The following is a 115343-nucleotide window of genomic DNA, read 5'->3' as shown; positions in this document are numbered from 1 at the left end:
ATTCTCCGGTGTAACTGACTGATAATTTACCTGCCAGCGCTGATTTGGTAGTGATAAGAATAACCCCTCCGGACGCCCTCGTACCATAAATGGCAGCACCGGAAGCATCACGCAAAACTTCTATGGAAGCTATGTCTTCTTTTACAACCGTGTTTATATCCCCACCTGGCACCCCGTCAATAACAATTAAGGGACCCTGAGAGGCGTTCACGGAATTGACCCCTCTTAGTTGGATGGAGACCCCGGAATTGGGATCGGCGCCATTGGTAGATTGTATACTTAATCCCGGAACCTTTCCTTGAATCGCCATCAATGGTGAAACGGTACCTGCAACAAAATCCTCCTCATTCAATGAACTCACCGCACTGGTAAGGTTTTCCCGGTTGACAGATCCATAACCAACTACGACTACCTCATCAAGGGATGCAACATCTTCCGACAATGATACATTAATTTCTGTTTGGTTATTTATCTCAATGCTCTGGGATTCGAATCCGATGAAAGAAAAAACCAGAGTTGACCCTTCCGGAACAGTGATGGAGTAATTCCCATCCAAATCTGTGGCCGTTCCGATCCCTGTACCGGGAATCGAAACCGTCACTCCCGGTATCGGTTGCCCTTCCTGGTCTGTCACTACGCCAGAAACGGTTACGTCCACCATGGTTTCTGAATCAAATACCAAATCAGAATCGATGACATCTGCCTTACTATATGGGCTTCGAAAAAACAGTGCAACAGGCGTAGACACTTTCTCAAACAGATTTTCCTTACTTTTTCTTTTTTCCGCATAAATGCGGTCAATTGCAACGCATTGGATAATAACAACAATTGAAAACAATTGTATTACCGGCCTTAATTGTTTTAGTCTGGGTTGTTTCATTAGTTTTTTGATTAGGTTATTTAGAATTAAATATAAACGAACAGGCTATTCGAATAAATAAATAAAATCGATAATAATAAAATATTTACATTTAGACTAATTTTTTGTGTTTTTTTATTTTTTTAATGATTGAATTAGTCGAATAGATAATAATAAATAAGCCTGATATACCGATTTTTACGCTGTTTATACATAATCAAAATCTAATTTTAGATTGCATAAAAACAAAAAATCTATATTTATTCAAAAAATATAAATTATTATTTAAATCAAATTTTTTCTATCTATAATATATTTTTATAGAGTTAGTGGGAATTTGCAAAATTGTACTAATCCGCAAAAAGTGAAATGAAGTTACGGGCCTATCAATAAATATACATCCTTTTGCACCAGAGACTATTGCTTTTTTGAAGCTGTTGTACTCGATCTATCCAATCTGAAATCAGACGGTTCGCGTAATTTTTTTCGCAATATTATGTTCTTTCTACTTAGGCAATTCTTTACACACTACGATGTTAAAGTTGTCAAATCAGGGTGTTGTCTTTGACCCTTTCAGCTAAAATATTGAACTAAGACAGGGTGCAATTGAATATTAATCAATTACCAATCTTCTCTCATTAGGTATTCGGTTTCCGCCCGTTTTCTGAAATTAGATTCCTCAAACCCTGACCTTAGCCAAACCTGGGGAGAGATTTGGGAAAATTCGGAATTTAATCCAACCCTGATAAAAAGGTTTGGCTAAAGCCAATCAGGTTAATAATCAAAATAATGACTCCGAGCTGAAGCAGGAGGCAATTGATCAGTACGGTCCTGTCTATTGTTTTTGATCAATAATCTTTGACCTGTCCCCTTCAATAGGATGGCAGCTTTAGCCCCATCTTTTTGATTGAGAACCCAAATCCCGGCTTCAGCCAAAATTGGGGAAGGAATTGGGAATTTCGGAAACTAATTCCTTGCCGATATAGGGTTTGGCTAAAGCCAATAGGTACCCTGCCCTTTGATAACCCACAGCTAAAGCAGTGGGCAATTGAGTAATAATTGATTGGCATTCTTTCCTCAATAGGATGGCGGCTTTAGCCCCATCCCTAAAATGAGATTTCATAAACCCCGGCTTTAGCCAAAATTAGTATGAGATCATGGGAAAACTTGGAATTAAACACATTCCTGGCGAAAGGTTTGGCTAAAGCCAATGATGTTGATATCCCAACCAATTGCCACCAGCTGAAGCAGGAGGCAATTGATCAGTACGGTCCTGTCTATTGTTTTTGATCAATAATCTTTGACCTGCCCCCTTCAATAGGATGGCGGCTTTAGCCCCATCTCTAGAATGAGATTTCATAAACCCCGGCTTTAGCCGAAATTGGGGAAGGTTTTGGGCCACAGATGCTTCCCGGGAAAAATTTTGGCTAAAGCCAATGATGCCGATTTCCCCACCAATTGCCACTAGCTGAAGCTGTGAGCAATTGATATAAGAATATACCTCTTCTCTGAACCAAAATATCCTACCCTTTCCACAGCATCAAAAAAATGATATAAATCATTTATAATCATGTATTTAAAGCTTCATTTCCTTGGTTTATTGTGTGTAAATTTAATGAAACCGCAGTAGCGAAATCTAAAATTTTAATGAAAACATCAATGTCTATGAAAACACATAAAATTGTTCCCATTTTGATAGTAGCCGTCCTGTTGGGCAGCCAAATCAATGTATTAGCACAGGAAAGCAAAAATGAATATCTTGAAAAAAGCCGGAGACAGAAGACGGCAGGCTATATCATGGCAGGAGGAGGGCTTGCCATGGTCGCCGCGGGAAGCATCATGTTTTCTGAAAACTTCATCCTTTTTGGTGCTTCCAATGCGGAGGAACGAGCGACAGGAATGGGTGTAGCCATGGCTGTTGTTGGCGGAATCGCAACTATAGGAAGTATTCCGATGCTTATTAGCGCCGCAAACAATAAAAGGAAAGCTACACAGATGAGCTTTAAGCCTTTACCTACCAGTGTCCCAGGGTATGCAGGGGGAATTCCCAGTCATATTCCCTCTCTTACCTTGACCATTCCGCTTTGATTTAAAATGCCAAACGAAAACTCTGTTCTTTCACATTAGCGAAAGCAGGCAAATCAACCGCCAATACCGGTTTTTTGTAAAAAACACTTTGGCTGAACAGGAAGTTTGTTTACTGTATGCGATATGAAAAAGCACTCGTCTGGCTGAGAAATGACCTGAGGTGGGAAGATAACCTGACCCTTAAAAAAGCAACCGAACTTGCCAACAGTATCTTAATCGTTTATTGTCTGGATCCCCGGCAGTTTGGACCGGGTGATTTTGGTTTGCAAAAAACCGGTCCCTTCCGCGCCAGGTTCCTTTCCGAAACCATTCAGGACCTGCAAAATCAAATCTCAGCAAAAGGAGGAAACCTGCTGCTCCTGCACGGCAAACCTGAAGAGGAGATACCCTCCCTGGCACATAAAGCCGGGGCAGGTGTGATCTGCTTTTCCCAGGAAGTCACGGCTGAGGAAATCAGGGTGGAACAGGCAATGGAAAAAGCCGCCTGGAGCAAGGGCATTGCCACGGAAAGCTACTGGCAAAGCACCCTGTTCCATATCGATGACCTGCCATTCCCGGTAGCACAAATGCCGGAAGTATTTACCAAATTCAGAAAAGAATGCGAAAAACTCTCCCGGATCCGGCCCCTGTATAAAATTCCGGAACCTGTCCGCTTTGCCGAAATCCCGGAGGGACATATTAATTCATGGCCGGAAATAGTCAAACCGGGTTTCCAGATTGAAGCACAGGCCGCCAATGGAGACATGCTTTTCCGGGGAGGATCAGGTCCTGCGTTAGAAAGAATGAACCTTTACTTCTGGCAATCAGACAGTCTTGCCAATTATAAGGAAACACGAAATGGCTTATCGGGCGCTGATTATTCCAGCAAACTCTCTCCCTGGTTGGCCCTCGGAGCCCTTTCTCCACGACAAATTTACGGGGAAGTTAAACGCTACGAAAAAGAAAGAACCAAAAATCAATCTACCTACTGGCTGATTTTCGAATTGATCTGGAGGGATTTCTTCCGCTTTATGGCCAAAAAGCATGGCAACCGCATCTTTAAGCTTGGGGGCATTCAGAACAGGCCAGGCTACTGGAAAGAAGACAAAACGTTGTTTTCTAAATGGGCAGCCGGCAAAACCGGAATTCCCTTTATCGATGCCAACATGCGGGAACTCAACCAAACCGGCTTCATGTCCAATCGGGGCCGGCAACTTGTCGCCAGCTTCCTGGTAAATGACCTGGAAATCGACTGGCGCTGGGGAGCTGCTTATTTCGAGCAGCAGCTCATCGACTACGATCCTTGCAGCAACTGGGGCAATTGGATGTATATCGCCGGAGTGGGGAATGATCCACGACAGGATCGATATTTCAATATCCTGCTGCAAGCCAAAAAATACGATCCCCAGGGTGATTATATTGGAAGATGGATACCGGAACTGAACAAGTTAAAAGGTTTTGACCGGCACCTTCCGTTCCATCTTTCCTCAGAAAAACTTGACAGTGGCCGCATAAAGCTGGGAAAAGACTATCCACTACCCCTGGTATGCGCGGAAAATTGGAGCTTTTAATCAGGCAAACTTTCCAATACAAGTCTAACCAATTCGGCTTTCGAGGCATTCTTAATCCAGCGGCTGACAATGATCAGCTCATTTTCCTCATCCACATACACCATATTGGTACCTGCTCCCAAATGAAAAAAAAGAAATAGGTTTGGACCGCTTTCATCAATCTAACTAACTAATACATGGCCATGCGCTTCACTTCCTGGTGTCGGTGGCACTGTACCAGGTGGTCGTTAACGATTCCTGTTGCCTGCATATGGGAATACACGATGGTACTTCCCAGAAATTTAAACCCCTTTTGCTTCAGGTCACGCGCTATCTGGTTGGAAAGCTCGGTAGCCGCGGGAACGGCAGACATGCTTTTCCACTCATTTTGCAGGGGTTTTCCATCTACAAAGCCCCAGATATAGTCGGTAAATGTTCCGTAATGTTCCTGTATGCCTATAAATTTTCGGGCATTGTTGACCGCAGCCTGGATTTTTAACCGGTTTCTCACAATGTCCGGATTCCCAATCAGTCTTTCTATCTCTTCCTCAGTGAAATCGGCTACTTTCTGGTAATCAAAATCCTCGAAGGCCCGCATGTATCCCTCCCTCTTTTTCAGGATGGTAGCCCAGCTCAATCCTGCCTGGGCACTTTCCAGCACCAGAAACTCAAAATGTTTGCGGTCACTGTACACCGGCACACCCCACTCTTCATCGTGGTACCGGATGTAATCTTCAAAACCCAGACACCAGGGGCAACGAAAGGTTTCGGTTTGGTTAGGAACAAGCTCGCTCATGGCCGGAAAGGTATTTTCTTAGAAAGATAAACAAATACCCCATAAAAAACAGCCTTGATCTGAAAACCATAACCCCTTTTTCAAAATTAATTCATTGAAAAAAACAGGGCATTGGCAAAAACCAACTTCCCTGCCTCCCAGAAACTCCGGAACATGGGATTGTCTACCATATAGACCAATTGGCCGCTCCCCCTCGGCTCCACGCCAAAAATCATAGAATTGGCCATTAATGGTTTTATTCTATAACCTATAAATCCTGTACGGTGGTTTTCCGAGCCGTAGATGTAGCCGGCATTGATCCCGTCCTGTATTAAAGCATACCGACGCGAATTATTTTTTAGCGTATAAAATTTACCACTACTGCCGTAGCCTAGGGGATGAGAGCTATCCATTTTTACCTCATAGATGGCTCCTGATGCATAATTGGAAATCTCCAGCCGCTCTTTTTCCAGAAAAGGTGCCGTTTTATCCCCTTCAGAACCTTTGGCTATCACACTTTCCAGCCTTTCCTTTTCCTCCTCACCGGCATAGGTCTGAAGCAGGCCTTCCTCCCTATCCGCAAACAAAGCCAAAGCATCTTCCATCGCAATGAGCTTACCGCCGGCCGCGACCCAGTCTGTCAAAATAGGGTGTAATTCCTCTTTGTAATCTCCGGAGGGAAGAATCAGTACATCATAATCCTGCAACACAGATCCATTCAATTGACCTTGCTCAAGAATGACGACCGGGTACTTTAGCTCGCTATCCAGAAAATGCCAGATTTCCCCAAAATTCAGTGATGACACCCCTTCGCCTCCTACAAGGGCAATGGAGGGTTTGCGAATAATCCTTACGTGAGAAGACCCGAAATCTTTCCCGCTGTCCATATACCCGGTTTGAGTTTTGCCCAAATTGATATTAAAAACATTGGCCAAATCGGTTACCTTCTGGTGAAAGTCCGAAACGTAGGCATTACCTCCCCGGGTGATGATCAGCGAACCGGTAGGGTAACTGCTTCCTCCCACCTCAAAGGGGTATTCGTTGTACCTCACCCTGATACCTTCCTGCAGCAGGGCGGCGAGATATTTTACATGAAGCGTCGCATTCCAGGGCGCGATATAAGCCAGTGTTTCTTCGTCCGGTTGATTGGGCACAAAACCATCCTCTTCATAAGGCATACCGGCATCCAGGCGGCTCTCCAATGCAAAAGCCTCCAGACCGTAGGCATAAGGCAGTGCCCAGGAGGTAATGTCATACGTAATGCTGTCATTCAGTACCGGTTCGGGTTCGAACAGCACCTGGGTCAGTACCGATTTTGGCTGAAAAGCGTTAATGACAATATCATCTTTTTCCAGCATCTGCCGGCCCGAGCTCCCGCTTTGATAGGAAAAACCGTTTAGGTTTTCATTCTTCCCACTTAGGCCGTAGCGGATACCGTTTTTGTCCAGCAGATCCAGCAGGGCCCTGACCTTGTCCGGCGGGTTGCTTCCCTTGATGACAAAGCTTTGGTACGTACCGGATGGGTTGCTACTGCTTTCGGTAAAATATTGCTCGTAGGCCTCCAAAACCCTGCCGGCAATGGAGGAAGTAGTCTCAATGGCAGAAATGCCGGTGGTGTGGTGGTGGATGATCCTGTCCTTAAGCGTGATTGTATCTCCCTGGGCATCATAACCAGCTATGCCGGCCCTGCCCGAGCCCCCCTGCTCTATGGTCATGCCTATGGCCCCATTGTACATGGGATAGGTGTCTCCGTAGCTGGGATATAGCAGGTCAAACCTTTCTTTGGTGAAATAAAACCAATCGTTCTGGTCGAAATAAGCCGCAGTATTCCTGCCGAAAATCTCCTGATATTCCTGCTGGAAGTCCGTCAGCTGTAGGTGAAGGGGTTCCGCTGCGGGTGCAAAGTAGTAGGGGGAGTTGATCCCCTGCTCATGAAAATCCAGATGAACCTGCGGCAGCCAGTCATTGTATAGGGCCAGCCTCTGCCGGGTTTCCACCTGGGTCTGCCAGGCCCAGTCTCTGTTCAAATCGAAAAGATAATGGTTCGGTCTGCCTCCCGGCCAGGGTTCTCTGTGCTCGATGGATTGCAGGTCGGGCTGAAGTACCTGATTCATTTTTTGCTGATACCAGTTGACATACCTTTCCTGCCCGTCAGGGTTTATACAGGGATCCAGTACTACGAGAGTATTGGTAAGCCAATCCTTTGTTTTGGTATTGTCAGGATCCACAAGGGCAAAAAGTGTCATCATGGTAGCTTCCGACGAAACTGCTTCATTGCCATGCACATTGTAGCTCATCCAATGCACGGGAATGGAAAGTTCCGGACTGCCCTCCATCAGGCCAGCTCGCTTCAGGTTATCCGTCCTTATGGTTTCCAGGCGATCGATATTTTCCCTAGAAGAGACAAAGGCCACCATCAGTGGTCGCAATTCATTGGTCTTCCCGTAGATTTGTAATACCACGTTGTCGTTATTGGAGGCGACATGTTGATAATAGGAGACTACCTTGTGATGGGGTGTAAATCGTTCTCCCAGCTCATAGCCTAAAAATTCTGCGGGGCTTTGTGTTTGTGCCAAAAGGGTGACATGCAGCAGCATAAAGCTGAAGATGGCGTATAATTTCTTCATACCTATTTGAATAAAGCGTAAAAGAAAGGAAAACACCTTCCCACGCTGACTAAATGTGAGTGCAAATATAAAAGTAAAAGCCAAAAAGCAGCTTCCGCAGGAAAGTAATCTGTGTCTACATGTTTTTCACCACTTCTTTTTTGGGCAAGGAAATGCTCCACATACCCCGCAACTCACCCGCCTTGTACCCAAGGGCCTTGTCTTCCGGGTATTGAGCCTTGATCTTCTCCAGGGTGGGCTCATTGACTTCCTTCCCTGGTTCCCCGTGGCAATTGAGGCATAGGGCTCCGGGGATAGTAATGGCCCGGGTGTATAACAATACCTCTCCGTCGTTGATTTTCTGGATATTGGGCCGGATTTCTATATCATTTTCGATATTGAAAGCATAGGCTTCCAGGAGGGTTTTTTCCATATCATTGGGGCTATTTACGGGATTTCTGTTTTTCAGAGATACCCTCCTAATGCTGACACCATGCTTTTCGGCCACCTCCCGGGTGATGGGAAGGGCCTGAGTCTGGCAGAAATCAATAGCCCCGGTAATCCCCTTGTCGCCGATCGCATTTTGCAAGGTACCGATGAGTGCTGTCTGAGCTTCCTGGCTGATCTCATCACCCCATTTGATGGCAAATGCAGTGATCTCCGCGTCTGAGACCTTCTTGACCTCATTGGCTTTATTCACCTCCTCCACCACACCACGGTCGATTTTTTTGTTGTCCCCGCAAGCAGCTAATAATTGTGTAAAGATGAGCAGGGGTATAATAGGTGTTAACTTTTTCATTTGCTTAACTGTTGGGTTGTCTATCTAAAGATACTGACCATACTTCAGAAAAGTTCAAAAGCTGACCAAAATCATTCCTGCGCCAGATCGCAGCCATTATCACCCTTTCCTCAGGAATTCATCAACAATATTGCTTAATTTTGCCTTGCAAATAGAGAGACAACATGCAGGATAAACTGGAAGCCATAAAAGAAAGATTTGAAGAAGTATCGCAGTTGATCATTCAGCCCGATGCCATGTCGGACATGGGAAAATATACCAAGCTTTCCAAGGAATACAAGGATCTGGAAAAAGTGGTCAAGGTCTACGATGAATATCGCTTGATTTTGGACAACCTGAGTAGTACCAAAGCCCTTCTGGAAAAGGAAAAAGATCCTGAGTTCAGGGAAATGGCCAAAATCGAATGGGAGGAATTGAAAATCAGAAAGGAGGATATAGAAGAGGAACTCAAAAAAATGCTCATTCCCAAAGACCCGAACGATTCGAAGGACTGCATACTGGAAATTCGTAGCGGTACCGGGGGAGACGAGGCGGCTATTTTTGCAGGAGATCTTTTCAGGATGTATGAAAAATTCTGTGAGAAGCAAAACTGGAACCTTACCGTCCTGGACCTCACCTTTGGCACCTCCGGAGGCTACAAGGAAATCATCAGTTCCGTATCCGGAGCAGATGTGTACGGCATGTTGAAATATGAATCCGGCGTACACAGGGTGCAGCGCGTCCCTGCCACCGAAACACAGGGAAGGGTACATACCTCTGCTGCCACGGTGGCGGTATTGCCGGAAATGGAAGAGGTCGATGTGCAGATCGATATGAACGATGTGCGGAAAGACACCTATTGTTCTTCAGGTCCGGGTGGGCAGTCGGTAAACACTACCTATTCTGCTGTAAGGCTTACTCATGAACCTACGGGCCTGGTGGTCACCTGCCAGGATCAGAAATCGCAGATCAAAAACTTTGAAAAAGCGCTTAAAGTATTGCGGTCCAGGATTTATGAAATTGAGCTGGCAAAACACAATGAAACCGTAGGTGCCCAGAGAAAATCCATGGTAGGAAGCGGAGACCGATCCGATAAGATCCGGACCTACAATTATCCCCAAAGTCGCGTGACCGATCACCGGATCAACAAAACCGTCTATAACCTGCCCGAAGTAATGGAAGGCAATATTGAAGAATTTATCAGTGCCCTTCGTTTTGCGGAAAATGCCGCTAAAATGAAAGAAGGGGGAGTAGACAGCTAGAATACAATAATTTTTCGTCGGTATTCCGCATTTCTTGTCCGGAAAATCAGTAGCTGAAGTCCTTTTGGCAGCCCTTTTACCGAATAGATAAACTGCCCCTCCCGGGTAGGAATATCCCTGATCCTTTGCCCCTTTGCATTGTAGATCTCCAATTGACGCAGGGAAGGCAGTCCGTCCAGACTGATATCTATGTCTCCGAATGAAGGGCTCGGAAAAATTCGGATATGCGCATCATCCGGTTCCTCTGGCAGAGCAGTGATCAGGTTGACATTCACCGATAGCGTCTGGCTAGGCCCCTGATTGCAGGCATTCATTGGAGTAACCACGAGATCATGATCACCTTCGTCGGTCCAGTTTACCCTGACCGCACCAGTGCCCTGTCCGCTGATGATCTCTCCTCCTTCCACAGTCCACTGGTAGTTGATATCACGGAGAACATCTACTTCGTAGTCAGCTTCCTGAAAACCCACCCTGTCGGGCCCCTGTATGGCCGAAGGCTGCCCGGGAATGGTGATCACCCGTATGGCTTTCCCGGTGGTTGGTCCTTGTCCGCAGGGGTTGGTGGTCGAAACCGATACGGACTGGTCACTCAGATTGGTCCATTCCAGGGTAATTTTTGCCGTTCCCTGACCGGACCTCACCACACCTCCCGTTGCTTCCCAGAAATACTCCGTTCCGGGAATGGAGTCAACAAAATATTCTTCGAGGGTATTGACACATACCACTCCCTCTCCCTGAATCTCAGTAGTGCTGCCGGGCTCTTCAGAAACAATTACTTCCATAGCTGTAGTATTCCCATTGCCACAGTTGTTTTGTCCCCTTACCAGTACGGCATTTCTTCCGGGCCTATCCCAGCGCACCACCAGCCGGGTGCTACCCTGTCCTTCAATGATGGTGCCTCCATCAACCCTCCATTCATAGCTTGTCCCCTCCTCGTCCAAATCCTGAATGGTATAGATCTGCTGACTGAGACAAATATTGTCCTCTCCAAAGATGGTTGCAATGTCCAGCGGTACCTGGCAGGTATATTGGTAGAATATGCCATTCTCTCCTGCAGCATAGCCTACATTCAAGTCGCCAAAACTCAGACCGGTGAAATTCTGAAAAGTACCGGTAGGCAGCAATTCCCAGGTCTCCCCTGCATCGAAAGTCCGCAATATCAGGCCCGCATCTCCGGTAATAAAGCCTACCGATTCGTCTAAAAAATCCACATCAGTGAAATTCTGGTTGTAGGCAGTCTGTATCCGTGTCCAGGATTGACCCCTGTCGCTGGTTTTAAAAACCGTACCCGATGCCCCTACAATTATGGCAGTCGATTCGTCCAGAGAGGCGATGGCTGATAATTTTGCCGTACTATTCACGCTTTGCTGTTGCCAGTCCTCTCCGCCATTGCCGGAAGAAAGCACCGTTCCCTGATCGCCAATCACCAGTCCATCGTTTTCGTTGAAAAAGAATATGTCGTGAAAGTCTGTTTGGTTCATGCCTGCAGGAATGGTCTCCCAGTTCACCCCCCTGTTGGTAGTTTTACTGATCAATCCTCCTTCACCTACCGCAAAGCCCCTGTTGAAATCAAAAAAATACAAGCTGTTAACATCCCTGATGGTCCCTGGATTCAATGTAGTCCAGTTGGCGCCCGAGTTGGTGGTACTGATGATATTTCCGTTGACACCTGAGACATATCCGGCTCCGTTCGAAACGAAAAACAGGGAATTAAAAGCGAGTGATATCGGCCTGGAACGATCGACGAAGGAATTACCACCATTGCCGGTTAGCAAAATCAGCCCCCGCTCGCCGGTCAGGTAACCCCGGAGATCGGTAGTGAATTGTACCGCGGTATAATCATTGGCTCGTCCTGCCAGGCGTATGGCCCAGCTCGCGCCGGAATTATTGGACGATATCAAATTCCCACTATTACCTACTGCAAGTACATTGTTGGTGCCCGGTCTGAAAGCTGCGGATTTTAGGTCCTGTCCCGTTCGTGCATTGGTGGCAACGAAAGTCAGACCACCATTATCTGTTCGCAACATGGTGCCATCTTTACCACTGATAAGGCCGGTCAATGGCAATGTGGGATGAAATACCACAGCAGTAAGGTCGGTATCGATACCACTATTGATAAATTGCCAACTCTGACCCGCGTCCTCTGTCTTGATGATGGAACCAAGATTTCCTACAGCATAGCCGGTAGAATCGCTGGTAAAGAAAATGCCGTTTAAGCTCATGTCAAAGCCGGTGCTGTGTACTTCCCAATCACGACCAGCATTGACCGACCTCAGCCACTCTGCATCTGATGAAACCGCAAATCCGAGGGTATCATTTATAAAATGTACATCGTTGATAGCTGCACTAGTCCTGCTGTTGGCTTGCTCCCAACTCAAGCCGCCATCATTAGATCTGATGATATTGCCACCCTCTCCCACCACCACAATTAGCTCCCTGCTCAGATGATGAATTTTTTTCCAAATGATATTGCCGGGATGGACATAGCTGGTCCAGCTTTCTCCTCCGTTTAGGGTACGGAATATTACGCCCTGATCGCCCAGCAACAGTCCTCTTTGTTCGTCAAAAAAAGACATATCGACAATTATTCCCCGGCTCGGTGATTTTTTTTCGACCCAGCTTAATCCGCCGTCAATTGACTTTAAAAAAATATTTTCACCCGAAATGAATCCTACATTTTCATTGACCCATTGGATGCTTGAAAAATCATTTCCCCAGTCTCCTACTCTTCTCCAGCTTTGCCCGAAACTCTCCTGGCACAGGATTAGCCCGAGAGAAACTAAAAATAATGCCCGCTTCATACAAATCCCTAAGTTTAAATAAATAACCCTACAAAAATAAGCTTAAAATCAGGATTTTATAATAAAATCGGGCATTATCCTCAGGCCGCTTTTCAAATGCATTTTTAATTTTGTGAATTGAAAAAAAGTGAGCATAAAAAAAAAGGGGTGATCGACCCCTTTCTTATTTTCAAAATTTTTATGTGTGATCAGCGATCTTTGCCGCCAACAGCAATCATGGCACACCGGAAGCCGATATGGTTAGAGGCTGAGTCCTGATGCATAAACCTTCTGGTACCTGGTGCCAGCCAATAGGCTACATCTCTCCATGAACCTCCCTTGTAGACCCGGTAATTGTCGTCGATCAGGGTGGTGTTGTACGTATCTTCTTCATCATACACACCATCCTTTCGCAACGGGTTCAGGTCATCAAAATCCTGAAAGGATAGGGGCCGGTAGACATCCTGCACCCATTCGTTCATGTTGCCGGCCATGTTGTAAAGCCCAAAATCGTTTGCCGGGAAATCATAGACGTTGGTTGGAATGATTTCTCCGTCATTAGAGACGCTACCGGGTATACCGGCATAGTCACCACGTCCTCTCTTGAAGTTTGCAAGAAAATCTCCCTGGCGGGATTTTCTTTTGATATTATAAGGATTTCTGGGGCCCCGACCGTCCCAGGGGTAGATACGGCCATTTTCCTGGTTTTCGTCCATGTATTGCGTTCCTATCATGGCTTTGGCAGCAAACTCCCACTCCGCCTCATTGGGCAGTCTGTAATCGGGAAATACGGATCCCCGCTCAATCAATTGGTCTTTTGTAAGTGCCGAATCGAGCTCATTCTTTTGCCTTTCCAATTCGTTTACATAAGCAGTCCGCCATTCACTGTAGGCATTGGCTTGTGTCCAGCTAACCCCTGCGACCGGATAGAAATTAAAACCCGGGTATCGGAAGTAGTAGGTGGCATACACATCATTGTAAGACATGGTTCCGTCCCAAACATCTTCTTTCGGTTCCAGCTTTTGAATGGAATCGGCACTTACTCCGTCCCTTTTGGCCATATTGAAAAGAAACTCTTTGTAATCCACATTGGTGACTTCAGTTTCATCCATGTAGAAGGAAGCAATGGTAACCGTTCGTTCTACATTGTCCCGGAAGCCCATGATGTCCTGTTCCTGAGAGCCCAGTACTGCTCTTCCTCCCTGAATAAAAACCAACCTTGGTCCGACCACTTCACTGGGCAGTCTGAAAACCTGAAAGGAAGTGGAATCCTCTTCGTCAAAACTATACCTTGCACCTGTGGAGGCACTAAATCCACCCGGATCACTGGCAGTTCGTCTTCCTGACTGATTTCCACAGGAAGATAGCAAGGTGCCGAGAACTGCAATCGCAGCAAAAAAACCGATTTGAAATTTCTTGTTCCCCAATTTCATAATTTTATCATTGTCTAAAGCTGGCAAATGAAAACTCCCTGATTAAGAAATACTTCGTTTTTATCGCATTCTCCCCTGCAGGAAATATCTGACAACTTTTTGGTTTTGCCCTATTCAAACGCTAATATATGATCAATAATACATTATATCAATTATCTTTTACTGACCCGGAATGGCATGAGAGCTAATTCGAACCAAATTCCGTGAGATAATACATTAATTTTCATGCCATAGTATTTATTCGTTCCATAAAAAATTTAAATACTTTTTAAAATTTTTTATGGATTTTTTTGCTTTACCCGTGATAAGTCTCTATCCCTAAATTAAATAGGCCCATATAATTTACCAATCATCCATTGGCACCCATATCACGCAGCCATTTTTTGGCAGCGGGAACACTATCCACCCCTTTGATTACCAATAGTAAACGGTCTTTGGCTTCTTTTATTTTACAGAAGCGTCCTTTGGACTGAATAAAGTTGATGATATTCATGAACAAGGAAGAGCTGAAATATTCGTCTTTTCTGGAAGAAACGAAATAGCATTTCATTTGTTCGTTTTTAAGCACCAGCTTTTCAAAGCCCAGCTTTTCCGCCATCCAGCGAAGCTCTACTGTTTCAAACAGCGCCTGTACCCGATCTGGTATAGGACCAAACCTGTCCCGGATTTCTTTTTTAAAGGCTTCCAATTCAGCCTCTCCCTTAATGTTGTCCAGTTTGGAATACAGATTAAGCCGCTCTGAAATATTATTCACGTAGCTCTCAGGGATAAGCAATTCCATATCGGTTTCGATCACACAATCCTGCACCAAAGGTGCGGTTTTTTCCTTCAGGTCTACTTCGAACAGGGCGGCAAATTCTGTTTGTTTCAGTTCCTGCACCGCTTCATCCAGGATTTTGTGATACATCTCAAATCCGAGATCCGATATAAAGCCACTTTGCTCGGCACCCAGTAGATTACCAGCCCCCCTGATATCCAGATCTCTCATGGCCACTTTAAATCCATCGCCCAGGTCGGAAAACTCTTCCAGGGCCTGAAGCCGCTTCCTGGATTCGGTACTCAGGGTGGCTGTGGGAGGCGTAAGCAGATAACAGTACGCTTTTTTGTTGCTGCGGCCGACCCTGCCTCTCATCTGGTGCAGGTCGCTCATCCCAAACATATGTGCCCTGTTGATGATGATCGTATTGGCATTAGGAATGTCTAGTCCGGACTCTATGATATTGGTAGACACCAGCACATCGTAGGATCCTTCGATAAAATCTACCATGATTTTCTCAAGTTTTTTGCCATCCATCTGCCCATGAGCGCCTATGACCTTCGCGTCCGGGACCAACCTAAGGATCAGGTTGGCAATAGTGTCAATTTCTCCTACCCTGTTGTGAACAAAAAATACCTGGCCCCCGCGACTCAATTCATTGGCCACTGCGTCCCTTATGATGTCCTCCCTGAAGGTATATATTTCGGTGGTTACCGGCTGCCGGTTTGGAGGTGGTGTGGCGATGACCGACAGGTCCCTGGCCCCCATCAATGAAAAGTGAAGGGTTCTGGGAATGGGAGTCGCGGTGAGGGTGAGTACATCTACATTTACCCGCAGCTCCTTGAGCTGGTCCTTCACTTTCACCCCAAACTTTTGCTCTTCGTCAATGACCAGTAGGCCCAGATCTCTGAACCGGATGTCTTTATTTACGATCCTGTGGGTCCCTATCAGTATATCGATTTCTCCTGAGGCCACTTTTTTGGTGATTTCTTTCGTGTCTTTGGCAGAACGAAATCTGTTGATATATTCAATTTCTACCGGAAAATCCTTCAGCCGCTCCCTGAAAGTCTGATAATGCTGCATGGCCAGAATGGTGGTGGGCACCAGCACAGCCACTTGCTTGCGGTCATTCACAGCTTTAAAAACTGCCCGGACAGCGACTTCGGTCTTCCCAAAGCCCACGTCTCCACATACCAGGCGGTCCATAGGGTAAGGTTTTTCCATATCTTCCTTCACGTCAGAAGTTGCCATGGCCTGGTCAGGGGTATCTTCATAGATAAAGGAGCTTTCCAATTCAATTTGTAAAACGCTATCGGAGGAAAACTGGTGACCAGGTGCTGTCTTTCGCTTGGAATAAAGATTGATCAGATCTTTTGCGATGTCCTTCACCTTCTTCTTGACCCTCTTTTTTTTATTTTCCCATTCAGGCGAGCCCAGCTTGGACATGCTGGGCAGGGTACCCTCCTGACTGCTGTATTTGGATATTTTATGCAGTGCATGGATATTCACATACAGCAGGTCATCGTCTCTGAACACGAGCCGGATAGCTTCCTGCCACTTCCCATTTACATCCACTTTTTCCAGGCCCGCAAAGCGCCCGATGCCATAGTCTACATGCACCACAAAATCTCCCGGATGCAGGCTCTTAATTTCCTTCAGGGTAAGTGCTTTGGATTTGGAAGGCACCTTGCTGGTCTTGTACCGGTGAAAGCGTTCAAAAATCTGATGGTCTGTGTAACAGGCCAGTTTCAAGGCCTGGTCGATGAAGCCCTCCCGAAGACTGATGGGCAGGGTCTGGACATTCAAAGTGGGGTCCAACTCTGAAAAAATATTCAGCAACCTGCCGACTTGCTTTTCACTATCCGAGCAGATAACGTTGCTTATGCCCACGGCTGCATTTTCATTCAGGTTCTGTACCAGCAAGTCAAAATGCTTGTTGAATGAGGGTTGCGGCTTGCCCTGAAACTGAACCTCAGGTACGTCCTTCCATTCGAACCTGTGCCCTATCGCGACCCGGGTGAAGTTGCCGATCCCATTTTCAAATTCCTCTGCATCCAAAAACAGCCTTTCGGGTGACATCAGCAGTGAATTGCCGCTTTCACTCCCGCTTTCGGAATCCGAAAAGTATCCTTCGGCTTTGGTGAAAAGACTCTTTAAAACCGCCAGGCAACTGTTATAATCCTTGATCCACAGGTAGGTGTCCGGGGGAAAAAAGTCCATTACAGGTTGTCTGACCTCTTGTTTCATTTTGGTCTGAATGTTTGGCAGTATACTGATCCTGTCAATTTCACCGGTCGACAATTGCGTCTCAGGATCAAATGTGCGGATACTTTCAACCTCCTTCCCAAAAAGTTCCAACCGGAACGGCAGCTCATTGGCATAGGAAAACACATCAATGATACCGCCCCTTACGGCAAACTGTCCTGCTTCGTACACAAAATCGACTTTCTCAAAACCGTAGGTATGCAGCAGCTCTTCCACAAATACCAGGTCTACTTTCTCTCCAGTTTCCACCGAAAAAGTATGTTCCTTCAGGCTCTTTTTATTGACTACTTTTTCATATATCGCCTCCGGGGAAGTGACCAGCAGCTTGCCTTCGGTGGGTGCCTCCGAAAGCTTATTCAAAATCTCCGCCCGCATCAACACATTGGCATTTTCTATGTCTTCATGGTGGTAGGGCTTTTTATAACTTGCAGGAAACAGATAGGGTGCCTCTCCGGTAAGGGCTTGCCAATCACTGCCCAGATAGTTGGCATCTTCTTTATCGTAACCTATGAGCACATGAAATCCTCCTACCAATTTGGTCATCGCCTGTATGAGCAGTACGTCCATGCTACCGGATAGCCCCTTTACCTGCAGCCTGGGATGTTTGCCTGATTTTATTTCCAATGCCAGGTTTCTGACAAAGGGATCTTCCTCGTATAAGGACAAAAATGACTGTCTATCCAACTGATTCTCGCTTTAGTGGTCTTCAAATAATTGGCGCAATTTATTAAATTCCCCATACATATGGGGCAAATCTTACCTGGTCTGGAACGCAACAACAGAAATACCAAAAGTAATTCCCGAATCGATCAACAAAATTTCAATTCCTAATGTTGATAATGTAGATCTATGCAAAAAGAAAAAAACATGCACTGGTTTGAAAAAATCGAGAACCTGCACCCTTACAGAACCATCATGTACCTGGGTATGTTTGGCAGCGGGCTGATTTTCTTATTTTTGATGGCAGCTTTTATTCTTTCGCAACCCGAGGCAGGCAGGTATAGTCAGTTTACGATACCCAAATCCTTTATCATCAGCAGCATGGTAATCATTTCCAGCAGTTTTACGGCCGGAAAGATCATCCCGTATTACAACAACAGCAACCTTACCAAAGCAAAGGGTTACCTGTTAGTTACCTTGTTCCTTGGCTTGTTGTTTTCTACCCTGCAATTTACAGGTTGGCGTGAACTTGCGGGGATGGGAATTGATTTCCGGGGGCTTCCCTCCGGCAGTTTTCTTTATTTGTTGAGTGGGATACATTTGTTTCACCTGGCGGGTGCCCTGATCTATGCATTTGTATTGTTAATCCAGTTGCAAAAATCTGAAAAAGATCCGGTGAGCAGCCTGATCCTCCTTGCAAATCCCTATGAGCAGATGAAGCTTGATCTTTTTTCGGTATACTGGAAATTTATGGATGCCGTATGGTTGATACTTTTCCTGTTGTTCCTCTGGATGTTTTGATCCCGGGCCAGGCATGGCGTTCAAATGATCAGCTGCCTGCCGCTGTATTGCGGTCAATTAATTGTAAATTGCCAAAAATTCTTCTCTCTTATGTCAGACAACCAATTTGAAATCAACATTAACCCGGATTGGATAAAAAAGTATTTATCGAGAATTCTTCTGGTTATCGTCGCTATCATTTTAGTTTTTTCCTCCGTAAAAACCGTCGGTCCTGAAGAAGAGGGGGTTGTTATCCAGCTCGGAGAGTACAACCGGACTGTGATGCCGGGACTAAATTTTATCATCCCTTTTGCTGAAACCATGTATAAGATTCCAGTGCAACGGCAGCTCAAACAAGAGTTTGGATTTAGAACCAGTAGTGCAGGGACAAGGTCAGATTATGTTAAGTCAGGCTATGGCGACGAGAGCATGATGCTTACCGGAGACCTGAACCTCACAGATGTGGAATGGGTGGTCCAGTACAGAATAGTCAATTCTTACAATTACCTGTTTAGGGTAAGGAATGCCGAAAAGACTTTGAATGACATGTCGGAGGCTGCCATGAGAAAAATCGTAGGTGACCGTACTGTAAATGAAGTATTGACCGTGGGCCGGCAGGAAATTGCCAGCAGCGTAGAAGTATTGCTCCAGGAGATGTGTGATGAATATGAAAACGGCATACGGATTGATCAGGTGGTATTGCAGGATGTCAACCCTCCCGAACCCGTAAAACCAAGTTTCAATGCCGTCAATGAGGCCCAGCAAGAGCGGGAAACGCTGATCAACCAGGCGGAGGCGGATTACAACCGGGTAATACCCCGGGCCAGAGGAGAAGCTGAAGAAACCATACAACTGGCCGAAGCCTATGCTTTAAACAGGGTAAATGGGGCAAGGGGAGAAGCCGAACGGTTCAATTCGATCTTTGAAGCTTACGTACTCGCACCCGAAGTCACCAAACAAAGACTCTATCTGGAAACGCTCGAAAAGGTACTTCCCAAAATCGGGAACAAGATTATTACAGACGAGCAGGGAAGCAACGTACTACCGCTGCTTAACCTCAACAAGGCAGGAACAAATCCAGCTCCTTAATCCCTTTTAGAAAGTTTACATAACAATACCCTATCTGATGCAAAAAAGTAAAGTAATTTATATCATACTGGTTGTACTTGGTCTTATTCTGCTCGGGCAAAGTGTTTTTATCCTGGATGAAACAGAGCAAGCCATCGTCACCCAATTTGGTAAGCCCGTTGGCGAGCCCCGGACGGATCCCGGAGTAAACTTTGTCATTCCAATCATTCAAAAGGTACAGTTTTTTGACAAACGTTACCTGGAATGGGACGGAGACAAAAACCAGGTTCCTACCAAAGACAAGAAATTTATTTTTGTCGATACCTACGCCCGCTGGGAAATCACAGATCCGCTGCAGTTTTTTATCCGGCTGAGAGACGAGAGGTCGGCTCAATCCAGACTGGACGATATACTGGATGGTGAAACCAGAAATGCAATTGCTAGTCATGATCTGCTGGACATCGTAAGGTCTACAAACCGGGACCCGGAAGTAACCGAAGATTTCATGGAGGAGCTGGAAGTCCTGGAGGACATCGAAGTAGGCAGAGAAGCCATTGAAGAGATCGTTCTGCAAAAAGCCAATGAGCGGACCTCGGATCTGGGAGTGAGAATTCTGGATTTTCGCTTTAAACGGATGAACTATGTAGATGAAGTCAGGGACCGTGTGTACGACAGGATGATCAGTGAAAGAAACCGTATCGCCGATCAGTTTCGATCTGAAGGCCAGGGAGAGGCGCGAAAAATACAGGGGGACAAAGAACGTGATCTGGCTCAAATCCAATCCGAAGCCAAAAGACAGGCTGAGGAAATTCGGGGCAGAGCAGATGCAGAGGCCACTGCCATTTATGCCTCGGCGTATAACAAAAATCAGCAATCGATTGCGCTATACAGGTTTTTGCGATCCATGGAGGCTCTGGAAAATTCACTGGATGAAAAAACCAACCTGGTCATTTCTTCAGATAGTGATCTCTTCCAATACCTGAAAGAAATGCAATAGCAGGTTTGATCCAACCGAGACTGATGAATATACATCTTTCCACCCGAGTAAATCAGCCCTACCTGAAAGTCAGGAAGGGCTTCGGCAAAGAACTTTTTGAAGCGCTGAATCCTCCCTTTCCTCCGGTAAAGCTGTTGCGGTTTGACGGATCGGAAAAAGGCGATCTGGTCAGTTTGGAATTGAATTTTCTTCTGTTTAAACAGAAGTGGACAAGTGAGATCACGGAAGCCCACACAGATGGCGAGGCCTTTTATTTTATTGATGAAGGAAGACAGCTTCCATTTTTCCTAAGATCCTGGAGACACAAACACATCATTAGGAAAACTGCAGCAAACCGATCTGAAATCAGGGATGAGATCAGTTATAGCAGCGGAAATGGGATCCTGGATATTTTTTTGTACCCAGTCCTCTATCTTCAATTCGCCATGCGCAGGCCTGTATACAAGCGGGTTTTTTCCGGAAAATAGCCAGCCTTATTTCACAAATGTTGTCACATCACCTGTAAATTCTCACAGTCTGGAATCTCACAGTCACCGTACAAAACCAAAGAATGGCTGGTGATATGGGAGGAAAATTCCTTACCCATGGCTTCTTTGATGAGATTGATCCGCTGATCAGAAAACTCCTTTATCTTTCGGCACTGATTGCACACATAGTGGTCGTGATGCTTGTAAGTGAGCGCCTGCTCGTACAAGGCTACCTTGTCCTTAAATTGATGTTTGACTGCCAGTCCGCATTCCACCAACAGGTCCAGGGTATTGTAGATTGTGGCCCGACTGATAGAATAGCCCCCGTTTCGCATTTTTAAAAAGAGCCCCTCCACATCAATGTGTTCATCCTGGGGCAGCGCATACAGTTCATCAATCACGGAAAATCGCTCCGGAGTCTTTCGGCTCCCTTGACGAATTAGGTAGTTTTCGAATATTTTCTTTGCTTTTTCAATAATTGACTTGTCGGCCATGGTGCTATCATTCTAAATATTAAAGATGCGGTATTTTTTAGATTATTCAAACCCAATGCTGCAGCAAGCGAGCGCGGCGCACTAATTTCCAACCTTTCTAAATAAGGATTTCAAAAAATTCAAACTTCAATAAAGAAAAGGTGTTAAAGTCTGTGTACTGGAATTTATTTTATATATTAATCCTGCCAATTCGAATCAAGCATATATGCACCCAAGCATCAAAAGCCTATTTCTATTTTTGCTTTCCATATTCTTTGCTTTTTCCCTTCAGGGCCAGGTGCCCGGATTCTACATGAAGGAAGAGAAAAGAAGGGTCAAACTGCCCTTTATCGACTCCAACAGCCTGATCATCATGCCGGTGTCCATAAACGGGGGAAAAGAAGTAAATTTTTTATTCGATACGGGGGTGAAATCAAACATTTTTTTTAGCAAAACGCTGGCCGACTCCATGCAAATGCAATACACCAGAAAGTTAAATCTGGTGGGTGCGGACGGCAAAACAGTATTGAGTGCATCCGTATCGCCCAACAACCATTTTGATCTGGGCCCTTTGGAAGGCATTTTTCAGGCCATATTGGTACTGGACGAAGATTTTCTGGAATTGGAAAAAGTGATTGGCGTACCCGTATATGGGGTAATCGGCTATGAGTTTTTTAAGAACAACCCTGTTAAGATTGACTATGACAATAGTACCGTGATTTTTTACAGGCGGTCCGCATTGAAATGGCGGCCATTTGGATTCCGGAAAATGGATATTGACATTCAGGGAAACAAGCCTTACATAGAAACTTCTATCCGCCAAATAAATGGACCGGATTTAGCTGCCAAATTGCTCATAGATACCGGGGCCAATCATGGCTTGCTGTTGAACATGGAAACCGACGAAGATATCGTACTTCCGGAAAACAATCTGGAAAGTGATCTGGGCCGATCACTGGGCGGTGATCTTTTTGGATATGTGGCCCGTATCAAACGATTAAATATCCAGGGCCTGAAATTTAGAAACGTAATCACTTCCTACCCGGAGGAAAACGAGTTCTCTGAGGTGATCATCGAAACCGGAAGACAGGGAAGTTTGGGCTCAGATGTACTTAACCGGATGAAAATCATCATGGACTACCCGCGGAACCGAATGCTTTATAAAAAAGGTGCAAAATTCAGCGACGAATTCAAATATGATATGAGCGGACTGATGGTAAGGGTCTACTCTGCGGAAAACAAGAGATTTTACATCAGCCAGGTAAGGGAGGATTCTCCTGCCCACCGGCAGGGTGTAGAGGTCTATGATGAGATCATCACGATCAACAAAATACCTGCCGCCTTTTGGGAGCTTTCCGAGATCACCGAATTGATGCGATCAGAAGAAGGAAAGGTAATATCCCTGGAGCTCTTGCGTACCAATCCATCTGATCCGGAACAAAGCACCTTACATAAAATTACCTTTTTGTTGGAAAAACAATTGTAAAGCTTTATTCATACATGTTATTTTATGAACTTCCTATATAAAATTTTGATAATCATATCTATTTTACGGTTTTTATATAATTTTTCTTATTTATTTAAGATATTTGTCTAAAAATAGTAGCTAACTATTCCATGCGCTAAATGCCTGAGAAGATTTTTAACAATTTACTACTCACTTTTAAAAAAACAGGTGAAAAGGATTTTGAGACCCTCTATGTATCAAAAGGATTCTTCAAAATTTTCGATGACCCTTTAAGATCCTATCAGGTAGACTTTTTCGACCAGGTTTTCCCAACAGTACAAAATCCAGTTTTTCAAACGATATACGACTATCTGGGCCGGGCCGAGGTGTTGGAAATACCATTCTTTATCAATGAGAATTCTTTTACCTGGGTAAAGATCGAAGGCTTTACCATGGCGCAAGAGGACGGTAGTTATCTGGTCAATGCAACGATTGATCCCATCCGGCCGGCTCAGGTACAATCATGTTGGATCGTTCAGGCAATACGCAAGCAAATTTATACTGATGTCTCTAACCCTTCCGGTTATTTCCCTTCAAACCTGGAGGCATTCTGCCGGTACCTGAACGATAAGTACCGGTTTACCGATCCGGGGAAGCTCAAACAACTCTGTGAAGGCAGAATCAATGGGCTGGTACTGGATCTGGATATATTACGGCTAGACAACCAGGCCCTCGACAATGGCTACCACCTGCTCAGCCTTAAAACAAATCCGGAAAGAGCCGGCTTTCCCAATCTGATTGAAGAGGATTCAAAGTACCTGACAAATAGCTTTCTGGACATCATATATTTTGAGTACCTGAAGGAAGATAGGGAAATGATATGGTCAGGTGCCATCAATGAGCTTCTTGGCTATCAGGAAAACAGATTCAGAAGATTTTCGATTTGGGATTGGCTCGAAATCATTCATCCTGATGATCGGAATAAAGTGCGGGATGTGTTTTTTGCAGAGCGATACGAAAAGGATGCCTACACCTACACCTACCGGGTAAGAAATAAACGGGGCGAATACCTGCACCTCAAGAATAGTTTGAAAGTATTCTACAATATTGCCGCAAAAAAAACCATTCTCGTAGGAATACTCAATGACGTCTCCGACATCAACAAGGCCCAGAAACACTTGAAGGAGAAGGAAGGCATACTGCAAAATCTTTCGGAAAAAGAATATATACAGCAGGCCCTTCAGGAAGTCTCTGAGATATCGTCACTTTTTAAGGGGCTTACACTATTTGATGAGATCACCCAGTTGATCTATAAAAAACTGGGCTTCACCTATTGTATGGTTGCCCATATAAATCCGGTAAATCATAACTATGAATTGATTTCGCTTCGAAAAAACGGCAAAAAATTACAAAATTCATCTGCAAAATGGACAAAATTTATCAATTCGCAGCTCTATGAACTGGATCCGCAATCCAGCTTTTTGATAAAAGACAGCTCCGATCCGGACTTCTACAGCTCCGGCACATTTTTCATAAAAAATGGGCTAGCGGCCCTCATCCGTCTGGACCTGTTTGACAAAAACCGGATAAAAATTGGCACATTATGCTTTTTGAACGAAAAACCACTTATTAATAAACCTCTTTACGGGGAATTATTTCGTATCCTCGGAGACTGGATCAGTAAGGAACTGCTCCGGTACCGGTTTGAATCGGCACTACAGGAAACCAATTTCATGCACGATGCCATACTTAATGGTACCGCCTATGCAATTTTCGCTGTCAATCACCAGTTCGAAATTATTCTGATCAATAATAAAACCCTCCCCGTTTTCAATCTGAAAAAAAAGGACCAGTTGATGGACACCGTATTGCTCAAAGATGGCAAAAAAGAAAGTCTGAGGAAAGTCATCACCCGGTTTGCCCAGTCAAAAAAAAGCACCGCTTATTACCTACTCCCTACCAAAACAGACCACAAAGAGCTAAAAATATCATTTACCCGCATACAATATGGGAGAAAGCACAAGGTCTCCTATGTGGTATTTGTAGACGATATCACGGACAGGACACATTCTGAGAAGAAGCTGATCGCCTCCGAACAGCTTTACAGGAGTATTGCGGAAAATTTTCCGAGAGGTACAATTGACGTTCTGGATAAATCTTTCAACTACATTTTTACTGATGGAGAGGAATACAGGATGTCCGGCATTGACCCAAAAAGCCTTATTGGCACCAACCATCTGCAGCTATATTCGGGGGACAACCTAATGCTCACAGAAAAAAATCTAAAGAGAATATTAAAGGGGAAAACTGTTTCCTACGAAATTGAGGCCAATCAGCAGAAGTTCCTTAAAATCGGGGTACCATTAACAAATGATGCAGGCACTACAGACCGCATACTTTTGGTAAAACAAAACATCACTGAGGCGAAAAAACTCGAGGCAGAAAGGGAGAAACTGATCAAGGATTTGAAATCCCACAATGAGGAGCTTTTACGTTTTGCCTACATCGTGTCCCATAACTTACGGGCTCCAATTGTCAATATTTCTCTCCTGATTGACCTTTTTAACGAGGAAGACCCGGCGGATCCTGAAAACAAGGAGGTGCTCGAAAACCTCAAGATCTCAACCAGCCTGCTCGATGCCACCCTTCAGGACCTGATCGAGGTGGTGTCGATCAAAAAACAAAAAATCCCGAAAGTAGAACTGATAGATTTCAAAATGCTTCTCAATAACGTGGAAAAAAGCCTCTTTAACCAACTTAAAGAATCAGGGATAAGCATTCACAAGGATTTTTCAGCAATGCAGGAGATGAACTATGTCTATGCTCACCTGGAAAATTTTTTTATGAATTTCATGACAAATGCGGTCAAATACAAACACCCGGACAGGACACCGGAGGTCTGGATTTCTACCTACAGAGAACAGCAATACTGTGTCATCCGTTTTGAGGACAATGGCATCGGCCTGGACTTAAGCAGATATGGCGACCGCATTTTTGGGCTCTACCAGAGGTTTCACAATCATGTGGAGGGCAAAGGCCTGGGACTATACCTGGTGCGGGAACAAATTCGGGCCAATGATGGCAGAATAACCGTAGAAAGCGAAGTAGGGAAGGGCACTGTTTTCAAGGTCTATCTCCGCAATCTCATCCTGAATCCCAACCATAACCCGGATTCGGCAACCAGTACCTTTACTTCCTGATCTGAATCCAATTGTTGGTCAACTAATCCCTTTGAAAGAGTGATACAATGAAAACCTGGAGTGCAAACACTTGAGGCGTGAACATGACTTTACTGTATTGTCATCATTGTTGGTGCACATGCCAACAACGATGACAAAACAGTACCAGGCAATTTTCTACTTTTGAATTCCTTCGATCAACTCATCTGAGTATCTTTTGAAGAGACTATTGCAGCAGCGAAGCAGCCTCCTCATCCAAAAATAAAGCTACATGCTCATGTTTTTGCAGGATACTGGCAGGTAAATCTTCCGAAACTTCTCCGTTTACCATATCCCTTACAGCTGCAGCTTTATGACTGCCGTATGCCAGTAAAATGATCTTTCTGGCCTCCATGATGGTTTTAATTCCCATGGTCACTGCCTTCGTGGGCACCTCTTCGCTGGTTTCAAAAAAACGGCTGTTGGCTTCGATAGTATCCTTCAGGAGTGGTGCCACATGGGTCCTGCTTTCGAATGAAGTGCCCGGCTCATTGAAACCTATATGGCCATTGGTACCAATCCCCAACAACTGAAGGTCTATACCCCCGGCTTCCTGTATCAGCGCTTCGTATTCCTGACAATTATTGTCCAGATCGCCTGTACCCAGTGGCACATGTGTCTGGTCCGCCGGGATATTCAGGTGATTAAACAAATGGAAATTCATGAAGTGACGATAGCTTTGATCGTGGTGCGCGTCCAGACCGACATATTCATCCAGATTAAAGGTGACGATACTGCTGTAATCTGTTTTATTTTTCTTGTAATCATCGACAAGCAATGCATAGGTATCTACCGGTGAACTACCTGTAGATAACCCCAACACGCTGTCGGGTTTGGTTTTTACCAGCTGAATGATCTCTTTGGACACAGCACGGTGGAGTTCATCGTTATCCGGAAAAATGTTAATGAGCATAAACGAATTAAATTTGAGTTTGAACTGTAATATATACGGTATTCTTATGAAAATTTACTCCTCTGCCAGCGCACTTTTGTCATTCTCCGGGTCAATTTAAGGTAGGTAAGCTCAGTTTAAACCTTACCGCGATGAGCCGTATGAGAATGATGAGGGCGATGGAAGATAGCAAATTGAAATTTCTTTGCAAGCCGAAGTAATCCAGGGTCAAGTACAACACAGCACCGGCCAGGCAGGCCGACGCATAAATTTCCTTCCGGAACAAAATGGGCATCACGTTGGTAAGTGTATCCCTGATGACACCTCCCATTACAGCACTGAACATCCCCATGATGGCAGCTATTTCAGGTCGAAATCCCAGCAGCAATGATTTTTCCACACCCAGGATGGTAAAAAAAGCGATACCAAGGGTGTCAAATAGAAAAAAAGTCTTTCTCAGCTTTGCCACAGCAGAAGAAAACAGAAAAGTCGTAATCAACCCGGCGAAAATCGCATACAAAAAGTTAACATTGCCAATCCAAACCAATGGATAGGCCCCCAGGAGAAGGTCCCTAAGGCTTCCCCCTCCTATAGCGGTAATAAAACCGGTAAACCCGGCACCAAACAAGTCGTGCTCCCTATCCTGCACTGCCAGTGCGCCTGAAATGGCAAAAAAATAAGTCCCGACCAGCTCCAGGGCATATTGCAGGTCCAGTTGCAATAGAAATGTCTCTTTCATACCTGATTGCCCTTTCCTTTTTGAAACAAGAATGCGCCCATGGCCCTTTGTCCGTGCACCAAAACTGATTTTAAAGGCTCCAGGGAAATCAATCCAAATTCCTGTATGAATTCATGCGTCAATTCCTCAGTGAGAACAAAACGTTCGGTACCATCAGGCAGCCTTTGTTTTCCCTCTGGAGAGGCATCCGCAACGGAGAAGCAGCCAGCCCCATCGGTACACATTCTCAACCAGAAAAGTCCTCCATGCATCAGCACCCTCATTTGTTCCCGCATCATGGTCATAAAATGTACGCTATCATCGGCAAAATGCATTACGGCGCTGCTGATAATGGCGTTAAAAGCCCCATCGTGAAAGGGCAATTCCTCCACGCCGGCAACCTGAAAACGCTGTGTGTCAAAGGTAGGGTCAAGTGTCTTTGCCGATATTCTGGCCATACTTATAGCCGCCGGATTCTTGTCTACGCCCAGAATTTTGTAGCCCTGCTGAATGAAATAGTGGGAGTTGCGCCCCTCCCCGCAGCCGGCATCCAATATGATCATCTCTTTATCAAACCTGCCCTTTAGCAACTGATCCAATAAATAGATGTCGATATTTCCAAAAAGTTTATTCAATGCATTTACTTCCATGGTATACCTGATAAAATCAAATCACTTCATTCAAACCAAAATAGAAAGCCGGCTGATCCCCAAATGCAAAATCAATCCTGAGGTTTAACCCTTCCTCATTCAACCTATAACGGAATCCGAGCCCACCTGCAAATCGCAGGTTTGAGTTGACACCAAATGCTGCCAATTCATCGCCTACCTGTCCGGCACTGCCAAACGCCACCATGCCGAGATTGCGGTAGACGGGGAAACGCCATTCCGCCTGATATACCATGGCATGTTTGTCCCGGTACCTGCCTTCGAAGTATCCACGCATCAGATCACTCCCCCCCCACATGGAGAGGTGCTGAAATGGAGCGTTACCCTGGGTAAAACTAAAACGTGCCTGACCCACAAAAATATGTCCCGATCCCAGGGACCAATACTTTCTGAGGTCCAAAACCCATTGATTGAAATCAAAATTACTGCCAAAGAAAGAATGAAATTTCATCCAGGTCAGCTGGTGGTATACTCCGCTGCCGGGCTGAAAAATATTATCCCGCCTGTCCACATTCAATGCAAGGCCCAAACCGGAGAGCCGAGGCCCCTCACTGCCGGGGATATTTCCCGCTTCCAGCAGGCCGCCGGGAGATTTTCCGTAGATATCATCTATTCTGAATTCATACCGCGGCCCCAGGTATATTCCCCGCCCGATCCTTTTTTCATAATAGAGATGAAAATACAAATATCTGGTGGCGTAATTCTCTGCAGGCATAATTTCGTTTCCGATTCCGGAAAATTGAAAAGGGTAATCTGAAACAATTACCCGGCTATGCAGAAAAGATCTGTTTTCCTTCATCCAGAGCTCCAGCTCTCCGGTCAAAATCAATTGGTGTTTGAGCGTATACAGAAAAGTGAGTGGAAGGGAAGAAGGCCTGGTATCGGCAGGCAGCCCTTCGCCTGTCCTAAAAATCCTGAGTGCCCTGCCGCCTATTCCCAGGCTGGTCTCTGGCGAATAGGTCACAGCAGGAATAAAGGTCCAGGTATCCGTACTGAGCACATCTACCACTTGGTCTGCCAGCACGAAAAGCCGGTCTATGGACCTGGTTTCGTTTTGGGGAATACTATCCGAATCCTGCAAAATCTGCGCAGCGGCAGGAAGGATTGATACCTGCATCAGGGCCAGAACAAAGAGGTGGATTGTCTTCATCAAGGCGCGAAGATACTACATTGTCCGCTAAAACTCTATAATCAAACCGATAGTTGGCAATACGGTACCGGCAGGATTTGGAACCTCCCGAAGCAGGTAGCGGCTCGGATCTTCCGGATCAACCACCAACTGGTCCTGATCATCACGCTGTGGTACCAGGTCAGGCTGCTGCTCGGCCTGAAAATTATAGGCATTTTGTATATCAAAATACCAATTTAAATTCCAATTGTCAAAAAAGTATTTCTTGTCTATCCGAAGGTCCAACTGATGAAAACTTTTCAGCCTTTCTGCATTGATCCGGTTAAAATCAAACCTGCCCCGGTTAAACAGGTCCCAGTTGCTTCGCAGGGATGAAGCCTGCAGATCATAGGGTGTAAAAGGTGTACCTCCCAAAAATCTCCAACGCCCTCCTATTTCCCAATCCTTGGGCAGCCTTTTTCCTGCTGTTAGACTTACTATAAACTGGTTATCCCAGGAAGAAGGCAGGTATCCCGTGTTCGGGTTGGTAAATTCACTACGTACCAGTGTGATGGCAGCAATACCGTAAAAATCATTGAACAGCCGCTGCTGCGCCAATAACTCAAGACCATATGCCCTACCCTCGGCATCGGAACGCACCGGTTCATTTCCAATCACACCAAAATCTGCACCCAGGTTGGAAAGTGCTATGCCATTTCTTACGGAGCTGGGGTAATTGTCGTATTTTTTGTAAAAAAGCTCTGCCGAGACCTTCCTGTTTTTAGCAGGAAACTGCCATTCAAGGCCGGAAATGTAATGGGTGGCGCGAATGAATCGCACATCGTTGTCCTGATTGACAAAGGCACCCTCGTTGTTCTGAAATCCAAGTACCGTATAGGGCGGCTTTTGGTAATAGATGCCGGCGTTGACATTCCAGAAGAGGTTTTCTCTGATCTGATAGCTGGTAGAGAACCTGGGGCTCAGTTGATTCAGGGGATTGGCAGCAGTTTCCCCAAAATCGCTTCCGTCAATTCGCAATCCCCCATTGACCAGCAGTCGGTCATCCAGGTATTTCTTGCTCGCCATTACAAATCCACCGTAACTATTGAATAGCGAAACCGAGGAGATGTTCAGTTCCTGTCCGTCATCTACCAGAACCTGCCGGTCAAAATTTTCGATCAAATACCTGCTAAACTCATAATTTACACCATATTGGAAGGTAAGGCCATCCTTAAAAACACTGTTTTCAGCCCTGAATTTATTCTCACTTTCCTGAGAGAGGTAGTCAAATAGCAGGTTATCTTCGGTGGATTCATCATTCTGCGCATATTTGTATGCCCTGTTGTTCAGCATGTTTCTGCTCAGCACAAATGTCCAGAAACCGTTGTCCCTGTATCGCTTCAATTTCAGCCCGGTAGCATAGTTCCATTGTGTGGAAATGGGTAGATTGTCCAGCAGATACAGCCTGTTTTCGCGTTCCTCCGAATTCTCTTCATCCGGAACATCAAAATTAAGGGAAAATTGATCTATGGCACCCACCCCCAGGACGGTGAGTTCGGTTTTGTCATTGATCCTTGTTTTTGTCTTGAAAGTAAAGTCGTTAAAAGTGGGCAGGAACGGAAGGCCTAAAAGGCGAAACAAACCTTGCAAATAAGATCTGCGGGCAGAAAAGATATAGGTAGTATTTTCGCCGATAGGCCCCTCATTTGACAAAGTCAGTTCACTGGCGCCGACCGTCACCTGGGTAAACATCCTGTCCCTGCGTCCGTCTTTTAGCTGGAATTCAAAAAATGAACTCAGCGAATTCATCCTGTTGGCAGGAAAACCACCACTGATCACTTCCACATTTTTTATCAGGTTGACGTTAAGAATTCCGACGGGGCCTCCTGAAGAGCCCTGTGTAGCAAAGTGATTGATTACCGGCACCTCTATCTCATCGACAAAAAATTTATTTTCACTCGGAGCTCCTCCCCTGATGATGATATCGTTTCTGAAACTGGCTGTGCTAGCTACGCCGGGCAGTGACTGAATGACCCTGCTGATATCCCGATTTCCGCCCGGGTATCGCTCTATTTCGTTGGCATTTAACTTCCTGGCAGACAAAGGTGTTTCTTCTGACCGGGAAAACTCCGAATCTACGACCACTTCCTCCAGATTAGAGGCATCTTCCTCCAATTCAAAATCCAGTTGAACCGGCCGGGCCCTGCCTACCTGTACCTCATAGAATGTCTTTGATTTGAAGCCCACAAAAGACGCCTTTATATTGTAAAGCCCTGGCTCAATACCTGAGATGGAATAGTTGCCTTCTTCGTCCGATACCGCGCCTAAATCGAGACCCTGGATGATCACATTTGCGAAAGGAATGGGCTCGTTATTTATCGGATTGATAATTTTTCCCTGTATGGTACCGTCCTGGGCCTGGACTCCATAAACTAAAAATAACAATACCAGAAACAGTAATGGTTTTTTCATAAAAGCAATTTTTTTATCTAGGATAATGCATATGAAACAAAAATGTTTGTCAATCAATGGTGTTTTTTTCGCTATATCTCCTTTTTTGTTTTCCATAATCGCCACCAGGGCGTATTTGGGGCTTCATGATGCTCCAGGTGATAACCGAAAAAATAACAGGAAAGAAATGCCCAAAAATGATTTGCTGCCATTGTTCCGGAATGATGCTTGTTGTCGTGGCTGCCTTTATGGGGCAGATAGGTGCCGAAATAAAATAATTGAAGGGTAGACAGCACGGCAGGTAACATCCAAAATACTATAAGGTTTGAGACAGGAAATACAAGCTTTAGCAGATTGTACGTGACAGCCATGAGGATTACCTGCCAGATATTTACATAATGAAAGATAAATTTCAGATACCATGGCAGAAAACGGTTTGAGACATGGTAGTCGGGATCCTCCGCAGTAGCTACATGTCGGTGATGTTTGTGGTGCTCCGGAAACAACCTCCAGTAAAAATTGTAAGAAAACAAAAGGGCCGCCAGCCATCCCAGAGCATGATTTAATTTTTTGTTGGAGGACACTACCCCGTGCATGGCATCATGTGCGGTGATAAACAGGCCGGTGTACAAATGGGTTTGTAACAGCACGCCCACATAAACCACCGGATTGCTAAAAACTACCGGGAAGTGGAGCCAAAATATCAATGATGAAAACCAGGACAATATTATGGTCATGGCAACCAACACCCCTTTTGGATCTATATTACTGCCAAGCTTCTGTTTCTGGAGGGCTGCAATCATAGGTAGGAAACAAATAGGAAATTTAAATCATTCAAAAATCTCTCAATCGGTCCTGAACTTTTTCCATCAGCCACATCGGAGTGGAAGTTGCTCCGCAGATGCCTACGCTTTCTCCCTCGGCAAACCATTCAGCATCTACTTCTTCGGGGCTGGAAACAAAATAGGTACGTGGGTTTTTTTCTCTGCAAACATTGAACAAGACCTTACCGTTTGAGCTTTTGGTACCACTCACAAAAATGATATGGTCAAATTTTGAAGCAAATTCCCTCAGTTCTTTGTCTCGGTTGGAGACCTGCCTGCAAATGGTATCATTGGAATTGACAGTGATACCATTTTCCTTGAGGATTTCGTTTATCTCATAAAATTTATCTGTGCTTTTTGTAGTCTGGCTGTATAGGGTAATATTTTTGGGCAGAGATGGGATATCGAGCTCGCTGATGTCCTGAAATACGATGGCCTTATTTCCTGTCTGCCCCATAAGGCCGATCACTTCGGCATGCCCATGCTTGCCATAGATGTATATGTGCTCGTCTTTATCATACGAGTTTTTAATCCGGTTCTGAAGCTTCAGGACCACCGGACAACTCGCATCCACCAGGGTTAGGTTATTCTCGATGGCCAATTCGTAGGTGGAGGGTGGCTCTCCATGTGCTCTGATGAGAACTTTCTCGTTTCTTAATGTTTTAAGGGAGTCATGGTCAATGATGATGAGGCCTTTTTCCGTCAATCGCTTGACTTCCTCATCGTTGTGTACAATATCTCCCAGACAATAGAGATGCCCCTCATCGTTTAGAATCTCTTCCGCCATCTCAATGGCGTAAACCACGCCAAAACAAAATCCGGAATGTTGGTCAATATGTACGTCTAAGTGTAACATGTACTATAAACCAGGCCTTTGATCAAATGTTTTCCGTTTTAGTAACTTTTCATAGATGCTGACATTCAATAACAGCAAGCCTAACAGGTAAACACTATCTTCGAGGGGTACAGTTCCTATTCTGATACCGAGATTCTCTTCATCGTTATAACCTACAATAGGCTCGTCCAGCCAGGAACCCGTAAGCACCCCGTTTACCAACATGAAGGGGATCAATGTGACCAGGAAGCCAAACAAAAACCGCCCCAACAGCTTGTCTTTAAAGATAATGAAGTGAACCATAATAATCAGGGCAGTAACGATAAAGTTAAATGAAGTATACATTTTATCCCGGAAAACCAGTCCCAGAATGAATAGTGAAGGTGCCATCAGAAACACGAAGGGTTTACCAACAGGTTTTAACCAATCTTTCGGAAAAAAATAGATCAGCACTTCGTATATAAAAATACAGGCAAAAGGAACGATAAAGAAGAATGAAATTTCCTCAACCGGTAATTCGAACAGGTAATATCCTAAAATGTACCTTTCATTGAACCACCATACTCCCTCCACGGTAAACCAATGGTCCCAAACAATGTAGGCTATCGCAGCGACGAATGTAGCCGGCCACAGGGCATACCATTTTTTGTGGTAACGAATCCTGTGCTCAAAGGATTGTGCCAGTGGATAGAGTATGGTAAATACCATTAATCCCAGATAGTAATATTCCTCTCTCATCTATCCAAGCCCTGTTTTATAACCCAGGTATGTCCCGGCAAGCAGCATCATCTTTCTCGCATTGGGTATCCTAATCCGCTTTTGGGTGATGACCTCAGGTGAAAGCCCCTTGATTTTCTGAAACAATTTTCTGTAATAGAGATAGGCAATCTTCACCCCAAACATTGCACCCTTGGGCAACTGTCGTATACCGATCAGTGCTTCATCGAAATCCCTCTCTATGTCCGCTTCAATCTCAGATTTGATATCCTGATCGAACTTTTTAAAATTTACGCCGGGGAAATAAACCCTGCCCCGGTCTTCATAGTCACTTTTCAGGTCCCTGAGGAAATTTACTTTTTGAAATGCTGACCCGAGTTTGCAGGCAGCCGGTTTCAATTTCTCGTATTCGTCTTCGTCCCCCTCACAAAATACCCTCAAGCACATCAGCCCCACCACTTCAGCGCTTCCATAGATGTACTCCTTATAGCGGGAATCATTGTAGGTAGTAAAGTCAAGGTCCATCTCCATACTTTTCAAAAAAGCAGCTATCAGCGGCCGTTCTATATGGTACTGATTTACAATTAATTGAAAGGCGTGAAGGACGGGGTTCAGACTGATACCATCTTCGATGGCCTTGTAGGTATCTGCGGTGAAAGCGTTTAGTAATCCCTGCTTGTCTTTGTCATGAAAAGTGTCTACGATTTCATCGGCATATCGCACAAATCCATAAATCGCATATATGGGCAGGTGAAATTTCTCATGCAGGGTTTTGATTCCAAGGGTAAATGATGTGCTGTACCTTTGGGTAATGATTCTGCTACATTCCAGGGCAGTGTTATCAAAAAGTTTTCGCTGGTCAATCATAACATGCTCAATTTATCGAAATTATTTAGAATCTTTTATCGACTTCATCACCTCTTTGGCCACCACTTCACCGGAAATCAAGGAAGGCGGCACCCCTGGCCCGGGTACGGTAAGCTGACCGGTATAGAACAGGTTTTTCAATCTTTTGTTTCTCAGCGAGGGCTTGAGAATGGCGGTTTGCATAAGGGTATTAGCCAGGCCATATGCATTCCCTTTGAATGCATGATAATCATTCTTGAAATCGCTGTGTGCATAGGATTTCTTGAAGACCACGTGTGGCCGTATGGCCTGTCCTGTCAATTTTTCCAACCTGTCCATTACCTTGACATAATATTTTTCCCGGATTTCTTCTTCATCCGGCAGATCCGGTGCCAATGGTATCAGTATGAATAAATTTTCCATCCCCTCGGGAGCAACAGAAGGATCCGTCTGTGAAGGTGCGGAAACGTAAAATAAAGGCTTTGCCGGCCATCCGGGATTTCTGTAGATGGCTTCTGCATGAGGGCCTAATGGCTCATCAAAGAACAGGTTGTGATGCCGGAGATGCTTCAGTTTTTTGTTTATCCCCAGATAAAACAAAAGCGATGAAGGAGCCAGCGTCCTTTTGTCCCAGTAGTTGGCTGAATAGTTGCTGTACTGAGGTTCAAGCAACTTCCTGTCTACATGATGGTAGTCCGCACCTGCTACCAACACATCAAAATCAATGGTTTCTCCATTGGATAGAACAAGGTAGCGGGCTTCCCCTTTGCTACACACAATCTGGCTCACTTCAGCATTGGTCCTTATCTGAACTCCGTTCTCCTCTGCCAGGGATACCATACCGGCTATTATCCGATGCATGCCGCCCATAGGATACCAGGTTCCCAGGGCAATATCCGCATAATTCATCAAGCTGTAAAGGGCCGGTATGTTCGATGCAGTCTCCCCCAAAAACAAAACCGGAAACTCCATGAGCCGGATGATCTTTTCGTGAGAAAAATATTTTCTGAGGTGGGTGGACATGGATTGAAAAATATCCATTTTAAACAGGTCCTTTAGCAGGGAGAGATCGGCAAACTCCAGTAGAGAAAGGCTGGGCCGATGGACGAGATCATGAATGCCTTTCTGGTATTTGTAGGCAGCCTGAGCCAAAAATTCATCCAGCTTCTTTCCGGACCCCGGCTCCAAATCCTCAAAAATCTTTTTCAGTGCTTCCAGATCGGCCGGGATATCCATAAATTCCTCCTCTCCAAAAATTACCGCATAAGAGGGATCCAACCTTACCAGTTCATAATAATCGCTGGTATTTTTACCAAACTTGCCAAAGTACCGGTCAAATACGTCGGGCATCCAGTACCAGCTCGGCCCCATGTCAAAAGAAAAACCCCCGGCTTCAAACATTCGTGCTCTACCTCCAGGGGAACTATTTTTCTCCAATAACAAAACTTCCTGACCTTGAGCTGCCAGATGCGTGGCTGTAGATAATCCGGCAAATCCCGACCCAATTACTACAACTTTTCGATTTGCCATTTTTTAATTTTTGGTAATATACACCTGAAGTTCGTCTTTTAATAGTTTGCGTGCAATATGAATCCTGTTTTTTACTGTACCTATGGGAATGTCCAGTTTATCAGCAATTTCATGATACTTGAAGCCCTTGTAGTGCATCATGAAAGGTGTCTTGTAGACATCATCCAGGTTATCAATCGCTTTGGTAATATCCTTCATGGCGAACTCTCCAAAAGCATCGTTTTCGATCACTACAGATCCTGAGTTGATGAAATGAAGGTTGTCTGAGGTATCGACGAAAGTGCCTCGCCTGACCATTCTCTGATAATTGGTGATAAAAGTGTTTTTCATGATGGTATACAACCATGCCTTGAGATTGGTCCCATCTGCGAATTTGTCTTTGTTGGTAAAGGCCTTCACCATGGTATCCTGTAAAAGGTCATTGGCGTCATCCATGTCCCTGGTGAGCTTCAGTGCAAATGGTTTTAATGTCTTGCTTAACTTGTTGAGGGAGTAGCTAAATTCAAGTGTTGTCATGGTTTTGCTTTTTTGTTTAATCAAAGCTAATATTTGTTAAACATTAAAGCAAATGTTTTGTCGAATATTTTTTATTTTTTATTAAACAAAACTACCCCTAAGCAACCTCTTCTCATTAAAAAACCCCTTTAAAGCTGATTTAAAGGGGTTTTAGCACGAGCGTTAGGATTCTAAAAAATATTTATTTTGTTTAATATTAATATTTTTTTGTTAAAATATCTACCTGGCCCATGACTGGCGTAGAAACCTTAGCCAGTTGCCGTGCATGACCAGCTCAATGTCTGCTGCCGAATAACCTCTTTGCTGGAGCATGCCGGGGATCCGTCCAATATCCGCAATGGTTTCCAGATCGTAAGGACTCTGTTCCCTGCCATAAGCACCGTCCAGGTCTGTCCCGATGCCGATATGCTGCGCATTTCCGGCAAGCTGGCAAATATGGTCCAGGTGATCTATTACTTTCTCCAGGTCACAAGCCATTTCTCTGGGCATGGACACGCCTTTTATCCAATTGGGCACCATCATCCATGCATCCAGCGCTCCTCCGATCACCGCTCCCCGGTCGATCAATGCTTTGATTTGCTCATCACTGAATTGCCGGTTGTGATTGACCAATGCCCGGCAATTGTTGTGGCTGGCCCAAACGGAACCATTAAAATGCTCCAGTGCCTCCCAGAAACTTTCATCGCACAAATGGGTGGCGTCAAGAATGATATTCAACCGATCCATTTCTTTGAGCAGCGCTCTTCCCTGCTTGCCCATCGGCCCGCTGGCATCCGTTCCCTGCGCATACCTGCCAGGGCCGTAATGCGCGGGCCCCAGCGCTCTCAACCCCTTTTCGTACGATTTTTCGAGGTAGCTCAGGTCAATTATAGAATCAGCTCCTTCAAGCGATAGGATATACCCCACGGGTTTTCGGCTATTATCGCTGCCATTTTGCCACAAATCAACATGGGCATTCAATGTTTCCCGGTCTCTGATCTGCACCATTTCGCCTTTATCTTCCATGGCCTCATACCAGGCGAGCTGCCCCTGAGTCTGCGCCCATGCCTGTTCCGGACTGTGCCAGCCCGGCAGTGGGTTTCCCGGTGCAACGTACCTGGCGATCTGGGTGGCCACCACCAATCCAATATCTGCTTCTCTCAACGCAGGTAATGATACGGTCGCATTTCCGCGATCAGGTTTGTCTGTCAGTCCCTGCTCTCTTTCGTTGATCTCCTGAACAGGAAGCGTCAGGTCCCTGTTCCACTCCAGTGCATTCATACTGAGGTCAAGGTGCGCATCTATCGTGAACATGTATATCTGATTAAAATGAATGGTAACGCTTAAATTGAAATCTTTCTATCCCTGGAAATGGTTTTCCATGCACCCAGCACCTCTCCGTCCCGGATCAAGACCACCTCCTGATGCAGGGCTACTGTGGGACAAATGTGATAGGGCACACCATACAATACATCACCCCACTGGTACCCATGATCCGTTGAAGTCTGTAACACCAGGTGCTCTTCGCTCTGGCTCACAGCAAGGAGATTTCTGGCATTGAGAAAACGTACCCGCTTGTCCAACGGATTCTCTGACGCAACGGCTTTATGCCCTAAATCTACGCATATCAGGTTTTCCGCAGGGAAGGATACGACCCTGCACATGAGCAAAGCCGCAAATAAAAAATCCTGCTCCGGAAGCGTGTCAGCATAGCCATCATCCCAATAGATAAAGGTGCCCGGTCCACAGATAACCCGTTCTCTTTTCGCGTGTATGGGGAAGGTTGTGGTACCTCCGGCGATGATCTCCAGACTCCTGCCCTGATCTCTTTCCAATTTTTCCCGCATGCTGGCAATCGGAGCAAATCCGCTGTCACATTCTTTCTTTCTGATATCGAACACAGGGTTTCTCAAGTGCCCGTCGTAGAGGTGAAAACCCCTGACGTGCAATCCTGGCATTTCCAGAATCGCCTTAAAAAGAGCTTCTGCTTGCTGCCCAGGGGCTATCCCCGTACGGTTTGTTCCGGCATTCAGGTCTATGTAAACAGACAGCACCTTTCCTTTTTCACCGGCTTTGGAAGACAGAGCCCTTGCTGCTACAGCATTGTCCACCAGACAATGAAATTGTATCTCAGGAAAGTCTTCAATCAATCTGAGAAAGCGGTCGATTTTTGGACCCAGCGGTTGATAGGCCAATAAGATATCCTCAGCCCCGGCCCGGGTCAACATCTCTATTTCAGCTATGGTGGCACCTTTAAAGGCTTTTATACCGGCATCCATCATCATACGGCAGGCCTCAATGGATTTGTTAGTTTTTACATGGGGCCGGAGACGATCCGGAGACCCAACCACCTCTATCGCCCGCCTGATGTTTTCCCGGGCCCTGTCCGGATATACCAAAAGTGCCGGGCTATCTACGCTATCCGGATCGTGCAGGGCATACCATTTTTCCTCCATATTCATTATTGATTCAATTCAAAGGTAGCTTCGATTTCAACAGCAATTTTTCCAGGCAGGGAACCGAAACCCACAGCGCTTCTGGATCCAATACCGTTTTCCTCTCCCCAAATGTCTCTGAACAACTCCGAACAGCCGTTGATCACATAGGGATGGTCTTCAAAGTCCAGGCTACTATTCACCATTCCCAAGACCTTGATCACCCGCTTGACCTTATTGATGCTTCCCAGTTGGGTCTGCAGTGTAGAAAGCATCGTAAGGCCAACCTGTCTGGCGGCATCTTTTCCCTGTTCCTTATCCAAATCTATCCCGACTTTTCCTTTGATAAGGCTGCCGTCTTCACGCACGGGTCCATGACCGGACAAGTACAATAAATTGCCCGTGATGACTATGGGGCGGTAGACTCCACCGGGAGGCGGGGCTGGCGGCAATACCAGACCCAATTCTTTTAATTTTCCTTCTGCTGACATGTTTTCCATTTGTTTTGGTTATTCTTTCATTATACAAACAAATCTAGTATCAAAACCCCCGCCAATCCAAGAAAGGCCACGACCGTTTCAAGCAGCGTCCAGGATAGAAAAGTTTGTTTGATACTCAGGTTAAAATATTCCTTTACCAGCCAGAATCCCCCATCATTGACATGGGAAAATATCAGGCTGCCACTTCCTATGGCCAGCACCATCAAATTGGGGTCGGACCCTCCGGCCATTACCAGCGGGGCAATGATGCCTGCAGCGGTAAGGGCAGCCACGGTGGCCGAACCCACGGAAATGCGGATTACCGCTGCAATCAACCAGCCCAATAACAGGGGATTTACCGGTAGCTTCTCCAGCGCCGTGCCAATCTGAGCACTGACCCCGCTGTCCACCAAAATTTCTTTGTAGGCTCCGGCACCTGCAATGATCAATAGTATCAGGGCAATATCCTTCACAGCCCCTGCATATCCCTCCATGATCTGCTGGATCTTAACTCCTCTGGTGAGTCCCAGGCTAAGTGTAGCCCATATCAGGGAAATCAACATGACCACATTAGGGTCCGAGATAAAGACCAGAAAACCAAATCCGGAACTATCTTCCCCCAACTGTAGCTTGACCAGAGACAGGGCAATGAGCAAAAATACGGGGAGCAAAGCCGTAAATAAACTGTTCGCTAAGCCGGGAAGCGCCTCCTCCGGCAGCGGTTTGGCACTGAAAACCTCCAGTGGCTTTATTTTCATGGTTTGAAAAAAAGGCCACTTCCCCAGTATGGGGCCTGCCAGCACAACCATAGGAATCGCCAAAATAAGGCCATATACCAGCGTGGCACCCATATCTGCATCAAACTGCGCCACCAAAGCTATCGGTCCCGGATGGGGTGGAAGCAAACCATGGGTGACAGAAAGTGCTGCCAACATTGGAATGCCGACGGCCATAGCCGGAATTTTGTATTGATAGGAAACCGAAAAAACGAGAGGCACAAGTAAAACAAAGCCCACATTAAAAAACAGGGGTATGCCCACAATAAAAGCGGTAATTGCAATGGCCCAGTGCACGCGATGCTCTCCAAACCGGCCCATGAGGAAAGTGGCTATCCGCTGCGCCGCACCGCTATCGGCTACGATTTTTCCCAACATGGCCCCCAGCGTAATGACGATTACCAGCGCTCCCATCAAACTACCTATGCCCTCCTGAACAGAGCTGGCGATGTTCTCCAGGGGAATCCCTAAAAACAATCCGGTCAGGATAGATGCAATCAAAAAGGCAATAAATGGTTCTACCTTTACCCAGATGATCATCAAAACCAGCAAAAGAATACTGAAGGCAACAACAACAAAAGTCATCATGAATTTCAAATGAAATCAAAAATTACAGCATAATCCGCTAAATGCCTACTCGACCAGTAAAAACCTGGCAGTTATTTTACGGGGATCCCTTCTGCCATTTGATGGTATGAATTTCCCCCAGGCTGCGGAGCTGAATCAGGTAGGTGCCCGGGGGAAGCTCCTTCAAGTACATTTCTACCATCGGGGAATCGAATTCCTCTTTGAAAAACAATGTTTGGTAATCGACTCCTTTCATGCTCCACACCTGTACCGTCCTAATGTCCTGCATATCCCCCAACTGAAGGTTGATGTCACCGGACTGGTAGGGATTTGGAAAAATGGAGGGATTTTGCCGGGCATAAAACGGGTTGGAAACCCTGATTACAGGACTATAGCTGATTTCCGACTGATCTTCCATGGCCGACACCTGATAGTACCAAAATGGTTTATCTATGGGGAAAAAACGATCCTCGAAGGTGATCGTAATGCCATTCCTTTCCTCCTGGAATGTACCGATGGGAAAAAATTCAGGTTTCTCACCGTCGCTTCGCGAAACGGTGTATTCAATCAGATTTTCGGATGTACTCTTCCAGGTAAGTCGAACCCGGTCTCCTATCAAAATAGCCTCGAAGTCCAACCATTCAACCGGTAATACGCTTAATTCGCTAATGCTTCCGATTGTAAGAAAACTAGTCTGAGCCTCATCAAATTCAAATAGCCTGCCTGCCCAAAGCATGCCATCCCTGAGTGATGCGGACACGTGATCACCTATAGCCTGCTCACCTGCCCCTACTATACGCAAATGGTCGATGTCCTGCACCGCCAAATCCTCCGCCAGTATCCAGGCACTTATCTCATTGGTAGCAGTACCAACCGTATTCAACTCAAAAAAGCTGTTCAGGTGATAAACGACCACCTCCCCATGATCCGAAAATTCCGGATCGTAAGTAAGGCCGGGAGCTTCAATATAGCTGATTTCAATTGCCTGCGCCGAACCAGACAAATTTCCTTCCAACACCAAATGTCTGGGCGCATCAAAAACCGTATCGTATATGGGAAAGGTGGCATTTGAATCATCCAGAATCAGGGGCAGATTTTCGTAATACAATTTCCCCAGATTGAGCCATTTTCCTCCTGAGTAGCTGTAAATACCCGTGGATCCGAATTCCAGGGTCAGGTCCTGATCATGGAAATTTATTGTACCCGCTACCTGATTGAAGGTTTCAAAAATCGTTAATCTATGTCTTAAATTCACGGTCCCGGATAATTTATCCAACAACAGTCCCGACAATTCCAGTCCGGGTATGTTCAACTCCTGGTCCACATTTCCGGTCAGTTGCAATTCGGTGTCAAATCCAGTGACCTGCCCACCTGAGACATATACCATATCACCCTGTACCGAGAGCTCGTCCGGAAGAACTTTGGTAGCCAGCCCCTGGAAATAGAGGTTTTGGTATAGGAAATCTGATTGGGACTCAGCCATAGAGGCTTTTAAAAATCCCTGTGTGGCCCCGTCTGCGGCATAGAAAACATTGCCATCCAGTACCACATTGACCGCATCGATGATGGGTTCCTCTCCCTGCAGCACCAGGTTCGCGCCTTCTTCCAGAATAAAGGAGCTTGCGGGTTTGGTGTCTGATCTTCTAAGTATTTGGTTAAATTCACGGGTCGTCTCTGAAATGAGTGTAGCTCCCGGCGCAATACGAAATTCTCCAAAATCTTCTGTACCGAAAACATCGTCTGTTGTAAATGAAAAAGTAGACGAGGCAGGTGAGCCATTATAATTTACCGTTTGCCGGACCGTCCCGCTCTGTATTAAAAAGTTACTTGCTTTAAAAACAGCATTTACAACCAGTTCCTGATCCGGATTTGGATAAAATACCACGGTATACCTGCTGGCAAGATTTTGTCCGCTCCAGGAGTTTCTATCAACTACAATTCTTGAGTTGCCTCTGAAAACGATCCTTCCTTCCTCTGGATAAATCCAGTCATCACCCAACCAGGCACTATCAAACAAGTTGTAATCAGCCCCAACCACATGAAAACTGTGAAGGCCTCCATAGACATCCAGATCAAAAGTTTGCAGATTCAACTTTTTCCCCGCATCGGCTGCACCAAATAAATAAAGATTATTTACTTCTTCATTACCCGTCAGTCTGATTTCATTGCCTTTAATGATGAAAACATCATTATCCCGATTTGGAGGCAGGCTAGCAGCTGTCCAGGCTGTACCGTCATATACCTGCCAGCTCGCCGGGTCGTCCCAGTCACCCTGGCCTCCCTCAGGCAAGGCAGACCGATAGCTGAAAGTGGACAACGGAATCTGCGCATATGCAGTAAATCCAATGACGAACAGCAGGCCAAACAGCACTGCAATCCTGACGATCAACAGTCCATGTACAGTTTTGAGGGTCCTTTCTTTATAAAAAATATCCATAATAAAAATGAATAGGTAATAAAAATAAACATTACCCAAATAAAATCAAAGGATGTAAATCGTATATTTTTATATAAACATCATTTTTAATTATTTCAAACAAAATTTTTGCTACCAACACTGGCCCCTACGAATTAACACATCCCCTACGGAAAACTGAATTAAACCAGTAAATTTGTCCTTGTCTAATTGATTTTACCTGATCAACTCCTATGCAACGCTTCGCTTTTTCCTTTCCTGAGTTCAAATCCTGTCTGTTGTGGGGAATCCTCTTCTTTTTGTTACATAGCCCATCGCCAGGCCAGGCACAGCAATATAAGATCAGCCTGCTTACCTGCGATCCGGGGGAGGAATTGTACGCTACCTTTGGTCACAGTGCAATACGTGTGCGCGAGCTGGAGACCGGTCGCGACCTGGTATTCAATTATGGTACTTTTGATTTCAACACACCCTTTTTCTATGTCAAGTTCATTCGCCGGACACTGGATTACCAATTGTCTCTCACCACAACTGAGAATTTTCTGTACGAATACAATTATTTCAGAAGAAGTGTAAGGGAGCAGGAGTTGAATCTCTCAGATGTACAGGCCAGGGCTGTGGTGGCTTTTTTGCAGAAAAATTACAGACCCGAAAACCGAAAATACCGCTACGATTTCTTCTTTGACAATTGTTCTACAAGAATAAGAGAAATGATGGAATCGGTACTGGGAAATTCACTGAAGTGGAACCTCCCTCAGCCGGAGGAAGAGAAAAGCTTTCGCAACCTGATCGATGAGTATGTGTACCCGCTTCCCTGGTCAGACCTGGGCATTGATCTTGCCCTGGGAGCTGTAATAGACCGGGCTGCCAATGAAAAAGAGAAAATGTTTTTGCCAGATTACCTGGAGGCAGCCTTCCAAAGTGCAAGTATTATAGGAGACGGACCGGAACGCCCATTGGTGAGTCAAAACAATGCTATTTACGATTTTCCGGATGGGGAGCGGGGTAGTTTTAGCCTGGTGAACCCTTATTTTGTTTTCTGGGCCCTGGCCATTCTGGCCGGACTACTCACTTTCTTAGGATATAGAAAGCAGCGGCTTTTCCTGGGACTGGACATCGGCCTTTTTACCGTGCTGGGCCTGCTGGGCCTATTGCTTTGCTTTTTGTGGTTTTTCACCGAACATTCCCAAACCAAAAATAACTGGAATCTTTTCTGGGCGTTTCCGCTACACCTCTACCTGGCTGCCAAACTGGCCATCCGTCCCCAAAGTAGAGGGATCAGAAAACTTTTACTTGCGTCAATGATCCTCGCCGACCTGGCACTGGTCATCTGGATATTGGGTTTCCAGTCCTTTCATCCCAGCATTCTCCCCTTGCTGCTGATCATAATCCTTCGTACGAATTTCCTGTATTATAATCTGCACAGGTTCAGTCGTTTTGGTAAAAGTACCTGATCCTGAAAACTATTCCCGGCCTTAAAGGCGTTGTAATTAAGTAAATTAAAATTATATGGATTTTAATATCATTTCGGATTATGAACCCACCGGGGACCAACCGGCAGCCATCAAAAGCCTGGTATCGGGGATCAAAGGCGGAGATCCGGCCCAGGTTCTGCTGGGTGTGACCGGATCGGGTAAAACCTTCACCGTGGCCAACGTGATACAGGAGGTGCAGCGGCCTACCCTTGTATTGAGTCACAACAAAACCCTTGCTGCCCAGCTTTATGGTGAATTCAAACAATTTTTCCCTGACAATGCCGTAGAATATTTTATCAGCTATTACGACTACTATCAGCCTGAGGCGTTTATTCCTACCAGTGGTACCTATATAGAAAAAGACTTGTCGATCAATGAGGAGATTGAAAAGCTGCGGCTCTCTGCCACTTCAGCACTGCTCTCAGGCAGAAGAGATGTCATTGTAGTGGCCTCCGTTTCCTGCATATATGGTATAGGAAATCCGGAGGAATTTGGGAAGAACGTTATCAAAATACAGGAGGGCGACCGGATTCCCCGAAATCAACTGCTCTTCAAACTGGTGGAAGTGCTTTACAGCAGGGCTACCGCAGATTTCAACCGGGGAACCTTCCGGGTTAAGGGAGACACGGTAGATATTTTTGTGGCCTACGGAGATTTTGCGTATCGCCTTTTCTTCTGGGGAGACGAAATAGAAGCCATACAGCGGGTGGACCCCCTGACTGGCAAGAAAATTTCTGACGAGAAAATCATCACCATCTTCCCTGCAAACTTATTTGTGACCGGCAGGGATGTTATCGATACGGCGATCCATGAGATACAGGATGATTTGGTGGCGCAGCTTGGATTTTTTGAAAAGGACATGAAGCTGATGGAAGCCAAGCGGCTGAAAGAGCGTACTGAATTTGATTTGGAAATGATCCGCGAGCTGGGATATTGCTCCGGAGTAGAAAATTATTCGCGGTATTTTGACCGCCGGCAGCCTGGTACCAGACCCTTCTGTCTCCTGGATTATTTTCCCGATGACTATCTGCTCGTCATCGATGAAAGTCACGTAACCGTGCCCCAGGTTCGGGCCATGTGGGGTGGAGACCGGTCCAGAAAAGTAAACCTGGTGGATTACGGGTTCAGACTACCCTCAGCGCTGGACAACCGGCCATTAAAATTTGATGAATTTGAATCCCTCACCAATCAGGTGATATACGTCAGTGCAACACCGGCAGACTACGAACTGACCAAATCCGAAGGGGTGGTGGTCGAGCAGATCATACGGCCCACTGGTTTGCTGGATCCTGTCATAGAGGTACGGCCCAGTGGCAATCAAATTGACGACCTGCTGGAAGAAATAGATCAGACGATAAAAAACGGATTTCGGGTACTGGTGACCACCCTTACGAAACGGATGGCGGAGGAATTGGACAAGTACCTGGCCAAGGTAGGTGTCAAATCCAGGTACATTCACTCGGAGGTGAAACCGCTGGACAGGGTAGAGATTCTGAGAGAGCTGCGATTGGGCATATTTGATGTGTTGGTCGGTGTCAATCTGTTACGGGAAGGCCTGGATCTCCCGGAAGTAGCTTTGGTGGCTATTCTGGATGCGGACAAGGAAGGTTTTCTGAGAAACGAAAGGAGTTTGGTACAGACCATCGGTCGGGCGGCCAGAAATGAATTTGGAAAGGTAGTGATGTATGCCGATACTACTACTGAAAGCATGCAACTGGCCATTGACGAAACGAACCGGAGAAGGGCAAGGCAGAAGGAGTACAATGAGGAGCACGGAATCACTCCCAAAACGGTCATCAAATCCCACGACAGGATCATGGGACAGACCAAGGTGGCGGACAGCAAAAGAAATGCGAAAATTTATGTGGAAAACAATCCGGAAGAGGCAGATGTGGCGGCAGACCCGATTGTTCAATACCTTAGCAAGGATAAGTTGGAAAAACTGATCAAACAAACCCAGAAAAGGATGGAAGCTGCGGCCAGGGAATTGAACTTCATGGAAGCAGCCCGGCTTCGGGACGAGTGGACGGGTCTCAAAAAACGATTGGAAACCTTGAATGCCGAGCCATCATGAGGAAAATTGTAACCCGGGCATTCCTACTCAGTGCCATGCTCTTGCTGCTGCTGGGCGGAATCTCCAGAAGCCATGCCCAGCAGGCCGCAGGAAGCTTTTTGATCAGTAGCGGTTTGGATCTGGTCAGAACAGATATACAGGGTATCTTTCAGAAAGCGCAACTTGGTGCGGAGGTCAACTATTTTCACCTTCACCAGCTCTCGTTTTCGGGCGGTTTTGAATACAACACCGCAGGTGCAAATCAAATCACCGGAGGCCTGAGGTTTTATCCGCTCGAAGCGGCTTTTATCCGGGCGCGCGCTCTGGTAGGCAATAACGCAGACCTGGGCCTGGGAGCTGGCTACACCTATAATATCACTTACAGGATGCGTTTGGAAGGAATAGCAGATTATTATGTTCAGAACCAGACGCTGGGAGCAAGAATTACGCTGGCGGTTTTAATAAAATGAAAGGCAATGACGATTCAGGAAATTGGGAAGATAGCCAGAAGGGGAGAAGGCCTGCACGTGGAATTCAAAAAAAAAGCAGCCCACCCGGAAAAAATAGTCAAGGAAATTGTGGCCATGGCCAACACCGACGGTGGGCATTTGTTGATTGGCGTGGACGATGATGGTACGGTCAGTGGGCAAAGGTATATAGAAGAGGAGGTCTACGCGATGGACAAGGCCATTCGGGAATTGATTCTGCCTCCTATCCACCTGAATAAACATGTGGTGCATCTTACCCCAAAAAAGGGCGTGGCTGTATATGAAATTCAGAAGAGCAAAGCCGGCCCGCACTTCATCTGGGATGAAAATAAGAAAAAAGCGTTTGTCAGGGTAGCGGACAAAAGTATTCAGGCAAGCAGGGAGATGTGGGAGATCATGAAGCGCAAACAGCGCCAGGAAGACATTATCTTCAAATATGGTAAAAAAGAAGAACTGCTCATGAAAGAGCTCGCTGTCCGCTCCCACATCACGCTGAAAGAATACATGGTTTCAGCAAAAATTCCGATCTATATCGCTTCCCGAACCCTGGTCAAATTGGTATTGGCCAATGTAATAGACGTCATCCCCCAGGAATCAGGGGACCGATTTGTCCCTAAACAGTAGCCAGCCCATCTACTACATCCTTTATCAGATCTGCTTCGAAACCCCTGAATAACAGAAAACGAGATACTTTGGCTTTCTTTTTATACGGGTCGGCTTCATTGGTCAATTTCCATTTTCTTTCGGCAAGAAACCTCAATGTCTCTTCATATTCACTTTCGTCAAGCGCAGCAAGAGAATCCCGGATCAGGTCTTCAGAAATTTGCCGCATTTTCAGTTCCTGGCGGATCCGTATTTTGCCCCATTTCTTTAAGCCGAACCTACCTCTCACAAAACTATCTACAAATCTTTTCTCATTGAGGAAATCCTGCTCTTCCAATCTGGCGATCAATTTGCCGATCTCCTCCGGCCCCAGTCCCCAATCTTCCAGTTTTCCCCTCACTTCAAAATGACTTCTTTCCTGGTAGGCACAAAAAGAGGCTATTCTCCTCAAAGCCGCGGCATAACCTGGCTTCTTTTTTGCACCGGTATCCGAATTTTCTTTTTCTGGAACTGACATTTTACGTAATTTTAACCTTTGGTACATGAACGGGATAATCCTGACCAAATATATAAATCTTAACTAATATATCATGCGAAAAAAAATTGTTGCCGGAAACTGGAAAATGAATGGTGTTCAGGAGGAGGGGCAAAAGCTTACTTCAGAGATTGTAAATATGCTCAGAGATGAACCACAGAAAGATGTAACGGTAGTATTAAACCCTCCATATGTTCACCTTCACGGAGTCAATAAATTGATAGCAGGAGTTAAAAACATACATTTGGGCGGCCAGAATTGTTCCGACAAGGCATCCGGTGCATTTACAGGCGAAATTTCGGCGGAAATGCTGGCCTCATTTGGGGCCGAATACGTAATTATCGGCCACAGTGAAAGAAGGGAGTATTTCCGGGAAACCAATGCGTTGCTTACAGAAAAAACCAAGCAGGCACTGGCTAATAAGCTGACACCGATATTCTGTTGCGGCGAACCGCTTGAAATCAGAGAATCCGGCACCCATGAGGATTACGTGAAAAACCAATTGACTGAGAGTTTATTTGGGTTTTCTGAAAACGAGATCAAAAACATCGTCATTGCTTATGAGCCTATATGGGCCATCGGAACAGGCAAAACCGCGTCTGCTGAGCAGGCTCAGGAAATGCATGCCGCCATCAGGCAGCACCTGGCCGGCAAATTTGGAAGCGCTGTGGCCGATGAAATCTCCATCCTCTATGGTGGTAGCTGCAAACCAGATAATGCCAGAGAGATCTTTTCCAAGCCAGACGTGGATGGAGGCTTGATTGGGGGTGCATCCCTGAAATCAAGAGATTTTGTAGACATCATCAAATCTTTCTAAGCCTGCCTTTGCTGCCAGCTTATTCTTGCCCGGGTCGCCTGCTGTCCCGGGCATTTTCATACACCATCCAAAAACTTTACAGAAATGGAATACCTGGAATTCAAGATCACCTGCAGCCCTTCCTACCGGGAAATCCTTATCGCTGAAATGGCCGGGATCGGTTTTGATTCATTTCTGGAAACTGAGGCTGGCATAGATGCCTATATACTGCCCGAAGAGCTCGACAGAAAGGACTGGGAGGCTCTGATTGCCCGGTATAAGGAAGCTGCTGCCGTTCAGGTCAGCGAGGGAGTATTGCCCAAAGTGAACTGGAATGAAGCCTGGGAAAAGCATTACGATCCGATAGCAGTGGCTGACCAGGTATATGTCAGAGCCACCTTCCACCCATCAAAAGCGGCATCCTTTGTCCACGAAATCATTATCAACCCCAAGATGTCTTTTGGCACAGGACACCATGCCACTACCTTCCTGATGCTCAGCTGGCAGTTGTCGCTGGACCACCGCCACAAAAAGGTAATGGATGCAGGGTCCGGAACGGGAATCCTTGCCATCATGGCCAAAAAATTGGGTGCAAAATTTGTGACAGCCTTTGATATAGACGACTGGAGTGTGGAAAACGGTAATGAGAATTTTGAAATTAACGGCCTAGTCGGAACCATCATGCAGAAAGGTACTGTGAGGTCGGTAAGCAAGGAAAAAAACTACGACCTGATCCTGGCCAATATCAACAAAAATGTATTGCTGGATGAGCTTCCCACATACGCCGGAGACCTTAGTGCCGGGGGCCTGCTGGTACTGAGCGGGTTTTACGAAAAAGACATCCCTGAAATCAGAAAAGCGGCAGAAGAACAGGGACTCGAATACCGGGATAAAAAATGCAGCAAACAGTGGGCCGCTGTCCTTTTCAGCAGAACCCACTGATTGCCGGAAATTACCGGATTTTGGTGTAATAAACCTTTAACTTGATATTGTCTTTATTGACGACAAACTCCCGGAGTGATCGCTTGAATGCGTCAGAATTTACCGGCGCTCTTTCTGTACTTGGGGTATTGGGATACAGGAACAAATCTGTCCTTACCAGCTCTGATCGATAAAGTGCATTGACATACGAGGTGATCTGATTGGCATAGATGCCGTCTTCAGTATTAAAGGCCAAACCTGTCTGGTTGTTTGTCGTAGGAACCACATTTCCATTCTGGTCAAATGCGGTTTGGTTGCCACTTTCACTCTGAACGGCCACCTCTCTGCCGTCAAACCGCTGATAAATTTCGTTATCTACCGTGGCAAAGTACATCACCAGGGAATTATAGGGTGTTTTGAATTCGGGATAGGGTTCAACGGGCCCTACTTCCAGCATGATCTGGTTAAAGGTAATGTTTTCCAGCGTATCCAGAAAATCATGAACCGGACTCATATCCAGCTTGAGCAACATTCCAAGCCCGGCTTTAGCCCCTACCAGATTTCCGGGCACATCGTATTCCTTTCCTCGTTCTGTCAGGCCTTCGATCGCTGAACCTTGCGCTTCATTGCTCAGCCCGGTAAAGTGTCGGGACTGAATGGTATTGATAGGATAGCCGGTAGAGACAGTGTCTCCATCATAATGATAGTACAACGTCATACCGGTACCGCTGCCCATAGCCAGTGACAGGGAGGTGTTTTGTGCCGGATCTCCGGTCATGACGATACCCGGGAAGTAATCCCGGAAAGTAAAGATATTGTCAAATACCGGGTCATCAGCCTTCAGCTTTTCAAAGAAATCAGATGATATTTCAGGCGACACGTTCATCCTCAGAAGATTTGCCGTGTCCGGCTGCAGGACGAAAGATCCCGAAGCAATAGTACTTTCCTCCTCGTAGGCAAGGCTACTGAAATTGTAGTAGGCAGTATCCAGAATCGGCTCCGTGAGGCGGTGTACGCTAAAGGTCTTTTCCTCGTCAAAATCTTCTCCGATAAGGTCCACCACATTCATGGTAAACACGGCCGAATCAAAAATCGCCTCCTCTCTGGGCGGAACACCGTTGGGATTGAACGACAATCTGCTGTAAGCTGTGGCACGGGTAGTTCCGAACAGCTCACTTTGATCCCCGCCCACTACTACTCTTCCCTGGCTGGTAGTATTAAAGGAATCTGCCAGGACCAAATAAGAAGAAAGGGGTATTTCTTCATAGAAAACCCCTATCTGATTGGAATCCGGGTCGAGTACCAAACCTATTTCTGATGGGTCAGAACAGGCCCCGGTAAATAGCATGATAGAAAATAAAATTCCGAAAATTTTAGCCTGCCAGATCGGTGTAGATATTGTAGTAACTCTCAAAAAGCTGAGCTTCTTCTTCACTATTAATTTCAAACTGCTTGTCTTTAGATGTTTCTTTTATCATGGTAGTGAGGTTCTCAGAGATATCCTCGCCTTTTACTACGACATCGGCATACTCCATTCCAAGTTTGAGGAAACCTTCGTAATCCTTGGTCTTTAATGGGTCTAGTAGCTCATCGTCGATATCTACCATTTTGATTTTTTCAAATAAATCGTCCCCAAATTTATGACTAAATCCGTTATTATAAATGGCAAAGACGGATTTTGTTTCCTTAAATAGGGGTTCGTTCTTATAAGTGGTTTTGAGATACAAGGGTATCAAACTGGTCATCCAGTCATTGCAATGTACCACATCTGGTGCCCAACCCAGTTTCTTTACAGTCTCCAATACGCCTTTGCAAAAGAAAATCGCTCTTTCGTCATTGTCTTCGTAAAACTTATCCTGCTTGTCAAAGAAAACGCTCTTTCGCTGGAAATAGTCTTCATTGTCTATGAAATAAACCTGAAGCTTTGCATTGGGAATGGAAGCCACCTTGATAATCAGCGGTTTTTCTTCCTCACCTACAGAAATATTGATACCGGAAAGGCGTACTACCTCGTGCAGTCTGTTCTTCCTCTCATTGATAAGGCCGAATCTGGGTACCAGAATCCGGATTTCCATTCCCTTTTCCTGCATGGCCTGCGGTAACGCCCTTACAAAATTGGCAACTTCCGAGGTTTGAAGAAATGGATTGATTTCGCTTGCTACGTAAAGGATACGAAGTTTAGACATATCTAATGTGTTTTGTTAAGGGATATAACGGGACTACAAATTTACAAAAAAAATAAGGATTTCCCATTGTTTTTAATCAGAATAATATACTTTTGCACCTATTTTCCTACACCATCCCAAAGAAGCCCTTGGAGAAAGTTGAAACCATACCCGCTGTAAGACAGCAGATTAAGCGCCTGAAAAGCCAGGGAAAATCGATTGGTTTGGTACCGACCATGGGTGCTTTGCACCGGGGTCATGTGGAGTTGATCCGTGCGGCCAAAAAGGTTTCAGACATTACCGTAGTATCGATTTTTGTAAACCCCATACAGTTTAACAACCCGGAAGATCTTTTTAAATACCCAAGAACTCTGGCCCGTGACCTGGAATTGCTGGCCGAAGAAGGCGTGGACCTGGTATTTGTTCCGGATGAAAAAGAGATCTATCCGGAATCTGTCATTACAGAATTTGATTTTGGGCCGATGGAACAGATCATGGAAGGCAAATTCCGGCCGGGACATTTCAACGGGGTAGCCATAGTGGTGGCCAAATTGTTCCATATACTGCTACCTGACCGTGCATTTTTCGGTCAAAAAGACCTGCAGCAGGTAGCTATCATCCGCCGCCTTACTGCGGACCTTTCTATGGATACCCGTATCCGGATGATCCCGACCGTGCGCGACGAAGACGGTTTGGCTCTATCGTCCAGAAACCTGAGGCTTTCTGAAAAAGGGCGCACCACCGCTCCCCGTCTTTATCAGGCACTCCGGCGATGTGAGACTGAACTATTGAATGGAGGAGATTGGTTTACGGTAAGAAATAAAGTCATTCAGGAAGAGCTTTCGCCGGCCGGCATACAGACAGAGTACCTCGAACTGGTAGAATTGAAACGATTTTCCTTGTTGCATAAGCAGTCAAATGGAGTACCCTTCGCGATATGTATCGCTGCCAACATTGAGAATATCCGGCTTATCGACAACCTGGTAATAGGCGAATAGCAGAACAAAAATTGTCATGCAGATCCAACTTCTAAAATCAAAGATTCATAGGGTAAAAATCACCCAGGCCGAACTGCACTACGTAGGCAGCATCACCATAGACGAAGACCTTATGGATGCAGCAAATATCATTGCCAACGAAAAAGTACAGGTGGTGAACATCAATAATGGAGAGCGACTCGAAACCTATGTGATCAAAGGAGAGAGAGGAAGCGGACAGGTCTGTCTTAACGGGCCAGCGGCAAGAAAAGCACAGGTGGGAGATGTGGTCATCATCATTTCATACGCCTCGATGGACTTTGAAGAAGCGAGGTCTTATCAACCTATCGTCATCTTTCCGGACGATCAAAATAAATTGCTTTGAGCAAAAAAGCCAAACAGGGTTTTCAGGTTGCCTTCTCCCTGCTTATTGCAGTATTCATTTTTTATTATTTATACAGGGACCTGGATGGGCTTGCCCTGGTAAACTCCATAAAGGATACCGATTTCCTGTTACTGGCTTCTTCCGTGACTATTGGTATCCTTGGTTACTGGCTTCGGGCGTGGAGATGGAAAATCCTTATCGAAACCGGCGAAAAATCTAAGGTTAGTACGGGCCGTGTATTCTGGGCCCTCATGTTTGGATACCTGGTCAACCTGCTGGTCCCCAGAGCGGGGGAGCTGGCCCGATGCGGGGCAGTAAATAAGACCGAGTCTGTCAGGGTCGGGAAATTGCTCGGCACTGTTGTATTGGAACGGACCATAGACATGGGGTTTATGCTGCTGATGATCGGGCTGGCATTTCTGCTCCAGGGCAGTATTTTTCTCGAAATTTTCGGTTTATTGGTTTCCCTACCCCAATTGACTGACTTCACGAACAGCTATTTTTCTATCGGCCTGGTGATCTTGGTAATTCTGCTGGGAATGCTTTTCTTTGCCTATCGCAGATACAGACATTCGGGCTGGATAGGGAAAGTCAGACAGTTTTTGCGACAATTTGTCAGTGGTCTGGAGACTATATTCCAGATGAAAAAACAGTTTGGATTCTGGTCCGTGTCGGTGTTGATCTGGATCATCTATTTTCTGATGATGTATTGGATCGCTCTGGCTATGCCAGCAACTAACTCACTATCAATACCTTCTGTGCTAATGGTGTTGGTGATGGGAAGTATAGGGATGATCGCGCCGGTACAGGGTGGCATTGGCACCTTCCATGCGATGGTAGCCTTTATCCTCTTGTTTTATGGCATATCAGAAGAGCAGGGCAAGATATTTGCAATGGTGGTTCATGCCTCTCAGATGCTAACTGTAATGGTTTTAGGAGGCATCAGCTTGCTGCTTTTGCCGGGCAAAAAAAAGTAAGCAACCTTACTGATTGAGGCATCGTTTATGTAGCAAAAAACAATTTTATAAAGAAAATGGGAATCATATTAATAGTAGTTGTATTTGGGATTATCGGTTATGTGGTGAGTAACAAGCTGAAAAGTAAATTCAGAAAATACTCCCAGACCTCTCTGAAGGCCAATCTTTCGGGAAAAGAAATCGCCGAATTGATGCTGGCGGATCACGGCATTCATAATGTAAGTGTAAATTGTGTCGAAGGGCAATTGTCTGACCATTATAACCCGATGAACAAGACTGTAAATCTGAGCCCTGATGTCTACTATGGTCGCAATGCTGCAGCCACTGCTGTTGCGGCGCACGAATGTGGTCACGCAGTACAACATGCACGCTCCTATACATGGCTTCAACTCAGATCCACGCTGGTACCCATACAGAATATCAGCGGTAAAATCCTGAATTTCGTATTGATTGCATCTTTGTTTGGCGGGATCGCCCTGTTCGGCCTCCCCTATGAAGTGGTAGGTATAGTGGTAGTCGGTGCGTATAGCATGCTGACCTTGTTTAGCCTGGTCACCTTACCGGTAGAATTTGATGCAAGTAAACGGGCACTGGCCTGGGTACAGGAGCGCAATATTGTGACTGCGCAGGAATACGGGATGTCCAAAGATGCTTTGAAATGGGCAGCCATGACCTATGTGGTGGCAGCTATCGCCTCCATGGCCACGCTGGCCTATTATTTCTTTATTTTCTTTGGAGGAAGAGAATAGAAGAACTTGATAAAACTGACGATTAAAGGGGCACTGATAGCCCCTTTTTTATTTTTTAGCGTATATTATCCAGATACACATGTGTCAGTGAGCGATCATAGTAATTGATCGTTGCCAGGAGCAATTTGCTGAAAGGGATGCGGCCGGGTATTTTGCCAGGTCGGGTGCCACGGCCAAATTGTATGTATCTAAGGTAGCCATGGAAGTGACTAAAGAGGTGGTACAGATCCACCGAGGATACGGATATGTACGGGAATACCCTGCAGAACGCATGATCAGGTAGGAGAAAATCACATAAATACACGACCGGAGGTCTGAAATTCAAAAAATAGTTATATCCCGGAGCCTTTTAAGATAATTGCATAAGCTGTGGATTTTTAAAAAAATATATTAATTTTCATATCGAAATTTAGTTTATTCTAATTTTTTATCTATTATTGTCCTAAGAAATCAGAAAAAGAATATACTTTTACTTAAATAAACCTAAAGGCACTGATCATGGAATATTACAATAAGGTGATTGAGTCGGTTGGAGTGAGGTACATTAAGGGGAATAATTACAAGATAGAAAGGCCCGTTACCATCACCGATTATTCAGACTCGGAAAACACAGCCATTCTCCTACATAGGGGATCTCTTAATTTTGGCGAGGACCAAGAGTCTGTAAATGAGGGAGAAATACTTTTTATTCCGGCAGGTCGGGCGACAAGGGTATCCTTTGGAACTGTCACCAAGAGAAATGAAACCAATAACGAAAATTTTCTTGAGAACAAGAAAAAATACCTTCAAACCATCAGTTTCAAAGACATAAAGAATGAGGAAGACGATTGCATCACCTCACTTTCTTTCGAGGCCAAGGTTTTTGATGTGGTGAACTTTTTCAATTCTCTGGGCATTCCTGCATTCGTGATCCGTTTCAATGACCGGATCGCATCTATCATCGAAGATGTGGTAAAGGAATCCGAACAGGCCACTCCTGGCAAAGAGCGGGTAATCAAGCTGTATACCGAGCTCCTGGTCGTAGAATTGGTCAGGCACATCCTGAAAAACAGGCTCTTTGTGGAGGAATTGTCTACTAATAGCACTTATTTCAAGGACCCCAGATTGATTGACATGTTCAATTATATTAAGAAAAATATCGGAGGAGACCTCTCAAACAAGGTGCTTGCGAAAGTAGCCAATGTATCTGAAGATTATGTAGGCCAGTATTTTAAAATGCTTACCGGCATCAATCCCCAGGATTACATTGAATACCAGAGAATGGAGGCCGCCGTAGAATTACTCAGAACGACAAAAAAGAGTATCCGTGACATCGGTAAGGAAGTTGGCTACAAAGACACGGCCTATTTCTGCCGCAGATTCAAAATGATGTATGGATTACCGGCGGGTAAAATGAGAAGAAGAGAATCTTTAATTAACGTTCAGTGAGGCATTGTACCACCTGGCGTACTGAAGGACCTCAGCAATCAGGCTGGGGTTTTTTTCTGCCCCATTGCCAATGACCAGCACATCCGCACCAGCCTCCCAGGCCCGTCGGGCACTACTCAGGGAACATATACCTCCACCTACGATCAAAGGTGCTTTTGTATGCGCATTCACTGCACGGATCATATCAGGAGATACGGGCACGCGGGCACCACTTCCCGCGTCCATATAAAATACGGACAAGCCCAGATACTTGCCGGCAAGTGCGGTAGCTGCGGCCAGATCCGGTTTGTCCTGGGGAAGCGGAATGGTTTGACTGATATATTCCACGCTGGTGGAACTCCCTCCGTTGACAAGCATGTATCCGGTCGGAATAATTTCCAGTTTGCTTTTCGACAAGTGCGGAGCGGCCAATACCTGCTGACCGATCAGCCATTCCGGATTTCTTCCGGAAATGAGGGAGAGAAACAAGATCGCGTCGGCCTCATCGGATACCTGCATCACGCTTCCCGGAAAGAGTACGAGGGGTACCCTACCCCCCACAATCTGATTCACGCTTGCCATACATTTGGCCAGTTGATCTGCACTTACCAGGCTGCCGCCGATGAAAATAAAATCTATTTCCAGTTCTGTGGCCCCTTGAACAAGCTCTGTAAATGAGGACTGCCGATCCATTTTTTCCGGGTCAATTAAAAGTGCCAGACTTTTTGAACCTTCCGATTTCCTTTCAAAAAGTAAGTCTCGCAGTCTAGTGCTCCGGTTCATCTTCCTTACTTGCTTTAGCGACCAATTGTTCCAGGAGTCTGGACTTTCCGTAATCTACTGCCATCCAAAAAAACCGGTTTCTGATATTGCGCAATATACTGTATTTCTGCTTTTTCTTGCCTTTCAGCCTTTTCCCAGGTTTTTTGCTTTTATTTCTACCTGAAATTATTCTGGTGGCACCCACGGCCAGAAGTCCACTTATTAATGCTATACCGCCAACTTTCAAATAAACCCCGGAGTCCTGCTTCAATAAGCCCAACTGTTGTCGCAGGGTTTGTTCCAATTCTTCAGATTGCCTTTTTAACGCCTCATCCATAATCAGTCCTTTTTACTCTTGAATAAAAATACATACCGGGAGAGTGAGTTTTTAAGCCCCGTTTGAATAAAATTAGCGTTTCTCACTAGGTAAAGGATAATAAATAACAAAAAATAAATTCCCGTTAACAACAAAAACCCTACAGAAGTACTTCCGTACAGTTCGCTAAAGTAAAAGGCCAGGGCGATGCTTCCAAAAAGCAGTATAAAAGAGGCGGACAATACCATCAGCAGAATAATGCCCACCCTTGCCGCAATACTGCTAATTTCATCAAGGATTTCGGATTTCAGAATTTTGAACCTTACTTCAATCAATTTTTTTATGGTGGTAAAAATCTCTGTCATGCTACATCAATATTATAATAGATAAAATCCTGTTCATTTGATCAAGTTACTATAATTTTTAGCAAAAACCTTGCTGAAGCTCAATTGCGGCACATATTCTTGGCGGACAACAGGCCTGAAGCCTGAAAAACCGGTTATTCCCAAAACTGTTTCAAGGCATCTCTTGTCAAATAATCCAGCGACCTGAACCGAGCCCTGGCTATCGGTTGTTTCTTTTAGTCGATTTAAGCACAAATGATTTGCCTAAAACATTACATTGCATCATGAAAATAAAAATCTGGAGCGACATTGATTGTCCCCTTTGTTACCTGGGCAAACGGAAATTTGAAAAAGCACTGCTGGGCTTGAAGGCCAGACAGGAGCTGGAAATCGACTAAGGGAGTTTTCGGCTAATGCCTGACATGCAAACTGATCCATCCTTGACCGTCGATGATTTTCTGGCAAGAACAAAGGGCATGCCTTTGGAGTAAGTCCGGAATATGAAGGTGCATCAGACGTTTAAACTCTTCGATTTTCTTTTAGTTTTACGAGTATGCAAAAAAAAGCCATAATCATCGGTTCGGGAATTGCAGGCCTGGCAGCAAGTATCCGGTTGGCTCACAAAGGATATCAGGTCGAAGTTTTTGAAGCCAATAGCTATCCCGGAGGGAAGCTTTCCGAAATCTCCATCAAGGGGTATCGTTTTGATTGCGGCCCTTCCTTATTCACCCTTCCGGAAGAGGTAGATGAGTTGTTTCATCTTTCGGACAAAACTCCCGAAGACTACTTCCGGTACCAGCAACTTGATGTCAATTGCCATTATTTCTGGGAGGACGGCACTACGGTCCAGGCCTATGCCGACAGGAATGATTTTTCTCAGGAAGTGCTGGAAAAACTGGGAGAAGAACCGTCACACATTAACGCTGCTCTGGACAGGTCTGCCTTTATCTACAAACATCTGGCCCCCTTGTTTATGCACCGGTCGCTCCATAAATGGAGCACCTGGATCAACAAAGATGCGATAAAGGCTTACCTGAAACTGGGCAAATTGGGTTTGTTTCATACCATGAACCAGGCCAATAAAAAACAGTTTAGTCAGGATAAGCTGGTGCAACTTTTCAACAGGTACGCTACCTATAATGGCTCTGACCCTTACCAGACACCGGCTACGCTGAACATTATTCCCCATCTGGAATTTAACAGAGGAGCATATTTCCCCAGTAAAGGCATGCATGCCATTACCCAAAGCCTGTATGCGCTGGCAACTGAGCTTGGGGTGAATTTTTCGTTCGGCACACCTGTAGAGAAAATTGTGGTTGAAAAACAGCATGCAAAAGGTGTGCTCGCCGCAGGCCGGTTTCATGCTTCCGATCTGGTCGTCAACAATATGGATATGGTCAATGCCTACAAGACCATACTTAAAGATCAGGCCCAACCGAAGAAATTATTGCAACAACCCAAATCGAGCTCGGCATTGATATTTTACTGGGGAATAAAAAAAGAGTTTCCGGAATTGGATCTGCACAACATCCTGTTTTCCGAAAATTACAAACAGGAATTCGACCACATTTTCAACAAGCAGATCATTTGCGAGGACCCCACGGTCTACATCAACATCACCTCCGTATATAAAAAAGACGATGCACCGGATGGATGTATGAATTGGTTTACCATGATCAATGTGCCCAATAATCAGGGGCAGGATTGGGACTTGTTGAAGGCCAAAGCAAGGATCTCCATTATCAACAAGATCAATCGCACACTGAAGACAGACATCGAGCCACTTATTGAAGCAGAGGAAATACTCGACCCCGTAAGTATAGAGACAAAAACGTCATCAGCTAATGGCGCGCTATACGGCAACAGTTCAAATAACCGGTATGCTGCGTTTTTACGTCATGCAAACTATTCCTCCAGTATAAAAGGACTTTATTTTTGCGGAGGCAGCGTCCACCCGGGAGGAGGTATACCTTTGTGTCTGCTCTCGGCGAAGATCATGAGCAACATGATCCCGAAAGCCTAAGGCTCTACCAGCACCTTATAAGATTCATACAATCCATACACCTCCCGCACGTAGCGCACGGTAACATGTCCTTTGGCATAGCCACTTTTCACCCAGGGATCCCGGTAGATCTCTGGCTGAGATTTTCGCTCCAGGTAAAAAGCGATATTTTTCCAACGGCGGGTATCTTTCCCGTATTTGTAGGCGAGCCTCCAGGCATCCTGCACATGGCCATGACCCACATTATAGGACGCCAGAATAAATTTAATACGCTCCGTATTGTCCGGTACCCTTTCCATCCAAAACCCGTCCAGATACCTTAGATAGCCCACCCCACCCCTCAAACTTTCATAGGGATTATTGGGATCATTTACGCCAAACCGCTGAAGGGTTACCGGCATCAACTGTAGCAAACCGACAGCGCCAGCGTAAGACACGGCAGCATTATTAAAACGGCTCTCCTTGTAGACCAGCGCTGCAAGCAGTCGCCAGTCCCAGCCGAGCTGATCCGCCCCTTCTTTGATGATCTCATCATACCTGGATATCCTACCGCCGGAAACTGAGGAAAAGGCAGAAGAAGTGCGGTAGTAACTGTTTTTCTTATTGAGAAAATATTTGTGATAGAGGATGGCTTTGTAGCCGGTCCGGTCTATCCGGGCGATCCATTCATTGATTAAGGCCAATAATTCCGGTGCATTTTTTCTTACTGCCCATGAAACGGGATTTTCCTCACTGACTGTCAAGTCTACATCCAGGATTTCATAATAGGTCGCGTTGACCAGGGCAACATCGTTATCTACTACGGTATAGTCGATTTCCTCCTGAACCACCTTATTGATTAAATTCTCGAGGCCAGTGTTTTCTTCCGCTACACTTAGCGACAGCTGCAATGAATCCTGAAGGGATCGCATGCGGTCTTTGTACACCGTCCCCTTCTTGATATACACCTGCTTACCGTTCAATTGGGCCAAACTATCTATATGACTGCCGTCATTCCTTTGGACCAGGACTGTTTTCATCAGGCCTACAGGTTGGGTAAATGCGGCATATTTTTTCCGCTCTTCATTCACTTCAAAATTAATGGCAACGATATCGGCTTTCCCTTTGTTCAACAACCGGAAGGCATCCTCCAGATCATGCCTCACGATCAGGCGCAGTCCCACTCCAAGATGGTTGGCGAGATTTCTCAAAAGCTCAAACTCGTAACCCATGGTCCTGCCCCTGTAGATATAATAGCTGGCAGAGGAATTGTCTACTATGGCCCTGAGAAATCCCCTGTTTTGTATGGCATTGTAATCCAGCTCCGCTGGAAATTCCCAAAAATCGGGTTTTGTTTCTTCTGATTCCGGTGACTTACAGGCACTCAAAAAAGTCAGTAATGATAGAATTGGAAGAAAAAAAAACCTTGTCTTTACCATACACGATTGCTCCATGAGGGGGCATTGGTTCAATCAATTATAGCCTATTATCCCCAATAAACCAAAAATGCCCGGTACTATCTACCGGGCATTGATCGAATTTCGATTACAGGAGAATAATATTTTAAATTTCTTCCGGAAAATAAATTTTACCGGCTATGCGCATCAGTTCTATTTCATTTTCCTTGATGGTATACAAGGACTCTATCAACCTGCTTTCCGCCTGCAATCGGTTTACCTGCGCATCCCGAAATTCGAGGTAGTTTGCAATCCCCAGGCGAAATCTGTCCAGTGCTATATCGGCATTCTCCACCGCCACTTCATAATTCTTGCGTTCTATTTCCAGCAAACGCTTGCTATTTTGATAGGTATTGAATGTTCGCTGCAAGTCAGCCTGCATCTGGTTTTCAAACTGCTCTATCAAATGCCGCTGATTATTGATCTGAATTTTTGCCCCCTGAATTTGCCGGTTGAGGGCCAGACCACTGAAAAGATTTAAGCTGATGGTTGCTCCCAGGTTAATCCCTTGCTGTTGGTTACTCAAAAGAAACCCTGCATCTGAATTCAGGGTATTGTCGTTGTAAGAACCATTCAGCGTGATCGTTGGCAAACGCTGAGCTCTCAATTCCCTGAGCTGCAGATAGGCCACATTTTCCATCCGCTGAGTGGCCAAAAACATCTTATTTTGACTGTAAGCACTTTCTGTGAGCTCCTCCATAGAAAGGTCTTCTTTGATGGTAATGGTATCTCTCACCGCAAAATTATCCTCCAGATCCATCGCCAATAATTCGTTTAGATTTACCCTGGAATTCTGTATCACCTGTTCCTGGGTGACGAGCGCAGTCAGGTCGGCATTGTAATCTACCTGCGCTGCCAGGAAATCCCTTTTGGAAGCCCTTCCAAATTCGTATTGGGCCTTTGCGATTTCCAGTCTTTCGTCGGAGAGCTCCAGAGTATTGTTCAGGACATCGTAGCGCTGTTGCTCCAGCACCAGCCTGTAGTATGCAGTGGCAATGGCCGCTACGGTATTTTCTATCACTACTTTGGCCTCCAGTTCACTTACTTCAGCCAGTTTACCCAACCTTTGCAGGGCAACCACCGCATCTGCGCTAAAACCATATATCGCCACCAGGCTATAATTATTTGTTCTGGTCTGGGCTCCCGGTATGATCCGTGGGTTTTCCGGATCACTGACAAAAGCCTGCTCCGTATCCTCTCTCCTGTAGCCCCTGGTATTGTTCAGGTCCACAGTAGGCATCAGTACACTGGTAGCAATCTTGCGGTCATTTTCTGTTAAAAGCACCTGGTTGGTGGCAATTTTTACATCAAAATTGTTTTCCAATCCGATCTCGACCGCCTTTTCAAAAGTCAGCAACTCCTCGTCCTGGGCCATCAGCCTCAGTGAAACAACGATCAATACGTTTAACAATAAAAATTTCTTCATATTCAGACTCGTGCTAATCTACCTTCTTTAGATGTCAGATAAGTATAAATGCCAGGGATTACAAAAAGGGTAAGCACTGTCGCCAAAAGCAGGCCTCCGATAACGGCTACACCCATGGGCACCCGGCCTTCTGATCCGGCTCCCAAAGCCAGGGCAATGGGGAGGATACCCAGAATAGTGGATAAACTGGTCATCAGTATTGGCCGGAAACGCGCCGCAGCAGCCCCTTCTATGGCTTCAGAAATACTCATACCGCTGGCCTTGCGTTGGTTTGCAAACTCTACGATCAAAATTCCATTTTTGGTAACCAGACCAATAAGCATGATGATACCAATCTGGCTGAATACATTCAGGGTAAAGTCAAACAACCAGAGGGAAAACAGGGCGCCAAATATGGCCAGCGGAACGGTAAACATGATCGTAAGCGGATCCATAAAACTTTCGAACTGAGCAGAAAGGACCAGATAGATCAATACCAAAGCAAAAATAAACGCAAATACCAAACTGCTGGAACTGTCGCGGTACTCTTTGGAGAGCCCCGCCACATCCGTAGAATAAGTTTCATCCAGGACCTCCGCGGCAATCTTATCCATTTCCTCCAGACCGGTTCCCACTGTTTCTCCCGGTGCCAACTGTGCCTGAACAGTGGCACTGACAAAACGATTGTACCGGTATAGCTGGGGTGGGGTGCTCCTTTCAGAGATGGTGACCAGGTTGTCCATTTGTACCAATTGTCCATCTTCGCCACGCACATACAGCATCCTGAGATTGATCGGTTCATTCCTGTCTTCCAGACGCATCTCACCTACCACCTGATACTGCTTTCCATTCATGATAAAATAATCAAACCGCTGACCCGAATAGCTGAGCTGTAGCGTTCTGGCTATTTCCTGAACCGAAACACCAATATTCCTGGCTTTTTCCCGGTCTATCTCCACTTCAATTTCAGGTTTGGTGAATTTCAGATTGACATCCGAAAAACTAAAAGCAGGGTTTTGGCCAACCTTTTCCATAAAAACGGGGATGATATCTTTCAGTTTGTCAAGAGTCTGGGCCTGAATCACATACTGAATAGGCAGGCCTGCCCGGCGATCACCAATGGAAGGTTCCTGAGCCCCAAATGCCCTGACAGCCGTTTTGGTTTTCAGGTACTCCGACACTTCATCGAAAATAACCTGCTGAGACCTTTCTCTTTCTGAGGCGTCCTTAAGAATAACCCTCACAAAACCGGAATTGGTACTGGCCGTACCAAAGCCGGGGGAAGTAACAGATATTAAACCCGCACGCTCTTCGTCAGGAACCAGTTCCATTAACTCCTCCGTCATTTCGTCAATGACCCTGTCCATATAGCCAAAGGTGGCTCCTTCCGGACCGGCAAGGTTGATCCTGATCTGACCCCGGTCTTCGATGGGAGCAAGCTCCGAGGGGATGTCGTTGAAAAGAAGATAAGTACCATAGGCCATAATAGCCAGCAATACGAATGAAAGCCATTTTACTTGCATGAACCGAGACAATGCCCCGGCGTAAAGCTCGTTCAGCCATACAAAGACTGGCTCGGATTTGGTGTACAGCCAGTTTTTCTTTTCCCTTTTTTTCAGCAATTTGGAGCTGAGCATGGGCGTCATGGTCAACGCTACAAAAGAAGAGATAATGACCGCACCAGCCACTACCACACCAAATTCCCTGAACAACCTGCCTGTAGTACCGGTAAGGAATATCACCGGCAGAAACACTGCAGCCAGGGCCACGGTGGTGGCGATTACCGCAAAGAAGATCTCTTCCGCGCCCTTCTCTGCCGCCTTATCAGGATCTTCACCTCCCTCTATTTTGGTGTAGATGTTTTCCAATACCACAATGGCGTCGTCAACCACCAAACCGATAGATAAAACGATTCCGAGCAGCGTCAGCACATTTATGGAAAATCCCGCAAAGTACATGATGAAGAAAACACCGATCAAACTGATCGGGATGGTCAGCACCGGAATAAAGGTGGTCCTCCAATCACGGAGAAATATAAATATGATCAGCACCACCAGAATAAAAGCCAGAAAAATCGTTTCCTGGACTTCGCTGATAGAACTCCTGATGTATTTGGTGGTATCAAAGCCAATGCCCAATTTGATATCCGGCGGCAGGTCCTTTTGAATAAAATCCAACCTGCGGTAAAACTCATCCATGATCTCGATACTGTTGGATCCGGGAAGGGGCACCAGTGCCACGCCGACCATGGGCACGCCGTCCCTTTTCAATACCGTTCTTTCATTCAAGGGAGCAAGTTCGGCCCTGCCAATATCCTGAAATCGGACTACATTATTGGACTCTTCTTTGATAATGAGTCGGTTAAACTCTTCCGGGGTACTCATCCTGCTTCTGGTTCTCACAGAAAGCTCTATAGACTGTCCTTCGATGCTTCCTGTAGGCAGCTCCACATTTTCACTTTGTACCTTGGTGAGCACATCCAGGGGGGTAATGCCATAGGAAGCCATTCTCAGCGGATCCATTCTCAGGCGAATCGCGTATTCCTTTTCTCCCCAGATCCTGATCTCACTTACCCCATCGATGGTCTGAAGCCGCTCCTTGAATACATTGGTGGCGATGTCGGAAAGCTCCAGCAAGCTGCGCTGTTCGCTTTGGACGTTGAGAAAAACTATCGGCTGGGTATCCGCATCCTGCTTGGTAACGATAGGTGGTTCGGCGTCTATCGGAAGATTACGTTGCGCCCGGGATACCCGGTCCCTGACATCATTGGCAGCTGCCTCCATGTCTGCACCGACTTCAAATTCTACCGTAATACTGCTTCCTCCATCGTTGGAAATCGAGGTCAGCGACTTGATCCCGGAGATACCATTAATACCTTCCTCCAGAGGTTCTGTAATCTGGGCCTCAATTACATCGGCATTGGCGCCCACATAGGTGGTTCGGACGTTTACTACCGGAGGATCTACACTGGGAAACTCCCTGATGCCCAGAAATGATATGCCAATGACCCCAAAGATCATGATGGTTAGCGACATAACGATGGACAATACGGGCCTTCGGATACTGATAGTGGATAAACTGGACATAAAAGATCAATTAATTTGATTGACATTTACAGGCATACCTTCCCGGGCTTGCAAAACACCGGTAGTTAACACAAGCTCTCCTGGAGCCAGACCATCTATGATTTGAACCCGGGTATCCGACCGTTGTCCTATGGTCACCTTTCTGGATTCGATTTTTCCCTCGTTGGCGATAAAAACCTTGTAACCCTCAAGTTCAGGGATCAGGGATTCGGAAGGAATCATAATCGCATTTTCGATTTCATTCAATACCAATCGCACCCTGACAAACATGCCCGGCAGAAATTTCTTTTGCTTGTTGGGACTCATTGCCCTTATCTTCAGGGTCCTGGTAGCCGCATCTACATTCGGCTCAATGGCGTAGACTTTCCCTTCGGCTTCTTCAATACTATTGGTCGCCCTGAAATATACGACCGAACCAGGTTTGATCTCATTGGCGTATCGCTCCGGTATGGAAAACTCTATCTTAATGGGATCGACGTTCACAATGTTTGCAATTACATCGGTGGTTCCTATCACACTGCCTTCGGAAACCTGTCTGAAACCCAGCTCGCCATCAAAAGGTGCACGAATCACCATTTTGTCCAGTTGTGCTTCTATCAACCTCAGGTCTGCCAGGTTTGTATTGTACTGGCTCAGTACGATATCATATTCCTCCTGACTGATCGCTTCCCTGGCCAATAGTTCCTTTTGCCGATTCTCCTGGCTCTCGTAAAGCTTCTTGGTATAGCTCAGTCTTTCCCTCTGCGCATCCAGTTCTTCATCATTGAGATAAAGCAAAGGCGTCCCTTTTGTTACAAACTGACCTTCTTCGAAATTGATCCTTTCCACCAGCCCTGCAACTTCCGGCCGTAAGGTTACAATTTCATTCGGGATCAATGAGCCTGTGATATTGAGGTTGTTTTGCAGCTTTTCCTGCCGGAGCTCTACTACATTGACAGGCAGACTGGTTTGGGCATTTCCATTTTGAGATGCAGCGGCCATCTCCTCATCCCCGCTCAGCAGATCTAATCTAGGGTAAAAAAATGCGATACCTACCACCAGAACGATGATAATAATCAAAATAATTTTGGTTTGCTTTTTCATTACAGGCGCTGGTCTAGCTTTAATATTAGCGGCTAAGATAATTTATTGTGAATAAGGCTATCTGGTTCTGTTGGAAAACCGAACTGTAAAATTTCTTACAAGTCTATTCCCGTATACAAAACAAACATAAAACTTTTGAAAACATTCCAATCAAATACCAAACTAATTGATATTTTTAATTTATGGAATTAATTAAACATAAGAGGCAATACAGGAATACCAATGGCTGTAAACCGGTGAAGTGCAAGGTAGAGACCCGCTGATTTGCCGGGAGCTTACCAGCAAGTCAGGCCACCCCGTTGGCAACGAGGTGGCCTGAATATCAGTTTACATGCGTATTAATTTTTTAAATGTAACTTATTCATCCCCCAAAACAGGTACCATCACCTTATCGATAACGTGCACAAAGCCCGTTTGGAAAATCTCATCGTTAACAGTAACCATGGTGGAAGCCGCATTGTTTTCAGCATAGGTCAGCATCACATTGTCTCCATCTGTGGAGACCCTTGGTCTGATTTCTCCCTGAAACTGAGGAGTCAGCGCCTGATTATTGGAAACATTCGCAGAATAAACCAAACCATTGACAATATGATATCGGACAATATCCCGCAAGGCCGGCTCACCCAGCATGTCGACCAGCTCACCCAGGGATCCTGCCCCCATTGCATCCAACAAATCCAAAAATGCCTGATTGTCAGGTACAAATAGGGTCCTGAAATCTGCGGACAATTCGGATTCCAGTCCCAGTAATGCGACTACTTCGCTGAATATGCTCAGTTCCGGATTTGAATTCAGGTAAGCAGCCATGGTATTTGACCTTGGAAGTAAAACCTCATCAATCAGGTGAACTGTTCCATTTCCCGTTTCAGACCGTAGAATATTTACGGTTTGATTGTTGAACCGGACCTGTCCTCCGGACCTGTTTACAAAGATGTCCTGATCGGCATTGGTCTGGATAAAATTGAAATTCGTTTGGCTCAGGTCGGCCTGTCTGATGTTAGGATCAGCGATATGGTAGGCCAGGACCCGATCCAACCCAGCAATGTCCTCCGCCGATTCAAAGCCGTTTGCCGACATAAAATCCTCGATGGCAGCATTGGTAGGCGCAAATACAGCCCTTTGATCCTGTGTCTGCCTGCTCACCAACAGGGGAAGTAATCCTTCGCTTTCGAGCAGTTCGTTAAAGACGCTCAATTCAGATTGGGCTGCAATCACATTGCTAAGCAGTTGGCTGTCTGTACGCCCGGCTACAGACTCCTGGTAATTCTCATCTACACATCCAGCCAGGGACGCAGCAGCCGAAATAAGTAATAATATATTTTTAAAATGGAGATTCATAATAGGTATGTTTTCTGTGGAGCACCGATTTATTTGAAGATATACCTTAAGCCTACCTGCGCATTCCAGGTTTGGCTTAAGTTAAACAGAGACTGAGAGATACGGGTAGGGTACACACCAGCTTGTCCCTGAATACTGTTCAGGGTAAATTGTGCATTTCCCTCGCTGTCCACTCCGTTAAAGTTCAGCAGATTGCTTTGGATTACCTGCCGGCCTACTCCCCATGAATCCTTCAAAAGATTACCTACGTTCAGGATATCCAGGGAAATCTGCAGCTTGTGTTCGTTGGTATCTTTGGTCAGGTGCAGATCCTGTATCAATCTGAAATCAAAGCGGTGAAGCCAGGGAAGTACTGCTCCATTCCTTTCGGTGACCTGCCCCCTGTTGGCACTTAAATAAGGATCCCTGGCAATGTACTGGTCCAAAATATCCCATTGCTCTTCTGCGGTCTGGGTGATCACGCCCCCCACGACCCTGTCAGCCAACTGAGCATCTTCAAAACCTTCCGGCACATACATCAGCCGCACACCACTGCCGTCTCCAAAGTTTCCGGAATAGGTATAACTATACCTGCCTTGCTCTCCTCCATCATAAAAGAGTGAGATTTGGGTATTATTGTATTCGTTAAGTCCTTTGGTATTGAAGGAGATCAATCCGACGATCCTGTTGGGCTGATCGAAGCGGTTGAATCCCTCCTCAGGATTGTTTCTGTCCCGCTGTACCTCTGTCGGCCACAGAGAGGCAGCCTGCGATCCGCCGATCAGTCCGAAATCCCTTTTTTGGCTTCTCGTATACGCCAGGCTGGTAAAGATTCCGGAACCCCAATCCTTTTGAAGGGATAGTGTCAAAGCGCTATAGGTGCCTACATCAATATTGGTAAGCAGAAATAATTCGTTGATGGGAGTGCCTTCAATGCCCTGAGCGTACCTGGGATAAGCATTACCTCCTATATTGACGGTCTCTCCCGTAGCTGTACTCGCAAGGTTGGCGGAAAAAGGCATGTTGTAATCCTTGGAATGCATGGCTTCCAGTGTAAAGATGAAACCATCTCCAAATTGATAGTCTGCAGCAACATTTGATCTCCAGGTTTGCGGCAATTTGAAATTTTCATCCGTAACGTTCACAGAACTGGAAATCTCCGGCTCCTGTTCTGCAGGGTTTGGCCGGTAGAAATTGATATCGGATTGGAATCCCTGCCATTCACCTTCCTCCCACTGATCGGGGGTCCTGCCAACAAAACCCCTGGTGATGCCATTGGCGTTGATTTGGTTGGACAGGTGAACGAATATAGGCCGGGCGGTAAACAAACCGGATCCGCCCCGTACCTGAAGTGATCCGTCACTCAGGGCATCCCAGTTAAAACCGAATCTAGGTGAGAAAACCGGATTTACCGGGGGAAACTGGCTTACATCAGGGCTGATCGTCTGACCCGGGTTTCTTGGATTTTCCACGGAAATATTTAAGGCATCTAACCGGGGGTTTGCCGGTGCATCTATGGGGTAGAACGGCATGTCTATCCGTAAACCTCCGGTAAGTTTCAGATCGTTGGTAGCCTGGTATTCATCCTGTACATACAATCCCACCTGGCCAAAGCTTACCTGATCGGTAGGAAGTGTAAACGGGTTGTCCTCATCGTAAGTGAATCCAATGGCAAATCCATCCGGAATGACATTTGGATTCTGATTGATCACACTTTCCACAAAACTATCGTAGGAGTTGTACCTGTACCAGGAATCCCAGGTGGGATTGAATGCATTGTCAAAAGTCATGTATTCAAAGTTGACACCGGCGGTAAAGGTATGCTTGCCCAGGAAATAATTGAAGTTATTGGTCAGGTTAAAGGTTTTGTTGTCCAGCAGGTTGCCTCGGGTAAACAATTCAGTACCCATGGAGAGATAGTACAGGGGCGTATTGCCGTCAAATTCCAGTACCTCGATCATGGGAAATGCCTGTCCTCCCGGAACACCCCTCTGGGTTACGGCACTGGTATAGCCTATATTCAGGGAATTGGCCATATTGTCTCCCAAAGTCGAATTCAATTCGGCCACTATAGATGACACATTGTCTTCGGAGGTGTAATGGGTATTTCTGAATGTCAGCGCTTCGATACCACCTCTGTCGGTATTTCTGTACCGCAAATTACCTGGAAGACCCCTTATGCTGTTGCCATTGACGGTTACATCCCTCAATTGCTGAAACCGGTTATACCTCAGGGTCAGCTTATTCCTGTCATTCACATTGTAATCCAGTCTCAGGTTCAGGCGGGTGGCGTCGTCAGCAAAAGGGATGTTTTCGTAGGCACCCGTCTGATAACCATACAAATCGTTCAGCTGCTGACTTACGAATTCTGCTCTGGAAGCAGGCACACGAGACACGGTTTGGTTGTCTGGAAGTAATCCCTGATCTGGCCTGGCAGCCAACCTGTTGTCACCCGGAAGATCATTTACTTCCATTTCAGCACTCACAAAGAAAAATAACTTGTCCTTGATGATGGGACCACCAAAGGCAATTCCGTGGATGTTCGTCTGCGAATCGGAAAAGGGAACCTCACTGCCTCCATTTACAGTGATGCCCTGCAGGCGGTCATTTCTGAAAAGCGTGTAGGCAGTACCCCTCCACACATTCGAGCCGGCTTTTGTGATGGCATTTACATTGGCGCCGGTGAAGCCGCTTTGCGTAACGTCATAAGGGGCTAAGTTTACCTGTACTTCTTCGATTGCATCCAGCGAGATGGGATTGCCTCCGGCAAACTGGCTGGATCCCAGACCGAAATTGTTGTTGTACAGGTTGCCATCGATTGTGTAGTTATTATACCGTTGATCTGCTCCTCCGAAGCTCGTGCCGTTGCTTTGAGGAGTCAGCCTGGTAAAGTCATTAATGCCCCTGCTGATCGTAGGCATGGAGTTGATCCGCTCATTGTTCAGAGAAGTGGCGGCTCCGGTTCTGTCGGAGTTCATGATTCCATCCCTTCTTCCGATTATCTCTACTGCTTCCAGCTCTACACCATCGGTAAAAGTGGCATCTATCGTGAATTTTTGACCCAATGACAGAACGATCCCGTCAAACACTTTGTCGTCAAAGCCTACGAAGGAGAAGGTAACCGTATATGGCCCTCCGACTCGCATGTTGGGCAGGTTATATCTGCCATCAATATTGGTGACCGCCCCGTATCGGGTACCGGATGGTTCGTGGATTGCAACCACGTTTGCGCCGGGTAGTGTTTCCCCGCTGTCGTCGGAAACAGTCCCCTGCATGCTTGCCGTTGTTACTCCCTGCGAATAGGCTAAACCCGAAATCAATAGAAAGTTTAACAACGCAAAAAGACTTTTTTGTAATAATTGCCTCATTTTTACTAGTTAATAGGTAGGAATATAGTTACGGTACAAGGTTATTTTGGCAGGTACAAAGATAAACTTATATCAAGACTATCTTTTTTGCAAATTGTTATGTTTTCGTTTTGCATTGTAAATGTAATTAACAATTCCGTAACTTCAGAAATAAGAAGTAAATTTTTAAAGCCGACAGAAAACAATCTCCGAGGGTCTATTTTTATTGAAATTATAAAAAATACACTACAAATATTTCAAATCGACCCGATTGTAAGGGGATGCATTGGTATCAAAAAAAACTTCTGATTTTACAAATATTTTTGATGGAAGTGTCTTACGCAAGGTAAGCTTGCCCGGATTGGATTTTTTACCTTTAAAGTCTTTATCTTTTGGGCTTCAAAATATCCCCGAACCGAAAACAAGAAAAATGTATAAAAAAGGAATTGTCTGGTTGTATGTTTTCTTAATTGCTGCATTGGCAGACATTGCGCTCCTCCTGCATGCAGCTCCATCCTACCGGCTGCTGAGCAAGCCATTGATTGTTGCAGCCTTGCTTGGTTATTTTCTGCAGTCGACGGTGCTGATCAAAGGAAGTATTCTTAGAATCAGTGTCTCAGCGGCTTTGATATTTGCCGTCGCGGGAGATATTTTGCTGATGTATCCAGGCTTATACCTGTATGGGATGGGCGCATTTTTTATGACGCACATCTGCTATATCGTTGCCTTCAAACTTACCCAAAACCACATATTCAATCCGCTGAGGGTAAACTTTATCAAAATGTTCTTTTACAATCTGCCCATCTATATTCTGGCGGCGTTTATTTACTTTTTGATTCACCGACAGCTTCTTGAGCTAAAAATACCCCTTATCGTTTATTTGCTGGCCACTGTGATGATGGTGACACTGGCCAGAGAACGGTTTGGAAGAACCCATGCGGCCAGTTTCTGGCAGGTATTTATCGGCGCTTTCTTCATGTTTACTTCTAATGCCATACAGGCTTTGGACAAATTCTTTTATCCGGTGCCAGATGGAAAGATATTGATCATGGGCACTTACGTGCTTGCGCAGTTATTGATCATCATGGGAATCAGGAGCCATCTGGTTCACATCAGATAGCTCCGGTCTGGCCGAATCATTTTTGCTCATTCCTTTCCTGAATAGCCAGGGACAGTTCCTCTAACTGCTCGGCGGAAATACCACTTGGAGAATTGATCATAACATCCCTTCCGGCATTATTTTTTGGAAAGGCTATGTAGTCTCTGATAGAATCACTGCCTCCGAATATGGCGCAGAGCCTGTCAAATCCAAAAGCAATGCCTCCATGTGGGGGAGCTCCGTATTCGAACGCCTCCATCAGGAAACCAAACTGAGATTGGGCCTCAGCCTCGGTGAAGCCCAGATGGCGGAACATCAATTGCTGGGTGGCGCGGTCGTGTATACGTATGGATCCTCCGCCTATTTCCACTCCATTGATCACCAGGTCATATGCATTTGCCCTGACTTTTCCGGGATCGGTGTCCAGCAGGGGAAGGTCTTCCTTTTTTGGAGAGGTAAACGGGTGGTGCATGGCATGAAATCTGGAGGTTTCTTCATCCCACTCCAGCAAAGGAAAGTCCAGTACCCACAAAGCCTTATACACAGACCGGTCTCTCAATCCCAGATCTTCGCCCATTTTCAAACGCAGTTCGGAAAGCTGCTTTCTGGTGGCATTTGTATCTCCGGAAAGTATCAACAACAAATCGCCGGCCTGGGCTCCTGCTTTATCAGCCCAGGACTTCAGGTCCTCATGGCTATAAAACTTATCCACTGAGGATTTGAACGAACCGTCTGCATTGCATTTTACGTAGACCAGTCCTTTGGCACCGATTTGAGGCCTTTTGACCCAATCGGTCAACGCATCCAACTGCTTTCTGCTGTATTCCGCTGCTCCCCCGGCACAAATGCCTGCGACCAGTTCAGCACTGTCGAAAACGTTGAAGCCTTTTCCCCTGGTCAGATCAGTTAGTTCGAAAATCCGCATATCAAACCTCAGATCGGGCTTGTCATTCCCATATAGCCGCATGGCATCGGCATAGGTCATACGTGCAACGCTCTCCAATTCCAGCCCCTTGACAGTGCGAAACAAATGTCCGATCAATCCCTCAAAAATTTCAAGAATATCCTCCTGCTCCACAAAGGACATTTCACAATCAATCTGAGTAAACTCCGGCTGACGGTCTGCCCTCAGGTCCTCATCCCGAAAGCATTTGACCAGTTGGAAATAGCGATCGAAGCCACTGACCATCAGGAGCTGTTTGAAAGTCTGCGGCGATTGTGGCAGAGCGTAAAATTCACCGGAGTGGATTCTGCTGGGCACTACAAAATCTCTCGCTCCTTCAGGAGTGGATTTGATCAAAACGGGCGTTTCGACTTCCATGAAATGATTGGCATCCATGTATTTCCGGGTTTCCTGCATCATCCTGTGCCTCAGATGCAATTTTTCACGGATCACATTCCTGCGCAGATCCAGATAACGGTATTTCATCCGCAAATCCTCTCCTCCATCCGTATCGTCTTCTATGATAAAAGGAGGGACTTTTGCCTTATTCAAAACCTTGAGATCATGTACTTTTATTTCAATGTCTCCTGTGGGTATTTTATCATTCTTTGCGGCCCGCTCAATCACTGTCCCTTCAGCCTGAACCACAAACTCCCTGCCCAGAGCACCGGCTTCCTTAAGAAGCGATTCCGCCACTTCCCCCTCTTCAAAGATCAATTGTGTGAGACCATACCTGTCTCTCAAATCTACCCAAATCAGCCCCCCTTTATTCCTGACCCTCTGGACCCAACCGGCCAGGATCACTTTCTTGTTCAAATCTTCTAAACGCAACTCCCCACAAGTATGTGTTCTATGCATAAAATCTAAAGTTTGTTTGCAAATGATCGCCAAAGATAAACATTCATCAGAGAGTTTGCTATTTTAGCTGCAAGATAAAGCAATAGGAAGCACTTTTTATCCGTTTGGACTTAGGAAAATGAGGTATATATCTGGTTAAAAACCTATATTTGTAAAAGAAAAAATGAACAAGAATTGTAATTTATCTGGAAAATTGACTTATTTTGCATAACATTTATTATTTAAACTTGAATTCATGAAAAAATTTTGGACATACGGTGGAATAGTCTTGATTATCGGGATGACTTTTTGGGTGCTTGAGAGACAACAGATTCCTACCGTTGAAACGGATGAGCCTGAGGAAATAATCGTAGAAGAACTGCTCCCGATCGAGGAAAACCTGCTTTACGGGATCAATGTTGACGATCTCGATATCACGGAAGGCATCGTTAAGAGAAACCAGACTTTGTCTGCCATACTGGCACCGTTTAACGTTCCTTATCAGATCATCGATGAAATTGCGAGGAAATCGGCGGAAATTTTTGATGTCAGAAAAATCGCCTTTAACAAAAAATACACGGTACTCACCCCCAAAGACTCACTTGCCGCCCAATTTTTTATTTATGAACCAAATCCAACGGAATTCGTCGTGTTTAAGCTGGATCAACCCGAGATTTACAAGGAATCCAAGCCGATGGAGATCAAAAACCGGGAAATAGGGGGCACCATCTCCTCTTCATTGTATGTGAATATGACCAACCTCGGGCTAGGTCCTGACTTGATCGACCAGTTTGCCGATTTGTATGGCTGGGTAGTTGATTTTCAGCGCCTTCAGAAGGGAGACAAGTTTAAGGTAGTTTTCAAAGAGCAATTGGTAGAAAATAAAACCGTCGGAATAGAAGATATTGAAGCGGCCTATTTCGAACACATGGGTCAGGGATACCATGCCATACCTTTTGAGCAGAATGGCATCATCTCCTACTTTGATGAGGAAGGCAATAGCTTGAAAAAGGCATTTCTGAGAGATCCCTTAAAATTTACGAGGATCAGTTCCCGCTACAGTCTGAGCCGCTTTCACCCGGTCCAGAAGAGATACAAAGCCCACCTCGGCACAGACTATGCCGCTCCCAGGGGAACTGAGATCCGCTCTGTGGGAGACGGAACAGTGTTAGAGGCAGGTTATAGCGGCGGCAATGGCAATTATGTTAAAATCAAGCACAACGGCACCTATTCTACGCAATACCTGCACATGTCCAGGATTGGCAAAGGGATCAAAAGAGGAACCCGGGTTAAACAGGGACAGGTAATCGGTTATGTAGGCAGCACCGGGCTGGCTACCGGCCCCCACCTTTGTTTCAGATTCTGGAAACATGGCAAGCAGGTTGACTGGCTGCGGGAAGACATTCCGCCGGCTGAGCCCATTGCAAAGGAAAATCAGCAAGCTTTCGAAAAGGTAAAAAGGGAAAAGCTGGCAAAGCTGGATAGTATAGCCTATACAGACAATGTAGAATTGCTTACTAGTGCAGAAAACCGGCCGTAGTCATTTTTTTTCAACTGAATTTTACAAAGTCGAAGTATGTATTAAAACATTTGGTTTGATAGGAAACTTAGCCTCAAATTATCTTTCTAATCAAAATAAGGTATACTTTTTAGCTTTTCCATTGCTTTTCACGATTCCTATTAGTGATTATTTAAAATAGAGTTGTTTTTTTAATTATTTTGCAAATTTTAGTTTCGACATAATTTTATTTTTTTGAAGTTAATTTCCTGATCCAGCTAGGATCTGGCTTGGAAATCGTGAGTAATAGAAACAAATAAAATCTATTAAAAATCCGATACATAAATTTATTATTTTAAATTTTAGCAACAAAAGTTTATTAAATTGTTATTTTTGTATTTTTAACCTTTTATTATTCTGTATTTATACTTCATACACTAGATTTTTTATTTATTCCACATCGTGTCCCATTCATGTTTATCAAAACACTGTTTGTCACCAATTTGTACTCAATAATCACTTGTTGGCTGAAATAATAGCATCCAGGCGGTTGATATTTTTTAAGATTGAGTAACTTTCAACTTCCACTAACAACTAAAACATGAGAAAGAAATTACCAATAATTTTATTATTGGGTCTTTTCGTGCAATTTTCTTTTGCACAGACCCGAGAAATTAGCGGAACAGTCATTTCCGCAGAAGACAATGCACCTATTCCCGGTGTAAGTATATTGGTCAAAGGCGCCAACATCGGTACCGTTTCGGATTTGGACGGCAAGTATATGTTGGACGTACCTCAGGGAAACGAAACCCTTATTTTTTCCTTTATCGGCATGGCTACCAGGGAGGTCAATACCGGTGATCGCTCTGTCATAGACCTCTCCATGTCCCCCAATGTAAATGCGCTGAATGAGGTGGTAGTAACTGCTATCGGTATAGAGCGGGAAAAAAAGGCATTGGGATATGCCGTATCAGAGGTTGATTCGGAGGAAATCACGCAAAGGTCTGAACCGGATGTCATTCGCGCGCTGAATGGAAAGGTAGCCGGGGTATTGATACAGGGTTCGGGTGGAGTCACTGGTGGAAATACCAATATCACCATCCGAGGGAGTTCTTCCCTCACCGGAAATAACCAGCCCCTTTTTGTGGTAGATGGTATTCCCTTTGACAATTCCACGCAGGGGTATACAGATCAGGGTGGCAACAGTGTTGCCAACCGGGCATTTGATATCGATCCCAATAATGTGGCTTCCATGACCGTACTCAAAGGAGCTGCTGCCGCAGCCCTGTACGGCTCCCGGGCGCAAAACGGCGTAGTGATCATCACCACAAAAAGTGGTAGCGGAGCTTCCAGAAAAGGCCTCGAGGTAAACTACAGTACTTCCTTCGGCATAGAAGAGGTGGCCAAGCTACCCGATTACCAAAATGAATACGGGCAGGGGGGCAATGGTAATGTCTACATCGAAAATTATTTTGGTTCTTTCGGGGCGCCCTATACGGCTTATGACTCCGTGCCCCATCCCTACACCAACCCGGCTCTCGGCCCCTACCTGAACTCTCCCTCTTACCAGAATGTAGCAAGCCGTGGAGACAATGTGCTGTATCAACCCTTCACAGAAAAGTACCGCAATTTCTTCAATACCGGAAAATTGCAGGAACACGCCATTTCGGTCCAGTCCGGTGGAGAAAAAACCAATCTCTCGGCAGGCTTGTCCTGGATGGACAATACCGGAATAATACCCAATTCCTCTGTAACCAGGATATCTGCCAACCTGGGTGGTAATGCCACCCTAGACAATGGCCTGAAATTGAGTGCGGGCCTGAATTATGTCAGTACAGTACAAAATAACCCCGCCCTGGGTAGTGGTAATTTTGGTGGGTTCAATCAATCCGCCTCCCAACTCGTCCTGTGGGCGCCAACGAGTTTTGATTTGGACGGTTACCCTTATCAAAGAGAAGAAGATGGAGGGGCCATGTATTACCGAACGGCAAACAATCCCTACTGGGTAGCTGACAATTCCATGAATGAAAGCAATGTAGACCGATACTTCGGAAATGTAAAACTGGGATACGATATTGCTGACTGGATCAACGTTGCGTATCAACTGGGCTTCAACGCCTATACAGACCGGAGATTTTTTATGATGGAACCCGGTGGGTTCGGTTCAGCCATCGAACAATCCGGCTTCATGCGCAGGTCTACCTACTACAATGCTGAACTGGACGGAAACCTGCTGATCAATATCAATAAGGCTCTGAACGATGATTTTTATTTGCGCACCATCACCGGTTGGAACATCAACCAAAGAACCAACACCGCCAGTCAGTTCGGCGGAAATGGCGTCATTGAAAGAGGTATCCAATCCTTCACCAATACCTCATCCCAGTTTATCATCGATGACCGCTTTGTGCGGAGACGTTTTGCGGGCTTGTTTACAGATATCTCCCTGGCCTATCAGGAATGGGCCTTCGTCAATCTGACGGCAAGAAATGATTGGTCTTCTACATTACCGGAGGACAACCGAAGCTACTTTTATCCGGGTGTCAGTACATCCCTCATCCTGAGTGACGCCCTTTCACTGAACAGCAGCTTTCTGGATTATGCCAAGATCCGCGCTGGAATTGGCCAGGTGGGAAATGATGCTGATCCTTACCTGACCAGCAATAATTTTCTACTCAACCAACCAGTAAATGGCTCCGGAGGAGCTACGCAGTTTCCGTTCAACAATCAGTTTGGAACCGTAAATGGGTCAGCCATTAACAGCAACCGGGGTATTCCTCTCTTAAAGCCTGAACTTACCACCGAAACTGAAGTAGGAGCCGAATTGCTTTTTTTCAAACAACGCATAGGACTGGACTTCACCTATTACAACCGCAGCACGGAAAACGGTATTACTGCCATCGATGTGCCCCCTTCGAGTGGTTCTGCTACGCAGGTAGTAAACATAGGAAAGGTCAGAAACCGGGGCATAGAAGTAGGGTTAAATCTTAAGGTTATCGAAAGGCCCAATGGATTCAACTGGAATATTTTTACGGCTTTTACCAGAAACCGCAACGAGGTCCTGGAATTACAGGAAGGCGTAGACCAAATCGTGCTGACCAGCAGCGCAGGCAGCAGTGAGATTGTCCAGGTTGCCCATCGGAATGGGCAACCCTTCGGCGTTTTGATCGGAAGGAAGGCAATCCGGGATGCAGCGGGCAATTTGCTGATCGACGGACTACCGGGAACTACATACGGAAAATATATCGACAATCCGGAACCCCAGATCATAGGCGATCCAAACCCGGATTTTGTAGTAGGCATCACAAATGATTTTTCATACAAGGGCCTGACACTGGACCTGGTCCTGGATTGGGTGCAGGGCGGTGACTTGTATTCCAAATCTAACCGGGAGATCGTCGGCAGAGGACTTACCCATGATTCGGGAGACAGAATGGTGTCACGGATCATGCCCGGATATATTGCGGCAAGAAATGAAGATGGCAGTCTGGCCAGGGACGAAAATGGAAACTACCTCGCTGCTGTTGATGCCAGTGGAAACCCAATTCGCAACAATATCAATATCACTAACTTCAACTGGTGGTACGATCGCGGAGGGTTCGGTTGGAACGCTGCAGAGGAATTTCACACCTTTGATGCCACTGTACTTAGACTCCGGGAGTTGGCATTGAATTACAATTTCCCATCCAGATGGCTGGACAAAACCCCCTTTGGCTCTGCCAGGATTGGTATGTCAGGACGGAATCTTTGGTTTATCACCCCAAACATGCATGAAGGCCTTAACCTCGACCCCGAGACAAGCTCCTTCCCTGGACTGAGGGGCATAGATTTTATCGGTGTCCCTTCTGCCAGAAGGTACAGCATGAACCTATCCTTTACCTTTTAAATGACTCCACCCATGTTGAAATATATATTTAAATTCAATCCCGCTCTTTGTCTGCTGTTTTGTAGCGGCCTGTTGATTCTTTCCTGTAGCGAAGATCTGCTGGATATCAATCAGGATCCCAATACCTCTACGCAACTGGCTCTGCCCAATACGCTGGCTTTTGCACAGGTATCCCTTGTATCCAACCTTTTGGACGAACCGAATACCAATGCCGGATCCTTCAGCAGAATGTGGTACACCACGGCGATCCGAAACTACGAGCAAAATCAGGGTACCTATAGCAACTCCTGGGTAAACCTGTATTCCAGGCCTTTAGCAAATCTGCAGGCAATTCTGGATGGTACAGAGGAAAATGAATCCGGGTACAGAGGAATCGCCAGACTGCTAAAGGCTTATACCTTCAGCATTTTGGTCGATCTCTACGGTGATGTCCCCTATTTTGAAGCCCTGAATCCAGAAATCACCTTTCCGGGTATTGACCAGGGGCAGGATGTCTATGCCGATTTGTTGCTCCAAATAGACCTCGCTATCGAGGAAATCAATGCTTCTTCGGAGCCAATTCAGGGTGACATGATCTACGGTGGAGACCGGAGTAAATGGATCAAAATGGGCAATTCGTTGAAACTGAAAATGTACGCCCAAACCAGAAAAGAAAACAGTATCAACTCGGCACAAGGCTTTACACAGATGCTAGACAGTGAATTGATCACCGAATTGGCAGACGATTTTCAACTCAAGTATGGCTCAGAGCAAACACCGAATCAAAACCGCCACCCCCTCCACGTCAACCATTACAATCAGGCCACTGCATACTGGATGGATAACTGGACCATGGCAAACCTGCTAAACGACGGCACCGTAAGCGCTGTCACCGGAGAAAGGGTTTCCTACCGGACGGTGCCGGATCCCAGGCTGCGGTACTACATTTTCCGGCAGGTGCCCGGAGACGGTGGCGGATCGGTGGTCACCTGTGCCGGTGGTGGCTGCCCGATTGGATTAATCGGAAATGGCTACCTGGGCCGGGATGCAGGCGACCCCTCTGCTTTTTCCAATGAGGGCGCACTGATCGCTACCTTCGGTGTCTATCCGGTAGCCGGCCTTGTAGATACCGACGATCCCAAAACCGTAACAGCAGCAGATGGCACGGGCAGAGGTATATTTCCAATGCTCACCACTTTTATGATCAAATTTTTGCATGCAGAAATGGCACTAACCAGCACTGTCGAAGGGGACCCACTCGCACTTTTACAGGAAGGTATCACCTTATCTATGGATAAGGTACGGGAGTTTGGCGCCAGCGAAATGCCATCCATCTCAGGAAGCGCCTATGAAATTTCGGATGAGGCCATTGCCGCATACATCGCAGACGTAAGCAGAGCGTATGAAGAAGCGGAAAATGAATCCGAAAGACTTAATATCATCATGACTGAGTATCAGTTGGCACTTTGGGGCAACGGCATTGAAGCATACAATAATTTCAGAAGAACAGGTTTTCCCGATTTCGCAAACACTTCACCAGTAATGGGCAACCCTCCATACCCTCAGCGTTTCATTATTCCTGTTTCTGAACTGGAAACCAACCCTTCCTTGTCTGATTATTCGCCGGATCCTTTTGAACCGGTTTTCTGGAGTCAGCCTTGATTTTCGTACCACCAAATGACAAAAAAAATGAAAATAAAATCACATGTTCTGATACTAATGGCAGGCCTCTCCACGCTTTTCACGGCTTGCATAGAAGAAGACTCCATCAAGGAGCCGGATTACGAAATCGGCATTATAGCCCGAGCCACCATTGCACCCGGTAAGTACTGGTTTAACATCAATGAGCTGAGCAGTTCGGAGGTATCATTCGATCTGAGCTACGAAGGCTTTGAGGTTCATACTGCCTCCTCCATTGAATTGTTTCTCAGCAGGGGATCTGATCAGGTTTCCCTGGGAACCTATACTGAGTTTCCCTCCACAATCAACTTGACCGGAGAAGAGGCATATGCCTATTTTGGAGAGACCCCTGCCAGTATCCTGGCCTCGGGAATTTCCAGGGATGAATTCCGGATTACCTATGAGATCACTACTACGGAAGGAGAGACATTCTCCCGGTACGGCCAATACTACAACTATAATCCTTCCCTGGATGGTCGGTTTACAGGCAGGTACGCACAATTCTATACCAACCTGCCGGGATTTGGAACACTGGTACTTGACGTGAGACCTCCCAATCCACAGAATCCCAATGAAGAGTAAACGAAAAATCTTTTCTGATCGGGCCAGGACTTTGCCTGGAAACCAATGAAATCGGATACTGCACTAAAGGAATATTACCAAAAAGGAGCTGGCTTCAGCTCCTTTTTGGTTTTCTTAAACTTTTCATCTATTGGTTTTCCCTTTTGATTCCATTTTTCTTTGGATTGGGAATGCTCGGAAGGATCATTTCCGTTCTCCGGTTAAGCTGGTGCATCTCCGGCGTGCAAGGCTTTTCCTCGCAATCGTTTACCGGCCGTGATTTTCCAAAAAATTCATATACCAACCGCTCTGAAGCAATTCCCTTTCCTTCCAGATAGTTTTTGACCACCAATGCCCTTTTTTCAGACAACTCCTCATTGTACTCATCTGAACCTCTGGAGTCGGTATGCCCGCTAATGGCCAGGTGACGGTTGAGCATATTCCTCAACATCAACGCAACTTTCTCCAGCGCCATCATATCTTCAAGATCCAATTCCGACTGATCAAATCCAAAGTATATGGTAGGCAATTCTTCAGGCATCTGTATGTTGCTGATATCACACAAGTCTTCATTTTTCAATTCTTCCGGCATGTCATACGCTTTTCCTACTTCAGGAAATGCCAGCAGCAACAGCTCTGTTCTTCTATTCAGTTGATGGAACTCTTCGGAACAGGGTTTTCCATCTCCGCAGTCGTTGGCCAGCTCTGCTTCACCCAGCCACTCTGAGGAAATTCTGGATCTGTCTACACCAAATTTAGCCAGATAATCCCTTACAGCATCGGCTCTTTTTTGACTCAGCGCTTCATTATAGGCATCGCTGGCTCTGGCATCAGTATGGGACCTTACCACTACGTTTAAAAAGGAATACGTTTTCAGTAACTCGGCTACCTTGTTTAACGGGACTTCGGCATCCTGTCTGATCAATGACTCGTCCAGATCGTAATACACCAAATCTACATAAGCTGCCGTATTGTACGGGATTCTCACCAACTGATAGGTTTTTTCAAGGGTATCGGCGTCCAGTCCTTTGGTACTGATGTCCATATCCCGAACAGCAAAAAATCCCTGCTTCCTGATCAACATTTCGTAGTCCTCGTCCGGTGCCAATTCTCCGAGCAGCATGCCATTTCCTGAATTGGAAAGCGCAACATTTGAATCGTCCGTACTACGAACCAGAGAAGTATCCAATGGGCCGGTCACAGGTTCTCCGTCGCATTCCAGCAACAGGGCGCTAAATCGGCTGAATAGCGTTTCCATCTCAAATATATCATCCCAACCAGTACTTTCAGGTCTGTTGGAAGAAACCAGCACCCTTTTGTCCTCCGTCTCGTAATATCCGAAGTCATCCTGGGGCGAATTGTAGGGAAGTCCCAGGTTCTTTGCACCGGCAAAAGCGCCATCCCTGATATCAGAAACAAAAATATCCAGTCCGCCCAGACCAGGATGGCCATCTGATGCAAAGTAAAATTTCCCATCCAGAACGAAGGGGTCTGTTTCATTACCGGACGAATTGACCAGGGGACCCAGATTGACAGGATCCTGAAATTCAAAATTTTCATCATAATCCATATAATACAGATCAAAGCCTCCATGTCCTCCTTCCCTATCTGAAGAGAAGTATAATCTTTTGTTGCTTTCGTCTACAAAGGGGCTTTTTACGCTATATTCCAAAGGAGCATTGACCGGCAGTCCCTTGAAATCGACCGCATTGCCGCTAGCGTCCAGCCTACTGAAGTACACCTCCGGGTGAACTTTGTAGTTTTTAGTTCTTCTGATATCTCTCGTCACCGTGTAGAAGATGACGTCCTCCTGCTGCAGCGGATAGGGATCAGCCGCATGAAAAACATCAGAAATAGGGACTTCAAACGGTGCAATGGTACCATCCTCATCTTTCCGGTATATGCCCAGATAATCCCGGCCTGTCCAATCGGAAGATTTGTTGTAATACTTGTATCCTTTATCTATCCTGAGGGCTTTCCTGTCACGATCAGATTCACCGCCCCGATCGGAGGTAAAATAAACCCTGCCCTGCCGGTCCTTCACCCATCCGAATTCGGTACTTGGGCTATTTATACGGTCCAGCTTTTTGAGCCCGGCGTTTGCTGAACTGCCATACCATTGCCGCAGGGAGTCCAAACGGAGATTTTTGATCGCGGCACTACCACTGGCATTTATAGTATCCAGCGCAGCAAAAACAGCGTCCTTTTCTCCGGCCCTGTTGGCTGCTGCAATATAATTGAGCCAGTCATTTTCGCCAGCTTGATCAAAATTAACGGCCTTTTCCCACCAATTGTAGGCCTGAGGATAATCTCTTAACGCATCGTAGGCCAAGGCAGCACCTTTCGCTGCCTCAAAAGTCGGCTTTCTGGAATAGGCATCTGCAAAGCCTTGTCCGGCCTCCAGGTAATTTTCTTCTGCCAGCTTTCTGTCTGCATACCGCAACAAGCCGGTTTGGGCAGCAGCGCTGCCAACCAGCATACCGCATAAATACACCAGAATAAAATAATTAAAAATGCTCTTCATATTTAAAACCATCTAGGGTTGTTCATATTCACTTTTCTGGGAGAAATGTAGTAACCCAGGGAAATTTCATGGGAATTGTTTCGTAAGCCGCTGAATGCATTTGTCTGCACATCATAAGCATAACCGAACCGTAACTTTTCTGTCGCAAACAACTCCAATATCAGTGCAACCGCATTTCTTGAGGACAGACCTTCCGGCAACTCACTTTCTCCCAACTTGAGGTTGGTACGATATGATGCCCCCGCCCACACCCTGTCTATAAATAGAAACATCCCGTTTAAGTCCAGGTTACCTGGTCCACTGCCGCCGCTGCGCAACAAAAAAGAGGGTTTAAATTGAACCTGATCCGATAGTGGAAGCAATCCTCCAGCAGTAAGATAGTAGTGTACGTTGTGGTAGGCCAGGGCGACAGCTTCATCTTCCAGAGCCTTCTTTCCCACAAGATTGTAAGCGCTGAATCCCGCATAGAAATCCGGACTATGGAAAAAGATGCCAGTATTCAGGTTGGGTGTAAACCGATTGATCCTCCCCTCAGGAATTTCGGCATCATCAAAGTCATTGGGGTTAAACATGGATCCATCGATGGCATATTCTGTAAGCCCTCCGCTGATTCCAAAACCCAAAAAAGAAGCATCCCCCGTTTGAATTCTATAGGCATAGGTCAGGAGTCCTGAATTGGTTTTGGCTGGCCCTTGTTCATCAGATAGGATAGCTGCTCCGAAGCCCATCAAGCCCTCATTGGCGCTGATATCAGCCGTAAGGGTAAAAGTAGTAGGTGCGCCAGGCAAGCCCGCCCACTGACTTCGATAGGTAGATTGCACATAGTGTTCGCCCTTATACCCGGCATAGGCCGGATTGATATGCAGTCCATTGAACATGTACTGGCTGAATTGGGGCAACTGCTGGGCATTCGAATGGCCCATCCCCATCAACACCACCAAAAATGCTAAAATGCTAAAAATATTCTTCATTGATCTTTCATTTAAACCATCCCGATTAACAATACATTACTACTTCACCACCTGTACCCAGCCTTTGTACGTTTGGGTATCTCCCATGCTGTCTGTAATGACCAGGACATAATAGTATGACCCGCCATTAAGTCCCTCAGCGGCCCAGTCGTTCTGGTAGTCCTCTGAGGCAAACACATGATCCCCATTCCTATTCATGATGGTCAGCCTGCTTTGGGAAAACCGACCGATTCCCCTGATTTCAAAGGTATCGTTCTTCCCATCTAAGGTGCCCGGAGTGATCACGTTGGGTATAAAAAATGAACTGACCTGATTGGTATCCGTGGCTTCCTGAACGGGCGACAAATTCACCTGGTCTGCAGGCACCTGAAGTAGGGCAGTGTTGCTAATGGTACCGGTGCTGGTCGCCTGTACCCTGATACGGTAGACCTTCTCCTCACCCGCTTCGATATCAGCAATTGTCCAACTGATTGTGTTACCAGACACTCCAGGCGTTGCATCTCCGGTAAATCCGAGGTAGGCCAGTCCGGAAGGCAATTCATCCTGTACGGAAATACCTTCTACCGCACCGGAGCCATTGTTGCTGACACGAATTTCGTATTCAAATTCGTTGCCTTCATAAATATCAATACCAAAGGAGGTTTTGGAAATACTGATGTCGACTGGTCTGGGCAGGACATCTACCGGAACGGCCTGGGCCAAATCGCTGTAGTCTCCTATGCTGATTTCTGCAATGTTCACTACCTGTCCCAGACTTGACCCCATTACTTGAAGTTCTATGTTGAATACCTCACCTGAAGCAATATTTTCTATTAGCCACAGATCATTTTCCGCCGGTTCGGGCATTGCCGACAAAAACATCAAGCCTTCGGGAAGCACGTCTTCCACCCGAACATCCTGCAGGTCAAAAGCTGAATTGTTGGTCAATCGAATGTTGTAGTTTACCATTCCTCCCACGGGAATTTCAGTAACATTCGGCGTTTTCACTACTTCCAGCAGTATGGGTCTGACCACAATGCTGACCATGGCCTGGTCACAGAATTGCCTGTCCGTATTCTCACAAATTTCATAGCTAAAACTATCTGCGCCCGAAAAATTGACATTCGGAACATAGGTGACAGAGCCGTCTGCATTTTGTACAAGATTCCCGTTTTCCGGTTGGCTGATGATCTGCAGGGTCTCTACCAGCAACTCCCCGGTATTGATAAAATCATTTTCGAGCAAATTGATGTCAACCGATTGGTTCTGATCGGTTATCACCTCGTCATCATTCGCCTCCAGTTGTATGTCCAGCAGAGAAAAGCGGATAGTAGCCTGGTCTGTATTCCCTGGATTGATGGTTTCCTTCAGTTCATACAATAGCTCATACATTCCATTCGGAAGGCCCTCAGGGATACTCAACGCCCCCTCAGGTGATAGGCTGACACCGCTCAATCCATCTGCATCCAGCAGTTCAACGGTTGCCCTTCCTTCGGTTATCGCTTGACCGTTCAGGAGATCGTTGGGAAGCACCTCGCCAATAATACCCGCCCGGTTAAGATTTACATTACCAAAATCATCATCAACGGCGTCCAGAACGGTTGGGGCTACTACGATTTCTACTGCTGCCTGATCACATTTACCCGGGTCCGCTGAATCACAGATCTGATAGACCAGCGTGTAACTACCCCCTGGAATACCTTGCGCAATATCTACAGAACCATCGTCTGTGAGGCTGATAAATGCCGGTGATTCATTGCTCAGTGTGCTGAGATTCACATTCTCTATCAGTGCCGGAAGACCATTCAAGATATCATTATCCAGCACGTTCAGCAGGCTGTCCTGTCCAAAACTGTCGGGCAATTGGGCGGCATCGTCAAATGCCTCAGGCTTATACTCTATTACCTCTATCGTTACTTCGGCCCGGTCGGATTCGGTACCGGTACTGATTTCATATGTCAGGGTGTAATCTCCCGGTGCGGTATTTGGGGCCACATCTACGGTTCCATCGGGATTGAGCACAGCGGTACCTGGAGGAAAGTCTTCAATCACGTTCAACTGAACATCAATTGGGTTCAGGGGAAGGCCGTTCAGCTCATCGTTATCGAATATATTCAAAACGGCCTGCCCACCCAGCTCACTATTCACCCGCTCTGCCACATCTGGAGTGGCAGAAATGGCATTCACAAAAAACACCAGCTTCCCATCAGGTTCATTCACCGCAATGATCCTGATCCCGTGAATGGGTTCATCAGATTCAAATATAGCGGGCGAAAAAAGGACCATTTCCTGAGACTGATCAGGAACATTGGTGATGTGGTGGATCCCTGTCTGCCATTGAAATCCCCTGACCTCAATGACATTGGCCCCCTCAATGGGTTCGCCGTCCCTGCCCAGCGCAATAAAATCCGTGGCCGAATTTCCGTCCCGCTCCGTGTAGAGGAGGTACCCGGAAGTGACCACCGGGCCATCGTATATCAAATCAACAAACTGTTCACCTCTCGGAATAGAAGGCTGCGCATTGATATCCCAATAAGACCGGATATCGGGGGTGGAAACCACCGCCTCCAGGTTTTCAAAAAAAGTAGCGTCCCGGTGAGAGATGATGGTATTGTCCGAACGGACGATCTGAATGGCAGAGGGTCTGATCTCGTTGTTACCTATGGCTTGATTGGGGTTGCTGACAGCCGGCGTCCTGACGGTAGCGAAAATGGTGCGTCCTTCTGAAGTAATGATTGAGCTGATGACTACGGGTACATCTTCCGGGCTGGGGTTCTGGTTACCTTCTGCGGACACCTGAACCAATTCCTCCCCGGCTATCGTATAGTTCACCTGTTGGATGTCGATGTTGTTTTCTTCGCCGGTAACGGTGACTACCTGTGCAAATCCAGGAAAAACCATAAAAAGCGCCAATGCCAATACGGTCAGCAAGCTGTAAAAAAAGACGCGCTGCCTGTCTAAAGTTAAATATCCCATGAAATTTATATTAAAAACCTGCTGTTATTCTCAAGGTAAAAACAAAATAAATAAATGCACTGCTAAAATAGTCCATTTATCACCAAATATCAAAATATAATCTCAACCACTTTTGGTATATCTCCATATTAATTAACAGTGATACAAAAAAAATCAGAAAAAAAGATCAGGCACTGAATGCAATGCCCGATCTTTCTTTCATCTGTCTTCCCTACCTGGGTACCCTGGCCCTGGGCCTTGTCGGCACAGGGATATCATTGCCTTCTACATTTGCATTCAGCATGACCTCTACATTCCGGTAGCCACTGTTGTCGAGATACCAATCTGTGTAGGACTCACCACCAGAGATCACCCAGTCAAAGAAGCGAGTGTAGCCTTTGGTAATCGGAACTTTGTTGACCAGGTAAGGAATGCTCACCGGAACATTCAAGCCCCATGGCAGGCCGTTTTCCTTGTTGCGGTAGTAGCTTTCAGCTCCCGCAGTGCTTCCGTCCTCTTTGGTGCCAAAAATGGAGGCATCTGCATGTTTTGTAGGCTTTTTGCCTGGCAAGTGTACCTCAACACCTCTGGTCTGGTCTACGATCAGAAAGGGGTTGAAATTTTCCAGCGTCAGATCGGAAAGGCGGGTAGGTCCTGCTGCAGTCGGCTCTCCACCTTCTTTCAGCGTCAAAACGATGGTCTGAGGTTTTAGGTCCACAAATCCAAACTTGGGATCGGTATTGATACCCAAAGCACCCTGACCAGGATGGGTGAGTACCAGATCCACATCGTCAAAAGGAATAATGGTCGCGAATTCATTGCCTGCTTCTAATCCATTTTCCATAAAGGTATGGATGCTGGATGATGTCGTTTTGTGGCCTTTTACCTGAATTACTTTTTCGGGAGACAGCCCGGAAAACTCTATCCCGAAGCCATTGCTGTACCCTGCTCCCGCTGCCCTGGTCAGAAGTTCTATGACCACTTCTACGACTTCACCTTTTGCATCGGTAATTCTATTCATCCGGTAGTCAACTACCAGATCATTGAAATCATAATCACCGCGGGAAGGCCAGAGATCCTCAAACATCAAGGTACCAAAACCAGTAGCGGGAAGATAGTTGTTGTAAGCTTTATACGGGTCTTCGGGATAAGATTCTTCTTCGTCAGCGATACCATCTCCGTCAGTATCATTTTTCTCTGCCAGCGGCAAACATCCCTCAGAAGGGTCTGATGCGTACTCTCCCGGAATGACGAGTTCATCCATCCCCACTCTCGCAGAACCGCCGCTGCCCACAAAACTGATAAATACCCGGACCGTTTGCCCGATATAGCTCTGCGGAACAGTTACTGATACTTCGTGTATCTCGGTTTGTTTGTTGATCGGGTTAGGAAACTCGAAAGAACCGATTTCGGCAATATCGCCTTCTCCTGTTGATTCATTTTCTGGATCAAAAGAAACAACCTGCATCAGAATGCTCCGGTTGCCTCCGGCAGCACCGTCAAGTCTCGTTTTAAAGGTGATCTGCCCGGCTTCCAGTTTTAGCCAGGGGGATTTGATCCATGTGGCCGTATTAGATTCATTGGTCACCTGGTTGGTTCTCAGACTATAACTTCCGGAAATAAGGGTGCTTTCATTATCGCTTACCGTTACGGCACCCATGCTCCAGCAAGTGGCAAAATATTCGTTCCTGTCACCCAATTCTGCATCTATTGTAACGGTGTTTTCCTGAGCAAAGGAGCTGAGGGCTGTCAAGCCCATGATATAGATAAATATTGCTGTTTTTTTCATTTTATCGGTATTTAAAAATATTGGGAAAAGTGATCAAAGAGGAATGAATCATTGCATCAGGGCTGGATATCTTCATCACCCATGTCAACGATAAAGTCAAAAGACACCTGATTATCGGCAATCTCCGCCTTCTTTTCGATATTGCCGTAAAGCATGGTCACTTCCCTGACATGGGCAGGCAGGTCAAAGACCATCTCAAAATCGGATCCCATGTGCTGCAAACCTGCGTAAAATTCACGCCCGTTTTCTGTCTGCAAAATCAGGGTACGACTGATAGCTACATCGGCGGATAGGCCTGACACCAGTACCCTTACCTGCTCGGTTGTTTTCCAATCAAAAAACTCAGAAGCCTGAAGAGACTCAATGCCCTGAGCACCGCCTGACCCAATTGGTCCTTCTATGGGCTGGTCCTCACAGGACGCCAAAAAACCAGAGAACAAACCAAAAAAGATCAATAATTTCAATCTGCTAAAATTCTTGCTGCTTTTCATTTTCTTTGCTGTTATATGTTTTTTATCAAACCATTCTAATGCCGTTGCTGGTTGATACCCCTAAATTCAGCATTCTTGTCGTGTCATTTGAATATTTTCGATGAAGATGGTTTTTTGGCCGTCCAATTGAGAAAAACAAAGGTCAAATAATCTGGTAGAGGTTGGTTTTCAGGCATAAAAATAAAAAAGATAGAATACCCTAAAAAGCTATTTGCGATAAATTTTCAGCATTTATGGTACATAATTTTTTTATTTATTCAAAATACAAAATTATATACTCAAATATATTGAAACACTTATTTTTGATGATAGAGCCATTCTTTTTGCAGTTTAACCCGGACGAAATCAAATGTATAGGAGTGGGAAATCACAATTGGGGTAGGAGGCTTGGGGGCAGAGGCTGAGCTTGAAAAAAGAAAGCATAAAAAAACCGTTGGAGGCATTCCAACGGTTTTTTTATGCTTGGTGATTAGAAGGTAAAACGAATGGATAGGGCTACCTCATCCCCCCAGAAACCCCCACCGTTGATGATATTGAAGGCTGGCTTATAATCCAATGATAAATTGATCGGAGCATCCACGAACTTGTAATCCAGACCAATGATCCCATCTATCCCAACTATTGTGGATCCCCTGTATCCTGAATCTGCCCAGGGCGGAGGAGGATTACCACTGTTCCAGCTGCCAATATGGGCTCCGCCCCCATAGAACCAACGCAAACCACGGACTTCACGGATATTCTTGTGTACCTCGTACAACCCGGTAATGACCAAACCTCTCCATCGGGTATGGAGGATACCCTCCAGAGCCGCATCATCCTGAATAAAATGCTTCACGGTCAAGCCATTGCTTACTCCCGCCCTCAACCCGATTCCGGTAGCATAGGTCTGGGCCTTACCCTCATTCATCAGCGAGCATGCGATAAGGAGGGCAAAAACTGCAATCATCGATTTTTTTAGCATAAAATTGTTGTTTATTGATTAAAAATTATAAATCCATCAGGAAACACACAGGCATCCAGCGGGACATCATGCACATCCACAGGTAAGCTGGCTTCCGCTTCAAAATAGGACAAACCCACCTTGATTACCTTTTCCCCCAGGCCTGCCAAAAACCGGTCGTAATAACCCATTCCGTAGCCAATCCGGTTTCCTTTGCTATCTACAGCCAAAAGAGGCACAAATACCAGCTCTATTTCCAGGTCTGGCGTAAATTCCGGTTTCACCGGAACAGGTATCCCCATCTTGTCAGCTTCAAACCTGGTATCTGCCGCTAACCTTACAGTACTCATCTTCTTTACAAGGCTGTCCGTTACAGACCCATAGACCTGATACCCTTCATCCAGAAGCTTTCGCAACAACAATACCGTATTGATTTCATGCAATCTATCAATCGGCAAAAATACATGAACATGGCGGAGATCAGGGTACTGGCTTAAAAATAGCATGGCCTGAACAACAATTTTCTGTGACAGCGCCATTCGCTCACTTTCATTGATAGCCTTTCTCTTAGACCTGAAGATCTTTCTTAGTCTCTCCTTCTCTTCCATCCTCCTGCAAAATTATAAAATTAAAATCCAAAGGATCAAAAGTTTTGTAGAGGTGATCGATAAAGTTTTTGTCTTTCAAATAAAATTCCAGAAAATTGACCTTTCTTTCCTGCAAGGTTCCCTGCGGAAAAAGTGCTTCTTTGACGGCAGCTATCTGTCGGATCGCATCGCCTTGCTTTCGCTCCGCTGCCTTTCTGAATTTGACCTCCACCTGTTCCAGGATCTTCTCGGTTCTTTTCAGGGCAGCATTCACGGCATAAACGAGCGTACTGTCCAGATCCGATGCTTTTTCTTCCACTGAAAAAAATAATTTTTCCAGTTTTTCCTTCTCCTGCATCAGTTGTATATCCGATTTCGCATGCCTGTAAACATAGTCAATTCTCAGCCTATCCATAGGCAAAAACAGATCCGGATGCTGTAGGTTTAATTTGTCTATTTTTCGCTGTACTTCCACCGGAACCACCAACGCAAAATTCCTCGGAAGAAGAAATGGAAAATCAACCTGATAGTGGTCAAACACACCTTTTAACTGAAACCAGTAGGCCACCTCGGCGGGCCCGCCCAGGTAGGCCAGATTGGGAAGGATCAGTTCCTGATATATCGGACGCATCACCACATTTGGGCTGAATTTCTCGGGAGAATCCTGAAGGAGTTGAGACATTTCCTCTGCGGTCCACTGGTTCTCCCCATCATGGGTTCTGAATATCCCCTGGTGATTGATCAGCCGCTCGCGTCTGCCTGGCTCCATGTAGAAAAAATTGATCTCCCGGGGATAAACCTGGGTTTTGTATCCTTCTGCTTCCAATGCCGCATTACGCTGATTGATCAGCTCATTGGCCTTTTGAGAAAACAGGTCATCTTGTATGACCGACAAAAATGAAGATTTGAGGAGCCGGTCGTTCGCATCGAGGATCACCAACCCCTGCTCGGCAAACAGGTGATGTACATATTTCCTAACAGCCTCCTTCAGGGATTTACTGCCCACATAGGCTTCCCTGAAAAAATCGGGTAGGAAATCCCATTGCTGTATCAATTCCCGTAACCCATCGTCCAGCGTAAACTCGCCCACAGGACCTCTCTGGTCAGACTCCCAGCGGTATTCTGTGCCATCAAAATGAAAATGATTGATTTCCTCAAAGTCATGATCCTCACTGGCCATCCAGTAAATCGGGACAAAATGAAAGGAGGGGAAATTTTCCTTGAGTTTGCGGGCCAGCAAGATGGTAGAGACGATCTTGTAGATGAAATATGCCGGACCGGTCATCAGGTTCAATTGGTGTCCTGTGGTCACCGTAAAAGTATTTTCCTTTCGCAGTTTTTCAATGTTCCTGCTCACCTCAGAAGTTTCAAATCCACTGTATTGCGCGGTCAAAACCTGCACCAGGGTTTCTCTTTTTTCCGTACTGAAGGTTTTTTCTGAAACGACCTTTTCGAAATGCTTCAGGTTCGGAAATTCCTGATAAAATTTTCTTAGAGATTTCTTGTCTTGAATGTAGTCTAAAAATAAAGGTGAAAACAAACCGGTACAGGCCGGATCTACGGTTGATTTTAGCATGGAAAGTGAGATTTAAGCTTCTTTTTTCAGCGGCTTTTCCTGGACGAAAACCAGGATATTAAAGCTAAAGTTCAACATTTTTATCGATTTATCAGAAATCGTGTTGTACATTTTTTTAAAAATTATATAACAGGTGAGTATCTATTCCCCGTAATTTTGACGAACAAAGCTGGTACACTTAACTAAGGACTGGCACAAACAAACGATTTTCCATGTGAATAGCATAAATGTGCATTGTGGGACAATCCTACGATCGCTAAACGATTTCAAACAAATGAAAACCATTGAAATACCGGTATCGGGAATGAGCTGTGCGGCCTGTGCAGTAAGTGTAGAATCCAGGCTCCAGACTACACCCGGAATAAAATCCGCTACTGTAAATTATGCCACTCAAACGGCAACAATTGTTCTGGAGCAAGACCAGGCAGATTTGAGCCAGGCCAAAAAGAACATTCAGGAAATTGGGTATGAATTGCTGACGGATTTGGCGGACGGTGAAAGCTCCGAAGAACTCCAAAAACAAGCCCACAGGCAGCTCAGAAGAAACACCATAGCAGCCGGGGTCCTGTCTTTTCCGGTTTTTATCATCGGTATGTTCTGGATGGATCTTCCCTATGGCAACTGGATTATGTGGGGCCTCAGCAGCCCGGTACTGTTCATTTTTGGCCGATCCTTTTTTATCAATGCCTACAAGCAGACCCTGGTCGGGAAAGCCAACATGGACACCCTGGTTGCACTCAGCACCGGAATCGCCTATGGCTACAGTACCTTCAATACATTTTTTCCACAATGGCTGCAAGCCCGGGGTCTGGAGCCGCATGTATACTTTGAGACCGCGGCGGTGATCATCTTTTTTATCCTGCTGGGACGCATGCTGGAGTCCGGCGCCAAAGCCGGCACCTCAGAAGCGTTGAGGAAACTGATCGGCTTACAGGCGACAGAGTTGATTCTGATCAGGGATGGAAAAGAAATCATCTGCCCGGTGAGTGAGGTGGGAGAAGGAGAAACGGTACTGGTAAAACCCGGTCAGAAGATCCCATTGGATGGCCTGATCATAGAAGGTGAATCTTTTGTGGACGAGAGCATGCTTACCGGTGAACCCATCCCGGTTAAAAAACCCGAAGGAGCTGAAGTCTTTGCCGGTACCATTAACCAGACGGGGAGTTTTCGGTTCAAAACCACAACAACAGCGGCAGATACCGTACTGGCCTCGATCATTAGCAGAGTAAAACAGGCTCAGGGAAGCAAGGCTCCGATTCAGAAAACAGTGGACAAGGTCACTGCGGTCTTTGTGCCCGCGGTCCTGGGACTGGCCTTCATCACCTTCCTGGTTTGGACTTTCAGTGGCATAGACGATGCTGCCTTGCGGGGCATGCTTTCTGCCATTACCGTGCTTGTCATTGCCTGTCCCTGCGCGTTGGGGCTGGCAACTCCCACGGCCGTCATGGTGGGCATAGGCAAAGCTGCCTCTATGGGGATCCTGATAAAGGATGCTGAAAGCCTGGAGACCGGCAAAAAGACCGACATCCTGATCGTTGACAAGACGGGCACCCTTACCGAAGGCAAGCCAAAAGTAAAGGAGGTGCTGTGGAGTGATGGTGTAGATAAAATCCAGCTTGAGCCGGTATTTCAGGCTTTGGAATCGAGGAGTGAACATCCGCTGGCGAATGCCATCGCCAGGCATTTTTCCGCCCCTGAGGTACAATTGCCACTGACAGGTTTTCAGTCAGCCACCGGCAAGGGTGTAGCTGCTGTTTTTCAAGGCAAAACCTACCGCATCGGCACTTTAAAATGGCTACAATCTGAGGGAATAACTGCCGGATCTTCGCTGATACAGGCGGGCGAAAAACTATTGGAAGAAGGAAACATAGTGGTGTTCATGGCTGAAGAAGAGACGCTGGCGGGTCTGGTATGCATAGCAGACCAGCTCCGGGAGACATCCCCAAAGGCCATAGCCGCCATACAAAAGATGGGAATCGCTGTACACATGCTTACCGGTGATCAGGAAAAAACTGCCGCCACAGTAGCCAAGGCGGTAGGCATCGAAAAATTTCGGAGCGGGATGCTGCCTTCAGATAAAGGAAAATACATCGTTGATCTCAAAAAACAGGGCCATGTGGTGGCAATGGCAGGAGATGGAATCAATGACAGTGAAGCACTGGTATTGGCAGACCTGGGCATTGCCATGGGTGCCGGGTCAGACGTTGCGATGGAGACCGCCAAAGCCACATTGATGCAGTCCAGCCTGATGGATATCCCCAGGTTGCTGCATTTAAGCAAAGATGTGGTCCGGACAATCCGGCAGAATCTTTTCTGGGCCTTTTTTTACAATGTAATCGGCATCCCGATTGCTGCAGGGGTACTGTATCCCGTCAGTGGATTTCTGCTCAACCCCATGATTGCGGGTGCTGCTATGGCGATGAGCTCTGTCTCTGTAGTCAGCAATAGCCTGAGATTAAAATTTAAAAAACAAAACCTATAGCGTAATATGAAAAATACAGTCAAACTCAAAACAAATGTCAAATGCGCAGCATGTGTGGCCAGTATCAAACCGGCTATGGACCAGCTACCCGCAGATTGCTGGGAGGTAGACCTGCAATCTCCTGACCGTATCCTTACCGTACAGGGCGATGTCGAGGAAGAAACCATCAAAATGGCCCTGGAAAAATCCGGCTATAAGGGAGAAACTATTTGATGGAACAGGGGAAAAAGGAGGGGAATTCATTACTTTTGATCCCGTATTATGATCAACTATAAGGAATTTGTTTTAGACAATGGATTGCAGGTGTTGGTACATGAAGACCCCTCCTCCGAAATGGCCGTTGTAAACCTGCTCTACAAGGTAGGTTCCAGAAATGAAACGGGAGGCAAGACCGGGCTGGCCCATTATTTTGAGCACCTCATGTTTGCTGGTTCTGAGCATATTCCCGGATTTGACAGCGCACTAGAAAGGGCGGGGGGATCAAGTAATGCTTTTACCAATACAGACATTACCAATTACTATATCAGCCTTCCCGCAGTCAATCTGGAAACAGCCTTGTGGCTGGAATCAGATCGCATGCTGCACCTGAGCCTGAAAGAAAAACACATCCAAACGCAGAAGCAGGTGGTCATCGAAGAGTTCAAGCAGAGATACCTGAATCAACCCTATGGAGATGCCATGCATCACGTACGCAGCCTGGCTTTCGAGAAGCATGCCTACCGTTGGCCCACCATCGGAGAAAAAATAGAAGACATTGAGCAATTCGGAAAAAATGACCTGATCGATTTCTACCGAAATCACTACAGCCCGGACAATGCTGTGCTTTGCATCGCCGGGAAGGTTGATTTTGAGACCGTGCGCGGTCAGGTAGCACATTGGTTTGGTGAAATCCCAAAAGGGGGGCATTCCCGGAATATGCCGACGCCGGAACCATTACAAAATGAGAAAAGGAGCAAAACCATAGTAGGGAAAGTGCCTACCGATGCGTTGTACAAGGTATACCGCATTCCGGGTAGGTTACAGCAGGGCTACCTGGCCTGTGACCTGATCACAGATGCCCTGAGTTTTGGCAGGTCCGCCCTGCTGGAGCAGAAACTGGTGAAGGGAAGTCCGGTTTTTGCCAGTTGCCAGGCCTACGTCCTGGGCAATATAGATCCCGGGCTACTGGTGATCACCGGCAAGCTGGAACAGGGCATCTCCGCCGAAGATGGAGAAAAAGCACTGGATGCTGTCCTTGATGAATTCAAACAAGAAACCTTTCCGGAAAAGGTATTGCAAAAAATCAAAAACCAGACGGAAGCGATGAAAACCTATGAATCAGTCTCGTTGCTGGGCAGGGCCATGAGGTTGGCGTATTGCGGCTACCTGGGAAATCCATCCCTTATCAATGAGGAATACGCAATAAAAATGGCGATTTCAGGCGACCGCATACAGGAAGCTGCCAATAACTACCTTAGGGATGAAAATGCCTCTGTGGTCTATTACAAAAGGCAGGAATAACAGGCATTGGTATAAAACACACACAAAAAACAACAAATATGAGTGCTTTCCGTGTTGGATTCGGATATGATGTACATCAGCTCAAAGAGGGAGCTCCTTTCTGGCTGGGAGGAATAAAAGTGCCACATGACAAAGGAGCGACGGGGCATTCTGATGCCGATGTGGTCATACATGTGATCTGTGACGCCTTGCTTGGCGCTGCCAATCTCAGGGATATTGGCTATCACTTTTCGGATCAGGACCCCCGGTACAAGGGCATTGACAGCAAGATATTGCTGCAGCAAGTCATGGAATTACTGGCCAGAGACAAATATGAATTGGGCAACCTGGACGTGACCCTGTGTCTGCAGCAACCCAAAATAAATCCATTCATCCCGGAAATGAAAGCCTGCCTGGCCAAAGTAATGCATGTCTCCGAAGACAAAATTTCTATCAAAGCGACTACTACAGAAAGGCTTGGCTTTGTAGGGCGGGAAGAAGGCGTATCTGCGTACTGCGTAGCTTTGATCCATCAACAACATACACCATGACCCGTCAGGAACCCAAAATCATCACCACCGATGACGGTTCGCATTCCGTCTATCTGCCCGAAATCAATGAAAGCTACCATTCCTCGCACGGTGCATACCGGGAATCTATCCATGTGTTCCTACTTTACGGATTGGAGGCCTGGTATGCCAGGAACAGGGGGAAATTCCCGATCCGGATCTTTGAGGTTGGCTTCGGTACGGGTCTGAACGCCTGGCTTACGCTTATATGGGCTGAACAAAACCAGGTACCGGTGCTCTATCACACCATAGACCCCTATCCGCTGCGTCCTGAGATTTACAATGCGCTTAACTTTACTCAGATGGATGAAACCCTGACCCACTACAACGGGTATTTCAAACGGTTGCACCAAATGGACTGGAATGAAGGCAAACCTGTCACGGACTATTTCAACATCAAAAAAGAAAAAGCAGGCCTCGAGGAGGTAAAGCTCTACCCTGCAGACGTCGTCTACTTTGATGCCTTCTCTCCAAAGAAGCAACCGGAATTGTGGGAGGAAGCCATGCTTCAAAAGGTCTCTGAAAGCATGAAGCCGAATGGAGTTTTCGTAACCTATTGTGCAGCCGGACACCTTAAGAAAAACCTATCGAAACTGGGAATGAAACTGGACGAAGTACCCGGCCCTCCCGGTAAAAAGGAAATGACCCGGGCATGGAAGCAAAATTAGGTAAGTCGGTATTACTGCTGTTTCTTTTTTGCTGGATAGGATCAGGCTGCAACCCGAATAAGGATGCGAAAAATTCAAAAAGGTACTTAGAAGAGGCAATATCAGCTCCTAATACGAATGTATCACCGAGGAAAAAAGGTTGGTTTGAAGAGGAGGAAGGGGACAGTACCCGGCAAAAACACCTGGAAGACAACATCATTTTATATGAAAGCCTGCTGGTCAACGGGGCTCGAATTTACAATAAATTTTATCCACAGATACTGGATGCATTTCTTTTTGAGGACAAATTCTATTTAAAAGCCCGGTTTCCCCTGGAATATCCTGGCCAAATCCAATTTACTTTTCCGGAATACCCTGACTATGTCGTCACCAATACCGGTAAACAAGCCTATCAGGTAGTGATCAATGATGCTTTGGATCTGAACCGGGTACTCTTTCAGTTACAATACATTCCCTCGACAGAAGACAGCCTGGTAAGCACCCATTATTCATTTACACATGTAGTCTTCGCAGAATAAAAAAAGGGACGGAAGTATTCCCGCCCCTGAGTCACTAAAGTGGCCTTTTGATTCAATCAGGCCTTTTCCGATACCTTTTTAATTACAATGCCAGGCATGCCATTTCTGACAAAATAGCTTCCAGTCACCTCCACATTAGCAGCAGCGAGTTCCTTTAACGATTGGTAGGGGCTTGCATTCTTATGATCTTCTACCAGCAGATAGACCTTGCCATCTGAGGCAAGCAGTCCAATAGGCATGCCATTGGCCATGCACTTTTCGGCGCAACCTTTATGGCCTTCTCCCTTGGCACCACTGGCCATAAAACAGGAAAGATCCAAAACCTCTCCGGTAACACTGATTTCTTCACCATCTCCCTCTTTTTCAAAAGCGTCGACCTGAAAGAAAACAAAACAGCCTATGGCCAGTAAGAGCAGGCCATAACGAAATGAATTTTTTGAAATTTCACGACTTTTCATGATTAAATGTTTTGGGTTTACGAATATGCCCATCAATTTATTTATAAAAGACTGTAATAGCAACTTTTTCAGAAACATATCAGGCACAGGAATGGCCTAAATTCCTGTTCACCTATATATATTTCATCGGGATCTATGTCTGTGTTGGGCTGAGACGGTCAAGAATTTTACCTGCCTCTTCCCAGGCAAGGCGGGGACCAAATTGGCTGACTATTTTGGATGAGGCCATACTGGCCAGTTTACCGCTGGAAGCATAAGAGTGTCCATTTGTGATTCCATAAAGAAAAGCACCGGCAAACATGTCACCGGCACCGTTGCTGTCCACAGCTACAGTGGGATAGGGTTCGATATCGATGAACGTGTCTCCGTCATAGATCATGGCTCCATTCTTTCCCTGGGTAATGACGAAGTGATCTGCCAGCTTTTTCATGGCTTCCCTGGCCTCGGCAAGGTTGTCCTTTCCGGTATAGATCATGGCCTCTTCTTCGTTGGCGAAAAGCAGGTCTACTCCGGAGCCGATCAACTCCTGAAACCCCTCTGAGAAATACTTGACCATGGCCGGGTCCGAAAAGGTCAGGGCCACTTTCACCCCATTTTCCTTCGCTACCTTTTTAGCCTCCATCATGGCAAGCCTGGCATCCGGGGAAGTAATCAGATAGCCTTCTATGTAGAGGTATTTGGAACTTTTTATGGCTTCGATATTCAACTGCGCCTTCGAAAAGGTTTGGGTGATGCCTAAAAAGGTATTCATCGTCCTTTCCGCATCTGCCGTCACCATCACCAGACATTTTCCTGTGATGCCCTGCTCTAGCTGAAAGGGATCCAGGTTGTGACTTACACCGGAGTCCCTCAGATCCTCCATAAAGAATCTGCCCAACTCATCCTGAGCTACCTTGCAGCAGTAATATGCACTGCCGCCAAATTGGCTCAGGGCAATGATGGTATTGGCTGCAGAACCCCCGCACTGCAGCTTCGAAGTCCTGGTATTGATGGCAGCCATGAGGTCACTTTGTCTCTCCTCATCCACAAGCGTCATCAAGCCCTTTTCTATGCCATTTTTTTCCAAAAATGAATCGCTGACTTCAAATTCTATATCGACAAGCGCATTTCCTATACCTGTCACATCGTATTTCTTCATCTGTTTGTAATTGTAATTTAAGTGGTCATTACTTTTCATGAGGCGCAGGCTGGATGGGCTTTCCTACACCTGGAAGAAAACTGATCCTGCCGGTCGAAACTTTGGTGTAATCGGTAAGGTATATGAGGCATCGATAAAGGCGCAAAAATCATTGATCAGACCGTTTTACATTTGATTTTTTCTGATTTTCCAAAAGACGCTTCCTCCTGCCAATGATGGCCGTCAGTGCAAATACCACTGCTGCCACCAGAAGACCGAAAAACTCCCTGTTGATTTCCATGCCCTGTGTTTTCATGGAGAGATTCTTTTGCTCCCATTCCTGTCCTACCCAGGAAAAGATATTTTCCGGCCAGAAGAATATTGCCGCAATGAGGAAGGTAAAAGTGAAGATTACCGAGATGTTTACGTTGAATCTACCAAAAAAGGCAAACCCGGCTGTGACTGCCGCAAGCAGATATGCAGGCACCCAAAACTCCGGGTCCGGATCATTGATCTGCCAATAGGCAAACAACAAAAACAGCACCGCACAGATTCCAAAAAACCTTTTCCAAACCTTACTCATGATTTCACTAAATTAGAAAATTTTGGCCTAAATCCTGTTTCGAAAACTCATTTTTGCCTCACGGTATCGTAGATCAGCGAATAAATGGCTGTGGGATCAACTTTTTCCCGTTCAACCTCAGAAGCACCATTTCTTACCAGCACCGGCCAGTCCAGGTCGCTTTCGCTGATCCTACCGTGAGAGCCCTTTACCAGACTGGCATCCAGCGGAATGACATCCATCAGATACCTGAACCCCAGCTTTTTCTTTAGCAGTGTCCAGCCCAGCTTTGCCTTCAGGAATCTGATATCCGGATTGGCAAACATCTCTACAGGGTCATATCCCGGCTTGCGGTGAATATCTACTGTCCGCGCATAATCGGGAGCCTTTCGGTCATCGAGCCAGTAGTAATACGTAAACCAGGAGTCCTTATCTGCCACCGCTACCAGGTCTCCTGCCCTGTCATGCCCGAGCTGATATGTTTCCTGCTCCTTCTTATCCAATACCATTTCCACTCCTGCAAGGCCCTCCAGCAATTTTTTCACCGCGCCCTTCTCTCCCGGGTCATTGAGGTAAACATGGGCGAGCTGGTGGTCAGAAACAGCAAATGCTTTGCTTGTACCGGCGTCGAGTGTCTCCAGGCCCAATTCGTCTTTTACCTGTATGTAACCCGCCTTACGTAGTGCTCTGTTGATGTGAATGGGTTGGTTTACTGAGGTAATCCCATATTCCGACAACAATATGATTTCCGCCCCTCGGTTTTCATAATACCCGATCAGCCGCTCACACAAGGCATCTATTTCCTTCAGTTCATCGCCTATTTTATTAAAATCTATCCCAAATTTTTGCAGGGCGTAATCCAGATGGGGCAGGTAGATAAACGTAAGAGTAGGATCGTGCCACTCGTCTACTTTCATGGATGCCTCTGCGATCCATTTGGAGGAAGAAATATTGGCATTTGGCCCCCAAAAAGAGAAAAGGGGAAACTGCCCCAATTCTTTTTGAAGGCGGTCTCTCAGACCCATGGGCTGGCTGTGTATATCGGGGAGTTTCCGGCCATCTGAAGGATACAGCGGCCGGGGAGTAACCGCATAATCTACGGAAGAATACATGTTGTACCACCAGAACATATTGGCACAGGTGAAATTTGGATCTTCTGCTTTCAGGGCATCCCATACCTTGGGTGCCTGTACCAGATGGTTGGATTGCCTCCAGAATTTAATTTCACATTCGTCTTTAAAATACCACCCGTTTCCTACTATACCATTTTCCCGGGGCCATTTGCCTGTCAGGTACACGGACTGTGCAGAGCAGGTCACTGCCGGCAGTACAGGCTTGATAGCAGATTGTTTGCGCGCTTTAATCCATTGGCTTAAAAATGGTGTGTGGGGGCCAATAACCCTAGCGGACAATGCGACAATATTAAGTACTACGGTTTTCTTCATGTGATCTGATTTTTCACCCAATCCAGCTCTCTGGAGATAGACTGATCAAGTGATAAATGTATGTCTTCCGGCAATACCTCCCAGGTGTAGGTTTCTACTTCCAATTGATTCGAATAGTGGTTTAGACCGTTTAAGTTCAAAACCGTCAGAATATCCTCCTGTGTAGACCGGAGGGTACCATAGCTGGATAAAAATACGGGCACATGGAAGTGTATGCGCCATTCCCGGTCACGGCTGTCTGCCAGCTTTAGCAAGGCATCTGGCAGGTCAGGATAAGCCTGAAGCTGCCTGTCCGCCGATTGCCCGATTACCTGATGCAGGTAGGTCGACTCTACGAAAGGCAATAATGCTTTTTCCACCTGCTTCTTTTGGCTCACTTCCACAGGAATGCCTATTTTCAGGGCTGCGCTCAACTGAAATTTACCAATTTTGATCCCTTCCTTTTTAAAATTGTCCAATACTTTTTGATGATCTTCATAGGCCACGGCAAAGTGGCAGACATCATAGCAAACCCTTACATGATTGCGGATAATATCCAGGGCTTCTTCCCTGGAAACCTGATATTTTCCGGTAAGCATATCCACTCCTTTGGGAAGCAGCCAGGTGTCGAAAAATGAATGAATTCCGGCAGCATTTTCTATCATCCCGTCCGGTTCCGGCTCAATGTCCAGATGGAGCAGCTTTCCCCGCTCCAAATAGATATTGTAGAGGTAATCCACCACCTCCAGCATGTGTAGGCAAGAGGACTGCAGGACCTCATTCCTTGCAGATTCGCTGTGGTGCCAATGTTTGTAGCTCAAAGGAGAGGTAGAAATACCTGCATCCATACCTTCCGGCATGAGTACTGAAAGGATATCAAACAGCCGGAGGGTATACTTAAGCCTTTCTTCGGTGGTCCAGTCCGGATGGTGCACTTCATCTTTTACCACCTGCCGGTGAAATCCTCCGAATGGAAAACCATTTAGGGTAAAAACATAACAATTGTTATCCCTGAGCCATGATTGGAGCTGCTGCAATGCATCCTCTGCCACCAGTTCGCGACTCGCTTCATCAGACAATCTCAGACCAATGGCAAAGGGCCTGTCAGGACTGAGGCTTGCCTTTATTTTGGGCACGTATTGTTTTAGATTTTCAAAAGTTGCTTCCCAGCTTTCGCCCGGGTGTATATTGGTGCAATAGGTAAGGTGATTGTCGGCAATTTGCATATTTGGCTAATTTCCTGATTTTGTAATTAACAAACCGATCAGGCTTTCTGATAGGCCAGTTGAAGTTCATTCAATCTTTCCACTGCCCTGAAGATCAATGCCTCATCCATCTGGTGTACTTCTACCCCGCTACCGATCTTGTCCAGTAGCATGATGGTCAATTCACCCCCCAGGTGCTCCCTGAATTCGTTCAATCCCTCTAAAAGTGTTTCTCCTGAAAGCTCAGGAACATACAGATCAAATCCCAGTTTTATGATCAGGTCCAATACCCGGTTCAGTTCATTTTCTGAAATTCTGCCGGATAAAAAGGAATAAGTGGTATCTAAAGCAATACCGATAGCTACCGCTTCTCCATGTCGTATTTTGTAGTCAGTCAGGTGTTCTAATTTATGTGCTGCCCAGTGTCCAAAGTCAAGCGGTCTGGATGAACCTGTCTCAAAGGGATCGCCTGACGCGATATGATCCAGGTGCATCTGCGCACAACGGAAGATCAATTCTTCCATAGCCGAATGGCCCTTATCCATCAGGTCCAGTGCCTGTTGCTCTATCCAAACGAAAAAAGATGCATCCTTGATCAGTGCTACCTTCAGGGCTTCAGAAATGCCCGATCTCCAATCCCTTTCTTCCAGTGTTTGAAGAAAATCCGGATCATTGATCACGGCAAAGGGAGGTGCAAATGTGCCCAGGTAGTTTTTCTTTCCGTAGGCATTGATTCCGTTCTTTACCCCTACACCGGAGTCATTTTGTGAAAGCACCGTGGTGGGGATACGGATGTGTCTGATACCCCTATGGGCAATAGCAGCAGCGAAGCCAACCATATCCAACAAGGCGCCTCCGCCCAAACCAACGATGAAGGAATGCCGGTCGATACCATAGGTATGGGTCGCCTTTAATACCTCCTGAAAATATCTCTGGTCATTTTTGATATACTCTCCTCCCGGTACCACCAAGGGACTGGCACATAATGTAAAGGTATCGGCATTCGCCTGAGCGTATGCTTCTATTTCAGTTATCAGGTTGGGATGGTGCCGGACCAGCCCTTCATCCAAAACAAAATAGACTTTGGGTAGCTTATCCCCTTTGACAAGCTGTGCAAAAAGCTCATTGCTCGTGGAAAACAAACTTTTTGTAAAAAATACCTGGTACCTGAAGGGTACGCTAAAAGTCTGTTCAATTGATTTATTTGCCAATTTTTTCATTTTTTTCCGGGCAGTTCCTGAGAACTTTTCATTTCATTATAAATAAGTAACAAAAGCCTGTTTTGGTTCACTAAGTAACTGCAAAAGCCCTGGCCAGCTGAAGCGAGATGGGCAGCAAAATCAATACCGACAAGGCCACCAGCCATCCCGCGAAAGCCGCTGCCAGCGTGGCATTTACGATAATCAATGCCAAAACCGCCGCTTTCACCGACTTTCCAATCAAAGCGGGCTCCTGATGCTTTATCGCCTTGAGCAAGGGCGGGAAAATAAAGACAGCCAGTAAAACCAGAAAGGGCAGGCTCTCCCACCATTGCTCATTATGGGCATATGCTACGGCAAAAATAAACAAAATGATACCACTGTAAATGGCGGCTCCTCCTTGCAGGGCCTTTTTATTTTTACCATGCACCTCACCACGGCTCACCATGGTGATGGCGGATACATAGAGTAAGGGGATAATAGCTACAAACCACCATTCCCGCCAGGCATCCTGCACAAGGCTCATACCCAGCAACAGGTTTCCTGCCCGGCAAAGGCCCATGTTGACCGGCCCGACAAATGACTGATGTTTGCCCCATGCGTCATACAGGAGGGCAAGCACGGCGACAGCAAAAGCCAGACCTGCGGCATGCAAACTGACCTGCCAGGCGGCCAGCACACCTGCAAAAAGTAATAGCGATCCCATCACTGCAGCACTTAGCACACTGGCCTTACCACTGGGAATGGGCCGTTCCGGACGCTCCACCTTGTCCAGCCCGGCATCGAATACGTCATTGAAGGCCACGCCACCGCCATAGAGACCGATGGTTGACAGGACCAGCCAGCCAATTTTTATCCAATCCACGGATTCACCGCTGCCAGCGGTGAAATAGAGTCCTCCAGCGATTGCAGCTCCGGCCAATATATCGGCTATTGCCGTCACGATATTGGCAGGCCGGGTTAGTCTGATGTGTGCAGAAATTACTGACATCAAACGGGCTAGTTCTCGATAATATTGGAAGAATCATTGTCAACCCGTGGCTTTTGTCCTCCCCTGAGTACGGTGTTTCCACCGTGCTTCTTGGTTTGGTCTATAGGCTCCTTCTCCAACCAGTCTTTTTCTTCCATCTGTCCACTTTGTCCGTAAGCCGTCAGGGCATTTCCATAACAGGTCATTTCTATATGGGCCTCCGGAATACCTTTCTCTTTCATCAAAGCAGCCGTTTTGGGTACTGCCAGGGGATCGGAGATGCCCCAGTCTGCTGCGCTATCTACAATGATCCTTTCCGGACCATATTTCCTCACAATTTCCACCATGCGTTCACTTCCCATCTTGGTATGGGGGTAAATGGTAAATGCAGCCCAATAGCCGCGGTCGAGTACCTCTTTAACTGTCTCCTCATTGTTGTGATCTACAATGACCATTTTTGGATCCAATCCATGCTCTTCGCTGACGTCCATGCTCCGTACAGTACCTTTTTTCTTGTCCCTGTGGGGGGTATGTATCATGACTGGCAAATCCACTTCTTTGGCCAGTTCCAACTGCAGGCGATAAAACCTGTCTTCCGCAGCAGTCTGGTCATCGTAGCCGATCTCACCGATGGCGACCACTCCCTCTTTGCCTACATAAAGCGGTAGTAGCTCCATTACTTCTTCGGCCAGTGCTTCATTGTTGGCTTCTTTGGAATTCAAGCCTATGGTACAGTAATGAACTATGCCAAACTGCTTGGCCCGAAACCGTTCCCATCCCACCAGGCTACTGAAATAGTCCTGAAAACTGCCTACCTTGGTCCTTGGCTGCCCAAGCCAGAAGGCTGGCTCTATCACGGCGACGATACCTGCTTTTTGCATGGCCTCGTAGTCGTCAGTTGTCCTGGAAGTCACATGTATGTGTGGATCGATATACATCATAATGAGTCAATTTTACCTGCTAACCTAAACTTTTTTATATGCAAATCATAACATTACCAAATGAGCGGAACATTTTAATGGGTAACGGTAGTATAACGGATCCAGTCAGCGCTCCGCATCGAAGGCTTGACCTATTGTCTCCCAACTTACTGTACCGCTTTCTATGGGCTCCAGGAATTCGGGATACCGGCTCAGCAGCGCCTTGCAGCCGGCAGCCTCAGCCTGAAAACACGCCAGAGATACCGCCTGGCGCTCTAATTCCCCGCCCTGCTGCAATACTTTTTCAAACAGGCCAATGATCTCTTCGTCTGCAAAAGGATGCACAAACCGCCACAATTCAGGAACGACATTTCTGCCGGCCGACCAGCGCTCGTGGACATAGTCTACAAGGGTTCTGGCCAGGTTCACATTGGCCCTGGTATCTGCCCCGGTGATCCGGTAAAGCGGCCGTTGCATAAAGATGGCTTTCAACAACAGTTGATTCCATGCCGGCTCGTCGAGAAATTCCGAAGGGTAGGGGTTGTTTAATGCCACGGCATCAAATACCGAAGTAATATTGGTTCTGATCCCTTCGGCCGCACGTTTCTTGAATTTCTCCGGAAAGGGATAGAGGGGGAGCGCCGCATACAAGGCCTCCAATTCGTTCATATCCGCAGATTCGAAAAGCTTATCCAGAGTGGGTACCCAGTCTGCGTTTTCTTCTGTCAGTGCTTCAAGTACCAGCAGGGTCCGGGCCGTTTGCATTACGGTCCAGAAGCCTGGCTGAAATCCGGGTCTGATTTCATGGGCAGCCGACTGGTCCGAGGCTGTCAGACCCAGTCTCTCTCTGGAAAAATGTCTGGACGCCTGACTGAATGCCAGAAATAATTTCATGTCTCCCTTCGCTCCTTTGATCCTGGCTACCTGATCCTCCAGCCAGCGCATGGATTCCGCAGAACTATTCCGGGTTAACAAATCTTTTAAAAACTGTCTGATGGTCGATTGCATCATCGTACACTTTTCGGGTTAATACTCCGTAAATATAACACTTATTGCAATTCTATTAATTGATCATGAGAACAATCATCTTTTCGGGTGGGTCTGGGCGAAAGCCTGGCAGTAAAAGGAAAAATCCGGACCTGTATGGGCCCGGATTAATGTATCATTCAAGTAGGGTGCCGGATTTTACCAATCCACACCGGTGTCTTTCCAACTTTTAGAAGCGGCAGAGTCCAAAACCGCCTGACATACCTTTTGTGTCTCGTATGCATCCTTAAATGTAGGAGCGCAAGGTTCATTTCCTTCAAGGCTCTTGAAAAAGTCAGCTACCTGATGGATAAATGAATGTTCATAACCGATACCGGTACCGGGGATCCACCAGCGTCCCATGTAGGGCTGATCGTGGTCTGTCACATGGATAGAGCGCCAGCCTCTGACCACAGACTCATCCCGGTGATCAAAATACTCCAGCCGGTTGAGATCATGAAGGTCCCAGCGTATAGATGCATGCTCTCCATTGATCTCAAAGGTATACAGGGCCTTATGTCCCCTTGCATAGCGGGTCGCCTCAAACAATCCCAGAGAGCCGTTGTCAAAATGGCAGTGAAAAGAACAGGCATCGTCTATGTTTACTTTTTTCTTTTCACCACTACCCTGATGTACTCTTTCTTTGATAAAGGTTTCGGTCATCCCCGATACGTCTTTTATTCCACCATTGAGCCACATGGCCGTATCAATACAGTGGGCTAGCAGGTCACCGGTAACTCCCGAACCGGCAGCGTCTGCATCCAGCCTCCATAGTGCGTCTCCACCCTGGGGCAGATCCGGGCTTATGGTCCAATCCTGAAGGAAATTTGCCCGGTAATGGAATATCTTTCCGAGTTTTCCGGAATCGACCACCTGCTTGGCCAGCGTCACTGCCGGTATACGGCGGTAGTTGTACCATACCGTATTTTTCACTCCGGCTTTCTCTATGGCCTCAACCATAGCCTTGGCTTCGTCAAGGGTCCTGGCCAGTGGTTTTTCGCACAATATCATTTTCCCTGCTTTGGCAGCAGCAATGGCAATCTCGGCGTGGGTGTCGTTGGGGGTACAGATATCTACTGCATCTACATCATCCCGCTCGATTACCTTCCTCCAATCCGTCTCGTAGGAAGCATATCCCCACTGTTCGGCAAAAGCTTTAATCTTGTCTTCCCTCCTGGAACACGCTACCTGCAGTACAGGACGGTATTCGTATTCGGGAAAGAAATCCCCCAATCTTTTGTATCCGTTGGTATGGATCCTTCCCATCAGACCCGTACCTATCATTCCTATTCTGATTTTCTTCTTCTCTGACATGTTTTTAGTTATTTGTTGGAAAATAAAGGTTTGTCCGGTACCAAAGAAGCTCAGGCTTTCCAGCCATGTGCATCGCGTACCTTAATCATGGCTGCCAGGATATTGTTCCAGGTATCCTGCTTACTCATCACTGCGTTGGGAAACATACATCCATCCCAGCAGATATGCTTGAAAGCTTTGGTAAGCTCACCTTTTTCATCTCTCAACCAATAGCCGGCGTCCTCTGCAATTTCCAATTTACCATTGGGATCATTGGCCAGACAGTGCCTCCCGGTCTTGTCGTGAGATCCTGAGCCAAATACCGTAGCATCATTCTGCGCCACATGGAAATCTATGGTCCATGGCCGGAGTGCATCGGTCATTTCCTTCAGTGCTGCCTTCCAGACAGACCGGTCTTTCCAATCATACCCCTCCGGCAAAATCCTGTGTTCCGGGTAATTGTATCCCAGCGTGTACAACAGGGTATGTGCCATATCGGCTTGAAAACCGACATAAGGGCTATCTACGGATTCCAGGGTTTCCAGCATGGTTTTCCAACTGTGCATTCCTCCCCAGCAAATTTCGCCCTCAGCAGCAAGCTTTTCACCGTAATTCTCAGCGATTTTGCAGGCTTCCTTAAAGGTCTCCACAATGATTTTCTGACTGCCTTTGGGATCTTTGGCCCATTGCTCCGGGCTGCTGGCGGTATCTACCCGGACAATGCCGTTGGGCCGGATACCTGCATCTCTTAGCTTTGATGCCAGCTTGCATGATTTCTCAAGCAGATCCAGATAGGTAGCCCGATCTTCTTTTGACCCCAGGATAGGACCTCCCCAGATGGGCGCCACTACCGAGCCGATCTCCAGATTATAGGAAGAGACTTTGTCTACAAGTTTTTTCACCCCGTCATCGCCCATTTCCAGATCAATGTGCGGATCAAAAAGACCTATATCCACCCCATCAAATTTCACACCGTCTACTTCTGCTTTAGCGGTATTTTCCAGCATTTCATCAAAGGAAATGATGGGTTCTGAATCTGGCCCCTTTCCTACGATTCCAGGCCAGGTGGCATTGTGTAACTTTGGAAAATTATTTTGGGACATAATATTATTTTTTTTATTATGAATAGTTGATTGAAATTAAAATAAAGCTTTGTGAAAGGTGACAGCTCTCTGGCTCCCGGAAATCTGCCCCCTAAAAATCCTCTTCAATTTAGTAAATAACTGAAAGAATCCCAGAATTTAGCCGGATTCCGGCTGTATTACGTGCTAAATCCTACATTTTCAGGTCAGGATTGCCGGGGCCAAAATGCTTGAGCATCACGATAGGATCCGTTTTGGAATGATTGCTGATCCTGATGCCTTCACTCGCGGCCTTCTCCGTTACGAAATATTCATCGTTCGTCAACTGTCCATAACGGATCAGGGCGGGTGTTTCCACATCCCAGACGCCCATGGTGCCATGCCCCTGCATCATGATCATCCCATAAGCCGCACTGTCTTTGATCGTTACTGTCTGTCCGGGCATAACGGTAAGCTCTTTCGCACTGAAAGCATCCGACCGGTAACAGATCCAGTTTTCCACATACCCTTCTGCTTCCATGGCCCCCTGGTCCTTCACCGGTTTTGGAGCCATAAAACGGGTTTCCAGAATGTTCGGGTCTACATTGAGCTCCCAATCGATTACTTCCATCAATTGATCGTAATCTCCCATACGGTCCTTGGGTGTTCCTTTCCAAAGCAGCTCTTCCGGGATAATGGCCTCATTGACCAGAGACTGGTACATGGCAAAAACATCGGATGCTTTCTGAGGCTCGTAGGTACACATACTTCCAGGCGCATGCAGCATGCCCGGAGGCACATCCCAGCCGGTGCCGGGGTCCAGTTTAAAAGCCTGGGAAAAACTGGTGATCTTATTGTCGCCCTTGGTGAAGTTCATCAGGCATTCCTTGATTTGCTCCCTGGTCGTACCCGGGGCGATACCAAAAAACGTATAGGGAAAGTCACCCCCGTGGTTGTTTAGCTGCGGAGGAAAATAATAGGCTTCCGGCTTCCCTTTCATTCCTATCTTGGCAGCATGCTCATCATTGTGATGGATATGGTGAGGAAGGGGACCCATATTGTCGAAAAACTTGGAATACATGGGCCAGCTCTTGTGCTCGTTCCATATCCGATCTCCAATGATCTCTCCCTGAAGTTCGTCGATCAGGTCTTTCAAAAGAAGCTGCTCTTCCTTCCCAGCGGCACCGACTACCACCTTGCTCAGCCCTTCATGCTTTCCTGTAAGGGGCCCGTTTTCGGCAGGGGTGGTAGAGGAAAGCCAGCGCTCATCAATACCTCCCCGTTCGCCTCCCAATACATAATAATCGTCGGGATGGAGTTTTATCCTTCTTCCGGGAACACAGAAAGACCGCGGTACCCAGGTAGGTGCCAGCCGCAAAATACCCTGACCCTCTTCTAATGCTTTTTTTGCCAAACTCATAGGTTCTAATTTGATTTATTGTTGAAGTTGCACACTAAATTTTATTTTACAAATATCTCAATATCCTCCGCTTTTGTCAGCAGGTCAAAACACAATTTGTAATTGCGTTTTTCTCCGGGCTGAAGCATGATCAGTGAACCCTCTTCCCTGGCCCTGCGCTGGCCGATTGGGGGATGGGTTCCGGGCTCCAGTGCCGTTACATACTCATTTTTTCCCCAGTGTTGCCAATTGATCAGCCAGGGCAATTGCTTCCTGTCAAACCTCATGCGAAGGGCGAAACCCAATGCGGGATTAAAAATGCCTGCATGGCAAAGCCCGTCGGACTCCACTTCCGGTTCTATGAATGCCACATCTTCTCCGAATCCGTCATGATCCTTTCTGGGTGGGGGACATCGTCTGAAATCGTTCTCATCATTAAAAATCCGGTTTTTAGGGTCCCCGTCAGCGGCCCTCCATTTACCCTTCCAGACAATACGACTGCCCTCATCTATCAGGGGCCAGCCAAAATTAACATGATATAGCAGCATATGTGGGCAAGCAACATTTGAGGTATTGGTGACCTCATCGCTGATTGTCAGACAGGCATCTCCCAGCGTCCCGGAAATGGTCCTTTTCAAAACCAAATGGGGACCGAATACGCTGCTTTCCCGGACGACACCGGTAATGTGCATGTCCAGGTCTCCATGGATTAGATCCGGTTGTTTGATCTCCAATATTTCGGCGGGCTGGTTGGATATCTTTCCATGTAGGCCACGTTTCCCCTGCTCATCTGCCTCAGGACCACCCACGTGGCTGAGCCCGCAGCTGGTGAGCAGGCCGCCGCCAAAAGTACTCAACCAATCCAATCCTTCTGCAGTGAAAGGTGAGGGAGGGGTAATCCCCACCTGGCTGATCCAGGACAATCCATGAGATCCAAAAGCTGCAGCCGATATATCCATGGCCCGGTCCAGCACAAGCTGGTAACGAAGACCTGACCCGGTGTCGACCCAGGCAATGCGTACGCCTTTGCCGGATCCATTGTCAAGCACAGAGGTCTCAATACCTCCAATCTGCCTGACGTTGCCTACTTTTCCTTCCCATGGATGTTTTCCTGCCTGCATAAAATTGGTTTGTTGGATACAATTTAATTAATCTGATATTATCAACTATCCTGTTCTTTCGGGTATGCCTGCGGAAAAGTCATATCCCTGCGTCTTTCAGCTTACAGCTCCTTGATGTAGATATTTTTGTAAGCAACCTGCATGGGAGGCCCCACATGCACCTGCATTCCCAAATATCCTTTCATTGTCCTATTGGCAGGATCTTCGTCGGTCACATCACTCATCAGCGTTCCATTGATGTAGTGCTGCAGCCTGTTGCCTTTAGCGATGATATGAATTTCATTCCAGTCATTGGACTTGACATTTTTTTTCATTTCTTCCCGGTCTCCCAGTTCTTCCACCACTTCCAGGCCAAGCCAGGCATTTCTTTCTACATTGGCTCTCAAATCGCCCTCCTTCTCCTGTGGGTTGATTTTTGTTTTTTGTCCGATATAGGCAAGGGTGGTCCTTTTTCTTTCTTCATAGTTTTGCCCGGTATAATTGTTGCGACCGTCGATATCTGCCTGGTATCCCTTTAAAGCATGATCGAGCCCCTCTACAGGTTCACTCCGGTAATTCACACCTGAGTTTCCTGCCTCCGTGATTTTAAATTCGGCCTTGAATTCAAAATCTGCGGGCTGCCCACCCTGCCAAATGATAAAGTGGTTTCTTTCCAGGGTAGTCTCTTCGGTAATTTCGCCGATCAAAGCACCATCTTCGACGCGCCAGTAGGTAGGATCTCCATCCCAGCCGTTCAGGGTGCTGCCGTCAAATATCTGTTTAAATCCATCATTGTCATCCTGCACCTGCACGGCTTCTGCCACGCTCTCGGTTTCGGAATCATTTTGCTGGCCGGATCCACATGCAAATGCCAGCGTGGAAAAAACCGCCATAAGGGTCATTCGGGAAAACTTCTTCATCGGAATACTGGTTTGGTTTAAATTTTTCAGGCCAAACAAAAATGCCTGGC

92 protein-coding genes (1 of these 92 only partly in view) are annotated in these 115343 nt (G+C 46.2%); 33 read left to right on the top strand and 59 right to left on the bottom strand.

Annotation, left to right across the window (positions count from 1 at the left end):
* Positions 1-880, bottom strand: partial view of a SusC/RagA family TonB-linked outer membrane protein gene (locus BUB19_RS01855; protein WP_073090850.1) — the beginning only. The gene continues 2195 nt to the left of window position 1, outside the view; only the first 880 of its 3075 coding nucleotides appear in the window; the start codon lies at positions 878-880; its stop codon lies beyond the left edge, outside the window.
* Positions 881-2524: 1644 nt separating this feature from the next.
* On the opposite strand from BUB19_RS01855, the gene BUB19_RS01840 reads away from it, so the two are divergent.
* Entirely contained in the window at positions 2525-2947 is a 423-nt protein-coding gene (locus BUB19_RS01840; RefSeq protein WP_073090829.1) for a hypothetical protein, read from the top strand.
* Between the two features lie 116 nt (positions 2948-3063).
* Positions 3064-4497 carry a DASH family cryptochrome gene (locus tag BUB19_RS01835; protein WP_073090823.1) on the top strand — a complete coding sequence of 478 codons (1434 nt, stop codon included), beginning with the start codon at positions 3064-3066 and terminating at the stop codon, positions 4495-4497.
* 169 nt (positions 4498-4666) lie between these two features.
* Here BUB19_RS01835 and BUB19_RS01830 read toward each other — a convergent pair whose 3' ends face one another.
* The 3 genes from BUB19_RS01830 to BUB19_RS01820 all read right to left on the bottom strand — a co-directional run bounded on the left by BUB19_RS01830 (position 4667) and on the right by BUB19_RS01820 (position 8656).
* Positions 4667-5272, bottom strand: coding sequence for a DNA-3-methyladenine glycosylase I (locus BUB19_RS01830; protein ID WP_073090816.1), 606 nt, complete (start codon positions 5270-5272; stop codon positions 4667-4669).
* Between the two features lie 86 nt (positions 5273-5358).
* Positions 5359-7878: a M14 family zinc carboxypeptidase gene (locus BUB19_RS01825; protein ID WP_073090809.1), complete on the bottom strand. Its 2520-nt coding sequence runs from the start codon at positions 7876-7878 to the stop codon at positions 5359-5361.
* Between the two features lie 115 nt (positions 7879-7993).
* On the bottom strand, positions 7994-8656 hold the full coding sequence (locus BUB19_RS01820) for a Tll0287-like domain-containing protein (protein WP_073090806.1): 663 nt from the start codon (positions 8654-8656) through the stop codon (positions 7994-7996).
* Between the two features lie 164 nt (positions 8657-8820).
* Here BUB19_RS01820 and prfA point away from each other — a divergent pair, with 164 nt between their 5' ends.
* Positions 8821-9897, top strand: a complete 1077-nt coding sequence (gene prfA / locus BUB19_RS01815) for a peptide chain release factor 1 (RefSeq protein ID WP_073090803.1) — start codon at positions 8821-8823, stop codon at positions 9895-9897.
* On the opposite strand, the gene BUB19_RS01810 is transcribed toward prfA, so the two are convergent.
* From BUB19_RS01810 to mfd, 3 genes are all read right to left on the bottom strand, one after another.
* On the bottom strand, positions 9894-12698 hold the full coding sequence (locus tag BUB19_RS01810) for a YCF48-related protein (RefSeq protein WP_073090800.1): 2805 nt from the start codon (positions 12696-12698) through the stop codon (positions 9894-9896). The genes prfA and BUB19_RS01810 overlap by 4 nt on opposite strands.
* 188 nt (positions 12699-12886) lie before the next feature.
* Complete coding sequence (gene gldJ, locus BUB19_RS01805) at positions 12887-14110, bottom strand: gliding motility lipoprotein GldJ (RefSeq protein WP_073090797.1); 1224 nt, start codon at positions 14108-14110, stop codon at positions 12887-12889.
* Between the two features lie 349 nt (positions 14111-14459).
* On the bottom strand, positions 14460-17816 hold the full coding sequence (gene mfd, locus BUB19_RS01800) for a transcription-repair coupling factor (protein WP_073090793.1): 3357 nt from the start codon (positions 17814-17816) through the stop codon (positions 14460-14462).
* A gap of 165 nt (positions 17817-17981) precedes the next feature.
* Between mfd and BUB19_RS01795 the strand changes: the two genes are divergently transcribed.
* The 4 genes from BUB19_RS01795 (at position 17982) to BUB19_RS01780 (ending at position 21104) form a co-directional block, all read left to right on the top strand.
* Positions 17982-18593 carry a cytochrome c oxidase subunit 3 family protein gene (locus BUB19_RS01795; protein WP_073090790.1) on the top strand — a complete coding sequence of 204 codons (612 nt, stop codon included), beginning with the start codon at positions 17982-17984 and terminating at the stop codon, positions 18591-18593.
* Between the two features lie 90 nt (positions 18594-18683).
* Positions 18684-19661, top strand: a complete 978-nt coding sequence (gene hflK / locus BUB19_RS01790) for an FtsH protease activity modulator HflK (protein WP_073090787.1) — start codon at positions 18684-18686, stop codon at positions 19659-19661.
* Between the two features lie 37 nt (positions 19662-19698).
* Positions 19699-20637 carry a protease modulator HflC gene (hflC, locus tag BUB19_RS01785; protein ID WP_073090784.1) on the top strand — a complete coding sequence of 313 codons (939 nt, stop codon included), beginning with the start codon at positions 19699-19701 and terminating at the stop codon, positions 20635-20637.
* Positions 20638-20660: 23 nt separating this feature from the next.
* Positions 20661-21104, top strand: a complete 444-nt coding sequence (locus BUB19_RS01780) for an SRPBCC family protein (RefSeq protein WP_073090782.1) — start codon at positions 20661-20663, stop codon at positions 21102-21104.
* Between the two features lie 23 nt (positions 21105-21127).
* Here BUB19_RS01780 and BUB19_RS01775 read toward each other — a convergent pair whose 3' ends face one another.
* A complete protein-coding gene (locus BUB19_RS01775; RefSeq protein ID WP_073090779.1) occupies positions 21128-21598 on the bottom strand; it encodes a Fur family transcriptional regulator in 471 nt (156 codons plus the stop codon).
* A 205-nt stretch (positions 21599-21803) separates the two neighbouring features.
* Here BUB19_RS01775 and BUB19_RS01770 point away from each other — a divergent pair, with 205 nt between their 5' ends.
* Both BUB19_RS01770 and BUB19_RS01765 read left to right on the top strand, forming a co-directional pair.
* Positions 21804-23063 carry an aspartyl protease family protein gene (locus BUB19_RS01770; RefSeq protein WP_073090776.1) on the top strand — a complete coding sequence of 420 codons (1260 nt, stop codon included), beginning with the start codon at positions 21804-21806 and terminating at the stop codon, positions 23061-23063.
* A gap of 140 nt (positions 23064-23203) precedes the next feature.
* Positions 23204-26224, top strand: coding sequence for a PAS domain S-box protein (locus tag BUB19_RS01765; protein WP_073090773.1), 3021 nt, complete (start codon positions 23204-23206; stop codon positions 26222-26224).
* Positions 26225-26429: 205 nt separating this feature from the next.
* Here BUB19_RS01765 and nagB read toward each other — a convergent pair whose 3' ends face one another.
* From nagB to BUB19_RS01685, 16 genes are all read right to left on the bottom strand, one after another.
* Positions 26430-27155 carry a glucosamine-6-phosphate deaminase gene (nagB, locus tag BUB19_RS01760; protein ID WP_073090770.1) on the bottom strand — a complete coding sequence of 242 codons (726 nt, stop codon included), beginning with the start codon at positions 27153-27155 and terminating at the stop codon, positions 26430-26432.
* Positions 27156-27246: 91 nt separating this feature from the next.
* The gene (locus BUB19_RS01755; protein WP_073091494.1) at positions 27247-27849 is read right to left on the bottom strand and encodes a trimeric intracellular cation channel family protein; all 603 of its coding nucleotides are present in this window, start codon (positions 27847-27849) and stop codon (positions 27247-27249) included.
* A 20-nt stretch (positions 27850-27869) separates the two neighbouring features.
* Positions 27870-28502 carry a class I SAM-dependent methyltransferase gene (locus BUB19_RS01750; protein ID WP_073090768.1) on the bottom strand — a complete coding sequence of 211 codons (633 nt, stop codon included), beginning with the start codon at positions 28500-28502 and terminating at the stop codon, positions 27870-27872.
* 16 nt (positions 28503-28518) lie between these two features.
* Positions 28519-29670 (bottom strand): BamA/TamA family outer membrane protein, encoded by a 1152-nt coding sequence (locus BUB19_RS01745; RefSeq protein ID WP_073090765.1) that lies wholly within the window; start codon positions 29668-29670, stop codon positions 28519-28521.
* A 27-nt stretch (positions 29671-29697) separates the two neighbouring features.
* Positions 29698-32100, bottom strand: coding sequence for a TonB-dependent receptor (locus tag BUB19_RS01740; protein ID WP_073091491.1), 2403 nt, complete (start codon positions 32098-32100; stop codon positions 29698-29700).
* A 71-nt stretch (positions 32101-32171) separates the two neighbouring features.
* Positions 32172-32882, bottom strand: a complete 711-nt coding sequence (locus BUB19_RS01735) for a fatty acid desaturase (RefSeq protein ID WP_073090762.1) — start codon at positions 32880-32882, stop codon at positions 32172-32174.
* A gap of 31 nt (positions 32883-32913) precedes the next feature.
* On the bottom strand, positions 32914-33759 hold the full coding sequence (locus BUB19_RS01730; RefSeq protein WP_073090759.1) for a 4-hydroxy-3-methylbut-2-enyl diphosphate reductase: 846 nt from the start codon (positions 33757-33759) through the stop codon (positions 32914-32916).
* 3 nt (positions 33760-33762) lie between these two features.
* Complete coding sequence (locus BUB19_RS01725) at positions 33763-34476, bottom strand: lycopene cyclase domain-containing protein (protein ID WP_073090755.1); 714 nt, start codon at positions 34474-34476, stop codon at positions 33763-33765.
* Positions 34477-35322 (bottom strand): phytoene/squalene synthase family protein, encoded by an 846-nt coding sequence (locus BUB19_RS01720; RefSeq protein ID WP_084096889.1) that lies wholly within the window; start codon positions 35320-35322, stop codon positions 34477-34479. It abuts the gene before it with no gap.
* 21 nt (positions 35323-35343) lie between these two features.
* Positions 35344-36831, bottom strand: coding sequence for a phytoene desaturase family protein (locus BUB19_RS01715; protein ID WP_073090752.1), 1488 nt, complete (start codon positions 36829-36831; stop codon positions 35344-35346).
* A 3-nt stretch (positions 36832-36834) separates the two neighbouring features.
* Positions 36835-37347 (bottom strand): RNA polymerase sigma factor, encoded by a 513-nt coding sequence (locus BUB19_RS01710; protein WP_073091485.1) that lies wholly within the window; start codon positions 37345-37347, stop codon positions 36835-36837.
* Between the two features lie 219 nt (positions 37348-37566).
* Positions 37567-38640 carry a dipeptidase gene (locus tag BUB19_RS01705; RefSeq protein WP_073090748.1) on the bottom strand — a complete coding sequence of 358 codons (1074 nt, stop codon included), beginning with the start codon at positions 38638-38640 and terminating at the stop codon, positions 37567-37569.
* 29 nt (positions 38641-38669) lie between these two features.
* Positions 38670-39788 carry a D-TA family PLP-dependent enzyme gene (locus BUB19_RS01700; protein ID WP_245802753.1) on the bottom strand — a complete coding sequence of 373 codons (1119 nt, stop codon included), beginning with the start codon at positions 39786-39788 and terminating at the stop codon, positions 38670-38672.
* Entirely contained in the window at positions 39788-40252 is a 465-nt protein-coding gene (locus tag BUB19_RS01695; RefSeq protein WP_178371419.1) for a RidA family protein, read from the bottom strand. Before BUB19_RS01695 ends, BUB19_RS01700 begins: the two co-directional genes overlap by 1 nt.
* 29 nt (positions 40253-40281) lie before the next feature.
* A complete protein-coding gene (locus BUB19_RS01690; protein WP_073091479.1) occupies positions 40282-41601 on the bottom strand; it encodes a gluconate:H+ symporter in 1320 nt (439 codons plus the stop codon).
* Between the two features lie 79 nt (positions 41602-41680).
* Entirely contained in the window at positions 41681-44020 is a 2340-nt protein-coding gene (locus BUB19_RS01685) for a T9SS type A sorting domain-containing protein (RefSeq protein ID WP_143155881.1), read from the bottom strand.
* Positions 44021-44232: 212 nt separating this feature from the next.
* On the opposite strand from BUB19_RS01685, the gene BUB19_RS01680 reads away from it, so the two are divergent.
* The 4 genes from BUB19_RS01680 to BUB19_RS01665 are packed head-to-tail and all read left to right on the top strand — an operon-like array spanning position 44233 to position 48639.
* Positions 44233-45453 (top strand): lipoprotein N-acyltransferase Lnb domain-containing protein, encoded by a 1221-nt coding sequence (locus BUB19_RS01680; protein WP_084096887.1) that lies wholly within the window; start codon positions 44233-44235, stop codon positions 45451-45453.
* Positions 45454-45508: 55 nt separating this feature from the next.
* On the top strand, positions 45509-47548 hold the full coding sequence (gene uvrB, locus BUB19_RS01675; protein ID WP_073090739.1) for an excinuclease ABC subunit UvrB: 2040 nt from the start codon (positions 45509-45511) through the stop codon (positions 47546-47548).
* Positions 47545-47997 carry a hypothetical protein gene (locus BUB19_RS01670; protein WP_073090735.1) on the top strand — a complete coding sequence of 151 codons (453 nt, stop codon included), beginning with the start codon at positions 47545-47547 and terminating at the stop codon, positions 47995-47997. Before uvrB ends, BUB19_RS01670 begins: the two co-directional genes overlap by 4 nt.
* 6 nt (positions 47998-48003) lie before the next feature.
* Positions 48004-48639: an AlbA family DNA-binding domain-containing protein gene (locus BUB19_RS01665; RefSeq protein WP_073090732.1), complete on the top strand. Its 636-nt coding sequence runs from the start codon at positions 48004-48006 to the stop codon at positions 48637-48639.
* On the opposite strand, the gene BUB19_RS01660 is transcribed toward BUB19_RS01665, so the two are convergent.
* Positions 48629-49135, bottom strand: a complete 507-nt coding sequence (locus tag BUB19_RS01660) for a regulatory protein RecX (protein ID WP_073091473.1) — start codon at positions 49133-49135, stop codon at positions 48629-48631. The genes BUB19_RS01665 and BUB19_RS01660 overlap by 11 nt on opposite strands.
* A gap of 73 nt (positions 49136-49208) precedes the next feature.
* On the opposite strand from BUB19_RS01660, the gene tpiA reads away from it, so the two are divergent.
* Both tpiA and prmA read left to right on the top strand, forming a co-directional pair.
* Positions 49209-49970, top strand: a complete 762-nt coding sequence (gene tpiA / locus BUB19_RS01655) for a triose-phosphate isomerase (RefSeq protein ID WP_073090729.1) — start codon at positions 49209-49211, stop codon at positions 49968-49970.
* 84 nt (positions 49971-50054) lie between these two features.
* A complete protein-coding gene (prmA, locus tag BUB19_RS01650) occupies positions 50055-50891 on the top strand; it encodes a 50S ribosomal protein L11 methyltransferase (RefSeq protein ID WP_073090726.1) in 837 nt (278 codons plus the stop codon).
* 10 nt (positions 50892-50901) lie between these two features.
* On the opposite strand, the gene BUB19_RS01645 is transcribed toward prmA, so the two are convergent.
* Both BUB19_RS01645 and BUB19_RS01640 read right to left on the bottom strand, forming a co-directional pair.
* Positions 50902-52317 carry a DUF4270 domain-containing protein gene (locus BUB19_RS01645; protein WP_245802752.1) on the bottom strand — a complete coding sequence of 472 codons (1416 nt, stop codon included), beginning with the start codon at positions 52315-52317 and terminating at the stop codon, positions 50902-50904.
* Positions 52244-53056, bottom strand: coding sequence for a glycogen/starch synthase (locus BUB19_RS01640; RefSeq protein ID WP_073090720.1), 813 nt, complete (start codon positions 53054-53056; stop codon positions 52244-52246). The genes BUB19_RS01645 and BUB19_RS01640 overlap by 74 nt, the downstream gene beginning before the upstream one ends.
* Positions 53057-53184: 128 nt before the next feature.
* Between BUB19_RS01640 and panC the strand changes: the two genes are divergently transcribed.
* From panC to BUB19_RS01610, 6 genes are all read left to right on the top strand, one after another.
* Positions 53185-54033 carry a pantoate--beta-alanine ligase gene (gene panC / locus BUB19_RS01635; RefSeq protein WP_073091470.1) on the top strand — a complete coding sequence of 283 codons (849 nt, stop codon included), beginning with the start codon at positions 53185-53187 and terminating at the stop codon, positions 54031-54033.
* A 16-nt stretch (positions 54034-54049) separates the two neighbouring features.
* Complete coding sequence (gene panD, locus BUB19_RS01630) at positions 54050-54397, top strand: aspartate 1-decarboxylase (RefSeq protein ID WP_073090715.1); 348 nt, start codon at positions 54050-54052, stop codon at positions 54395-54397.
* Positions 54394-55374, top strand: a complete 981-nt coding sequence (locus BUB19_RS01625) for a lysylphosphatidylglycerol synthase transmembrane domain-containing protein (RefSeq protein ID WP_073090712.1) — start codon at positions 54394-54396, stop codon at positions 55372-55374. Before panD ends, BUB19_RS01625 begins: the two co-directional genes overlap by 4 nt.
* Before the next feature lie 56 nt (positions 55375-55430).
* The gene (locus BUB19_RS01620) at positions 55431-56123 is read left to right on the top strand and encodes a zinc metallopeptidase (RefSeq protein WP_073090709.1); all 693 of its coding nucleotides are present in this window, start codon (positions 55431-55433) and stop codon (positions 56121-56123) included.
* Between the two features lie 94 nt (positions 56124-56217).
* Positions 56218-56406, top strand: a complete 189-nt coding sequence (locus tag BUB19_RS01615; RefSeq protein ID WP_317041566.1) for an acyl-CoA dehydrogenase family protein — start codon at positions 56218-56220, stop codon at positions 56404-56406.
* Between the two features lie 215 nt (positions 56407-56621).
* The gene (locus BUB19_RS01610; protein ID WP_073090706.1) at positions 56622-57551 is read left to right on the top strand and encodes a helix-turn-helix domain-containing protein; all 930 of its coding nucleotides are present in this window, start codon (positions 56622-56624) and stop codon (positions 57549-57551) included.
* Here the strand turns inward: BUB19_RS01610 and BUB19_RS01605 are convergent.
* Genes BUB19_RS01605 through BUB19_RS01595 form a run of 3 tightly spaced genes read right to left on the bottom strand, consistent with a single transcriptional unit; the run spans position 57534 to position 58973 of the window.
* Positions 57534-58313: a phosphoglycerol geranylgeranyltransferase gene (locus BUB19_RS01605; RefSeq protein WP_073090703.1), complete on the bottom strand. Its 780-nt coding sequence runs from the start codon at positions 58311-58313 to the stop codon at positions 57534-57536. The two genes, BUB19_RS01610 and BUB19_RS01605, sit on opposite strands and share 18 nt — an antisense overlap.
* On the bottom strand, positions 58297-58629 hold the full coding sequence (locus tag BUB19_RS01600) for a hypothetical protein (protein ID WP_073090700.1): 333 nt from the start codon (positions 58627-58629) through the stop codon (positions 58297-58299). Before BUB19_RS01600 ends, BUB19_RS01605 begins: the two co-directional genes overlap by 17 nt.
* Before the next feature lie 2 nt (positions 58630-58631).
* The gene (locus BUB19_RS01595) at positions 58632-58973 is read right to left on the bottom strand and encodes a phage holin family protein (protein ID WP_073090697.1); all 342 of its coding nucleotides are present in this window, start codon (positions 58971-58973) and stop codon (positions 58632-58634) included.
* Between the two features lie 532 nt (positions 58974-59505).
* On the opposite strand from BUB19_RS01595, the gene crtD reads away from it, so the two are divergent.
* The gene (gene crtD / locus BUB19_RS01590; RefSeq protein ID WP_073090694.1) at positions 59506-60975 is read left to right on the top strand and encodes a 1-hydroxycarotenoid 3,4-desaturase CrtD; all 1470 of its coding nucleotides are present in this window, start codon (positions 59506-59508) and stop codon (positions 60973-60975) included.
* On the opposite strand, the gene BUB19_RS01585 is transcribed toward crtD, so the two are convergent.
* From BUB19_RS01585 to BUB19_RS01560, 6 genes are all read right to left on the bottom strand, one after another.
* Complete coding sequence (locus BUB19_RS01585; RefSeq protein WP_073090691.1) at positions 60972-62372, bottom strand: MltF family protein; 1401 nt, start codon at positions 62370-62372, stop codon at positions 60972-60974. The two genes, crtD and BUB19_RS01585, sit on opposite strands and share 4 nt — an antisense overlap.
* 124 nt (positions 62373-62496) lie before the next feature.
* The gene (locus BUB19_RS01580) at positions 62497-63816 is read right to left on the bottom strand and encodes a TolC family protein (protein WP_073090689.1); all 1320 of its coding nucleotides are present in this window, start codon (positions 63814-63816) and stop codon (positions 62497-62499) included.
* A gap of 2 nt (positions 63817-63818) precedes the next feature.
* Positions 63819-66881 (bottom strand): efflux RND transporter permease subunit, encoded by a 3063-nt coding sequence (locus BUB19_RS01575; protein WP_073090686.1) that lies wholly within the window; start codon positions 66879-66881, stop codon positions 63819-63821.
* Positions 66882-66887: 6 nt separating this feature from the next.
* Positions 66888-67964 (bottom strand): efflux RND transporter periplasmic adaptor subunit, encoded by a 1077-nt coding sequence (locus BUB19_RS01570; RefSeq protein WP_073090683.1) that lies wholly within the window; start codon positions 67962-67964, stop codon positions 66888-66890.
* A 357-nt stretch (positions 67965-68321) separates the two neighbouring features.
* Positions 68322-69302, bottom strand: a complete 981-nt coding sequence (locus BUB19_RS01565) for a fasciclin domain-containing protein (protein ID WP_073090680.1) — start codon at positions 69300-69302, stop codon at positions 68322-68324.
* Between the two features lie 29 nt (positions 69303-69331).
* Complete coding sequence (locus tag BUB19_RS01560) at positions 69332-72649, bottom strand: TonB-dependent receptor (RefSeq protein WP_073090677.1); 3318 nt, start codon at positions 72647-72649, stop codon at positions 69332-69334.
* A 409-nt stretch (positions 72650-73058) separates the two neighbouring features.
* Here BUB19_RS01560 and BUB19_RS01555 point away from each other — a divergent pair, with 409 nt between their 5' ends.
* Entirely contained in the window at positions 73059-73748 is a 690-nt protein-coding gene (locus BUB19_RS01555; protein ID WP_073091467.1) for a lysoplasmalogenase, read from the top strand.
* Between the two features lie 16 nt (positions 73749-73764).
* On the opposite strand, the gene aspS is transcribed toward BUB19_RS01555, so the two are convergent.
* A complete protein-coding gene (aspS, locus tag BUB19_RS01550; RefSeq protein ID WP_073090675.1) occupies positions 73765-75528 on the bottom strand; it encodes an aspartate--tRNA ligase in 1764 nt (587 codons plus the stop codon).
* A gap of 235 nt (positions 75529-75763) precedes the next feature.
* Here aspS and BUB19_RS01545 point away from each other — a divergent pair, with 235 nt between their 5' ends.
* The 4 genes from BUB19_RS01545 (at position 75764) to BUB19_RS01530 (ending at position 83132) form a co-directional block, all read left to right on the top strand.
* Positions 75764-77047 carry a M23 family metallopeptidase gene (locus tag BUB19_RS01545; protein WP_073090672.1) on the top strand — a complete coding sequence of 428 codons (1284 nt, stop codon included), beginning with the start codon at positions 75764-75766 and terminating at the stop codon, positions 77045-77047.
* A gap of 559 nt (positions 77048-77606) precedes the next feature.
* On the top strand, positions 77607-80891 hold the full coding sequence (locus tag BUB19_RS01540) for a SusC/RagA family TonB-linked outer membrane protein (RefSeq protein WP_073090669.1): 3285 nt from the start codon (positions 77607-77609) through the stop codon (positions 80889-80891).
* A 12-nt stretch (positions 80892-80903) separates the two neighbouring features.
* Positions 80904-82532, top strand: coding sequence for a SusD/RagB family nutrient-binding outer membrane lipoprotein (locus tag BUB19_RS01535; RefSeq protein ID WP_178371418.1), 1629 nt, complete (start codon positions 80904-80906; stop codon positions 82530-82532).
* A gap of 27 nt (positions 82533-82559) precedes the next feature.
* Positions 82560-83132 (top strand): hypothetical protein, encoded by a 573-nt coding sequence (locus BUB19_RS01530; RefSeq protein ID WP_143155879.1) that lies wholly within the window; start codon positions 82560-82562, stop codon positions 83130-83132.
* A 127-nt stretch (positions 83133-83259) separates the two neighbouring features.
* On the opposite strand, the gene BUB19_RS01525 is transcribed toward BUB19_RS01530, so the two are convergent.
* The 8 genes from BUB19_RS01525 to bshC all read right to left on the bottom strand — a co-directional run bounded on the left by BUB19_RS01525 (position 83260) and on the right by bshC (position 94923).
* Positions 83260-85635, bottom strand: coding sequence for an OmpA family protein (locus tag BUB19_RS01525; protein ID WP_178371417.1), 2376 nt, complete (start codon positions 85633-85635; stop codon positions 83260-83262).
* A gap of 2 nt (positions 85636-85637) precedes the next feature.
* The gene (locus tag BUB19_RS01520; protein ID WP_073090657.1) at positions 85638-86606 is read right to left on the bottom strand and encodes a PorP/SprF family type IX secretion system membrane protein; all 969 of its coding nucleotides are present in this window, start codon (positions 86604-86606) and stop codon (positions 85638-85640) included.
* A gap of 39 nt (positions 86607-86645) precedes the next feature.
* Entirely contained in the window at positions 86646-89561 is a 2916-nt protein-coding gene (locus BUB19_RS01515) for a T9SS type B sorting domain-containing protein (protein ID WP_073090654.1), read from the bottom strand.
* Positions 89562-89772: 211 nt separating this feature from the next.
* Positions 89773-91329 (bottom strand): LruC domain-containing protein, encoded by a 1557-nt coding sequence (locus tag BUB19_RS01510; protein ID WP_073090651.1) that lies wholly within the window; start codon positions 91327-91329, stop codon positions 89773-89775.
* Between the two features lie 56 nt (positions 91330-91385).
* Positions 91386-91820, bottom strand: coding sequence for a hypothetical protein (locus BUB19_RS01505; protein ID WP_073090648.1), 435 nt, complete (start codon positions 91818-91820; stop codon positions 91386-91388).
* 469 nt (positions 91821-92289) lie between these two features.
* The gene (locus BUB19_RS01500) at positions 92290-92781 is read right to left on the bottom strand and encodes a hypothetical protein (protein ID WP_073090645.1); all 492 of its coding nucleotides are present in this window, start codon (positions 92779-92781) and stop codon (positions 92290-92292) included.
* An 11-nt stretch (positions 92782-92792) separates the two neighbouring features.
* Positions 92793-93368, bottom strand: coding sequence for a 5-formyltetrahydrofolate cyclo-ligase (locus BUB19_RS01495; protein WP_073090642.1), 576 nt, complete (start codon positions 93366-93368; stop codon positions 92793-92795).
* Complete coding sequence (gene bshC, locus BUB19_RS01490) at positions 93328-94923, bottom strand: bacillithiol biosynthesis cysteine-adding enzyme BshC (RefSeq protein ID WP_073090639.1); 1596 nt, start codon at positions 94921-94923, stop codon at positions 93328-93330. The genes BUB19_RS01495 and bshC overlap by 41 nt, the downstream gene beginning before the upstream one ends.
* Before the next feature lie 274 nt (positions 94924-95197).
* Here bshC and BUB19_RS01485 point away from each other — a divergent pair, with 274 nt between their 5' ends.
* Genes BUB19_RS01485 through BUB19_RS01460 form a run of 6 tightly spaced genes read left to right on the top strand, consistent with a single transcriptional unit; the run spans position 95198 to position 100639 of the window.
* Entirely contained in the window at positions 95198-97405 is a 2208-nt protein-coding gene (locus BUB19_RS01485; protein ID WP_073090636.1) for a heavy metal translocating P-type ATPase, read from the top strand.
* Positions 97406-97411: 6 nt separating this feature from the next.
* On the top strand, positions 97412-97618 hold the full coding sequence (locus BUB19_RS01480; protein ID WP_073090633.1) for a cation transporter: 207 nt from the start codon (positions 97412-97414) through the stop codon (positions 97616-97618).
* Between the two features lie 48 nt (positions 97619-97666).
* Positions 97667-98905, top strand: a complete 1239-nt coding sequence (locus tag BUB19_RS01475) for a M16 family metallopeptidase (RefSeq protein ID WP_073090630.1) — start codon at positions 97667-97669, stop codon at positions 98903-98905.
* Between the two features lie 38 nt (positions 98906-98943).
* Complete coding sequence (ispF, locus tag BUB19_RS01470) at positions 98944-99435, top strand: 2-C-methyl-D-erythritol 2,4-cyclodiphosphate synthase (protein WP_073090627.1); 492 nt, start codon at positions 98944-98946, stop codon at positions 99433-99435.
* Positions 99432-100121, top strand: a complete 690-nt coding sequence (gene mnmD / locus BUB19_RS01465) for a tRNA (5-methylaminomethyl-2-thiouridine)(34)-methyltransferase MnmC2 (protein WP_073090624.1) — start codon at positions 99432-99434, stop codon at positions 100119-100121. Before ispF ends, mnmD begins: the two co-directional genes overlap by 4 nt.
* A complete protein-coding gene (locus tag BUB19_RS01460) occupies positions 100106-100639 on the top strand; it encodes a hypothetical protein (protein ID WP_073090621.1) in 534 nt (177 codons plus the stop codon). The genes mnmD and BUB19_RS01460 overlap by 16 nt, the downstream gene beginning before the upstream one ends.
* A 56-nt stretch (positions 100640-100695) precedes the next feature.
* On the opposite strand, the gene BUB19_RS01455 is transcribed toward BUB19_RS01460, so the two are convergent.
* From BUB19_RS01455 to BUB19_RS01390, 14 genes are all read right to left on the bottom strand, one after another.
* Positions 100696-101097 carry a hypothetical protein gene (locus BUB19_RS01455; protein ID WP_143155878.1) on the bottom strand — a complete coding sequence of 134 codons (402 nt, stop codon included), beginning with the start codon at positions 101095-101097 and terminating at the stop codon, positions 100696-100698.
* A gap of 133 nt (positions 101098-101230) precedes the next feature.
* Complete coding sequence (locus BUB19_RS01450) at positions 101231-102235, bottom strand: adenosine kinase (protein WP_073091464.1); 1005 nt, start codon at positions 102233-102235, stop codon at positions 101231-101233.
* Positions 102236-102383: 148 nt separating this feature from the next.
* Positions 102384-102797, bottom strand: coding sequence for a transmembrane 220 family protein (locus BUB19_RS01445; RefSeq protein ID WP_073090615.1), 414 nt, complete (start codon positions 102795-102797; stop codon positions 102384-102386).
* A 47-nt stretch (positions 102798-102844) separates the two neighbouring features.
* Positions 102845-104221 carry an alkaline phosphatase family protein gene (locus tag BUB19_RS01440; RefSeq protein ID WP_073091460.1) on the bottom strand — a complete coding sequence of 459 codons (1377 nt, stop codon included), beginning with the start codon at positions 104219-104221 and terminating at the stop codon, positions 102845-102847.
* Complete coding sequence (gene eboE / locus BUB19_RS01435) at positions 104218-105426, bottom strand: metabolite traffic protein EboE (protein WP_073090612.1); 1209 nt, start codon at positions 105424-105426, stop codon at positions 104218-104220. The genes BUB19_RS01440 and eboE overlap by 4 nt, the downstream gene beginning before the upstream one ends.
* A 38-nt stretch (positions 105427-105464) precedes the next feature.
* Positions 105465-106625 carry a 3-dehydroquinate synthase gene (locus tag BUB19_RS01430; protein ID WP_178371416.1) on the bottom strand — a complete coding sequence of 387 codons (1161 nt, stop codon included), beginning with the start codon at positions 106623-106625 and terminating at the stop codon, positions 105465-105467.
* Between the two features lie 70 nt (positions 106626-106695).
* Positions 106696-107595 carry a UbiA-like protein EboC gene (eboC, locus tag BUB19_RS01425; protein ID WP_073090609.1) on the bottom strand — a complete coding sequence of 300 codons (900 nt, stop codon included), beginning with the start codon at positions 107593-107595 and terminating at the stop codon, positions 106696-106698.
* An 8-nt stretch (positions 107596-107603) separates the two neighbouring features.
* Positions 107604-108515 (bottom strand): TatD family hydrolase, encoded by a 912-nt coding sequence (locus tag BUB19_RS01420; RefSeq protein ID WP_178371415.1) that lies wholly within the window; start codon positions 108513-108515, stop codon positions 107604-107606.
* A gap of 105 nt (positions 108516-108620) precedes the next feature.
* A complete protein-coding gene (locus tag BUB19_RS01415) occupies positions 108621-109505 on the bottom strand; it encodes an EboA domain-containing protein (protein ID WP_073090604.1) in 885 nt (294 codons plus the stop codon).
* 174 nt (positions 109506-109679) lie between these two features.
* Entirely contained in the window at positions 109680-110834 is a 1155-nt protein-coding gene (locus tag BUB19_RS01410) for a Gfo/Idh/MocA family protein (RefSeq protein ID WP_073090601.1), read from the bottom strand.
* A 50-nt stretch (positions 110835-110884) separates the two neighbouring features.
* Positions 110885-111916: a sugar phosphate isomerase/epimerase family protein gene (locus BUB19_RS01405; RefSeq protein ID WP_073090598.1), complete on the bottom strand. Its 1032-nt coding sequence runs from the start codon at positions 111914-111916 to the stop codon at positions 110885-110887.
* A gap of 172 nt (positions 111917-112088) precedes the next feature.
* Positions 112089-113294, bottom strand: a complete 1206-nt coding sequence (locus tag BUB19_RS01400) for a class I mannose-6-phosphate isomerase (protein ID WP_073090595.1) — start codon at positions 113292-113294, stop codon at positions 112089-112091.
* A gap of 41 nt (positions 113295-113335) precedes the next feature.
* Positions 113336-114394 (bottom strand): aldose 1-epimerase family protein, encoded by a 1059-nt coding sequence (locus BUB19_RS01395; RefSeq protein WP_073090592.1) that lies wholly within the window; start codon positions 114392-114394, stop codon positions 113336-113338.
* 101 nt (positions 114395-114495) lie between these two features.
* A complete protein-coding gene (locus BUB19_RS01390; protein WP_073091454.1) occupies positions 114496-115293 on the bottom strand; it encodes a 3-keto-disaccharide hydrolase in 798 nt (265 codons plus the stop codon).
* Between the last annotated feature and the right edge of the window lie 50 nt (positions 115294-115343).

Source organism: Cyclobacterium lianum, from assembly GCF_900143075.1.
Taxonomy (GTDB): domain Bacteria; phylum Bacteroidota; class Bacteroidia; order Cytophagales; family Cyclobacteriaceae; genus Cyclobacterium; species Cyclobacterium lianum.
The sequence above is the reverse complement of the archived record's forward strand: the minus strand, read 5'-3'. Positions and strand labels throughout refer to the sequence as shown.

Bases quoted from the DNA above. Each gene is read 5' to 3' on its own strand.
- BUB19_RS01840 (WP_073090829.1), top strand. From the start codon at position 2,525: ATGAAAACACATAAAATTGTTCCCATTTTGATAGTAGCCGTCCTGTTG.
- BUB19_RS01835 (WP_073090823.1), top strand. From the start codon at position 3,064: ATGCGATATGAAAAAGCACTCGTCTGGCTGAGAAATGACCTGAGGTGG.
- BUB19_RS01830 (WP_073090816.1), bottom strand. From the start codon at position 5,272: ATGAGCGAGCTTGTTCCTAACCAAACCGAAACCTTTCGTTGCCCCTGG.
- BUB19_RS01825 (WP_073090809.1), bottom strand. From the start codon at position 7,878: ATGAAGAAATTATACGCCATCTTCAGCTTTATGCTGCTGCATGTCACC.
- BUB19_RS01820 (WP_073090806.1), bottom strand. From the start codon at position 8,656: ATGAAAAAGTTAACACCTATTATACCCCTGCTCATCTTTACACAATTA.
- prfA (WP_073090803.1), top strand. From the start codon at position 8,821: ATGCAGGATAAACTGGAAGCCATAAAAGAAAGATTTGAAGAAGTATCG.
- BUB19_RS01810 (WP_073090800.1), bottom strand. From the start codon at position 12,698: ATGAAGCGGGCATTATTTTTAGTTTCTCTCGGGCTAATCCTGTGCCAG.
- gldJ (WP_073090797.1), bottom strand. From the start codon at position 14,110: ATGAAATTGGGGAACAAGAAATTTCAAATCGGTTTTTTTGCTGCGATT.
- BUB19_RS01795 (WP_073090790.1), top strand. From the start codon at position 17,982: ATGCAAAAAGAAAAAAACATGCACTGGTTTGAAAAAATCGAGAACCTG.
- hflK (WP_073090787.1), top strand. From the start codon at position 18,684: ATGTCAGACAACCAATTTGAAATCAACATTAACCCGGATTGGATAAAA.
- hflC (WP_073090784.1), top strand. From the start codon at position 19,699: ATGCAAAAAAGTAAAGTAATTTATATCATACTGGTTGTACTTGGTCTT.
- BUB19_RS01780 (WP_073090782.1), top strand. From the start codon at position 20,661: ATGAATATACATCTTTCCACCCGAGTAAATCAGCCCTACCTGAAAGTC.
- BUB19_RS01775 (WP_073090779.1), bottom strand. From the start codon at position 21,598: ATGGCCGACAAGTCAATTATTGAAAAAGCAAAGAAAATATTCGAAAAC.
- BUB19_RS01770 (WP_073090776.1), top strand. From the start codon at position 21,804: ATGCACCCAAGCATCAAAAGCCTATTTCTATTTTTGCTTTCCATATTC.
- BUB19_RS01765 (WP_073090773.1), top strand. From the start codon at position 23,204: ATGCCTGAGAAGATTTTTAACAATTTACTACTCACTTTTAAAAAAACA.
- nagB (WP_073090770.1), bottom strand. From the start codon at position 27,155: ATGCTCATTAACATTTTTCCGGATAACGATGAACTCCACCGTGCTGTG.
- BUB19_RS01750 (WP_073090768.1), bottom strand. From the start codon at position 28,502: ATGGAAGTAAATGCATTGAATAAACTTTTTGGAAATATCGACATCTAT.
- BUB19_RS01745 (WP_073090765.1), bottom strand. From the start codon at position 29,670: ATGAAGACAATCCACCTCTTTGTTCTGGCCCTGATGCAGGTATCAATC.
- BUB19_RS01740 (WP_073091491.1), bottom strand. From the start codon at position 32,100: ATGAAAAAACCATTACTGTTTCTGGTATTGTTATTTTTAGTTTATGGA.
- BUB19_RS01735 (WP_073090762.1), bottom strand. From the start codon at position 32,882: ATGATTGCAGCCCTCCAGAAACAGAAGCTTGGCAGTAATATAGATCCA.
- BUB19_RS01730 (WP_073090759.1), bottom strand. From the start codon at position 33,759: ATGTTACACTTAGACGTACATATTGACCAACATTCCGGATTTTGTTTT.
- BUB19_RS01725 (WP_073090755.1), bottom strand. From the start codon at position 34,476: ATGAGAGAGGAATATTACTATCTGGGATTAATGGTATTTACCATACTC.
- BUB19_RS01720 (WP_084096889.1), bottom strand. From the start codon at position 35,322: ATGATTGACCAGCGAAAACTTTTTGATAACACTGCCCTGGAATGTAGC.
- BUB19_RS01715 (WP_073090752.1), bottom strand. From the start codon at position 36,831: ATGGCAAATCGAAAAGTTGTAGTAATTGGGTCGGGATTTGCCGGATTA.
- BUB19_RS01710 (WP_073091485.1), bottom strand. From the start codon at position 37,347: ATGACAACACTTGAATTTAGCTACTCCCTCAACAAGTTAAGCAAGACA.
- BUB19_RS01705 (WP_073090748.1), bottom strand. From the start codon at position 38,640: ATGTTCACGATAGATGCGCACCTTGACCTCAGTATGAATGCACTGGAG.
- BUB19_RS01700 (WP_245802753.1), bottom strand. From the start codon at position 39,788: ATGAATATGGAGGAAAAATGGTATGCCCTGCACGATCCGGATAGCGTA.
- BUB19_RS01695 (WP_178371419.1), bottom strand. From the start codon at position 40,252: ATGTCAGCAGAAGGAAAATTAAAAGAATTGGGTCTGGTATTGCCGCCA.
- BUB19_RS01690 (WP_073091479.1), bottom strand. From the start codon at position 41,601: ATGACTTTTGTTGTTGTTGCCTTCAGTATTCTTTTGCTGGTTTTGATG.
- BUB19_RS01685 (WP_143155881.1), bottom strand. From the start codon at position 44,020: ATGGATATTTTTTATAAAGAAAGGACCCTCAAAACTGTACATGGACTG.
- BUB19_RS01680 (WP_084096887.1), top strand. From the start codon at position 44,233: ATGCAACGCTTCGCTTTTTCCTTTCCTGAGTTCAAATCCTGTCTGTTG.
- uvrB (WP_073090739.1), top strand. From the start codon at position 45,509: ATGGATTTTAATATCATTTCGGATTATGAACCCACCGGGGACCAACCG.
- BUB19_RS01670 (WP_073090735.1), top strand. From the start codon at position 47,545: ATGAGGAAAATTGTAACCCGGGCATTCCTACTCAGTGCCATGCTCTTG.
- BUB19_RS01665 (WP_073090732.1), top strand. From the start codon at position 48,004: ATGACGATTCAGGAAATTGGGAAGATAGCCAGAAGGGGAGAAGGCCTG.
- BUB19_RS01660 (WP_073091473.1), bottom strand. From the start codon at position 49,135: ATGTCAGTTCCAGAAAAAGAAAATTCGGATACCGGTGCAAAAAAGAAG.
- tpiA (WP_073090729.1), top strand. From the start codon at position 49,209: ATGCGAAAAAAAATTGTTGCCGGAAACTGGAAAATGAATGGTGTTCAG.
- prmA (WP_073090726.1), top strand. From the start codon at position 50,055: ATGGAATACCTGGAATTCAAGATCACCTGCAGCCCTTCCTACCGGGAA.
- BUB19_RS01640 (WP_073090720.1), bottom strand. From the start codon at position 53,056: ATGTCTAAACTTCGTATCCTTTACGTAGCAAGCGAAATCAATCCATTT.
- panD (WP_073090715.1), top strand. From the start codon at position 54,050: ATGCAGATCCAACTTCTAAAATCAAAGATTCATAGGGTAAAAATCACC.
- BUB19_RS01620 (WP_073090709.1), top strand. From the start codon at position 55,431: ATGGGAATCATATTAATAGTAGTTGTATTTGGGATTATCGGTTATGTG.
- BUB19_RS01610 (WP_073090706.1), top strand. From the start codon at position 56,622: ATGGAATATTACAATAAGGTGATTGAGTCGGTTGGAGTGAGGTACATT.
- BUB19_RS01605 (WP_073090703.1), bottom strand. From the start codon at position 58,313: ATGAACCGGAGCACTAGACTGCGAGACTTACTTTTTGAAAGGAAATCG.
- BUB19_RS01600 (WP_073090700.1), bottom strand. From the start codon at position 58,629: ATGGATGAGGCGTTAAAAAGGCAATCTGAAGAATTGGAACAAACCCTG.
- BUB19_RS01595 (WP_073090697.1), bottom strand. From the start codon at position 58,973: ATGACAGAGATTTTTACCACCATAAAAAAATTGATTGAAGTAAGGTTC.
- crtD (WP_073090694.1), top strand. From the start codon at position 59,506: ATGCAAAAAAAAGCCATAATCATCGGTTCGGGAATTGCAGGCCTGGCA.
- BUB19_RS01585 (WP_073090691.1), bottom strand. From the start codon at position 62,372: ATGGTAAAGACAAGGTTTTTTTTTCTTCCAATTCTATCATTACTGACT.
- BUB19_RS01580 (WP_073090689.1), bottom strand. From the start codon at position 63,816: ATGAAGAAATTTTTATTGTTAAACGTATTGATCGTTGTTTCACTGAGG.
- BUB19_RS01575 (WP_073090686.1), bottom strand. From the start codon at position 66,881: ATGTCCAGTTTATCCACTATCAGTATCCGAAGGCCCGTATTGTCCATC.
- BUB19_RS01570 (WP_073090683.1), bottom strand. From the start codon at position 67,964: ATGAAAAAGCAAACCAAAATTATTTTGATTATTATCATCGTTCTGGTG.
- BUB19_RS01565 (WP_073090680.1), bottom strand. From the start codon at position 69,302: ATGAATCTCCATTTTAAAAATATATTATTACTTATTTCGGCTGCTGCG.
- BUB19_RS01560 (WP_073090677.1), bottom strand. From the start codon at position 72,649: ATGAGGCAATTATTACAAAAAAGTCTTTTTGCGTTGTTAAACTTTCTA.
- BUB19_RS01555 (WP_073091467.1), top strand. From the start codon at position 73,059: ATGTATAAAAAAGGAATTGTCTGGTTGTATGTTTTCTTAATTGCTGCA.
- aspS (WP_073090675.1), bottom strand. From the start codon at position 75,528: ATGCATAGAACACATACTTGTGGGGAGTTGCGTTTAGAAGATTTGAAC.
- BUB19_RS01545 (WP_073090672.1), top strand. From the start codon at position 75,764: ATGAAAAAATTTTGGACATACGGTGGAATAGTCTTGATTATCGGGATG.
- BUB19_RS01540 (WP_073090669.1), top strand. From the start codon at position 77,607: ATGAGAAAGAAATTACCAATAATTTTATTATTGGGTCTTTTCGTGCAA.
- BUB19_RS01535 (WP_178371418.1), top strand. From the start codon at position 80,904: ATGTTGAAATATATATTTAAATTCAATCCCGCTCTTTGTCTGCTGTTT.
- BUB19_RS01530 (WP_143155879.1), top strand. From the start codon at position 82,560: ATGAAAATAAAATCACATGTTCTGATACTAATGGCAGGCCTCTCCACG.
- BUB19_RS01525 (WP_178371417.1), bottom strand. From the start codon at position 85,635: ATGAAGAGCATTTTTAATTATTTTATTCTGGTGTATTTATGCGGTATG.
- BUB19_RS01520 (WP_073090657.1), bottom strand. From the start codon at position 86,606: ATGAAGAATATTTTTAGCATTTTAGCATTTTTGGTGGTGTTGATGGGG.
- BUB19_RS01515 (WP_073090654.1), bottom strand. From the start codon at position 89,561: ATGGGATATTTAACTTTAGACAGGCAGCGCGTCTTTTTTTACAGCTTG.
- BUB19_RS01510 (WP_073090651.1), bottom strand. From the start codon at position 91,329: ATGAAAAAAACAGCAATATTTATCTATATCATGGGCTTGACAGCCCTC.
- BUB19_RS01505 (WP_073090648.1), bottom strand. From the start codon at position 91,820: ATGAAAAGCAGCAAGAATTTTAGCAGATTGAAATTATTGATCTTTTTT.
- BUB19_RS01500 (WP_073090645.1), bottom strand. From the start codon at position 92,781: ATGCTAAAAAAATCGATGATTGCAGTTTTTGCCCTCCTTATCGCATGC.
- BUB19_RS01495 (WP_073090642.1), bottom strand. From the start codon at position 93,368: ATGGAAGAGAAGGAGAGACTAAGAAAGATCTTCAGGTCTAAGAGAAAG.
- bshC (WP_073090639.1), bottom strand. From the start codon at position 94,923: ATGCTAAAATCAACCGTAGATCCGGCCTGTACCGGTTTGTTTTCACCT.
- BUB19_RS01485 (WP_073090636.1), top strand. From the start codon at position 95,198: ATGAAAACCATTGAAATACCGGTATCGGGAATGAGCTGTGCGGCCTGT.
- BUB19_RS01480 (WP_073090633.1), top strand. From the start codon at position 97,412: ATGAAAAATACAGTCAAACTCAAAACAAATGTCAAATGCGCAGCATGT.
- BUB19_RS01475 (WP_073090630.1), top strand. From the start codon at position 97,667: ATGATCAACTATAAGGAATTTGTTTTAGACAATGGATTGCAGGTGTTG.
- ispF (WP_073090627.1), top strand. From the start codon at position 98,944: ATGAGTGCTTTCCGTGTTGGATTCGGATATGATGTACATCAGCTCAAA.
- mnmD (WP_073090624.1), top strand. From the start codon at position 99,432: ATGACCCGTCAGGAACCCAAAATCATCACCACCGATGACGGTTCGCAT.
- BUB19_RS01460 (WP_073090621.1), top strand. From the start codon at position 100,106: ATGGAAGCAAAATTAGGTAAGTCGGTATTACTGCTGTTTCTTTTTTGC.
- BUB19_RS01455 (WP_143155878.1), bottom strand. From the start codon at position 101,097: ATGAAAAGTCGTGAAATTTCAAAAAATTCATTTCGTTATGGCCTGCTC.
- BUB19_RS01450 (WP_073091464.1), bottom strand. From the start codon at position 102,235: ATGAAGAAATACGATGTGACAGGTATAGGAAATGCGCTTGTCGATATA.
- BUB19_RS01445 (WP_073090615.1), bottom strand. From the start codon at position 102,797: ATGAGTAAGGTTTGGAAAAGGTTTTTTGGAATCTGTGCGGTGCTGTTT.
- BUB19_RS01440 (WP_073091460.1), bottom strand. From the start codon at position 104,221: ATGAAGAAAACCGTAGTACTTAATATTGTCGCATTGTCCGCTAGGGTT.
- eboE (WP_073090612.1), bottom strand. From the start codon at position 105,426: ATGCAAATTGCCGACAATCACCTTACCTATTGCACCAATATACACCCG.
- BUB19_RS01430 (WP_178371416.1), bottom strand. From the start codon at position 106,625: ATGAAAAAATTGGCAAATAAATCAATTGAACAGACTTTTAGCGTACCC.
- eboC (WP_073090609.1), bottom strand. From the start codon at position 107,595: ATGTCAGTAATTTCTGCACACATCAGACTAACCCGGCCTGCCAATATC.
- BUB19_RS01420 (WP_178371415.1), bottom strand. From the start codon at position 108,515: ATGATGTATATCGATCCACACATACATGTGACTTCCAGGACAACTGAC.
- BUB19_RS01415 (WP_073090604.1), bottom strand. From the start codon at position 109,505: ATGATGCAATCGACCATCAGACAGTTTTTAAAAGATTTGTTAACCCGG.
- BUB19_RS01410 (WP_073090601.1), bottom strand. From the start codon at position 110,834: ATGTCAGAGAAGAAGAAAATCAGAATAGGAATGATAGGTACGGGTCTG.
- BUB19_RS01405 (WP_073090598.1), bottom strand. From the start codon at position 111,916: ATGTCCCAAAATAATTTTCCAAAGTTACACAATGCCACCTGGCCTGGA.
- BUB19_RS01400 (WP_073090595.1), bottom strand. From the start codon at position 113,294: ATGAGTTTGGCAAAAAAAGCATTAGAAGAGGGTCAGGGTATTTTGCGG.
- BUB19_RS01395 (WP_073090592.1), bottom strand. From the start codon at position 114,394: ATGCAGGCAGGAAAACATCCATGGGAAGGAAAAGTAGGCAACGTCAGG.
- BUB19_RS01390 (WP_073091454.1), bottom strand. From the start codon at position 115,293: ATGAAGAAGTTTTCCCGAATGACCCTTATGGCGGTTTTTTCCACGCTG.